Below are 115,343 nucleotides of genomic sequence, written 5' to 3'. Positions count from 1 at the left end.
GCCTGGGGCAATAGCGTTGCAGCGAATATTGCGGGAACCAAGCTCCAGCGCAACAGACTTTGTGAAGCCGATAATACCAGCCTTGGAGGCAGCGTAGTTAGCCTGGCCAGCGTTTCCTTTTATACCTACTACAGAGGTAATATTGATAAGGGAGCCGCTCTTGGCGCGCATCATGTGCTTGGTTGCCGCTTTGGTCACGTTAAAAACAGACTTCAGGTTGGTGTTCATTACCGCATCCCACTGCTCCTCGCTCATGCGCATGAGCAGCCCGTCGCGCGTAATGCCGGCGTTGTTCACCACAATGTCCAGCTTGCCGAACTCCTTTACCACATCCTCTACCAGTTGTTCTGCCTGAGTATTATCTGCGGCATCAGAGCGGTAGCCTTTCGCCTTGCCACCATCTGCTGATAGCTCCTGCTCTAAAGCTTGGCCTTTTTCTACACTCGACAGGTACGTGAATGCTACCTGTGCGCCCATTTCCACAAATTTCTGGGCAATGGCGCGCCCTATTCCTTTGGATGCTCCGGTTACCAGAGCTACTTTTCCTTCTAATGTTTTCATAGAGGTCAAAGTTAGAAAAAAAATAGAATTATGAAGGAGATGGGAAAAAACGAGGCTGTGGAAGAATAAACTTCTTGACTTTTAGTTATTTATATAGGGTATGCCAGCCCTGGCCGGCAGATGTGCCTGTTGCCTCCAGTGCGCTGCAGTGCTATATCAGGTTCTTTAAATATAGTGTAACATATTTAGAATCTGAATATTGTAGAAGGCTATGTTTTTATTTGTAATGGTTTAAGCCTATTTTCGTGCGAATCTTTCCACCAAAGATATTACAAGATGTTCAATAGCAACAAAGGGCTTGCCACCCTCATCGCTTCATTGGTATTCATTTTTATTACGGCTGAGTACACGCTGCAATTCAGTACCGAAAGTTTGATGGCTCAACCGAAAGAACTTGTTCCCGCACAGGAAGAGGAGGAGGAAGTGGAAGAGATAGTAGAGGAAAAGGGACCGGCGCCTATAGTCTACGGTATTCCGACTGACTCCTTGGAGATTGTGGAGGCGGAAATAAAAAGAGGGGAAAGCCTCTCAGAGATTCTTTCCCAGTACAACATCTCACCAACCCAGATTGACCTGTTGGCCGAGAAATCAAAGGGTATCTTTAATGTGCGCCACATGGCAGCGAAGCGCAGCTATACCCTTCTTCATGCGCTGGACTCCGCGCAGACGGCCCAATATTTTATATATGAGCCAAACAACATAGAATACATCATTTATGACCTGCGCTGCGAAATGGCCGTGACAAAGGTGGAGCGGGAGATGGAGGTACTGGAGCGTACGCTGTCAGGTGAGATAGAGAGTTCCCTGTTTGAGTCTATTGTTGCGGCTGGCGGCTCCCCACAGTTGGTGAACAAGTTTGCCGACATTTACGCCTGGCGCCTAAACCTGAACCGCATACAGCCGGGAGATAAGTTTAAGCTCATTTACGATGAGAAGGTGGTGAATGGCACCACAATAGATATCAGTAACTTAAAGGCTGCTTTTTTTGAGCACATGGGCAAGCCGCTTTACGCCATTGGCTTCGACCAGGGCGATGGCCTGAGCTACTACGACCAGGAAGGCAAGAGCATGAAAAAGGCTTTTCTGAAAGAGCCTTTAGAATATTCCCGCATCAGTTCCCGCTTTTCTAAACGACGCTTCCACCCGGTGCAAAAACGCTACAAAGCACACCTGGGTACTGACTTTGCCGCCCCGCATGGCACTCCAATCCGCACAGTGGGGGATGGCGTGGTGCTGGAAGCGCGGTATACACGTGGCAATGGCTACTATGTTAAAATCAAGCACAACAAAACCTATACTACGCAATACCTGCACATGTCCAGATTTGCGAAAGGCATGCGTGCTGGTAAAAAGGTGAAGCAGGGGCAGACCATTGGCTACGTTGGCAGCACAGGCCTGGCAACCGGCCCGCACCTCTGCTACCGGTTCTGGAAAAATGGCCAGCAGGTGGATGCGCTGAGTGCGAAGCTGCCCCTTGCAAACCCTATCACGAAACAGCACCTTTCTGAATTCGAGGAAATAAAAGAAGAAACGGTGAAAAAAATGGAGGCCCGAGATCTAAACAGCACGAAGCCGGACTTGCTGGCAACGAACAAAGCCAAAAAGCCGGAGGATGCTTAATATTGTATTGTGATTATTGATTTTATGAAAAGGGCGCTGCGAAAGCGCCCTTTTTTTGTGCCAGGGATAGGCGGTGCAAAAACCATAGGTTTGCAAGCCCCTTCAGGTACAAGTAGAAAGCCAATGCTGCCGATGTAACTTTTTCTCCTGGTCTGCTAATTACGCTAAAACAGGAGCAGCTGAGACATCTGGTTTTGCAGTATGGGGATTTAAGATTATTTTTGTTCATCAACTATATAAAAAGAGACTATGGCATCAAAATACGATTTAGTAGTGCTTGGTAGTGGCCCGGGCGGTTATGTGGCGGCAATTCGTGCCTCGCAACTGGGTATGAAAGTAGGTGTAATCGAGCGTGAGTCGCTGGGTGGCATCTGCTTGAACTGGGGTTGTATCCCGACCAAGGCACTGCTAAAGAGCGCAAGCGTTTTTGAATATATTAACCATGCTGCTGACTATGGCATTACTGTGGGAGATGCCTCTGTAGACTTCGGTGCTGTTATCAAGCGCAGCCGTGGCGTAGCAGATGGCATGAGCAAAGGTATCCAGTTCCTGTTTCGCAAAAACAAGATCGATGCCATTATGGGTACAGGTAAACTAACAGGAAAAGGCAAAGTAGAAGTAACCAACGCAGAAGGCAAAAAGGAAACGATAGAGGCTACCAGCATCATACTGGCAACAGGCGCGCGTTCACGGGAACTGCCAAACCTGCCAATCGACGGTAAGAAAATAATCGGTTACCGCCAGGCCATGTCGCTTGACAAGCTTCCTGAGTCGATGATTGTGGTGGGCTCCGGCGCTATCGGGGTAGAGTTTGCATACTTTTACAACTCCATGGGCACGAAAGTAACCATCGTGGAGTACCTGCCGAACATTGTTCCGGTAGAAGACGAAGAAGTATCCCGTCAGCTTGCCAAGTCCTTCAAGAAGTCAGGTATCGACATCATGACAGATTCATCTGTAGAGTCTGTAGACACCAGTGGCAAACTGTGCAAAGTTAAAGTGAAAACAGCCAAAGGCGAAGAAAGTCTGGAAGCGGAAATAGTGCTCTCGGCGGTGGGTATCCAGACAAACCTGGAGAACATTGGCCTGGAGGAGCTCGGCATTGAAGTAGACAGGGGCCGCGTGGTGGTAGATGATTTCTACAAAACAACGGTAGATGGCATTTATGCCATCGGTGACATTGTTCCTGGTCCGGCACTGGCGCACGTTGCTTCTGCAGAGGGTATTATCTGCGTGGAGAAAATTGCGGGCCACAACCCGGAGCCGTTAAACTATGGCAACATCCCGGGCTGCACGTACTGCTCTCCTGAAATCGCATCTGTTGGTTTAACAGAAAAAGCTGCCCGTGAGCAAGGCCTTGATATCAAAGTGGGCAAGTTCCCGTTCTCTGCGTCTGGCAAAGCCAGTGCAGGTGGTGTGAAAGACGGCTTTGTGAAAGTTATCTTCGATGCCAAGTACGGGGAGTTCTTAGGAGCACACATGATAGGCGCAAACGTGACCGAAATGATTGCAGAGGTAGTTGTTTCCCGCAAGTTGGAAACAACCGGCCACGAAATCATCAAGTCGGTGCATCCGCACCCAACCATGAGCGAAGCCATTATGGAAGCCGCTGCAGCAGCTTACGACGAAGTAATACACTTGTAACAGTAAACAGCGAAATCAAAAGGGGTTGGTCTGTTTTTGGCCAGCCTCTTTTGGTTTCATCTGTTTAGGCCATAGGTAAGTTTGTCTATCAAAGCGCTGAAAATGCACCTGCAGGCCTTGGCTTATAGCACATACTCTAAGGGCGTTTTGTACTATCGTGACATTGCTTTTGATGAAACATAAGCACGAAAACTGTGTTTAAGCGTCATCGGTTTAGGTAAGTAGTCCTGTAGCTAAACATTATAATTTAGCCTGTCAGGCAGCTTTTTCAGCTTTTTTATGGCTAATTTACACGAATTATTGCATTTAGTACGTATAAATAAGTAGGTGACAGGTAGCTATCTATGTATTAGTTACTAATGTTGAGTGATTTGTTGGGATTGAATCTGAACTTATAGTTGCCAGTAAACCTTTTAACACAGTACCCGCAATTCACTTTATGCTCTTTCAGCTTTTGTGAGTTTATAATGTATCACACAAATTCCCTGTATGAAGCTTCAAAGCAAAGTAAAATTCGTTTCCAAAGACAAAAACCTGTTCTTCTCTACTTTGCGCAAACGTGTAGATGATTACTTTATCCAAAACAACCTCCCTAAGACTGCTAATACAACCATGATTGTGAAAAGCGTGGTGCTGTTAATGTGCTACATGCTGCCTTTCATCGCACTTTTAGCTTTTCAACCGGCCTTTCCGCTTAGTCTGCTGCTATGGTTTATCATGGGGTTGGGAGTGGCTGGTATTGGGATGAGTGTGATGCACGATGCCAACCATGGCGCGTTCTCCAGTAGTAAAAGGGTGAATGAAATAATGGGCCATACCCTGAACCTGGTGGGCGGCTCTGCCTTCAACTGGAAGCTGCAGCATAACATTCTGCACCATACCTATACCAATGTGGTGGAGATGGACGAGGATATACAGGACAGGCTGGTACTGCGCTTTTCGCCGCACACAAAAGTCAAGTTTTTCCATCAGCTGCAGTATGTGTATGCGTTTGTTTTTTATGGCCTGTTAACGCTCTACTGGGTTCTTGCAAAGGATTTTGTACAGTACAATCTCTTTATTAAGAACGGCGTTAATTCAAACTCTCCGTCAGAAAACAGGAACTGGCTCCTGAAACTCATCACCATGAAGGTGCTGTACTTCTTTGTGGTACTGGCGGTGCCTACACTTTTCTTTGGCATTCCATTCCTGCAGGTACTGCTCGGCTTCGTGCTGATGCACTTCGTAGCAGGTATTATCCTGACAGTGGTATTCCAGTTGGCGCATACGGTGGAGGGAACCAGCCACCCGAGGCCGGATGAGAATGGAAACATTGAAAATGACTGGGCAATACACCAAATGAACACAACCGTAAACTTTTCGCGCCATAACAAGTTGTTGTCGTGGTACGTGGGCGGTTTGAATTTTCAGATTGAGCATCACCTCTTCCCGCGCGTCTGCCATGTGCACTATCCGGCTATTGCGGGTATAGTGAAAGAAACAGCAGAGGAATTCAATATTCCTTACATGGAAAATGAGACATTTGGGCAGGCCGTTCGCTCTCACATCGCTACGCTGCATCGCTTCGGCAGGCTGCCAGACATGAACGAGGCCATCGGTTAGCTATCAGACAGTACCGGTTTCCCCTCCAGAGCACGCTACTACTGGGGAGACCGTTTTTATTCAATATCAAGCATACTAAATGAAGTTAAAAGGCAAAGTAAAATTCGTCAATAAAGACAAAAGCCTCTTTTTTCCTACGCTACGCAAACGTGTAGACGAATATTTCAAAGAAAACAACCTGCCTAAGTCAGGTAACTACAACATCCTGACGAAGAGCATCATCCTGCTCCTTATCTATATTGTGCCATTCGTTTTGCTGCTTGCCTATACCCCCGGTTTGGGTATCAGTTTAGGCCTGTGGTTTATAATGGGCATTGGGGTGGCAGGTGTGGCCATGAGTGTGATGCACGACGCTAACCACGGCGCTTTCTCCAAAAGCAAAACCATCAACTACCTGATGGCCCATTCTGTGAACCTGCTGGGCGGCTCTGCTTTCAACTGGAGACTGCAGCATAATATCCTGCACCATACCTATACCAATGTGGTGGAGATGGACGAAGACATAGACGATATGGTGTTCATGCGCTTCTCGCCGCACACAAATGTTAGGTTCTACCACAAATTACAGTGGGTGTATGCCTTCATGTTTTATGGTTTACTTACGCTGTATTGGGTAGTTCTGAAGGATTTTGTGCAGTTCTTCCAGTTTATCAGGAACGGAGTAAACGCGAATTCCAAAGCAGTGAATAGGGTGGCTTTTGCAAAGATTGTGGCCTTTAAAGTGCTTTATTTCTTCTCAATTCTGGTGGCGCCAACCTTATTGTTTGGTATCCCTTTCTGGGAGGTGCAAGTAGGATTTCTGCTGATGCACTTTGTGGCTGGCGTTATCCTTTCTACTATCTTCCAGTTGGCACATACCGTGGAAGGCACCAGCCATCCGTTACCTAGTGAAAGCGGTATCATAGAGAATGATTGGGCTATACACCAGCTAAATACGACGGCTAATTTTGCTCGTAAGAGCAAGTTGCTCTCCTGGTACGTAGGTGGCCTGAACTTTCAGATCGAGCACCACCTGTTTCCGCGTATATGCCACGTGCACTATCCTGCCATCGCAAAAATAGTAAAAGAAACTACTGCTGAATATAACATTCCTTACCTCGAGAGCAGAACTTTAGCGCAGGCCATACGCTCACATGTAAATACATTGCACCGTTTTGGCAGGCTGCAATTGCCTAACCTGAACGAGGTAATGGCATAATAAACAGCATCTATATTTATTGGAACGGTTAGGAGGCAACTCTTAGCCGTTTTCGTTTTATATACGACTCGGCGTATAACATCTGTTTAATGTAGAGACGCAACACTTTGCGTTTGACTTATTACTGTGTTAAAGCTGTTACCACCAGAAGCTCACAGGAACTGCGCACGATGCGAGGTCTTTTAAGTTGGAGGGTTCTGTTAGTTATCAGGTTTCACTTTTAGTAATTTGCAGAAATAACACATACTAAAAGCCTAGGGAATCAATCCATAGCCATGCTTACTACTGAAATCATCCCCTGCACCTTAGCAGATTTACACACGCTGCAGGACATCGCCATCAACGCTTACGGCGACTATTATCTGTATTTGTGGTACGATGGAGGCAAATGGTATATTGACAAAAGCTTTGGCGAGGCGACACTCAAAAAAGAACTGGAAGACCCTAATGTTGCTCTTTTCCTGATTTACGCTGATATGGAACTGGTGGGCTTCCTGAAGCTGAACATAAATAAATCACTGGCGAATGAGAGTGAAGCCAATAGCCTGGAGTTGGAAAGAATCTACTTGACAAAAGCTTCATCGGGGAAGGGCATCGGGCGACAGGTTGTTGAGTTTACGGTAGCGTTTGCCCGGGAGCGAAACAAGCGCCTCGTGTGGCTGAAGGCGATGGACAGCAGCAAATCAGTAGACTTTTATGAGCATAATGGCTTTCAGAAATGCGGTACCTACAGGCTGGATTTTAAGGCGATGAAACCGGAATACCACGGCATGTACGTCCTGAAGAGGGAGATATGACAGGCGCATTTAGTACTTCAAAACCATGCGAGGGGAATCATGTTGTAAACTTTACGTATAACACAAGCTTATTAAGCACAAGCAGCTTTGGACACATCAACACTGGATATACTAATAGTAGGAGCCGGCCCCATTGGCCTGGCCTGCGGTTTGGAAGCGCAAAAGGAGGGGCTTAGCCACCTGATTATTGAAAAAGGAACGCTCGTTAACTCTATTTACAACTACCCCCTCAACATGACTTTCTTCTCCACCTCCGACAGGCTGGAGATTGGCGGAATTCCCTTTGTGTCTATTCACCCGAAGCCAAACCGGATGGAGGCCATGGAATACTACCGCCGGGTGGCGGATTCGAAGAACCTGAACGTGCACCTTTTTGAGGGAGTGGAGCATATGGAGCCGGAGGGAGAAGAATACCGCGTCCGGACAAGTAAGGGAGAATACCTGGCGCGCCATGTAATAATCGCTGTGGGTTTCTACGGTATCCCGAACATGCTTCACATACCCGGTGAAGAACTGCCCAAAGTACGTCACTATTACTTCGACCCGCATTATTATTTCCGGCAGAAGGTGGTGGTGGTGGGAGCTAACAACTCTTCTGCAGATGCTGCCCTGGAAACCTGGCGCAAAGGAGCCGAAGTAACCATGGTGGTACGCCAATCGGAACTCGGAAGCATCAAGTACTGGACAAAGCCCGACCTCCAAAACCGGATCAAGGAAGGCTCTATCAAGTGCTACTTTTCCTCCAGCCTCACGGAGATAAGAGAGCAGGAAGTAGATATCCAGACTCCGGAAGGGAAGGTTACGATACCCAACGATTTTGTTCTGGCTATGACAGGCTACCAACCTGGCTTCAGTTTTCTGGAAAAAATCGGTGTAAAACTTTCTGAAGATGAAAAGCGCTACCCGCAGTACGACCCGGAGACCATGGAAACAAACTTGCCAAACGTCTACTTAGCGGGTGTAATTTGCGGTGGCATGGATACGCACGTTTGGTTTATTGAGAACTCACGCGAGCACGCTATAAAAATAGTAAAGCACATCGCCGGGGAGCAGCACGTAGAGAAAGAGTAGCCATCCTCAGGTTATAGGTTATGCAGGGAGGTGCGTAAAGTGCTGCAACTTTGTGCTCCTTTATAAGTTTAAAGAACACGACATGGTACAAGCTTGTTTGCCATTACATAAATAAGTGCAATAAGCCGCTGTGCTATCATTCAGTTTGAAACTTATAAGATTACAATATGAAAATTGCCATTATAGGAGCCAGCGGCAACATTGGCTCCAGTATTACCCAGGAAGCACTCACGAGAGGGCATGATGTAACTGCCATTGTGCGGCAAACGGAGAACGTGTCTAAAGAGAGCGTGAGCCTGGAAGTAAAAAAAGGAAATGTGGAGGATGTAGAGGAAACGGCCGCACTAATAACAGGGCATGATGCAGTGGTCGTGTCCTTCAGCCCTGGCTGGGGCCCGGACGCTGACTACAACAAGCATGTGGAGGTAGCGCGAAAGGTGCTGCAGGCGGCAAAGAAAGCAGGCGTAAACCGTATCCTGAACGTGGGTAGTGCAGGCAGCCTTTACGCAGAAACGGGGGTGCAGCTAGTAGACACCCCAGAGTTCCCGGAAGCTTGGAAAGGCGGAGCCATGGCGCAACGCGATTCCCTGAAAGTATACCAGGAAGAAAAGGAACTGGACTGGACCTTCTTCAGCCCAGCCGTAATTATTGAGCCGGGCGAGCGCACCGGCAAGTTCCGCTACGACACAGAAAGCCCTGTGGTGGATGATCGGGGCGAAAGCAGGATTTCGCGACAGGACTTTGCCATAGCTGTTTTGGATGAACTGGAAAACCCACAGTTTATCCGGCAACGCTTTACCATCGGATACTAAAGTCAACTTCAAGCAAAGGAAATCTGCCTTCGCTAAGATGTTATCTAAAAAATATTGTTTTGGAGTGTCCCCTATCAAAGGGGTAGGAGGATGGGATGCGGCTAAAAATTGTATTAAGTTGATGATAATGAATCAATCTGGTCAACATAGAGAGTAAGGCTGGAGGGTACTACCTCAAAAAACATATATAGGATATGATATTTTATAGGCGTACCTTTGTATTCTTCAGCTGATATTAGAACTATATTGTCCTTTTATAAGTTGAAGAAAGAACACAGGTCGGGAATGGCCCAGTGGCTATAGCAGTCACGCAAAATGAATCAGATTCCGGCCATCTCTCCGCTTAAGCAGCACACAAGGTGCTGCGCGGTTTCTTTTGAAAAACCAATTAATGACATTCGAGAATTTAAATTTGATAGAGCCTATCCTTAAAGCTCTTAAAACAGAAGGATATTCCCAACCAACACCAATCCAGGAAAAGTCAATTCCGCTCATACTTCAGAAAAGAGACATTTTAGGATGTGCCCAGACAGGAACCGGTAAAACGGCTGCCTTTTCTATTCCTATTCTGCAGTTGCTTTCAGAAAACAAAGTACAACAGGACAGAGCTCCACGTAGAATTAGAGCAATGATCCTGACGCCAACACGTGAGCTGGCCCTGCAAATTGCAGACAGCCTGACCTCCTATGGTAAACATACTGGCCTGAAGCATACAGTGATTTTTGGTGGTGTGTCACAGCGTGCGCAGACAGATGCTCTGCGTGCCGGTGTTGATATTCTGGTAGCTACGCCAGGCCGTTTGCTCGACCTGATGGCGCAGAAGTACGTGCACCTGAACAACATTGAGATGTTCGTGCTCGACGAAGCGGACCGTATGCTGGACATGGGTTTTGTGAATGATGTACGGAAGGTGCTGAAGGTATTGCCGGAGAAAAAGCAGTCGCTGTTTTTCTCTGCGACTATGGCTCCGGAAATTATGAAATTAGCCGATACGATACTCGTGAACCCTGCCAAAGTGGAGGTAACGCCGGTGTCGTCTACAGCAAACACTATTAAGCAGGCGGTTTACTATGTAAAGAAGTCTGACAAGAAGAACTTGCTGATTCACCTGTTAAAGGATGGTGAAATTGACCGTGCCCTTGTGTTTACCCGTACTAAGCACGGTGCTGACAGGGTAGCCAAAGATATGAGCAAAGCTGGTGTTCAGGCAGAGGCGATTCATGGGAACAAGTCGCAGAATGCGCGTGTACGTGCCCTGGATAACTTCAAGAAAAGCCAGACACGTGTATTGGTGGCAACGGACATTGCAGCCCGTGGTATTGATGTGGACGATTTGTCGCACGTAATCAACTATGAGTTACCAAACGAACCGGAAACATACGTGCACCGCATTGGCCGTACAGGCCGTGCCGGAGCAAGTGGCGTGGCCCTGTCGTTCTGCGATGCTGAGGAAACATCTTACCTGGTAAGCATTCAAAAGCTGATCTCTAAGTCGGTACCTGTGATTGATAATCACCCGTACCCGATGACGGCGAAAGATTTTGCCGAGGCAGCCAGCACAGTTGCGCAGAAGAAGCGCAGTGGCGGTAACGGTGGCAGAAGAAATAGCGGTTCAAACGGAGGAGGCAGAAGAGAAGGTTCAGGTTCACCAAGACCAGCCAGCAACAGTAATAGCGGCGGTAACAGAAGCTGGGGGAACAAACCCAAAGTAAGAAGTATATAACAAATCTAAAGTATAAAATGGAAATCCTGCCGGTGCTATACCGGCAGGATTTTTTGTTTCCAGCAGAGAGGTACTGCACTAAGAACAAATAAACCTTAAAAATGAGCAGCAAAACCGAAAGCAGCTAAACAGAGTACATTGGGCTGGTAAAAGAGAAAACCAGACATATCATGAGAAGACCTCAGCAGGCTGCCGCCTCCCGCTTTGAAGATGGAAAATTCCTTAATTCAGCCGTCACGAAAGTACTTCAGAAAGAAAACATGCTGGACACGATGCTGCGGTACGCGAAACGCTCGAAAAACGCCGGTAAGCCTTCTTTTGAAGTGCCGGTACATTACCTTTCGGCTGCAGATTTTGAGCGGGAGCAGTCCGAGCAAATGCGGGTAAACTGGTTAGGCCATGCCTCACTGGTGCTGGAACTGGGCAAACGCCGCTACCTGATTGACCCGGTGCTGAGCGATCGGGCTTCTCCTGTGCCTTTTGCCGGACCCAAGCGCATTCATCCTGCTCCAGTTAAAGTAGCTGACATTCATGCTATTGATGCCGTCATCATCTCCCACGACCATTACGACCACCTCGATTACCCTACTATCCATGCGTTGCGCGATAAGGTGCCGCTGTTTTACGTGCCGCTGAAAGTAAAGAAGCGGCTGGTAGAGTGGGGGGTGCCGGCGCTGAATATTGTGGAACTGGACTGGTGGCAGCAGGTGCAGGATGGTGATAACCTGTTAGTCGCTACTCCTGCCAGGCACTTTTCAGGTAGGTGGCTCTTCGACCGGGACAGTACCCTGTGGGTGAGCTGGTGTATTGTTGGAAAGAAGGAGAGCGTGTTTTACAGTGGCGACTCCGGACCTATGGCAGAGTTCACGGATATAGGGGCAGCTTACGGGCCTTTCGACCTGACAATTATGCCCATAGGGGCATATGATATAAACTGGGCAGACATTCACACCAATTCAGAGGAGGCAGTACAGGCTCATCAGCAGGTACAGGGCAACAGGCTGCTGCCAGTGCACTGGGGCACCTTCGACCTGGCTATTCACCCATGGGGAGAACCGATAGAGCGTTTACACAAGGCTGCCGCCCTGCAGGGAGTGCCGATACGTGTGCCGGAAGTAGGGCAGTGGGTTGATAATATCCAAAGCTTTACCAGCAGGGTGTGGTGGAAGAGGTAGTTCCAAAGCGTATCAAGGTGCACGTATCAGGTAGCATGTCAGTCAGGTTTTAAGCGTTGTACCCTGCTTTCAAAGAAGGTTTAATTCGTTTAAGGAGCGTTCACTCTATGCTGCTTTTTTGCCTACATTCTGCCTTGTCCGGCTAACGAGGTAAACGCCGGCAAAAATCAGCAAGGCATAGAGCCCTTTCTGTGGCGTGAACACATCTTTTCCAAAGCCAGTGGCAATGACGATAGCCAGCACCGGCTGCAGGTAGATGTAAGCACCTACCAGAGAGGGATTGGCATAGCGCAGCGCCCAGGTATTGAGCAGGTAAGCCAATATAGTGACAGCCAGCACCATGAACACGATAGCAAGCCAAATGGAGGTGGGAAAGGAGCTATAGTCAGGAGTTAGGAGCTGTTGCCAGCCAAAAGGCACTACAATAACAGCCCCCACCGCAAAAATACGACTGACAATAGTGATGGCCTTGTACTTCTGCATCAGCGGTTTCACCAGCACAAGGTACATACCGAAAGAGACAGCATTCATGACAATGAGCAGGTCCCCGAGGATGTTACCGGGGGCACTTGCGCTACGGGAGGTATTAATGAGGAGCAGGGCACCCAGGCATGCCAGTGCAATGCCGCTCACTTTCCTGAAGCTCACGCTTTCTCTCAGCAGTATGGCCGAGAAAAGGAGTACAGCTACCGGGCTTATCACCATCAGCAGGGCAGCATTGATGGGTACGGTTAAATTGAGCCCACCAAAAAAGCAGAGTTGGTTGATGGCTATGCCCGTCACGCCGCAGGCAATAGAACGCAGGTTGTCAGCCCGTCCCACTATTTTCTCCTTCACAACCATCCTTGAAAAGATGCCGAAAAAGAGCGCCGCAGATACTACCCGAATCACAATCAGACCAAAAGGGCCCACATAAAGAGGCATTACTTCTTTTGCGATGCTGTAGTTACTCCCATAGATCAGGGCCACCAGAAACAGCGCCGCATGCACCTGCACTTGTTTACTCATGGCGCAAAGGTAATTCCTTTTCCTTCTGCACCGTATACAGAGGCATTACTAAAGCTTAACCTTACCAAATATGAATTTCAAAAATGATATGCCGCTCACAGTAAGAAGGGCAATCGAAGTAATGGGAATATTTTTCCTGGGATGGATCATTGTGCTGGGCAGAGACTTGCTGGCCCCGATGCTGATGGCTTTCTTCCTGAGTATCATGCTGCTGCCACTCTACCGTTTTTTCAGGAAAAATAAGTTCCCTGAGACGCTGGCCATTGGTACCACCCTGCTGGTACTGGTACTGGTGGTGGGGCTTATTATCTGGTTCTTCTCCTTTCAGATAAGTAACCTGATATCTGACTTTCCTGTTATCCAGGCAAACGTTACGCAACATTTACGGTCACTCAGTGCTTGGGTAGAAAGTATCTCCCCAGTGTCTACCGAAGAGCAGACGAACTTTATAAGTGAGCAGAGTAACAGAATTTTGGGTTACCTGGGTAACATGCTGAGTGGAGCTGCCACGTCTATCACGGGCATATTCGTTTTCCTGGGTTTGGTGCCCATCTATATCTTCCTGTTGCTCTTTTATAAGAACCTGCTGTTGCGCTTTGTGTTTTTCTGGTTCCCGAGCAGCAACCACGAGAATGTGGAAGACACGATGCGTGAAATGGAAATCATCATTAAAAGCTATCTCTTTGGCCTCTTAATCCAGGTTTCTTATATGACTGTGCTGCTTGGAGGCATTCTGATGATCATCGGCATTAAACACGCCTTGCTGATTGGGGTGATATTCGCTTTCCTGAACCTGATACCGTACGTTGGCGCCTTGCTGGGTAACATTATCGGGGTGCTGCTGACGCTTGCCTCCTCCTCAGAGTTGTGGCCGATACTCACAGTGCTGGGTGTAATAGCGGCCGTGCAGTTCCTGGACAACAATATCCTGATGCCACGCATTGTAGGGTCTAAAGTAAAGATAAATGCATTGGCTACCATTGTGGGCGTTATAGTAGGCGGTGAGATTGCGGGGGTAATTGGGATGTTCCTGTCGTTGCCGGTGATAGCTGTGCTCAAAGTAATCTTCGATAGAACAGAAAATTTCAAACAGTGGGGAATCCTGTTTGGTGACGAAAGACCAACTGAAAGCCCTATGCACGAACCAGCGCTTCGGGAAGAAAGTGAACATGTAGACAGGCAATTGGAAAGGGAAAATGATATAGAGCCAACAAGGGCGGGAGGCAGGTAGATGTTTTCCAAAGAGATGTCTTTAGCGGCACCTGAGCTGGCTTAGTATAAACTCCAGCCTGTAAAGGTTGAGCTGCTTCATTCTCCCTTTCACTGGTGCAGGTTTTAAAACCTGTGTCTTTTTATGATGTAGTGTTTGTAACCCGTCCGGGGCATAGGCCCGAAGATAGGAGACATGAGCAAGGACGCTCGCGCTATAGTCAGAGTAAGATGAAATGAAGCCACCCTACCTTTAAAGGAAAGCAGGAAGGGCTCTTACTTTACACAATCTAATAAGGTCAGCTCAGGAAAGCTGGCCTTATTAGATTGTGTAACTTATAAGTAGCTTATACCAAATTGCCTAAAGGTCCCCCTACGACGAGGCCTCTGGGCCTGGAGAGCACAAAACAACAGCTATAGGACGGTTTGATGCCGCTGGATGAACTATAGCTACGGCAGCTTAGATAGCTTTCCTATGGAATACGCTTTATGCCATTTGGTATTACTAGCTCTACCTGGAAGAAAGTTGGCTGTCTGTGATAGCCTGGTAAACAAGTACCCGGAATTTGTCGTTCAGGTCTCCATAGCTGTTCGGGTATTTGTTTGTGTAGAGCAGCGCTACAATGCCTTCTTTTGGGTCTACCCAGTAGGTGGTGCCGAAAATGCCGCCCCAGTCATAAGTACCTTCTGAAACAGGTAATCTGGCGGCGCCTTTTTCTGTGGCAATGCCAAAACCAAGACCGAATTTGTTGTTCCCCATCATCACTTCTCCTATCTGGTTGGTGGTCATGAGGCGTACGGTAGTTGGGCTTAACAGCCGACGGCCATTGTACTCCCCGTTATTCAGCAGCATCTGCAGGAAAACAGCATAGTCGTGGATGGTAGAAGACAAGCCAGCGCCACCTGAGAAATACGATCCAGCCAGTTTTGGGAAATCAGGTGTCTGTCCTCCTCTTGCAGGCACAGGTTGTAGTTTCCTGTTTTCTCCCTCGCTGTATAGTTTAACAAGGCGGTCGTGTTTCTCAGCAGGTAAATAAAACCAGGTGTCTTTCATGCCAAGTGGCTCAAAAATGCGCGTTCTGAAGAACTGGTCCAGTGGCTTTCCGGAAACAACTTCAATCAAATGCCCCAGCACATCTGTGTTCAAACCATAAGTGAAACGTTCTCCCGGCTGGTGGAGGAGTGGCTGCTTTGCCAGCGCATGTATGGCATCAGCTAATTTGTCGTTGGGGGTGCCAATGCCACTTGGTATTTTACTTTTTGCATAAATGGCTGTCGCCTCAGGTCCGCCAATAGAGGGGTAACTGATGCCGGAGGTATGGGTGAGCAGGTCACGAATAGTAATTTCCCGCTTCGCCGGCACCGTAGTAAAAGTAGTGTCCTGCTTGTTGAAGGTGTCCAGTACCTTTGGGCTTTTAAAAGCAGGAATATATTTGGAGATGGGGTCATCAAGCAGGAACCTTCCTTCTTCATACAGCATCATCACGCCCACACTGGTAATGGCTTTGGTCTGAGAGGCGATACGGAAAATATCATCGCGCTTCAGGGTCTCTTTAGCTTCTGTATCACTGTGGCCCACGCTCTTATAGTAAACAACCTTGCCATTGCGGGCAATTAAAGCGACAGCGCCCGGAATATAATTTTTGTCTACATACTCCTGCAGCACCCGATCTAGGCGTTGCAGGCGTTCGGCGCTCATACCTGCTTTTTCAGGTTTAACCTCTTGTAGAACAGTTGTGGCAGACTTCTGGGCAAACGTGAAGCTGAAGCACAGGCAAAGTAACAGCGTGAGGGTATTTCTGTATAACATGTAGTTTTTATTTGATTAGGGAAGAGGAGTAAGATACTACAAATAGTGTATATTTTATGCTGACATACCACTTTTTCGTGCCTTGGCTATAAGGATAGCAAGGAGGTGAAATATATAGCCGAATTCTGCTCTGACTCCACTAGCCACACATCATCTAAACAAGAACCAGCTATTCCTGACCTCTTTCCACTCAAATTCGTAGCTTTGTCTTTAACCTATCCGGAGATAGAAGCAGAGCAGATGAATCACCCGAACATACCTTTGGCCGAGCGCATGCGGCCTCACAATTTAGATCAGTACTACGGACAGAAGCACCTGGTGGGCCCAGATGGGATCCTGCGCCGCTACATAGAAGGAGGTGTGATCCCGAGCATGATTCTATGGGGACCCCCGGGTGTGGGTAAAACCACGCTGGCTAACATTATTGCCAACCAGATGAAAGTACCGTTTGTAGCGCTGAGTGCCATCAACTCCGGTGTAAAGGATATACGGGAAGTAATAGAGCAGGCCCGGAAGCGGCAGGGAACCGTACTGTTTATTGATGAGATACACCGCTTCAACAAATCGCAGCAGGATGCGCTGCTGGGGGCGGTGGAGAAAGGTACGGTAACGCTGGTTGGGGCGACTACAGAAAACCCGTCGTTCGAGGTAATCTCCGCTTTGCTGTCGAGGTGCCAGGTCTACATCCTGAAGCACCTGACAAAAGACGAACTAATAGAACTGGTAGACAAGGCACTGGAGCAGGATGAGTGGATGCGCCACCGGAAAGTGCGGGTAGAGGAATATGAGGCTCTTTTAACCATATCTGGAGGCGATGCCCGGAAGCTGCTGAACCTGCTGGAGATTGTGGCGGAAGGAGTAAAAGGTGACGATGGGGTTGTGGTGAAGAATGAGCTGGTTAAGCAGGTGGCGCAGCAGAACATTGTGATGTACGACAAGTCCGGGGAGATGCACTACGACCTGGTTTCAGCCTATATCAAATCCATTCGGGGCTCTGACCCGAATGCAGCCGTATACTGGCTCGCCCGCATGATAGAGGGGGGCGAAGATCCGAAGTTCATTGCCCGGCGCTTGCTGATTGCCGCTTCCGAAGACATTGGCCTGGCCAACTCGAATGCCCTGCTCATGGCTACCTCCTGCTTTCAGGCGGTGCAGATGATTGGCTACCCCGAGGCAGAAATTATTCTTTCGCAGTGCACCGTTTACCTGGCTACCTCTCCAAAGAGCAATGCATCGTACAAGGCTATTAAGCAGGCGCGCGCGCTGGTGCAGCAAACAGGTAACCTGCCGGTGCCGCTGCACATCCGGAACGCTCCTACAAAACTGATGAAAGAAATAGGGTACGGCAACAACTACAAGTATGCCCACGACTATGAAGGCAATTTTGTACAGCAGGAGTTTATGCCGCAGGAACTAAGCAGCACCGCCTTTTACCAGCCAGGCCAGAACGGCCGCGAAAACGATATGCGCAAGCAACTACAGGCACAGTGGGGAAAAAAGTATGGCTATTAAGGAGTTCAAAAGCGAGAAAGGCAAAATAGGTGCAATACAGAGGCTCATGTTTAAACTTCTCTTTGTATTTAATTTAGAAGGGAAAGTAGAAGCTTCCTCATCTTGTTATGTCTTACTAACTCAGTAAATTACAAACTTTTTGTTTTTGCACCCGCTAATCCTTTTAATTTAAATATTTGTCTATAAAAATGTGGAGTTTGTCGAGAAGGCTAACACCCGATAAACAATTTGCCTTATTTTTGCATTCTATATAAAAGCATGGATATAAAAGCCCCTAAAAGAGCATCCAATTAAAACTGAAAAATAACATGTTAAACTTTCTGAAATATGTGCTGGCTACCCTGGTTGGCTTGCTCGTATTCTTTTTTATCTCTTTTCTGCTGCTGATTGGTATTGCCGCCGCTTCAGCCTCCTCTGATGAAGTAAAGGTTGCTGAGAACTCAGTACTGGAATTGAAGCTGGACAAGCCTATCACAGAGCGCGACCCAGAAAATCCGTTCGCTGAGCTAGGCTTTGCCTTCGGTTCCCTGTCGAGTTCAGATGGCCTTGATGAGATAAAAGCTGCTATCCGCCGTGCTAAAACGGACGATAATGTGAAAGGTATTTTCCTGAACATGATTCTGGTGGATGCCGGTCTGGCGAAGTTAGAGGAGATACGGAATGAACTAATTGACTTCAAGGAGTCCGGTAAATTTGTCGTTTCTTATACCGACATCTCTACCGAGAAAGCTTATTACTTAGCTTCAGTATCTGATAAAATCTACCTGAACCCAATGGGTACGATTGAGTTCAACGGCATGAGCTCTGAGCTGTTTTTCTTTAAAAGGCTGCTGGACAAACTGAACATCGAGGCCCAGATTTTTAAAGTGGGTACCTACAAAAGCGCTGTAGAACCTTTCTTTTTAGAGCAGGCCAGTGATGCCAACCGTGAGCAGCTCAACTCTTTCCTGAACTCTATCAACAATTACCAGCTGCAGAACATTGCCAAATCGCGCGGTGTGGACGTAGCCGAACTAAAGAGAGTGCAGGATAACTTATTGGTGCGCGACCCTGAAGATGCCATCGAGCATAAGCTGATTACGGATGTCGGCTACTTTGATGAGGCAGTCTCCTTCATGAAAGAAAAAATGGGAATTGAGCAGGATGCCAAGCTGGAACTGGTGCAGCTGTCTAAATACAAAAAGGTAAAAGATAATATAGAAGTAAGTACATCCAAAAACAGGATTGCTGTTATCTATGCCGAAGGCGACATTGTGGACGGTGAAGGTGATGAAGGCAACATCGGCAGCAGACGCTTTATGGATGCCCTGCGAAATGCACGCATGGATGAGAACGTGAAGGCAGTGGTGCTGCGCATCAGCTCGCCGGGTGGCAGTGCGCTGGCATCAGACGTTATCTGGCGCGAGATTCAACTCCTCAAGAAGGAAAAACCCATCATTGCCTCTATGTCTGACTACGCTGCTTCTGGCGGCTACTATATTGCCATGGGTTGTGATACTATTGTGGCGCACCCCAACACCATTACCGGTAGTATAGGAGTTTTCGGCGTTATCCCGAACATACAGGGCTTCCTCAACGAGACCTTGGGCATTACGGTTGACCATGTGAGCACAGGTAAGTTTGCGGATATGCCAACCATCACACGCCCTATGACGGAGCAGGAACAGGAGATAGTGCAGAACCAGATTAACCAGATTTACGAGACCTTCACCAGCAAAGCAGCCGAAGGCCGCGACATGAGCCAGGACAAGCTGAAAGAATATGCCTCTGGCCGCGTATGGTCAGGCATCGAAGCCAAGCAGCGTAATCTTGTTGATATGTATGGCGGCCTGGAAGAAGCCATCGCTGTTGCCGCTAAATCGGCTAACATAGAAGATGATTACCGCCTGAAGACCTTACCTGCCCGCAAATCATTCTTCGATGAACTCTTCAGCGACTTTGGTGCGCAGACAAAAGAACAGTCCATCAAAGCAGAACTTGGCGAACTATACCCATACTATAAGCTGTACAAAAAAGTCAGTAATTTACAGGGTGTGCAGGCCAGAATGCCTTACGAACTGAGCATTCAGTAAGCAGCCACTTTTGAATGATTAAATCATAGATTTTCGACTAACTATGGGTTAGCTTTAGAACAACCTAAGGTTTAGTAGCAAAAACAGCTTTCAGGCATTGCGCCAGAAAGCTGTTTTTATTTTATGGCAAATCTATTTTTTTGCAAATTGCCCGTAAGTAGCTAGAAGTTTCTGTTACTCCTTCTCAGCTTTAAATAGTATAGGCTGCTAAGGCGCTTATATCCAATGATAAATAAATCCATTCAGTCAATCTATAGTATACACATGATGCAGCTTTTAAAGGAATCAACCGCATATATCCAAAGTAAAACAGGTGGCTTTGCGCCGGGGTTCGGGATTATACTGGGCACGGGTTTAGGTGCCCTGGTAAAAGAGGTAGATATCCAATATTCATTGTCTTATGCTGATATCCCTGGTTTTCCGGTTTCTACCGTCGAGAGCCATTCCGGAAAACTGATTTTTGGCTTGCTGGCAGGCAAGCCGGTAGTGGTGATGCAGGGGCGGTTCCACTACTACGAAGGGTATACGATGGAGCAGGTGGCTTTTCCGGTGCGTGTAATGAAGCTGCTGGGAGTTAAAAAGCTCTTTGTGTCTAATGCCGCCGGAGGGCTTAACCCCCGCTTCGAAACCAGCGACCTGATGGTAATTACCAACCACATTAACCTGCTGCCCGGCAACCCGTTGATAGGCAAAAACCTGGATGAATTGGGCCCACGCTTCCCGGACATGAGCGAGGTGTATGATGAGCACATGATACGCGAAGCCATGGTGATTGCAGAAGATGCTGACTTCGACCTGAGCGAAGGCGTATACGTGAGCGTACCGGGGCCGATGCTGGAGACAAAGGCCGAGTACCGTTACCTGAGCATCATTGGCGCGGATGCCGTAGGTATGTCTACCGTGCCTGAAGTAATTGCAGCGCGCCATATGGACATGCCAGTATTTGCCGTATCCGTTATCACAGACATGTGTACACCAGAAAGGATCAAGAAAGTAGTGCTGTCTGATATCCTGGATGCTGCCGCCATAGCCGAGCCCCGCATGACCATGTTAATTCGGGAACTGATAAGAAGAAGTTAGAAAGTTTAGGAGTTAAAGAGTTAAACCAAAATCAAAAAGAGGTAGAAGCAGCTGAATAGCATACTGCTTCTACCTCTTTTTGATTTTGTAGGTTAGTCGTTCGGGAGAATTGCGAAAGTTGGATCCATCTCAGCAGGAAAAGGAGAAGAATTCGAAAGGATTCAACGTCTGTTGAAACCCTGCTCAAGGCAAGTTCAGTATACCTTAACTCTCTAACTCTCTAACTCTCTAACTCTCTAACTCTCTAACTCTCTAACTCTCTAACTCTCTAACTCTCTAACTCTCTAACTCTCTAACTCTCTAACTCTCTAACTCTCTAACTCTCTAACTCTCTAACTTACTTAATAACTACGACTTTACGGTCGTAGGCCAGGTTTGTGAAGATACCGAGACCGCCCTGCACCGATGATCTGATTCGGGATGGCTGGGCAAAAGGATTGCCGTTTGCATCCTTGGCATTATCCGTAGAAGATAGAAAATCGAAGTACTGTTTTTCGATGTTAAACAATGTTACTATAAGGGTTTCACCTTGCTCATACCTGTAGTTGGAGCCGTACGTCACACGCTTACCATTGTTGAACTCGTCAGAGGCAAAAAATTCCCTGTCAGAGTCCTGGTTCAGGCTGTCGCGGTGCGTCATGTAGCGGTAATAATTTGATGTGTTGCCATTGTCTTCAAATGACGTCAGCACGAGCGCCAGTTCTTCATCATTAAACCGCCACTCCACCGTATCAATGGGTACTACAGGCATTATGGTGGTAAAGCCCGTAACCTTGCGGCCTTTCCCATCCGTCACTTCAATACCATAAACATCGCCCGGCTTTCCCTCCATGATTTCTGGTGAACTGTGGGTATACAGGAAACCTGTTACGTTATCTAGCTTCGGCTTATACGTCAGATCGATGCGTCGGCCATTGTGGGTGATAACTACTTCTGCATCCGGTACGAGCGGGGGCGTTGGGGCATCGAAGTAGCTGGCGCTTTCCTGCACAGCTACACGAAAGGGCTTGCCCGGTTCCAAATAGCCCTCCACTACCAACTGCGGATTATGCGCAGGCAGTTCTATCTCTATGTCTTTATCCATGTCGCAGCCATAGAAAACAGAAATGAGCGGCAGCAGGAAATATAGGAAATGCTTTAACTTCATCTAAACTTAAAATTATAGGTGATAGCCGGAACAAGTGGGAACAGCGCCACCTGCTTTGCCTGGAAACCTAGTGTCTCTACTCTGTCAGCGTCTTTTACCTGCTCAAAATACACGAAGTACGGGTTGCGGCGATTGTATACATTGTACACGCTGAACGTCAGATCCGATTCGCCTCGCTTCGGCTTCAGTTTGTACACCACACTCAGGTCGAGGCGGTGGTAAGGGGCCAGCCTGAACGAATTGCGGTCCTGGTAAATCGGTATCACAGATGGGTCTTCGCCTTCCACATCCTGGAAAATAAAGCGTGCTACCGGAATGGAGTAAGCATTGCCCGTGCCGAACACAAAAGTGCCGGTCAGGCTCAGGCGCTTGTTAAACTGGTGCAGCACCACTAGGCTGATGTCGTGGCGCCGGTCGTAACGTGTCGGGAACCAGCGTCCCTCGTTGATATCGTCTAAATCATTTTCGCTGTCAAACTTCCTGTAGGTCCAGGAGAGGGTATAGCCGAGCCAGCCGGTGGTTTTGCCTTTGACCTTCTCCAGGTATATCTCATTGCCATAGCTTTTGCCCTTGCCAAAGAGGAACTCGTCCTGCAGGTTGTCATTCACAAAGAGGTTTGCACCGTCGCGGAAGTCGAGCTGGTTTGTCATCCACTTGTAGTACACCTCGTTGGTGAACAGGTACCTGCCCCTGCCAAAGAGCTTGTTTATACCTGCCGCTACCTGTTGGGATCGTTGCGGCTCCACCCCCCTTGTGGACGGGTACCAGATGTCAGTAGGCAGAGAAGCGCCTGAATTCGAAACGAGGTGCACGTACTGCTTCATGCTGGCGTAGCTGGCTTTCAGGGAGGTGCTCTCGCTTAGGTTGTATTTGGCAGCAATACGTGGTTCCAGTGCTGTATACGTTTTGCCGTTGTTTGAAAAGCCAGACAAGCGCAGTCCATAGTTTAGCGAGAGCTGCGCGTTTACCTGGTAATCATCAGAGGCATACACCCCGAACTCTGTGCCTGCCAGGTTAGTGCCGGTTGAGAAAGCCTGTGTACTGTCATCAGACTCAAAATTAAGCCGGCCGATGATAAAGTGGTGGCGGGTAGCCATCGCGCCGAATTTCACACTGTGCCCGCCCTTCACAAACAAGTCGAAATCAGTTTTAAGGGTATAGTCTTTTACAGCAGATGTAAGCTTTGCGCTGAATACATCAATGGCATTGTTGATGCGGTACTGGTAGCCGGAGGTGTAGAAGGACGTGGTGGCATAGAGGCTGTTGTTGAACCTGTGCCTCCATCGAAGGTTGCCCATGGTATTACCCCAATCAAAATTGAACTTGAACTTGTCGTCGTTAAAGCCAAAGATGTCGCGCCCGAAGTAGCCGCTCAGCGACAGTTCATCGTTTTTGCCCGCCTTATAAGTTAGCTTGCCGTTCAGGTCGTAGAAGTGGTAATCTGGTATAGGGTCATAATCTGCGTTGCCCTCGCTCAGGCGGTTTATCTGGCGTGTAAAAATATCCACGTACGTCCGGCGCCCCGACACGGTAAAGGTCAGCTTGTCTTTTATAATCGGCCCGTCCAGTGTAAGGCGCGAGGCAATAAGCCCCAGGCCACCTGTTGCTGTCAGCTTCTCGTTATTTCCTTCGTTCAACTTTACATCCATCACCGAAGACAACCGGCCGCCGTACTGTGCAGGGAAACCGCCTTTGTACAGGTCCACACTCTTTACCGCATCAGGGTTGAACACGCTGAAAAAACCAAACAGGTGAGAGGGATTATAGATAAGGGCGTCATCTACCAACACCAGGTTCTGGTCGGGCCCGCCGCCGCGCACATACAGGCCGGAAGTACCCTCGCCACCAGACTGCACGCCAGGCTTCAGTTGCAGGGTCTTCACCAGGTCCACCTCCCCGAAGAGCGCGGGCAGTAGTTTAGCCTCGCGCGAGGAGAGGGACTCGACGCTCATGCGGGTGTCATTCAGTTTCTGGCGCAGGCCACCAGCCTCTACCCGTACCTCTTTCAGTTCAGTATCAACTGGGTCTAAGGTAAAGTTGATGCGCTGTGCCCCGTCCGTAACCCGGATATCGCGGGAAAAACTGGTATAGCCGATATAACTCGCTTTTAATGCATACTCGCCTTCAGGCAGGCTAATCGTGAAAACGCCCTCTTCGTTGGTGCTGGTTCCGAGGCCAAGCTGAGGAACGGACACGGTGGCACCTATCAGGACCTCGCCATTGTTGGCATCCCGTACATATCCCCGCACAGCGAAATTCTGGGCGAAGGAAGGCACTGTAATAAGCAGTAAGCAAAATAAAAGATAAAGGTGATTAAAGCGCATCAAGCCTGATGGTTATACTAGTGTAACCGTAGTTAATGTAACGGAATATCAACAATTTAATTTAGTCTAAGTACAGAAATAACCTATAAAAGTTACAAATGGTTTTGGTGCGGAAATAAGTTGTACGAAGGTAAATAAAAGAAGCCGTACTATAGGTATAGCTCCCTGTTAATAGAAGGAGCAGTGGTTTTCTCAAACCATAGGCCAGAATAAAGATATAACGCTCTGAGGAGCAGAGGGGCAGCTTCAGCTTAACCAGGATATGAGGAGCCCTGACCGCTTTTTCAGCAGGCTATGGATGTGAAATGTCTTTTTATTCTATAATTGCGGCGGTGCATATGTGTGTGATGAGGCAAGCTTAAACCTTGTTGTTCAGCCAGGCGGCTCGCAGAGCTTTTTGCTCAGGTGTTGCATTTGGGTCTGGCTCCAGCACGTGCAGCGACTGCCGCTCGCGGGCTGTTGCCTTGCCTTTCAGTTTTTTCTTTTTGATTTTACCTTTTGCATTTTCCCGTCCCACTGTTATAGTGATGTTCTCACCGGGCTTAACCTGCTGTAGCTTTTCTCCAATAATCTCCCGGATGTTCTGCGGCGTGATTTCAGTGCCGTTCAGTGCCAGTAGCTGGTCGCCCGGTTTAAAGCCCATAGCCTTTCCGAAAGCATCCATTTCATCGGTCTCTACTATTGTTATCTTGCCTGCCTCCTGATCAAAGCCGGGGGTAAAGTCGCCGTAGGAGATAACCTGCCGGGTTGCCGTTGGCTCATACCGGATGCCGACCTTCTGCAGTGTCTCAGCCAGGGGGAGGGACTCCGCGCCTTCCACATGCTTCCTGAAAAACTCCCGGATTTCCGGGTACGTCAGCTCCGCAATCTTATCAAACAGTTCCTCATCTTTAAAGGAATTCTCTTTGCCGTAGGTCTTGGCCAGGTCCAGCATGAGGTTGCGCAGGCCATAGGTTCCACCCGATAGCTCCCGCAGTTTTATATCCAGCACCAGACCTATCAGGGCGCCTTTCTGATACACGTTTCCATACTGGTCCTCATACTTGTCCAGCACCTTAGCGCTCATCTCCGTGAAGGGCAGCGTATCGTTATAGTAAGCCCTGGACGTAATGATGTTCTCGCGCACCTTCTGCAGGTACTCCTCCAGGTCTATGAGGTTTTCATACGCCTGCACATGCGAGGCAAAGTATTCAGTAACCCCCTCATACAGCCACAGGTGTTTCGACATTTTAGGGTCGATGTAGTCGAAGTTGCCTATTTCTTCCGAATGGATGCTGAGTGGCGTAACGATATGGAAAAACTCATGCGCGGCCACATCGCGGATGGTGCTGCTGAACTGCTCCGCCGGCATTTCCGGCAGAAAATAGACAGAAGAATAAGAATGCTCCAGCGCACCATACGAGCCAGACTTGCCCACCCGCTCTGGCACGTAAATCAGGAAAGCATATTTTTCTACGGGCAGGGTGCCTCCCAGGTAGCTGCGCTGTGCCTCCAGGATGTTTTTTACATTGGCTGCAATGGGCGCAGACGTTACCCGGCCGGAAGGGGAGTAGACCGATACCAATACTTCTGTACCGCCGAGGTTCAGAACAGTGGTGTCGGGGCGGTTATACATCAGCGGCGAATCGGCCAGTTCCATGTAATCGGGCAGGAGGTACTTGTCTGAGGAAGCGGTAGAGGACATAGCCTGCAAAGAGGTAGAGCCATAGAAGCCCTGCGGCTTTGTAATATTGAGCTCGTAAGGCACTTGCTTCATGCCTTCAAAGTATCCCACAAAGCCGAATGGGTTCAGCAGGAAGTTCTTGTTTTCTTCAATGTTGGTGCCGCCCGGCTCAAACAGCACTTCTTCACGCTTCTGCGCATCAAAGGTATCGTCTACCCAATAGGTCACACGGTCCAGAGACGAGGCATTGTTGATTTTCCAGCGGTTTGTGTCCAGTTTGGTAACAGCCAGTGTGTCTCCTTTTGCATTATAGGCCTTAAAACCCGTTACAAACCTGCCAAAGTCCGAAACAGAATAAGTGCCCGGCACTATCTTCGGCATAATGTAGGTGATCTCTTTCTGGTTGACAGGCGGGGCCTTAACAGTCACCGGCACCTTATCGTCTCTTACCTGTGTCAGGTCTATCGTTACATTATACCTGCTGGTACTTGCTTCCTGTTGTTGGGCATACCCTAAGAAATATAGATTGAAACTGAATACGAACAGAAGCGCTTTTGAAGTCATGTATTAGCTTTTACGAATAACAGAAGGTTTCTTAGCATATAGAGGGCTATGATGCTTTTGCTGTGTACGTGTTACAAAGGCATCCAGTGACACCGGACCTGCCCCGTTGAACAAAAAGAAAAAGCCAACCGCTATAAGTTGTGCTGCAGGATAGTACTGCTGGAAAGGTTGCCCGATATGCGCTATGAAAATAGCAGCAGTGAAATTGATGATGAGCAGCAGCCCCACAAACCGGACGGCGCCTCCCAAAAGCAGGAGAATGCCGCAGGTAAACTGCACGTAAACTGACACATGTGCCGCCAGCAAGGGGTAAGGCACACCACGCTCCTGCAGAAAATCCCTGAACTCCAGCATTCTTTCCCAGCTGAAAACATTGTCCTGCACGCCATAAATAATAAATACGCCGATGGCAAGCCTCAGGAAAAGCACACCATAGGCACTATGGCGACGGAAGAAAGAAAATGCGCCTGCATCCATAGGTGTGAGCAGTTATTTTTTGCAGCTACTGGGTACGTTTCATAGTGAATATAAGATAATGAGGAAACAACAATTGCCTTTTTCGACAATCAGGTGATTTTTATAGATGAACAAAAGAGAGGTGCATTACAGCATGCTGCTTCTCAGGCCCCAAAGCATGAACCTGACCTGATAGGATGCACGTGATCAAATCAGTAGCCTATTCATGAGCCATGGCAACCTTATGTTCTTTTGCTCTTTGCATAGTGTATGGTGGAGTTTCTGATGCGCGTAAAAGCAGCTTCTGAATCAGATTGCACTGTACGTTCCTGCTCTGATGGCAGCCTACGCAGCAACTTGAGGGTTTCCCAGTCAGATATGGTATGTACAGGCTTCTCAGCTGTGTCATCTGTTCCGAGAACTTTGTGTTGGTGGGATTCGCAGTTCCTTGGGTTAATGTGCTGCGCCGTAATATCCTCTCCTATGAAAAGATCGAGCACAGTAGTAGCCGCTGGCATCGGAACAGTCAGGCTGATGGCGCTGACAGCCAGGGAGGTTAAAAAAACAGCCGGTGTATTTTTCATAGTTTAGTTTTTATTTAAAGATGTGCCCAAAGGTGATAAGGTTGCTTCAGTGGAGCAGAAAAAACCTGCTCCACTTGAAGTTTTCACCTTAAACAAACAATAAAAGTCTTAAATAGCGCTTACTCTGTTCGTAGCGCCAGAACAGGGTCAGACATGGCGGCCCGGGCAGCTTTAAAGCTTACCGTGAAAATGGCCAGCGCAAGGGCTACAATACCGGAAGCCACGAAAATCCAGATGCTGATGGGGGTGCGATAGGCAAAATCCTGGAGCCACAGCTGCATGCCGTACCAGGCAATAGGGCAGGCCAGCAAAATAGCCAGCAGCACCAACAGGGCAAAGTCTTTTGTCAGCAGCACCACAATTTGCGAAGTGGAGGAGCCCAGCACCTTTCGTATACCAATCTCGCGGGTGCGCTGCTCTGCCATAAAGGAGGCAAGGCCAAACAAACCCATGCACGCGATGATGATGGTGAGCAGCGCAAAATACCCGAAGATGGCCAGCATCTTTTCCTCGGCACGGTACTGCTCGTTAAAGCTGTCATCCAGGAAAAAGTATTCCATAGGATGAGACGGCGCCAGGCGCTGCCAGGTGTCTTCTACATGCGATATGGTTTCGCTGATGTTACCGGGTGTCATGCGTGCCATAAGGTAACCGCTGTTCTCAGGAGCCAGCATAATAACAAGGGGCTCAATTTCGCTGTGGAGGGATTTGTAGTTAAAGTTCCTGACAACACCAACCACCTTACCTGAAGTGGTGTCGGAAAAGCCTATTCTTTTGCCAACCGGGTCTTGCCAGCCAAGCGCCTGCACGGCTGCCTCATTCAGGATAAAGCCATTTTCCAGGTCTGTGCGCATCTCTTTAGAAAAGCCTCTTCCTTCTTTCATCTCAATGTCCATCAGTTCTAAGAACTCATAGTCTACCCAGATGCTGTTCATAGTTTTCTCTGCCATTTCGTTGCCGCGCTCTACAGCAAAAATGATCACACCGGTTGATTCACCCGGAATCATCACGGAAGTCGTGGCGCTGGTAATATTCCTGTTTTGCAGCAGTTCGGCCTTCATCACGGGCATTTTGCTCACGAGAGTTGAGTCGCCACTCGGAATATCAATCACCAGTACCTGTTCTTTTGTAAAGCCGAGATCCTGGTTTTTGAGGTAGTGCATCTGGCTGTACACAACTACTGTCCCGATGATGAGCACCAGTGAGATGGTGAACTGAATAACCACTAGGCTTTTACGCAGCAGGGCGCCACCTCCAGCAGGTGTTTTACCTGCTTTGATGATATCGGCTGGCTTGAAGTGTGACAGCACAAAGGCCGGATAACTGCCTGCTACCAACCCAATGAAGATGCCGATGGCGAGCAGCATGCCCATAAAACCAGCATCTAAAAAGTAGGTGGAGGATATGTTCTTTTCAGCCAGGCTATTAAAGGTCGGCAGCATCAGCTCAACCAGCACCAAGGCTATGACTACTGCCAACAGCGTGAGCATAATCGACTCGCTCAGGAACTGCAGTACCAGCTGCGACCGGTTTGCACCCACCACTTTGCGCATACCCACCTCTTTGGCGCGCTTCGCCGAGCGGGCTGTGGCTAGGTTCATATAGTTGATGGATGCAATCAGCAGGATGAAAATCCCCACAATCGAGAAGATGTAAATGTATGACTTGTTGCCTACTGGAAACGCCTCCCAAAGATAATCTGAGTTTAAGTGTATAGCAGGTAAGGCTTGTAGGTGCAACTCTACCCGCTCAGTGGTCTGGCTCTCCCGGATAGGTGTGATGCGCCGCTTTACAAATTCCGGAAGCTTGGCACTGAACGCTGCTGCATTCGTCCCCTCCCTGAAAAGCACGTACGTATAGCTGTTGGTGCTGAACCAGTTGCCTGCCATACTCTGCCTTACCTCGCCTGGAATCGTGTTGAACGACGTCAGTGCTTCCGGCTTCATATGGGCCGCATCAACAGCTTTAAAGATGCCCGTCACCTTATAGGATTGTGTCCCTATCTGTAAGGTGGTGTGCATGGCATCCATAGGATTGTCAAAGAACCTGGAAGCTACCTGTTCAGTGATAACCATGGTGTTCGGCTCCATCAAGGCCGTTTTAGGGTCACCCTCCAGCAACTGGTAATCAAAGAGCTGGAAATAGTTACTGTCCACCCAGAACACATTGTCTATTGTAATAGCCATGTTATCCTGCCGTAAAACCTGCTTGTTCCTGTTCAGCATACGGGTGGTGGCCTCAATTTCAGGGTAATCTGCCGCGAGTGTAGGAGCGAGCGCGGCGTGCGTGATGGAGGCCTTCTCTACTTCATCCTCGACAATCAGGTCGTTTACCACGCGGTAAATTCTATCATGCTTCGAAAAGTACCTGTCGTAGCTCAGTTCATGCTGCACAAACAGGTAGATCAGGATACAGGACGCGATGCCAATGGCCAGGCCAATCACATTAATGGCGGCATACATCTTATTGCGGGCCATGTTCCGGAAAAATATGAGGAAGTAATTCTTCAGCATGATGATTTAAGTTAAACTTTTAATTCAGATACTATTGCGCAGCCACTGCTGCTTTACTTACCTGTGTTACTCGTCCTGCAGTACCGTTACACTCCCGAGGCCACCGGATACGTTGATGTTGATGACGTGCTTGCTTTTGCCCAGTGCGGCATTTACATACGTATCGCCTTCTTTCTGTAAGGATGCCATGTTCCTGCTTCCGAGGCCGCTGCTTTTCAGGCGTACGCCCGTGTTTTTCGGCAGCCTGAATTTAACATCGCCTATTCCCCCGGTCACATCCACCTCCACATCATGGTCCCAGTTGCCCCGCAGGTCCAGGTTGAGTTCGCCCACACCAGCATTCACAGTCAAATTTTTTAATTTGCTGCCCCGCAGGTCAATGTTGCTGCTCACGGCACCGGCATCCAGCGTCAACGTGTTGATGTGGCTGTCCTGCAGGTTCAGCTTTGTCTCGCCTGCGCCCATTTTTATCTTCAGGTCCAGGAGCGTGTTTTTGCTTAGGTTTACTTTCCACTCGTTCTTGGTGTTCTTACTGCTGTTATCCGACATCTCCTTTTGGCTGAAGCTGATCTCAGGCGCTGTTTTGCTGTTGTTGCTTGAAAACACCGGCAGCCAATCCGCCTTGGAGTACTGCACCTGTGTCTCCACCAGCGAGGTGGTGGCGTCGGCCTTCACTTCTAACACGCCGGCTGATACATCCAGTGTTACTGTGCCTTTTTTAACGCCGCTTGCAGAGGCCGTTTTCTTATACTCGAACTCATTCTGCGCCAGCAGTACCTGTGATGGGAGCAGGAGGAGGGCAACGATGGTGCTAACCTTTTTCATCTGTTTTGTTTGAAGGTATCATCAATCAATCCTGTTTGTTATGATGCCCGCAGTGCTTTTACCGGGTCGGTAGAGGCTGCTTTCATGGCCTGCAGGCTCACGGTGAGCAAAGCAATAAGCATGGCTGCGGTACCAGAGAGTGCAAATATCCACCAGCTAAGATCGGTGCGGTAGGCAAAGTCCTGCAGCCATTTATGCATGCCATACCAGGCCAATGGGCTTGCCAGAACAATCGAAATAAGCACCAGCAGGGCGAAGTCCTTAGACAACAGCAGCACAATACTGCCGGTGGAAGAGCCTAACACTTTGCGAATGCCTATTTCCTTTGTGCGCTGTTCTGCCGTGAAAGAGGCAAGTCCAAACAAACCCAGGCAGGCAATCAAAATGGTGAGGCCAGCAAAGTAGCCGAACACCGTCAGCATCTTCTCCTCGGCGAGGTACTGTTTGTCGAAATGTTCGTCCATGAAAAAGTACTGCATGGGGTGTGTCGGGTCAAAGGCGCGCCACTTGTTCTCTACAAAGGAGATGGTAGAGGCCATGTCCTGCGCCTTGATGCGGGCCATCAGGTATCCCTGAGATGCCGGATTGAGCGCCAGTATCAGCGGCTCCACATCCGTATGCAGCGACTTCACATGAAAATCTTTAACCACGCCAATGACCTTGGCATCCCAGTCAATCATCTGCATGCGCTTGCCTACCGGGTCAGACCAGCCCAGCCATTTGGCTGCCGCCTCATTTATAATCAGGCCTTCTTTCAGGTCCGTCTTCATATCGCGGCTGTAATTGCGGCCCTCTTTCATTCCAATGCCCATCACATCAATGAAGTCGTAGTCCACAAACATCACATTCAGGGTTCTCTCCACCATTTTTCCGTCTACTTCAGACAGCGTCATGAGCTTCGACATGTTCTCTGCCGGTATATCCCTTGTATTAGAAACCATTTCTACATTCGGGTTGCCCAGAAGTTGCTGTTTTATAATTGGCAAGCGTTGAACGAGGGTGGAGTCGCCGCCCGGTATATCAATCACTATCACCTGGTCTTTGTTGAAGCCCAGGTCCCGGCTGCGCAAATAATGCATCTGCGTAAACACAACTATGGTTCCGATGATGAGGACAAGTGAGACGGTAAACTGGGTTACCACCAGTATCTTTCTTAGCGAAGCATTTCCGCCCCTTGGAGCTTTGTCTGTTTTTAAAACATCGATGGGCTTGAAATTGGAGAGGAAGAAGGCCGGATAGCTGCCTGCCAACAAGCCAACCAGTATAATTATAGCCAGCACCAGCAGCATGAATTCCCATTGAAAAATAAAGTTAGATTCAAAATTCTTATCTGTGAGGGCGTTAAAAGTCGGAATCATCACCTGTACTAAACCGAGTGCCAGAACTGCCGCAATCAGCGTCATCAGCACAGACTCGCCTATGAACTGGCTGATGATCTGGCTGCGGTACGCACCTACTACTTTGCGCAAACCCACTTCTTTGGCACGCTTGGCGGAGCGGGCCGTAGCCAGGTTCATGTAGTTGATACAGGCAATGAGGAGTAAGAAAATGGCGACTGCCGCAAAAATGTACACGTACGAGATGTTACCAGCAGGGGAAATATCGGCTCCGTATTCGGTGTCGAAGTGAATAGATTCAAGTGGCTGCAGCACAAACTGCATACTGGCATTCAATTCGTTTTCTTTAATCCAGGGGTCGATGGTATTCGCTGCGAAGGCGTCCAGCTTTTCCTGGAAAGCAGGTATCTGCGCCTCATCTTGCACGAGCGCGTAGGTGTAGCGGTTCATGTTGAACCACTGGTCTGCCGTAACTGCCTCCTCGCTTGCTATCGTGCTTTGGGATAAGAAGGCGTTTGCCACAATGTGGGAGTGCTTCTGGTCGCGGAAAACATCGGTTACTTTATAAGTGTTATTGCTGAACTTCAGCATTTCACCCACAGCGCTTTCTGCATCGCCAAAGTATTTGGTAGCCATGCCTTCACTTACCACAATGGTCCGTGGCTCATCCAGTGCCGTTTTTGGGTTGCCAGCTAACATTTCATAGTCAAAAACCTCAAAGAAAGTGCTGTGGGTAAAAAACAGGTCCTGCTCATTGAAGCTTTTGTCTTTGTACCACACTGTCTGGTTGCCAGCAGGTAGCAACTGGACCACTTGCTCTACCTCCGGAAAGTCCTGGCGCAGGGCCTGATAAATTGGCGGTGACGAAAGTGCGAACTTGTTTACCTCCTGGCCCTCGAAGTTAATTTCACCGGCCAAACGTACAATGCGGTCTGCTTTCGAGAAGTGGCTTTCGTAGCTGAGTTCATCCTGCACATACAGGAAAATCAGCACACAGGAAGCTACCCCAATCGCCAGACCCGCAATGTTGATAGTGGAGTAGACTTTGTTGCGGAAAATGTTGCGGATGGCTATTTTGATGTAATCACTGAACATGGTTGTGTATGCTTATCTTTTGAGAGATATCCAGATATGTTTCAAGGGTTCTTACCCTATTCACTCTCCTGATAAATCAATCCTGCCACATCACATTGATAATTTTCCAGTCGCCGTCTATCTTAGCCAGGTGGAAATAATCCGTGCCCCACATAGCTTTCAGTTTAGCTGAGGCAATTTTATCCTTTATTTCAAAGAGTGTGATTTCTTTTGGCGCATCTGCCGGAACAGGGTTGCTCTTGCTCCAGCGTGAGGATAGGTCAACCATCTGGTTGAAAGTCATTGTCGCCTCCCTATAGTTATTATCCCTTTTATAGTAGCCTCTTTTGGCCAGTTCCGGGTGCACGCTAGCATATACTTTTGTTGTGTCGGCATTGTAAAAGCTCTCCACATAGTTCAGAATAGCCTGTCGGATTGCTTTTTCATCGTTTGCAGTCTGTGCTTTTACGGTGCTGCAGAGGCAGAACAGGAGGAATGCGATAATAGCTTTTTTCATGTTTTTATCTTTTATATGGCGCTCATTTTTCTCGTTCGGGCATACTTTGCCAAGTTGCCTTTACTCCGTCCGGAGTGACTTGACAGGGTCTGAGGTGGCTGCCTTTATAGCTTGGTAACTGATGGTAGCCATGGCGATGATGAATGCCACTATAGCAGCCAGTATAAAGATGTCGGTGCTGATGTCGATACGATAAGCAAAATCAGCAAGCCACTGGTGCATGGCGTACCAGGCAATGGGCCAGGCCAGCAGGTTGGCCACCAGCACCAGCTTCATAAAGTCTTTGGAGATGAGCGTAACGATGCTGGCAACCGGGGCACCGAAAACCTTCCGGATACCAATTTCTTTTTTACGCTGCACTGTGGTATAAGAGGCAAGCCCAAACAAGCCCAGGCACGCTATCAGAATAGCGATACAGGAGAAGATGCTGAAGATCTGGGCTTTCTTTTTCTCGGCTTCATAGGTTTGCCCATACAACTGGTCTATAAACTCATACTCAAAGGGGTAGGTTGGCAGGAACTTGTTCCACGTTTCTTCTATGTGCGCCAGCGCCTGTTGGGTGTCCCCCTTCACTTTGATGGAGATTTTACGATAGCGCCCCCACCCAGAGATCATGAACACCATAGGAGATATTTCCTTGTGCAGCGATTCAAAGTTAATGTCGTTGACCACGCCCACAATGCGGCCCTTGTTACCACCGTATGTAAAAGTCTGATCGATGGCCTGCTGCGGGTCGCGCCAACCTATCATGCGAACGGCTGCCTCATTGAGGATGTAAGCTGCTGTGTCATCGCTTCTTATCTCGCGGCTGAAGTTACGCCCTGCCACTACTTCCATGTCATACACATCAATCAGGTCATGGTCAACGGTTACAAACTTAATGGTAGCAGAGGTGGGTGCCACACTGTCTCCTTTGGTGACCTCTGCACCCGCGGAGTTAAGCAGCTGCTCTGTCGGAATCAACTGGGACCTGGCGACTCCCTGTATGGCGGAAGATTTGGTTAGCTCCGCTTTAAAAGCGTCTATCTGTGGCGTTAATGTCGTAAACTCCGGCAGAATGACGATTTGTTCTTTATCGAAGCCCAGGTCTTTGTTTTGGATGTAGGTCAGTTGCTGGAAGATTATACCAGTTGCAATGATGAGGATAATGGAAATAGAGAACTGCACAATCACCAGCGACTTACGGAGCAGGGGGTTCCTGGATGAACTGCTTAGTGTGCCTTTCAGCACACTGGCAGCCTGGAAGTGAGACAAGTATAAAGCAGGGTACAAACCAGCCAGCACACCAACCAACACAGGCAACAAGAAGATGAGTAACAGGAGCCATTGGTCCGTAAATAAGTTAGAGTCAATTTCTTTACCTGTAAAGTTGTTCAGCCACGGAAGACAGACTTCCACTATTCCCAAAGACAGGATGGTGGCAACCGTCACCAGCAGCACAGACTCCAGTAAGAACTGAAAAATAAGGTTATGCCTTGCTGCGCCAATTACCTTGCGCACACCCACTTCTTTTGCGCGGCTTGTGGAGCGTGCGGTGCTTAAGTTGATGTAGTTGATGCAGGCAATCAGGAGAATAATGATGGCTACAAAAGAGAGTATGGTAATGCTGTCTATATCACCGTTCACTTCAAGCTCTGAATCCAGCTTGGAGCGCAGGTGGATGTCCGTCAGCTTCTGTAGGTATAGGTTAGTGTAGGTGCTGGGTTTCAGACCACTAGCCTCATCAACGCCTGTTAAGTGCCGGTCCAGGAAAGCAGGAAGCTGGGCTTGTATTTTTTCTGCTTCTTCTTCTGATGGTAACAGCAAATAGGTAGGGAAGGAGTTATTGCCCCAGTTCGTTTTCAGTCCTTCTGCACCATATACAGAGGAGTCATTCAGTGTAGAAAATGAGCCCAGAAACTCGGGGTGAAAGTGAGAGTTAGCAGGGAAAGACTCATAAACTCCCTCCACCCGCAAGCTCGACTGTGTGCCGAAATGCAATACCTTTCCAATCGGATCTTCCCCAGGAAAATACTTTTTAGCTGTTTTGTCACTAATCAGCAGGGTGAACGGGTCGCGCAGCGCCTTGTCCGGGTTTCCCTTTATCAGGTTAATGTCGAATATTTCTAAGGCAGCGGGCTCAGCAAAGTACATACTATCTTCCCTGAAGGTCTTCTGAGCTTCCTTGTTTTCCAACATAACGCCGAACGTAACCATTCGTGCTACGGCCTCTATCTGCGGAAAATCCTGCTCCAGTAGTGGTCCAATAGGAGGTGCCACCCGGGCAAGGTGCAGACTCACAGAACCATCCTGAGATAAGAAGTCGCGGGTAACCCTGTAAATGCGGTCAGCCTTGGAGTGGTAGCGGTCGTAGCTAAGTTCGTCTTTTACAAAAAGGAAGATGAGAATACAGGCTGCTATACCTATAGCCAAGCCGCCAACATTGATGGCAGAATATACTTTGTTACGGGCAAAGTTGCGGAAAGCGATTTTCAGGTAGTTTTTCAGCATCTGGGTCTGTTGTAAGCTTCAGGAATCAATAAAGAATATGTTTCTGTAAAGCAGGGTGTGGCCTTCAGCACGATAACCACCGATGGCAAAGGCAATATCAAAGTGTCTAAAGCTCAGCGCGGGCTTCAGCCTCAGGATAAAATAGAACTTGTAAAATCAGCGCCACACCGGAGGGTGTTTTACCTCTGTTTCTGGTAAGCTGATACCTGAGGTTTAGGGCAAGGATAAAATCTGAAATTAGATATACAGTACTACAATGGTTTGAACGTGTAGCGTAGCAGTATTTTAAGAAGGTGTTGTGTAGGTAGGCGCAAAGGGCTTGCGCCTACACTATTACAAACAACATTCAAACAACTAACTTTATAGCAGAGACTAAAGTAGTTCTGCTGCGTGGCGCTTCACATTCAGATTTTCCGTTACAATCTGGCCATCGAACAGGTTCACGATGCGGTGGGCGTACTCTGCGTCAGAAGGAGAGTGCGTTACCATTACCACAGTAGTTCCTGCCTCATTCAGCTCTGATAACAGCGCCATTACCTCACGGCCATGCACCGAGTCGAGGTTACCAGTCGGCTCATCCGCCAGTATCAGGCTAGGGTTAGATACAGTGGCCCGGGCAATGGCCACACGCTGCTGCTGACCCCCGGACAACTGCTGCGGGAAGTGGTTGCGGCGGTGAGCTATGCCCATACGCTCCATGGCTGCCTGCACACGCTTGTTGGTTTCCTCTTTTCCGACACCCAGGTAAGCGAGCGGCAGCCCGATGTTCTCTGACACAGTCAGTTCATCAATCAGGTTAAAGCTCTGGAACACAAAGCCCAGGTTCTCCTTGCGCAGCTTGGCGCGCTGGCGCTCAGAAGCGTTGCTGATGTCTTGGCCCAGGAAGGTAAATGAACCGGAAGAAGGGCTGTCGAGCATGCCCAAGATGTTTAGCAGCGTAGATTTTCCGCAACCAGAAGGGCCCATGATAGCCACAAACTCTCCTTTGGCAATCTTCAGGTCAACGCCAGCCAGGGCAGTGGTCTCCACTGTGTCCGTCACGTATTTTTTCTGCAGATTCTTTGTTTCGATGATTAGTTCTTCCTTGTTCATAATTGGTGTCTTGGTTTGAGGTTGTCTTTTAAGTTTTATTTTGTACTAGAGGCAGAGATGATAATTTGATTTCTATTTAAGCTCCAGTCTGTCAATGTCGCCGTAGCTGTCGTAAGATGACAGTACTACCTGGTCGCCTGGCTGCAGGCCATCCAGCACTTCGTAGTGGTTAGGGTTCTGGCGGCCAAGTTTGATGTTGCGCTTGGTGGCAAACTCACCTGATTTGTCTACCACAAATATCCAGTTACCGCCTGTGCTCTGGTAGAAGCCTCCGCGTGGCACCAGCACGGCACTGCCACCGTCGTTCAGGTTAAGCTTTAACTGCAGGGTCTGCCCGCGGCGGATGCCTTCCGGCGCTTCGCCTGCAAACTCCATATCTACCTTAAAGGTGTTGTTCTGCACCTCCGGGAATACTTTGGCAATTTTAACCTCATGCGTTTTCCCGTTGAAGTCAAAGGTGCCTTTCAGGCCCTCATAAACCCTAGAAATATAATGCTGGTCGATGTTAGCCGATACTTTATAGCCGCTCAGGTTATCAATCTGGCCAATGTTCTCGCCAGCCCCCTTCGACTCGCCCACCTCTGCCTTCAGGGTAGATAGCTGCCCGGCGATAGGGGCAATCACATACAGGTTATCCAGCGTATTGCGGGCCATGCCAATGTTGGCAGTCATGCGGGAAATGGAATGGTCGAGCTGGCGCAGGCGGTCATCCATTAGCTTGGCGTCCTGCTTTACAGAGCGCTCTGCCAGGTTCTTGCGCTTGTTCAGGTAATTGTACTCATCCTGCGACGACTGGAACTCCTCCTGTGGAATAACCTTTTCCTTTATCAGCATCTGGTTACGCTCGTATTTACGCTGTGCCAGGGCCAGGTTGTACTCAATCTCTGCCAGTTCGTTTTCTTTCCGGATCAAGTCCTGCTTCATGATGATCTCGGAGTTCTGGCGCTCGTTCATCAGGTCGTAAAGCTGCGACTCACGGGTCATGAAGTCAATCTGGAGGGTCGTGTTCGAAAGCTTCAGAATGGTATCGCCTACCTGCACGGTCTGCCCGTCGTCCTTGTATATTTTCTCTACACGGCCACCTTCCGGTATATCGAGGTAAAAGGTTTTAAGGGGTTCCACAGAACCATCAATGGCGATAAACTCCTGGAAAACACCATCCTTTACACTTCCCAGCGTCACACGCTCGCTGTCTACATTCAGCTTGGAAGTGTGCTCTGCGAAGAGTAGATTATAAATTACCAGCACCAACAGGGCAACGGCACCTACTATGATGGCAATTTTTTTAGGAGTATATGTTTTCTTTTCAATTACGCGATCCATTGTGAAGCTATGTTTTCTTAGGTATTTTATTGTCTTTCTGCTAGGCATTTTCCAATAAGTGTGCCATAAAACACAAATAGCTGATATACAGTTTATTACCAAGGCTTATAGTATGATGCTATGTGTTTAGTGTCCGGTTCCGAACACCTGGGTGTCTGCATCCGAACAGCAAACGCATCTCCTGAAAAACTTGTCTGGGATATTTGCGCCAGCACCAGTATACTTAAACTGTTCCCTTGCCTTCATGCACGAAAAATTCTTAGCTTTACGTTATATAGTCCTTTTTTCCTACAACTGAACGATGAGTAAAATAGCCTGCAACATACTGATAGTTGATGATGAGGATGATATCCTGATGGCAGGCAGGCTGCTCCTGAAGCAGCATTTTGCCTCAGTCTTAACTACCTCTGATCCGTACAAGATCCCGTCGCTGCTGCAGGAGCGGCCAGTGGATGTGGTGTTGCTGGATATGAACTACAGTACCGGGGCCACCTCCAGCAAAGAAGGCCTGCACTGGCTGAAGCAGATCCGCCAGATATCCCCGGATACTTCTGTGATACTGATGACTGCCTACGGCGATATTGAGCTGGCGGTGCGTGCCCTGAAAGAGGGAGCCGCTGACTTCGTACTGAAGCCCTGGCAGAATGAGAAACTGGTGGCCATCCTGAAATCGGCCTGCCAGAAGAACAGTAGCAAGGAAAGCCGTACGGCAGAAACGGCAGAGCAAAACAACACGGTATACCACTACGGGGAGTTTATCGGTGTGTCGCCGGCCATGCAGCGGGTGTACCAGACCATAGACAAAGTAGCAGGCACAGACGCCAACGTACTGATTCTGGGCGAGAACGGCACCGGCAAGGAAGTGGCGGCCCGGGCGCTGCACCGCAAGTCCAAAAGGGCAAAAGAGACCTTTGAGAAGGTGGATTTAGGCGCTGTGAGTGCAACGCTGTTTGAAAGCGAGCTCTTCGGCCATGCCAAAGGATCCTTTACCGATGCAAAAGAAGACCGCGCCGGCCGCTTTGAGGCAGCCACCGGCGGAACGCTTTTCCTGGATGAAATTGGAAACCTCTCGCTGGCGCTGCAGGCCAAGCTGCTGACGGTGCTGCAGGCCCGCCAAGTTATTCGGTTGGGTACCAACAAGCCAAGGTCCATCAACATCCGTCTTGTTTGCGCCACCAATATGCCGCTTTATGAGATGGTGCGGGAAGGCAGCTTCCGGCAGGACTTACTGTACCGCATCAATACCGTAGAAATACACCTGCCCCCGCTTCGGGAGCGCCGTGAAGACATCAAACTGCTGGCGGAGCATTTCCTGGCAATCTATAGCCAGAAGTATGAGCGCCCTAACCTGCGCATGAACCAGAACACCCTGCGCCGCCTGAGCGAGTACCACTGGCCTGGTAATATCCGGGAGTTGGACCATGCCATGGAACGCGCCGTTATACTTTGCGATGGGGATGAGCTGCAGGCCGACGACTTTTACTTTGCCCCAAGCGAGGCAGCCTACGAGCAGCGCCAGATGGTGGAAAACATAGCCGACAACTACTATACCCTGGACACACTGGAGAAAATGATGGTGCAGAAAGCGCTGGTAAAACACGCCGGCAACATTACGCATGCGGCAAAAGAACTGGGCATTACCCGTACTGCCCTTTATCGGAGGATAGAAAAGCATGGTCTTTAACGGCTTTAAGGCCAAGCTGCTGTTTCGGTTGTTGTTGTTGGTGGCCATCATCGTGGTGACCGTGTTTGTCCTCTACCGTACGGATTGGTACATGACAGCCTTCTGTCTTTTCCTGTTGGTGCTGTTCCAGCTTTACGATATGCTTTTTTTTGTAGAGCGCACCAACCGCGACATCAGCAGCTTTTTAGAGGCTATCAAACACTCCGACTTTACACAGCGCTTTGCCGCAGAAGGCGCAAATTCATCTTTCCGCGACCTCTACGACAGCTTCAATGACATATCAGACTCTTTCCAGCGCGTAAAGACGGAGAAGCAGGCACATTATCATTACCTGCAGACGATTGTAGAGCAGATAGGCACCGGTATACTTACTTTCAATGAAGAAGGGGAGGTGCAGTTGGTAAATCATGTGGTAAAAGAACTGCTGCGTGTGCCGCACCTGCGGAATATCCAGGCTCTGGAGCGGCTAAGCCCGGAACTGGTGCATGCGCTGTGGCACACGCAGCACAACGGAAAGACCCTGGTAACGGTGCCACTTGAGCAGGAACAGCTGCTGCTGAACCTGCATGTGACGGAACTGCGCTCCCAGGGGCAGCTACTCAAAATTGTGACCTTGCAGAACATACAATCCGAACTGGAGGAGCAGGAACTCCAGACGTGGCAGAAAGTTATCCGGGTGCTGACGCATGAAATCATGAACTCCGTGACGCCTGTCATATCGCTTACTTCTACGGTGGCAGGTTTGCTCAAAAGCGGAGTTATCGCGAAACGGGCAGCGGGGGAGGCTATAGAAGAGGAGGTGCTGGAGGACATGCAGGCTGGCTTGCAAACCATTGAGCGCCGCAGTGCCGGCATGCTGCACTTTGTAAAGAACTACCGCCGCCTGATGCGCCTGCCAACATCCGAGCTTCGCCCGGTGAAGGTAAAAGAGCTGCTACAGAACGTACGGCGGTTGTTACAGCCTACCATGCAGACACAGCACATCAGCCTGAAACTATACCTGCCCGATGAGAATATGGTGATACTGGCCGATGCCGAGCAACTGGAGCAGGTGCTGATTAACCTGATTAAGAACGGTATGGAAGCGTGTGAAGCAGTAGATAGTCCCTGCGTGGAGGTTGTGGCCTATATACCGGAGCAGGAAAAGAGCATGGTCCGGATAGATGTGACAGACAATGGAGATGGCATTCCGGCAGATGTGCTGGATAAGATCTTCATTCCGTTTTATACCACCAAAAAGCAAGGGTCCGGCATCGGGCTCAGCTTATCGAAGCAGATTATCCGGCAGCACGGCGGCAGCATCCGCGTGAATTCCCAACCCGGCGGTCCTACAGTTTTCAGCCTGCAGTTGAAAGGCAATAATTGAATAACTGAATTTTGAATGACTGAAGGTAAAAGGAGAACTTATCCGATAATTCAAAATTCAGTTATTCAAAATTAAGATATCGCCTGCTGCACTGCCTGCGACAATACATGGGCAGGCATGGCACCGGACTGCCGCCATACCTGCTGGCCTTTGTTGAAAAGAATAAACGTAGGCACACCCTGCACCCGGTATTGGGCAGCCGCTGCCTGGTTTTTGTCTATATCCACCTTTATTACCTTCAGCTTACCCTCAAACTGGCTGGCTACCTGCTTCACAACCGGCGACATGGTCTTGCACGGGCCGCACCACTCGGCATGAAAATCGACCAGCACCGGCGTATCCGGGCTGTTTATGAGTTCCTGAAATGATTTCTTTGCCATAGCGTTAGTACTTTGTATACCAAATGAATACGGTTACTGTAGGAACAGAGGTTTCAGCATTCCAGCAGGAAAATAGGGATGAGGTTTATACATGCACGAGCTGGAGGTCCAAAGCCTCAGTTCTTTGGCTTATTTACTTTGATGGAATAGAGCAGCGGTATCTTGCTTCCGAGGTGCTTAATGCGCCAGTAACCGTCTGCGCCCTGCTCCATGTGCCGGAAGTTGTTGTAAGGTGAGTACGGAAATTCGTGCAGGAATTCCAGTTGCAGCCCTTTGGCTGTGAGGGAAGAGACTACCTCGCCTAAGCTATGGTTCCACCCGTATTCGGTGAGTTTTTCATGGCTGCTGCCGTCGGTGTAGCTCTGCTCTGTTTCTGTTACTATAGGAGTATAGGTGTTATGGTACGGGTAAGCAATTTCCTTGAAATCGTCATCAAACATCCAGGCCACAGGATGAAACTCCACCATATAAAAGGTGCCCCCCGGCTTAAGGAAATGGTTTATAATATCGGACCACTGCTCAAGGTCTGGCAACCAGCCGATGGTGCCGTAGGAGGTAAAAACGATATCAAACTGCCCTTGCAGGTTCTCCTTCAGGTCATACACGTTCGACTGCACAAACTTTGCATCCAGCCCCAGTTGCTGGTTTAGCCTGCGTGCCTCCTCAATAGAGGCATCCGAAAGATCGATACCGGTAGCGTTTGCTCCCTGCCTCGCCCACGACAGCGTGTCCTGCCCGAAGTGGCACTGCAGGTGCAGCAGCGCTTTCCCTTGCACATCCCCCAACTCTTCCAGTTCAATGTTGTTCAGCGATGTCTGGCCTGCTACAAAAGCATCGACATTGTAAAATGCTGACTGCCGGTGCAGCGGGGTTCGCTTGTTCCAGAGTTGGCGGTTGCTTTCGAAATAGTGTTTATAGTCTTCCATTACAATCAAATTTAACGTCTCCCCTGAATTTAAAATGACTTTAATTTTTGAATTTCCTTGACTACAGGGGTGCTTGTCATCAATGCTTTGTGGTAGTATGACTGGTTTTAGGCGCGATGTGTATGGGTTCAGTTCACCCTCCGTTACCTCATGTAAAGCCGGAAGCGCGATAACTATTCTGACCTTATACTTCTCCTGATGCTTTTAAGATATGGTTTACGGGAACTTGTCTCTGCACTCCTCCACAACTACGCGCTTTTACATTAGTTTTTTATAAAAAAGTTAATATTTTGGTTATTTAATATAAATTTATGAATATATTTAGGATTAGAAAAAAGAAATAAAAGATGAGATTCAACGGAACTGAGGGCGAAGCCATCGAACTGGCAAAAGCTGCTGCCTGGACGGCAAATTACAGGAAAGCAGGGGCAGCAGATACGGCAAAGTCACACTTTTTTGGTACACAGATTATTCAGAGCCTTTTGGAGCAGGAGGGTTGTGTCGGCATCAGGATGTATTATGCCTTAGATGATGATAGGAAGAAGCAGCTCATTCTGATAGGAGTTGATGAAAGCGGGAACGACCTGGAAAGCGGTTTAGTCGCAGATAGATCCGTGGTCTGCCCTCCGGACTGTGGCACCGATGGCACGCTGAGCAGGTAAACGCATGAGCTTCATGGGGGCAATTGTCAATATTGCCACGTTTTCAGTGCTTATCCCGCTGTTGGCTGGTTTGATTCGGTTTAAAAGGGGAGGCCAAGTCAGTTACATCCTGTTCGGATATGTAGTTGTTAGTGCCCTGGTGGATGCCGGCGGCCTGATAACGGCCAGTAAAGGAATTAATAATAACTGGATGTCTCATGTGTTTGTGCCGCTGGAGTATCTTTTCTTCTCTTCCGTGTATGCCTTAGCGGTGCCCTCTGAGCGCTGGAAGAAAGCAGTTTATGTTTCATTCTGGCTGTTCCTGGGGTTCTGTGTCCTGAATGTCTTTTTATGGGAGCCACTGGATAAGTTCAACTCGAAGGCAAGGGTGCTGGAAAGCGCCCTGCTAATTGCCATGGTGCTGCTATATTTCTATAGTAAACTAAAACAGCGAGAGGAGCAGAACTTTCTGACAGAACCACTCTTTCTGTTCAGCTCAGCCATTCTGCTGTATTTTTCCGGAACGGTAGTGATTTTCTCTTTTCTGGAGGCGCTGATGCAGGAGTCTATGGAATTGGCCAGGTCTTTTATGAATGTAATGCGTGTACTGCTGATTATGTTGAATGTGGTCATCGCTATCGTGCTGCTGAAGGATAAAAAGTAACGATTGATGGAGCTAGAGCCATGGATACCCCTCCTTATTTTGATTCCCGTCATGCTGCTGCTGGCACTTGGCGTAATCGGGTTTATGGTGCTCTTTCAAAAACGGCTGCACCAGCATCAGCAGAATCTGCAAAAGCTGCAGGCAGCCAGGCAACAACAGCTTTTGGAGGTTACGATGCAGGCGCAGGAGGAGGAGCGGCGAAGAGTAGCACGGGATCTACATGATGAGATAGGAACCATGTTGTCGCTGGTGAAGCTTAACCTATACCAACTGTCGCCGGTGATGGAGGGCGCAAGCGAAGAGCTGCGTGCGGTAGAGCGCCATATAAAACAGTTGCTGGATGAAGTAATTGGCAGTGTACGCCGTATATCACAAGACCTGATGCCTGTGGTGCTGGACAAGATGGGACTGCAGCAGGCGCTTGAGGCATTGCGGCGCTCTGTGCCGGATACTTCCGGGGTACAGGTTGCTTTTGTGTGTAACGACAAAAGCAGGCGGATGGCGCCAAAACTGGAGCTGATGCTGTTCCGGATTGTGCAGGAGTTGCTGAACAACAGCCTGAAGCATGCGCAGGCAAGCACCATCAGCATAGAACTGCACCTGGCTGAGAAGGAGGCAACAATGCGGTATGCTGATAATGGTGTGGGCTTCGATTATGTGGAAGTGCTGCAGAAGGGGCAGGGGATGGGAGTAGTCAGCTTGCAAAGCCGCGTAGATTTACTGAAAGGAAAAATGAAGACAAGATCCCTGGCTGGGGTGGGGACCCAGGTCGAGGTTATAGTGCCAATACAACAATCAACAGATTACTAAATCACTACGTATGGAGTATCAACCGCTCACATTAGCCATTGCTGATGATCACGTGCTGTTCCGAAAGGGGGTTTTGGAACTTATGAAGGCATTTCAGGAAATTACAGTAGTAGCTGATACCAACAACGGCGCAGAACTGCTGGACAAAGTAGAAAGCAACTTACCAGACGTCATCATGCTGGACCTGGAAATGCCCGAAATGGATGGTGTCCAGACAGCCCGCTACCTGCTGTCAAAGTATGAGAATGCTACCATCCTCATCATGTCTACCTATGGAGAGGAGTCTCTTGTGGAGAGCTTGCTGGAGGAGGGGGTGAAGGGCTATTTGCTTAAAAATTCGGAGCCTGCCGAACTAAGAGATGCACTACAGGCCCTGAAAGCCGGTAAAAGCTTTTTCTCGCCCGCCATTAATATTTCCAGCAGTTAAAAATAGGTAGCTGCTTTGCAGGTTTATGAAAGGCGGTAGCACAGGTTGCAGCGTAAACTTTTTAAAGTATAAAATAGATAAAAGCCGCCTTTTTCTGTGGCTGCAGATTTCCTGCGGTTATCCGTGTATGAAGATGTACTACTATTACATCCAATCATGGAAGCCACGTGTGACGCTGCAGTAAAAAGGCCCAAAACTCCCCCACGCTGTTTCAGTTGCTCCGTTTAAAAATTCATGCTGTTAGAAATCAGCAGGGCCTTTATGACCCTCTGATTCAGGCCGCACTCTTTTTCTGTCTCCGCCCGGTGAGCAAACGCCATACTCCACAAATCCTGTTATTCCGCCTCCTGGATATCAAAAAGTAGAGATAATCTATTAATGTGTAAACTTTTGCAGCGAGTAAAAGTATAAGCAAGCGTATAAAAGTTCTGTTATAAAATTGCCTGTTTTGTCTTTTCGCCCGAGCTTGTACAGCCTTTTTCTGCTTCTGCTTCTGGTAGTGGCTGGAGAAGCCTATGCCCAGCAAAAAAAACCACAGCAGCCGGAGCCGCAGGATACTACTCTGAATCTGGAGAAAGGAGTAGAATCAATTGACCTGGAACAGGCCGGACAGTACGAGCAGAACATCCGGAGCTCTGCCGACCTTGAAATTGACGGGCTGATTGTAGATAAAACCATTACAAAAGTTGGCCGTGATTTTTACGATGTGTTCCAAAGGCAGTGGGAAGCACCTCCCATGGCCCAGAACTTTACTATACAAATAGAAGAGCTGCCGAGCCGGGGCAATATTACCGTCGTCTCCTTGTCAGTGAATGAGGATAAACTATTTGAGCAACCTCTTCAGCCCCGCTACGACATAATAGAGGAGGTGGCGACGTATATGGTAGGCGTGGTTTACGATTACCTGATGAATGACCAACTGAACAAGCAATTGGAGGCAGAAGGCAAAAAGGCCCGCGAGGTGTTTTGAGTTAACTCCGGCATCTGTAAGATTTACAGTTTGGTATGAGGAAAAGATTTAAGTTAAGTACCTGAATACATAAATAAAGGAATGTCCTATGAAAACACTGCTCTACCTGTTTGCCCTTTGTTTGCTGTCTTCCACCCAACTGCAGGCACAGGACCTGGTGTATCAGCCTAAAAATCCCGCTTTTGGAGGTGATACGTTTAATTATCAGTGGCTGCAAAGTTCGGCACAGGCACAGGACAAGACAAAAGACCCGGACGCCCAGGTTAACAGCCTGCTCAGGAGAAACCCTCTCCAGGACTTTGAAGAGAACCTGAACAGGCAGGTGCTGAATCAACTGTCAAGGCAACTGGTAGCCTCGCAATTTGGTGAAGAAGGTTTGGAGCCCGGAAGCTACACCGTTGGCAACTACCAGATTGATGTATCAGAAGGAGGCAGCGGTGTCAGTGTTGTTATTGTGGACATTGGTACAGGAGACCGGACAACAGTTACCATACCTTACTTTTAGCAGGCAACGCTTTTTCTGCCTATACCTGCCTTTACCGTTGCACTGCTTTTTGCTACACCTTTTCACCCTTATGCATTCGCCACCCTATGTTGTTTAAATATTTCTGGCGCATACGTGCTTTAAGCCTCCTGTTGTTTCTGTTGCAGGTGTCTGCCTGCGCGCCCTATTTCAACCAGCCTTTTCAGACTTCCAGCGCTTTGCTGGGCGCACCGGCACCCGGCGGGGAGGACCTTGTAAATTTGCCGCCCCCTGAGCAGAAAGTGGTCGCTGCCGTTTACAAGTTCAGGGACCAGACAGGGCAATACAAGCCTTCCGTAACCGGTGCCAACTGGTCTACTGCCGTTACACAGGGGGCCACCACCATTCTCATAAACGCACTGGATGAGTCGGGCTGGTTTATTCCTATCGAACGGGAGAACCTGGGCAACCTGCTCAACGAACGCAAAATTATACGTTCTACCCGTGCGGAAGCGGAAGCCATTACCGGTGCCAAACAACCCGCTTTACCCGGGCTTCTCTTTGCAGGCGTAATACTGGAAGGTGGCATCATCTCTTATGATGCTAACGTCGTAACGGGTGGTGCCGGACTTCGTTACTTTGGAGCTGGCGGTTCGGGGCAGTACCGGGAAGACAAGGTGACGGTATACCTCAGGGCGGTTTCCTCGAGTACAGGTGAAATCCTGAAAACCGTATATACTTCCAAAACTATTCTTTCGCAGTCCGTCGATTTCGGGCTTTTCCGGTATGTCAAGTTCAAGCGCTTGTTAGAGGCAGAGACCGGGTTTACTTACAATGAACCAACGGAGATAGCTGTAAAAGAAGCCATCAACAAAGCGGTGCAAAGCCTGGTAATTGAGGGGTTGCTGGCCGGTTACTGGCAGCTGGAAAACCCTGCTGCCCTGGAATCTGCTGTTATTAAAGAATACCTCCAGGAAAAAGAGGATGTGCAAAGTTCTGATGTTCAGGGGCAACTGCTGGCGGAGCGGCGCGGCCTGATAGGGGCCAGCATTGCTGCGGGCGGCATCTTATACCGTGGAGACTACTCCAACCCGGTAGTGCGGCCTGTGGGAGAGGTCGGACTGAAAATCAGTACCCGCAACAACTTCGGGTTTGACGTAAAGTTTGGAAGGGGAGGGCTGGCCACGCGCGAAGTGTTCGAACTCATGGCAAATTATGCTGAACTGAATGTGAATTATAGTCTCCTTCCAAAGCTCAGGCATACTCCATACCTGCAGGTAGGTGCAGGAACGCTGGTCACAGATGGCATCTTCCGGGACTTTGGGTCTGAAGTGTATAACTCCTATGTTAAGGCAGGGATAGGGTATGAATACCTCCTGTCAAAACAAATCGGGTTGGACTTAAATGCGTCGAGTTCGTACCTGCTGAACGATACTTTTGACGATGTGGAGCAAGGCCGGTTTAATGACTACTTCTGGACAGGTAAAATAGGTATTAACTTCTACTTTAGGCCGTATAGGTAACTTCAGCATGAAAACAGAGCACCTGATTAAAGCGTGGAGGGGAGGAGCCAAAGAGATCAACCAAAAGCCATTACTTATGACTCAACAATACAACCACAGCAATAAAAGATTAATGTTCAAGCTCATTTCTTTTCAGGTAGGTATGTGGCGTGTCTGCTAAACTCCTGAACGTTTTTTTACTGTTTCTCAATATCCAACCAAGCCTTCATGTTTAAAACAACTTCTCCCCTTACGTTTGTTTACTTCTTGCTGCTGGTAATCGGAATAGTGGCATGTAACGAAGATACCATAGAGCCGAATGGAAGAGGCGCTATCAGCGGTCTGGTAATCGACGCTGAAACGAACCTGCCGATAGAGGCCGTAAGCATTACGACGACTCCTGCCACCTCGGCAGTGGTGACGAACGAAGAGGGAGTCTTCTCCATTACAGACATTCCAAAAGGAGACTATACCATCTCAGCCCAGAAGCTAGGGTATAAAACCAAAACAGTGACAATAGCTGTAAGAAACGCAGCGCAAAGCGATGTGACGCTGGTGCTGGAGGAAACGATGGCTGGCGGTTCCAGCCCGGGGCAGCCTGGCAGCCCTTCTCCAGAAGCAAGTGCCACTGGTCAGCCCATAGACGTAACGCTAAGCTGGCAGGCACCGGAAAACAGCGATTCCCTGACTTATGATGTATATCTGTATGAATCAGGCACAACGGAGAAAAAGAAGATAGCCGAATCAATAGCTGATACCAGTGTTGTGGTTCAAAACCTGAAGTACAACACCACTTACTTCTGGCAGGTAGCTGTGAAAGATAAAACCGGCAAACTAACGAACGGAGAAGTCTGGAGCTTTACCACTGTTTCGTTACCGGAGGCCCGCTATCTTTTTGCCCGCTCCATTAACGGTGATTACAATGTCTACTCCTCTGACGGAACGGAGGCAAATACATTTCGCTTAACCTCAAATTTCAGCCGGGAGTGGTGGCCGGTCCTGAATCCGCAACGCGATGTGATAGCCTATTCCTCTAACATTGGCATAGAACCGCAGATTTTCACGATGAACCGCGATGGCTCCAACATGCGGCAAGTTACCAGTATGCCGGTTGCGGGCTACCACAACCAGGGTATTGGTTTTGCCTGGTCGCCGGATGGGGGGCAGCTGCTATACCCTAACTACAACAACCTGTACCGCATTGAGCGCGATGGGTCCGGTCTTACGCTGGTAGCCACCGCGCCTGCCAACCGCCATTTTCGGATGGTAGACTGGACGGACAGGAGCGATAAGATTGTAGCTCAAACCATCGGTGCCAACATAAACGACTCCGAAGTCTATATCATGAATGCCGATGGCTCCAACATGCAGTTGCTGGTGGCAGACCTGCCCGGACGTGTGGAGAGCCCCGTATTCGCTATTGATGGCAACAGCATCCTTTACACTCATGATGTTGCCGGGTTTGAGAACCTAGAAGGGCGGCAACTGAATTCCCACATTTTCCGGAAGGCCATTGATGGCTCCGGTGTAGTGGACCTATCCAGGAATAAGCCTGAAGGCACCAATGACCTCTATCCAAAGTATTCCCCGGATGGCTCTAAGATTATCTTTGTGAACACGCCGAATGATGGCCTTGGTACTTTTGATGTGTACATGATGGATGCGGCGGATGGTAAGAACAGGGTGAAGCTTTTCTCCAACGCGACTATGCCAGATTGGAAGTAGAAGTGCCTAAGAAGTAGCCATGTTTAGGAGGTTCTGTATCAGGAGCCTTAGCCACAGGCCCTTATCTTAATCGGAAGCAGTAGCTTCACAATAAAAATGGCTAACGAGATAGTGGGGATTTTTGAAAGGGGAATAACTATAGATGAAACCACTTCCGCATATAGTGCAGACAAACGTATGTTAACGCATATTCGCTAGCTGGTTTTAACTTGAATCATGAAAAAGAAAAGCGCTCTCCTTGTTATACTGTTGCAGTTGGTTATTCTTACTTCAGGATTAGCTCAAACATCTCCTTTGTCTGAAAAGGAAGATAAAATAATATGTTACTTTCCTGCTGACCCTTATATTTTGAACAATGGGAAGTTGTTCGAACCTGTAAGTCTTCCTAATAGATTAAAAGATAAAAGAATCCATGGAAGAGTTTTCATGCAGATTTCCATTGACACATTGACAAACAAAGTGAAGGATGCTTATGTGCTGCGAACCATGCTGAAAAAAACGCCAGACGGTAGTACATACTTAGATTACATGTACAGCGATGACTTCGATAAGGTAGACACCTACCCAGAGAAGCTAAAACAGCTTTATCCTTTTCTAAAGCAAGTTGCAAATGGTATAAAAATAGAAAGGAACAAGGACGTTGATGTCATGAGCAGGTTTGTAACTTACACAGTTCCTGTGACTATTGAGAAAAAGTAAGAAAAGCTTAAACAAACACGGCACATGCTTTAGTTTCGGCTACGCCTCACCATAGCATGTACTATTCCGTTTAAACAACCATAATTCCACTCCATCTCCTGTGCTGCGCCACAAGCAAATTAAAAGTGTTTTTTCAAGGCACTAACTCCTCATCCAATCAGTACTACACGGGCACCGGAACTTCTTACACGGCGCTACCTGGAAAACCAGCATGGCCTTCCCCTTTGAGCTGACTTAAAAAGTCGTTAAGCCTATAAAGTTTGCTCGATAAATGAATTTTGACATGTTTGTTGTCTGAGTACGCAACGCACATAGGTTTAAGGAATAAAAAAGCGGCTTCCTTTAAGGGGAGCCGCTTTTTTCAGATCGGTGGTGATCACTGAATTACTGTGATGACGTTGTTATTACCTACCTGGGTAACAACGGCATTTTTGTCGTTGCCGCTCTGTATAATGGCAGCTACGTTGCCATCACCCCACTGGCCAATATAGCCTAAGTGGCCACTACCTATCTGGCCAATTGCGCCAACATTGTTATTGCCATACTGCTCAATTTCAGCATAATTGTCTGCTCCATACTGCCCGATGACTGCTGCGTTCAAACTGCCTTCCTGGTAAGATACAGCCCACATTCTATCACCCATCTGAAAGATTTCAGCAGCGTTCATGTCGCCGTACTGCCCTTGCCAGGATACATTGTTCATTCCCTCAACCTGATCGATGCGGGCCACGTTGAAATCTCCCCACTGAAACTGTTCGAGTGAGTTACCCATAGTACCCTCCAACTGAAAAGCCTGTATGATGTTAGAAGTACCGAACTGCTCACTGTACACATAGCCATTTGTTCCTACCTGCTCAATGTCAGCGGTATTGAACATTCCACCCTGAAACTGCATAGCATAGTTGCCGGTGTTGGCCTGCTCCAGACTGATTACGTTTGAAGAACCGTCCTGGTCCTGGTAAGACCAGTTTCCGTTACCTGACTGCGTTACCTGCACCAACTGTGTGTTACCGCGTTGGGCAACATCAATCAGGTTGTTCATGCCCGTTTGTTCAATGTTTGCCACCAGCTCTGTTCCTTCCTGTTCGATGTTTAGTTCGTTTTGAGCCATAACCAGCGTAGGCGTGATGAAAGCAGCAGCTAAAAAGAGTTTTTGTTTTATCATAGCATTAAGAATTTAGGTGAAAAATGATTTAGGTGAATAGTGTTCGTGAAACCACAATCAGAACAAGCTTACCATCACATAAAAGCAGCCATTTGATTGTTCATCGATTATACCATAAGTGTTCGCGGAATGTTATCATTTTTCAGTTAATTAATGAAGAAAATTTCATAAAACTTTTCCAGTACCCTTTGAAGGAGTTATAAAAGGATATTTTCGGTATTGCAGAAGAGCTATGAGGTTGGGATGCAGTGCCAAAGAAGCCTTAATAAATAATGAAAAGCGTGCTTTAAAGCTATAGATCCTGCTTGCACAGTAAATTTGATTTACATACAAGTATAACTTTAACGTATTCTTATCTACGTTCCGGCAAAAGAGTTTTCCTTCTCAGGGGAGTCGGGTTTGAACTAACAGAAGAGGCTGCCTCACCATGAAACAGCCTCTTTTTAGAGGATAAGAAACGCGCTTTTAAGAAACAGGCTTAAGGTGGCGCACCACCCAAACAGACACTATCGTGATAGCGCAGGCAATAAAACCAACCCAGGAATAGTGCAGCAGTGCGCCCGTAGCAGACTCTTTAACAATAAAGCCTGCTGCAAACGAACCCAAGCCGGCGCTTAGCTGCTGAACAGAAGAGTTAATGCTCATAAAGCTTCCTCTCAGTTTGGGCTCTACAGTGGATGTAATCAAAGCCATGGCCGGCACAAAACGGGCGCCAAAAAAGATAAAGAAGAAAGTTGTGATGATGAGGGCGATGTAATGCGGCACAGGCGGCAGGTTAGTTATCGCCAGAATCGGAAGGATGGAAAGCAAGGCGGCAATAGCAAACACACGCTTCTTCCCATGTTTATCTGCCAGCCGGCCGGCCCACTGCGAAGTAAACACTGTCGCCAAGCCACCAAACAGGTAAATATAGCTCAGTTCAGCCTCTTCGAAGCCCACATTGGCTACCATATAGGGGCTGATGAAAGGCACTACAAAAAAGCCTGCCATTGTCAGGGCTACCGTTAAAGCCATAGCCCACTGCAGGTTCCGTATCCTCAGTATGTTCCGGATTACGAGGAAAGGGCTCTCTGAAGTAGCATTGCTCAGGTGGCCGCGCATGGTTGGCAGAAAGAAGAACCCAACTAAAAGAACAATAAAGCTCAGCGCTGCCACCAGGTAAAATGGGGCATGCCAGCTTGTCTGGCTGGCCAGGTACAAACCAATCGGAATGCCGGCTATAGAGGCCACTGAAAAGGCAGCCATCACCTTGCCTGTGGCAGCACCGCGCCGTTTCTCCGGAATGGCATCCCCGATAATGGCCAGCAGCAAAGCACCTAACACACCGCCAAAAGCACCGGATAGTATTCTTGCTACCAGCAGCAACTCATAGGTGGGTGCCATGGCACAGGCCAGTGTGCCTATGGTAAAGCCCAGGTACAAACCGAGCAGCGCATGCTTACGGTCGAAACGATCTATGACAAGGGCGCTCAGAAAACCAGCCACAGCCGCACTAAACGTGTAAGACGACACCAGCAAGCCAAACTCCTTTGGAGAAATGCCAAACACGCGCATCAACTGCGGGCCAAGCGGCATCATGATCACAAAATCTATCATGTGCGTGAACTGGATGGCAGCGAGTAAAAAAATCAACAGCCCCTCCCGGATAACCTTCTTAGGGACAACGATATCGGATTCGGCAATTGTTATATCTGCAGGCTCTTGTGGAGAGGATTTCATAGGTTGATATTCAATGTAAGAGAGCAAAAGTAGGCATAAACAGGCATTGTGTCCCTGCTTCTGTGTGTAAGTTCTATAGGATGAATTTCTTTAAACTATCAACTCAGCTCAATTGTTTTCTGTAGGAAAAGTATCAGGTACGGTTTGTAAAAACAATGGCAAAAAAGCAGGAAGAAGCAGTTTGTGAACTTTGTGGAAGAGAGGTACAAAGCCTGTCGCGGCACCACCTCATTCCGCGTGAGGAGGGAGGCCGCTACGGGGCTACCGCTGAACTTTGCCAGCCCTGCCACAGTACCATCCATCTAACTTTTACCAACCGCGATCTGGCTACGGAATACAATACCATACCTGCTCTGCAAAGGGCAGAGCCATTGCAGAAGTACCTGAAGTGGGTCCGCGGCAAACGCATTCAGCGCATCGCCAACAGGAGAGGCAAGCGGCGATGAGCTAACTTCTCAGTTTCAGGATGAGCTCCGTTTTATACTGATGCAGGCTTTCCTCTAAGCCGGCAGGGTAACTGTGCGGGTTCAGGTAGCGGCGAATACTTTCGTGCAGCCTGTCGAGCTGTGTTTTTGTGCGGGCCTTGATGGTGAGCAAGTCAGGCAAGGTATAAACAAGTTGTCCTCTTTCGAAAATGGGTACCAGCAGTTCTTCCGAGGCCGTTACCGGCGCTATGGTTTTGCGGCGGGTGCTGTCCAATGGGTCCACAATCTGCAGGTGTTCGGGCAGTGGCTGCAGTTCGTTGTAAATCATGTCGGCTATGTTGCCTTTGTCGTCGTAGAAGCGGCGCACCTGTAGTATACCGGGGTTAGAAGTTTTTGCCCGTTGCTCCGACAGTTTTACTTTATACTCCCACTTGCCGTCCTGCTGCTTTAACGCTGCCAGCTTGTATACGCCACCCAGGGCAGGCTGGTCGTAAGCGGTCACCATTTTAGTGCCTATACCCCAAACACTCACTTTAGAGCCTTCGTGCTTCAGGCTTGTGATGATGTGCTCATCCAAATCGTTACTGGCCACAATGTTGGTGTCGGTAAAGCCGGCGCTGTCCAGCAACTTACGGGCTTCTACGCTCAGGTACGTCAGGTCTCCGGAGTCTAGCCGGATGCCACCGAACTTAAAGCCCTTCGGCTGAAGCTTTTTCGCAGTTTCAATCGCATTTTTCACACCTTCCAGGGTATCATAGGTATCCACCAGGAAAACAGAATCCTGTGGAAACGCCTCTCCATACGCGGCAAAAGCTTCCTCCTCCGAGTCGAAGGCCTGTACCCAGCTGTGGGCATGTGTGCCTTTTACCGGAATACCGTATAGCTGCCCCGCCAATAAGTTGGAAGTAGCGCTGGTGCCGCCAATATAGGCGGCTCTTGAAGCCGACAGGGAACCGTCAATGCCCTGCGCGCGACGCATGCCAAACTCAATTACCTGGTCTCCTTTGGCTGCGTCGGCAATGCGGGCAGCCTTGGTGGCTATCAAAGTCTCGAAGTTGATGATGGTGAGCAGGGGCGTTTCTATCAGCTGCGCCTGCAACAAAGGGCCTCTTACCCGCACCAGGGGCTCGTTGGGGAATACGGCAGTACCTTCCGGAATGGCATCTACGCTACAAGTAAATTCCAGTTCCTTCAGGTACTGGATAAAGCCCTGCTCAAACAGCGGCTGCCCCTGGTTTCCTTTCAGGCCGGCTAAATAAGCCAGATCCTCCTCCCGAAACTGCAGCTCCTGTAAATACTGCACCACATGCTCTAAACCGGCGGCTATGGTGTATCCTCCCTTAAACGGGTTCTTACGGAAGTATAAATGGAAAACAGCTTCCTGTTCTGCCATACCTTTCTTCCAGTAACCGTACGCCATGGTAAGCTGGTACAGGTCAGTGAGCAATGTGAGGGAGGTTGCGTAAATATCTTTTAAAGCCATGCCGGAATATTAAATTTGATGTGGCAGCATCTGCCATTGTTTATTAGCAGCATATTAGTTGTTCGCTGTTCTTCTGCTGTACAGGCCGGCAATTTAATAATTCAGCAATTAAACCTATCAACAGTTTGCGTCTTAGTACACAGCAATGCAATTTTAGGCCATGCATAAAAAACAGTTCATTCCTTTTTCAGAAGTTAAAAATAAGAAAGCGATTGTGGTGGACAGTACCCATGCGAATGGTTTTATGCTCTCGCATTGGAGGGGTGCCCCTACACCTGCTGCTATACAGGACGACACCAGCGCTGCTATTGTGCTGCATGCACTGCGGCAGAACCTTCCCGAACTGAATCTGCCTTATGTGTCTGCAAACCATTTTGACATAGACGGCTTTGTGGGTGTGTGGGCGCTGCTGAACCCGGAGCAGGCACTGGAGCACGAGGAGTTGCTGCGGCAAATGGCTCTGATAGGGGATTTCCGGGAGCTTGACCTGAACCACCCGCTGGCAGGAGAGGCCCTGAAGCTGGTATGTTGGATAAATGCCAAAGAGCGGGAGTTATTTTATAAACCTTTCGCTGCCGATGAAGCGGAAGAGAAGGAGGCTGCGCAGTGCGTTCAGAAATTCAAGTATTTTCTCCGGGAGTTTGGCCGGGTGCTGCAGGACCCTGACTGGGAAAGAGGTGCCTGGGAAGATGAAGTAGGGGGTGTGCTGCTGGGTTACCGCGATATGTATAAGCCGGACACCAACATAACACGCCACCCAGAGATTGGCCTTATCATCATTCAGACACCGCACCCTGTGCACTACTACGCCCTCTTCAGCCGCACCCAAGGGTTTGATATGGTACTGGCCTGTTACGATCAGAACAAGTATGAACTGGAGTATAAGTATACTACCTGGGTAGACATTGCTTCCAGGCCTACGCTTCCGCGACTGAGCATGGCCCCACTGGCAGAGCGCCTGAACGAACTGGAAACCACTAGCCACCGCTGGACCCATGACTCCGTGACAGATACCGGACCCTTGCTTCGTCTTGATGGCGACAAACTTAGCCGCACAGAAGCCTATGATAACCCAACGGAGCGGGAGATTTATTCTTCCTCCATTCCTGTCAGTCAACTGAAGGAAGTGGTGGTAAATTACTATCGCGAGAGCTACAAAAGTATCCAACCCAGGTATAACTGGACCTGGAAAGAAGTAAAAGAGCTGATCAGGTAAACGAGGAACTGGCAAGGTCAAACAGGTATGCTCACCAGGAGAGGTAAGTGCGCGTGCACTGCTGCCTGGTGCCTGAATGAAAACTGGTTACGTCTTTTAACTCTTCACTCTTCCGGTTTTCCAGTTGTAATAAGGGTTCTGATGCAGCCTAAACAGCCATTTGGAGATGCTGTGTGAGTTATTGAATTTAAAATTGCCATTTCTTCTGTTGCTTTCCGTATACATCGTGAAATAGTGATATATTCACAAGCTAAACCAAACAAAGCAACTTAATATGGAAAAAATTTTATGTCCCGTTGACTTTTCCGAAACCTCGGGGAAGGCAATGGACTATGCTGTTTACATTGCGCAGCATGCGGGAGCACACCTGTCGCTGTTGCATGTGCTGCACCTGCCTATCGTGGATACATCTGAAACAGCCTTAGTGGCAAGCGAACTGCTGGGGGAGCAGAAGCGCGACGCCGCTTTAAAGCTGAACTCGCTGTGTATTGAAATGGAAAGAAAGTATGGCGCAAACGGTGATGGGGGCTTCACCTGCGACTACTTAGTGAAAGAGGCGCTGCTAACAGATATTGCAGAGGAATTGACTGCGCAGGGAGGCTACGACCTGATAGTGATGGGCACAACCGGTTTAGACAACACATTGGAGGAGTTGCTGATTGGAAGCAATACCGAAGCTGTAATTGAGGAAGTGAAATGCCCGGTGCTATCCATTCCATCCACAGCACCAAAACCGGGCTTCGGAAAAATAATTTATGCCTCTGACTATAGCGTAGAGGACAGAAACGCCCTGACGCAGGTAGTTCAGATTGGCAGCTTCTTCGGATCGCAGATAGATGTGGTGCACGTAGTGAAGTCGCAGGAAGACTCTCATAGCGATGAGGCTGAGCAGTTCTGGGCAGATCTTCAGGAACTGTTTCCGAATGTGCCGATGAGTTTTCAGGAAATAGTGAACAAGCACCGCGATGAGGGACTCAAGAACTACTTTAAAAGAGCCGGCGGTGAAGTACTGGCGATTGTACGGCGAAAGAAAGGCTTCCTTAAAGCACTTTTCTCACAGAGCCTGGCGGAGCGCCTGACGTACCAGGCAGAAGTGCCGCTGCTGGTGCTACATGGCCAGAAGTTAAAGTAGGCTTCACTATCTTCAGAAAAAGAAAGGCTCCGCATCTGATGCGAAGCCTTTCTTACTATATTTATGTTGCTGGTTGAGGAGTAACTGCCTTTAGAAACCGGAAATCCCTTAGCTCACAACCTCGCCACGGCTGAAAGCAGATTGCAGTTTTGCCAGCAGGCTCTTGTACTGCAGCACGTCTTCGCTTTCACACCAATCCTTTTGCAACTTAAATATCATCACATTCACTGTCTCCTCAAGCCGTGACAGTTCCTGGTCTGTAATTTCGAGATGTATCTTCTTTTCCATGACTCAACTAATTAATCCCCTGCACAAATGAAAAGGTCAGGACTACAAAATAAAATTAAAGCTTATTATAAAGCAATAAAATGTTAAAACATTAAACTTGATTGGCTCATAACAAGCTGATATAGAAGGAAGTTCAATGTACCAACTGCTAATCATGCCTTAAAGCGATAGGGTTTACGGTAAATCCATAAGCTTGTTCAGAAGAAAGTAGATGGCTTACCGTGCTCAATTGGTTTAGCTCCTATGCTTTATTTCTTTCTGCTGTTCCTGAATAGTTGCACTAGGTGCCACTCTGAAGACAAGTGCTGGGCTTTTCCGGGAGACGTAACCGCTGGAGCAGGGGTATATACCTGTGCTTTAAGCTGGGGGGATGCATAAGCAGCAAGGTTTAACAAGTCCCATCGGTTTATCAGAGCTTTCTATTGTACAAAATCTAAAAACTGCCTGATAGTTATAAAGAAGTTGTTATATTAGATCCGGAAGATATAGGCGTGAGTAGGTTTTTACTTAAACAGGTGGCAGAAAAAACATTAATTGAACCACCACTTACAATACTATCAAATCCAGTGTCTCCCAAAAGCAATTACGGCAGTTATGTTTCAGGACTGGATGAAGACGATGCAGATGTTTTTAAGCGGACAGTAGACTGGGGAGTTAAAAACTCCATCACAACTTCGACTTATCATGTTTTAACGCCGTATCCAGGCACAAAGCTGTATGAAGACATGGAGCAGCAAGGCCGTATTCTAACAAGGAACTGGGACTTGTACGATACAAGAAATGTAGTTTACCAGACGACGAATCTGACGGCAGATGAACTTAAAAATGGGTATGACTGGGCTTACAAAGAGTTTTACAGCTGGTCAAATGTTTTCAAATCCAGCTTTAACCATCAGTCGCACAAACACTTCTTCTATACTGGTGGCTGGAAAAAATTTGAGCCAGTCTGGAATTTCCTCATAAAGACGAACAGTTTGAATAACATGCTTCCAGTCCTGGAATCCATACTATCAGAAATCAAAGCAAAAGATAAAGAACTGACAACAGAAAAAGAAGAGCAACTTCAGCCAACAATGTATATGTAGCGGAGCACCCCAAAGGATGCTCACCTTAAGCAGGTTGGCGGCAACAGGAACCTATAGTGAAACCTGGTTAACAAGAATACAAAGCAGCTTTGCAAAAAAACTGCAAACAGACATTACAATCAAGGCCGGCTGAAACAGTTTTTCAGTTTAACATGGAGAGCATTTTCTACCGTACCAGCTCTTCATCGAAAATATGATTAAGCCCTTCACTGCATGTCTGGCAGTTGTAGCGGCCAAAGTCTTCAATGGCACGGACAATGGTTAGATTACGAAAGCTCCCTTTGCCCTTGCATTCTACTAGTACCGGGCAATCATGCTGCACATGAAAAAGATCAGAGGCTGTATTTTCACAGATCCAGACACGCTTCTCTGCCAGATCCGGCGGAATAACAAAAAAGGTTGGCGCAGGTCTCATCCCAGTTGTATCAGTTAGAGAGGCGGCCGTTTCTGCTTCCGCTAATGGTGTGTCAGCTGTCTTATCTGTTTCCTGGCAGGAAAAAGCCATACATGTAAAGGACAAAAGCAGCCCCTTTCTGAAGGCATTAACTATTCTGGTCGGTAGGGTGAAGTTCATTTAGTAGAATGGCGAATTACCAAAGGTTAAGAATTACGGATTGCTGCAGGTCTTGTCTGCTCTTCGGTCGTACTCCCGGATTGCGGCTGCCTCTGTTACGGCCAATACTTCCTGCTTGCAACGCTTCAGCACGTGGCATGTTTTGGTGAGGTGGTACACGTTTGAGCCACTGCTGTTGCAGAGGTATACGGTGCGTTTTGTGGCTCCTGCTGGTATGGGTGCCGTGCTGGCTGCAGCCTCTTTCGTACTGTTCCCGCTGCGCTTCTCTTTCCGGAAATCCCATGGCGCCACCGGGTTGGGGTCCTGCCACAGGCCGCGCTTAAACCGGCGGGCATCAGCCTCTAAGTTTGCCAGGTTTTTGTCTTTTGAGTAAGCAGTATAATGCCAGGCATGACCGTTCTTTACCAGTTCTTCGTTCAGGCTTCGCCCATCGGGCAGCATAATGGTTCCTACCGTGCGGCCGTACCTGTCTTTGTTATGGGGAATCAACCGCACCGTTTTCCCAAACACCAGGTCTGAGGTAAATTGCTTTGATTTTTCTCCGTAAGCCTGCTTTTTCTCCGGGGTATCTACGCCATACAAGCGCACAGTTTCCGGTTGGCCGTTGCGCAGCAGTTCTATCGTGTCTCCGTCTTTTACCCCAATTACTTTATCCCCGGCAGTCGTTGTGGGTCTGGCAGGAGCAGTTTCCTCTGCCTCTTCAACTGTAGATGGCACTTCCTCTGTCGTTTCAGCAGGAGAGGTTTCATCAAGATTTTCGTTACGCTCTACTACAGCTTGTTGCCGTTGCCTGAACTGCTCCTGTGCTTCTTCCCGGCTGCTCTGTTTGCAGGACAGGGTAGCACAGAGCGTAAGGGCGAGCAAAAGGTGGAAGTATTTTCTCATGGGTCAGTAGGGCCTTCTACAAAAATAAAGAGAGGCCACCGGATATACTATAGTGCGTTTGTTTATCTTTTACCGCCTGTCTCTTACTACAATCACCACCCCACAATCTCCACCTTACTTACGCCGCCGGCTTTCTTTTGCACCCGTATCTGCGTACTGATGCGTTCCTTCAGTGCCTCCACATGGGAAATGATGCCAATCATTTTGCCACCGGCCTGTAAATTCTCCAGGGTGGATATGGCAGCGTCAAGGGTTTCGGCATCCAGCGTACCAAAGCCTTCGTCAATAAACAGCGAGTTAATCTGGGTGCGGCGACCGGCAAGGTCGGAGAGGCCCAGGGCCAGGGCAAGGCTTACCAGGAAGCTCTCCCCACCCGAAAGTGTGTTCATTGGCCGGATAGCTTCTGCCTGGTACGTATCCACGATAAGCAGCTCCAGGTCTTCTTCCGATGACTTGAGGATGCGGTAGCGGTCGTTGAGCTTCTGCAGGTGGCGGTTAGCAAGCTCTACCAGCTTGGCCAGTGTAAGTCCCTGTGCAAAACGGCTGAACTTGTTTCCATCTGCGGAGCCAATCAGGTCAGCCAGTTGGTCCCAGCGGTTGCATACCAGTTGCTGTGTTTGCAGCTGTTCGGCCAGTTCCTTGTTTTTGGCGCGCTGTGCGGCGTCCTGCTCCAACAGTTGCTGGAAGCGGGCGTGCTGCTCTATCAACTCCCGCTGCTGCCTTGCCTTCTCAGCGTACGCTCCCTGCAGTGCCTCCATACTTTCCGACGTAAGCTGTTTCGCCTGCGTTATCTCCAGTTCGTGCCGCACATCACTCAACGACTTGCGAAGCTCTGTCAGGTGCTTTTCCGTTTGTGCTTTCAGGTTCGCCAACCGGTCGGCTTCGTCACGTTCCAGAAGCATCTGGCTGAGGGACTCTATGGTAGCAATGCCTTTCTGCTGCAACACCTGCAGCAAGCCATCGCGCAGCCTGTCGAGCACTGATTTATTCTGCTGATGTTTTGAGGTGCACTCCGTCCGTCGTTGCCGTGCCTCCTGCAGTTGTTGTTGCTTTTTCTGATGATTTGCGCGGGCTTCCTCAGCCTGGCTGGCGAGCCTGCGCAGTTCCTGCTGAGCAAGCTGCCGCTCCTGCTGTGGGGCCTTCTCCCCGAAAAGCTGCGTGCGGGATTCCTTCAGCTCCGTAAGCCTGATGTGTTCCAGTTTCAGGTTCTCCTGCCGCTCTTTCAGCTCCTGCTCTTTCTCCTGCACCTTTGCCTGCAGGGCCTTTACCTGCTCTTTCAGCTCGATATACTTTTCACGCATCTGCTCCAGGGCCTGCTGCTTCTGCTGGTGCACAGCAGCCTGCTGCTCCAGTGTTTGCTGGAACTCCTGTCTTGTCTCCGGTTTAAAGGCCAGGCGATAAGTGGCCGCAAAGGACTCCGCTATCTCCGTATGTGCCTGTTGTTGTTCCCGCTGGTCCTGTAAAGCAGCTTCCAGCTTTTGCAGCTGTGTTTGATGTAGCTTATCCGAGTGTTGCAGTTGAGCGTATTTGCCCTGCGCCTGTACCTGCGCCTCGCGTAGCTGCATCAGCTGCTGGTTAATACCTTCAACTTCGCGGCTCAGGCTGCGAGCGTGCGCCAATGTTTTATGCAGTTGGTCCAGCGCCTGCCTTTGGCTTTGAAGCATGTCCGATAGCTTTGCGGCTTCCTCAATGGTCAGGTTTAATGCCACTCCTTCTGCTAGCTGGGCAAAGGACAGCCGCAGGCGTTCTGTTTCTGATTCGGCTTCTGCTTTGGCCTGTGTGGCCAGCTGTTGCTTTGGCTGCAAAGTACTAATTTGCAGCTGTAACGTGTGCAGGTTTTGCTGCAGCGCAGTGACCAATGCCTGCTGCTTGTCTCTTTTCTGCTCTTCCTCAGACAGGCTGAAAGTATATTCTCCTTCCACAAAAGGATGATGGGCAGAGCCGCACAAGGGGCAGGGCTCTTCTGGTTTCAGAGTATGCCGCGCCTGCTCATACTCCTGTATGCGCTGCTGTAAGGTCACCAACTTCTGCAGGTCTTCCAGTCGTTCTGCTGCAGCCGTATAGCTTTCCTGTGTTTCGGTTAATTTTGATTTATGAGCAGCCGCTTCCTGCTCTAGCTGTGCAACTTGTTCCTGCAGGTTTTTAAGCTTCTGCTGCAGCGTGGCATGCTGATGCGCAAATTCAGCTAAGCGTTCGTAACGGGCCAGCACCGCGGGCTGTGCCTGTGCCGCCTGCTCCAGTTCATCCATACTTTTGTCGGAGAGTATTTCCTGAAGCTGTAACAGCTTTTCCTGTTTTTGCTTATCCAGGGCTTTTTGCAGCTCCTGTTGCTGCCCCTGTTCCTTTATGAGCTGGTTTACCTGTTGCGCCTCCAGCTCCCGCAGGCTTTGTATCTCCTGCTGCTCTTTTTGGTTTTCCTTTAGCTTTTGCTCTACTTCGTGCAGGTCTTTCAGGGTCTGCCGGATTTCGGGCAGGTTTTCGCGCAAATCCTGCAGGTGCTGGTTTGTGTCCAGCCAGCTTCTGAGCGCAGTGGCTTCCTTTGTCAGCTTTTCCAGCTCCTGTTGCTTTTCAGGTAACAGGCTTTGTTCTTGTTTCAGGGCAGTTTCAAAATCCTGATACCCGTTTTTGTCCTTCAGGTAAGCCTCCCGGGCGGTTTGCAGTTGCTGGTCAAGCTTTGTGACCTGCTCCAGTAGTGGTTCCAGTTTTTGCAGCACTTCTTCCTGCTGCTGATGGGCCTTGACAGCCTCCGTCGCAACCTTTCCTGCCAGTTCCAGCTCCGCTTCCAGCACAGGTAGCTGCTTCTCCAGTGTCAGGAGTTGCTCCTGCACTTCTACTACTTTGCTATCCGCAGCCCGTATCTCCGTCAGTTCACCCACATACTGGTTTGCCTGCTCATGCTGCTGCAGTTTTCGGAACTCAGGCTGCAATTGTTCCAGCTTCTGCACCTGCACCTGTAGTTCCGCTTCGCGCTGCTGCTTTGCGCCCTGCAGTTGCTGCATTTTCTGCAGCCACTGCAGCTGCTCCTGCAAGGCGGCAATTTCTTTCTGTAGCGCTGTCTCCTGACCTACTAACTCTACAATGCTTTGCTTATACGCCTGGTGCTGTTCTTCCGGTAGCAGCTTGTTGTCCTGCAGGCGGCGCTCCAGTTCCTCCCGCTTCTGCCGCTCAGTTTTCGCTTTTTCGTAGGCTGATTTTGAAATTTCGGAATAGATGCCGGTATCGGTTATTTTCTCTAACAAGTTGCTGCGCTCGTTCGGGTTTGCTTTCAGGAAGCGTGCAAAATCGCCCTGCGACAGCATGACGGAGCGGAGAAACTGGTTGTAATCCAGCCCGCAGATTTCCGCTACCTTCTCCGGCACCTGGCTTGGCTTCAGGTCAAATGGTTTATCATCCTCCAGGTCGCAAAACTCCATGTGCACCGGCTGCATGTTACCGTCTACCTTGCCCCGGCTGCGGCGAATCTGCCACCTTGAGCGGTAGCGCTTGCCGTTCGCCTCAAATTCCACCTCCGAAAAAGACTCTGCCGTGTGGCGCGTCATCAGCTCCAGCGGCTTATCACTGCTGTGGCGGTGCACTAGCCCATACAGGCCCACTGTAATCGCATCCAGTATAGTTGTTTTGCCGGCACCGGTCTGGCCGGTAATAGCAAAGAGCCCGGCATCGGCCAGCGGGCTCTGGTCAAAGCGGATTTCATGCTCACCCTTCAGCGAGTTCAGGTTCTGGAAACGGACAGAGAGGATTTTCATGGGTGTATGCTTTGGCTGTTTTATACTTGGTATAAAGCAAGTGATAAGCAAATTTTCACTTGCTGGTGTTCGGTAAAACTCGCAGCGTGCGCAGCGAAAGAAATCCAGACACTCGCAGGAGCTGCGCACGCTGCGAGGTCACTTTAAATTTAATTCTCTAACTTCTTAATTTTCTAACTCTTTAACTTCTTTTAACTTTCTTCTACCTGTCCCATCAACTCCAGTAGCTCTGAGAAAGTCGAAAGCAGTTCTGTATGATCGCTGTCGGGGTAGGTGCTTTCACAGCGCTTGAGGAACACGTCCTTTTCACGGAGAGTATGCAGGTCTACTTCCTCCTGTACCTGCTGCTCCAGCGTTTGGCTGGAGGCTTTGATAAGGGGTGGCCGGTGAATGAGCAGTTGTATACCGGTCTTCAGCGACAGTACCTCCTCCAACTGCTGGTTCAGGTCGGGGAGGAGCGTGTCCAGTTCTACCTGTATCTCGGCCCAGGCAGTCAGCGTGTAGTCGCTGTTATCGAAGACTGCCAGTTGCTGCTTCACTTTCTCCAGAGGCCCTTTGAAGCGCACCAACTTGCGGCAACAGGGGATTTCCAGTTCCTGCAGGTCAGCCAGTTTCCCATCCCTGAACTCGAGCACGTAGTTTACCTTTTTGTCGGTTACCTCGCTGAAGGAAAACGGAATGGGAGAGCCGGAGTAACGGATGTGGTGCCGCTTGTTTACCTGCTGCGGACGGTGCAGGTGCCCGAGTGCGACATAGTCAAACTCCTTCGGGAACTGGTCTGCGCCAATCTGCCCGAGGTTGCCCACATGTATTTCTTTTTCACTTTCGGAGGCGGAGCTGCCGGCGGCAAACAAATGCCCTGTTGCCACCACTGGAATTTTTTGCTCCTTATACTTTTGCAGATGCGGCACAAAAGCCTCGTAATGCGCGGCTATACCTTCTTTAATGCGTTTCTCACGCTCTTCATAGCTCTCGCCTGCTACAGACAACCTGATATCGCGGTCGCGGAGGAAGGGAACGGCGCAAACCACCAGTTCCAGTTCGCCCTGTGTGTTTCGCAGTTCAATCAGTTCATCCAGTGGATCAGGTGTGGCACCACCGATTACGTATATATTGAAGCACTCCAGCAACTCCCGTGGAGCATTGAGAGTAGAAACCGAATCATGGTTACCGCCCGTGATGATGATATGACGGCAACAGGTGGCGCATACCCTGCGCAGGAAGTCGTAGTATAGCTTGAGAGCCGTGTTGGAGGGGGCACCGTTGTCGAAAACATCGCCCGCCATAATCAGTGCCTCGACCTGCTGAACCTCAATTGTTTGCAGCAACCAGTTCAGGAAATGCTGGTGTTCTTCTGTCCGTTCGAGGTTAACGAGGCGCTGGCCCAGGTGCCAGTCTGAAGTGTGTAGTACGCGCATATCCCTTTTCTTATCTCCTGTTCAGCTCTAAGATACAGCAGGATGTGGGCATATTACAAGTTAGCGGGAGAGCATTTATCAACAGGTTATTAACATAGGCAGGAAACACGCACTATCATATGATTTTAGTTCTATTATCAATTGTCGTTACAGGAAATCCTTGCATGTGCACAGTATACCTTCTTTTGTCATTTTCAAATAAACCTACGTGAAGGAAGTTTAACTTTGCTCCGGTGATTGGGAATTCAAATTCAATAAGCCTTTGGGCAAGGAAGCTTGAAAGAACAACAGCAGGAGACAGTTAGGTAACAGCTGTCTGAAAGCATGAAGGGCAGGAGTATCTAAAACTCCTGCCCTTCATGCTTCTGTTCTTTTATTCATCCATACCTTGTTCGGTAGGCAAGCCTGCTTCTCTTAAAGCCTGGTAGCCGCCAATGTTGTAAATGTGCTGGAAGCCAGCTGCCTTCATAAGCTCAGCGGCTTTGCCGCTTCGGTTTCCGGAGGCGCAGTACAGGTAATATACTTTGTTCTTCTTCCAGGTCTTTATTTCCTCCGCAAAATCTCCGCCTCTGTAATCTGAGTTAATAGCGCCAGTCAAATGACCGTCTGCAAATTCTTCCGGCGTGCGCACATCTACTACCATAGTCTTGTTACCCAGGCGCTGTCTTTTAAACTCCTGTGTGCTCAGGTTCTGAACCTTTACCGGAGTGCTTTGCTGAGGTGCGGCGCAACTGAATGTGGTTAGGATGAGGATGGCAAGCAAGATGGCTCTCATAGAAATTCGTTTTTAGTACTCCAGGTTCTGGTTACTCAAATGTATAAAATTCAGCGCTTTATACTGCAGGTGAAGCCTCTTATTTTCAACAACAGGAGGGCAGTAGGAGCGAGGTGAAGGAGGCTATAGTGCTTTGCCTTTATTGATAATGTCTATGATATCTGTAAGCGACGTGTCGGTGAGCGAATAGTAGATGTTCTTGCCTTCCCGGTGCGTGTTTACAATCCCCTTGTCGCGCATGTTGATGAGATGGTGCGACAGAAGCGACTGCTCTATCTCAAGGACCTGCTGCAGTTGGGTTACCGTCAGCCGCTTGCGCTGCTCCAGTAAATCAATGATGCTGATACGCATCGGGTGAGCTACGCATTTAAGTACATTAGCAGCCCTTTCCAGTCTTTTCTTGTCTAACCGCACTTTCAAGTTATCCATGCTCTGTGGAATCTGTGGAAATTGTATGGAAAATATATGATCATGTGTTCATGTATTTTCTAATTATACACCCAGAATGCATTTGAAGTTCCTTTTTTCCTGCATTTGCTCAAAAAGATTGCATCAAAAAGCAAAGCAGCACGGGTATAACCCGTGCTGCTTTTGAGTAAATTGCACTTGATCCCTTAATTAGGCTGCAGCGCATTCGCATGCTGCACAATGTCAACACCCAGGCCTTGTGCTATTCCCATTCCCAGACCAATGTCGGCACGGAAGAAGTGGCACAGCTGGCGGTTGATGATGTCATCTTTCTTCGGGCCGGTGATGCCTTTCATGGCACCCATAATGTTGTTGATGGTGTTCTGCTTCTCCTCCAAAGTCATCAAACGGAACAGGTCGCCAGGCTGTGTGTAGTGGTCGTTTTCACCTGCACCGTTGCGGTCATACCAGCCAGCCACCACATTCTGGCCCAGGTTTTCCGCCTTCTGCCTGTAAACCTCATCATTGTAAATGTTGTCGAAGCTGTTTGGGAAGTAGTTTGGCTTGCTGCCGCCGTTTCCGTCTATGCGCATGGCTCCGTCGCGCTGGTAATTGTTTACCGCAAACGGGCACCTGTTTACCGGGATCTGCTCGTAATTGGCACCTATTCGGTAACGCTGCGCATCCGGGTAACTCAGTATGCGGCCCTGCAACATGCGGTCTGGTGAGAAGGAGATACCGTCTACAATGTGGGCAGGAGCAAAGGCTGCCTGTTCTACGTGCGCAAAATAATTGTCCGGGTTCTCGTTCAATTCCAGTACCCCTACGTCAATCAGCGGGAAGTCTTTTTGAGACCATACTTTCGTTACATCAAAGGGATTCCACTTATAACTGGCAGCTTTCTCCTCTGTCATTATTTGCACTTTTAATGCCCAGCGTGGGAAGTCGCCTCTGTCGATAGCCTCCACCAGGTCACGCTGTGCCTGGTCCGGGTCAATGCCTTTCATTCTCGTTGCTTCTGCATCTGAGAAGTTCTGGATGCCCTGCAGGGTCTTGAAGTGAAACTTCACGTAGTGGCGCTCATTTTCTGCATTAATAAAGGCGAAGGTGTGGCTACCAAAACCGTGCATGTGGCGGTAAGAGATTGGCGTGCCGCGGTCGCTCATCAGAATCAGTACCTGGTGCAGGCTCTCCGGGTTCAGACTCCAGAAATCCCACATCATGGTTGCACTCTTGGTGTTGGTGTACGGGTCGCGCTTTTGGGTATGTATAAAATCAGGGAATTTCTTCGGGTCTTTTATGAAGAATACGGGCGTGTTATTGCCTACCAAATCCCAGTTGCCGTCTTCTGTATAGAACTTAAGGGCAAAGCCACGTGGGTCGCGCTCGCTGTCGGCGCTGCCTTTTTCACCGCCTACTGTAGAGAAGCGCAGGAATACGCGGGTTTCTTTCCCAATTTCGCTGAATACTTTGGCGCGGGTGTACTTTGTGATGTCGTGGGTAACAGTAAAGGTACCATAGGCACCGGAGCCTTTGGCATGTACAACGCGCTCCGGGATGCGCTCGCGGTTGAAGTGGGCCAACTTTTCGTGCAGGATGTAGTCCTGAAGCAGGATAGGGCCGCGTGGTCCAGCGGTTTGGCTGTCTTCGTGTTCGTAGTAGGGTGTGCCGGAAGCAGTTGTTAGTCGGAGGCTTTTTTCTTTATCACTCATGGTAAATGGCTTTGAAGTGTTTGTCTTATGGTTCAAAGCTATCCGAGTGCAGGTTATCAACCAAATTGATTAAATTTATAATGATATAGAATTAGATGATGAGGTGTCTCCTGTTTCTCCTGGAGCATATTTATCGTATAAAAGCTATATGCAAAATTTTGTGGAGCCGAGTTTAGCTTCGCTTTTATGCATAGGAGTGAGGTATATAATTGAATCTGTTCTGCCTGTTTAGCTAAAACGCCTCACCTAAGCCAACGCTGATGGCTATTCCTTCCCTACCCAGGCCTATGTCCAGGCGGGAGTGAAGTTTCTCTTCCGGCAGCAACCTTAATCGGAAACCAGTGCCCACTGAATATTTGATAGTGGAAAAATCTGTGTCGGAGAAATCATCGAATACTTCGCCGGCTCCCGCAAAGGCCACCATACCCAGACGCCAGAAAAGCGGGAAGCGGTATTCTGCCTGTACGCCCGCGAAGTTATCGGCCAGGAAGCGATTCCGGGTGTAGCTGCGCAGGATTTGTTCGCCGCCGGCAGTGGCTAACCGCTGTACAGGAACCTCACCGCTGTTCAGGTTCAGGGTTATATTACCAGCCAACACATGGTCAGGCTTCAGGCCCCAGTATTTGCTGGCAATAAAGTTATAGTTGTTGTAGTTGAAGTCACCGCCAAAAGATTCACTGAAGCGGTGTGCTGATGCTTCCAGGTAATAGCCGCTGCTCGGGAAGGCAATGTTGTTCCTGTTGTCATTTACCACTGTCACACCTAAGCCTAAATTCATTCCCCCGTCGTAGCCAGCTATTTTGTTCCGAAGCAACTGGCTCTGCATTTCTCCGTTGGCAGGGTTTAGATCGGTGTCATAGTAGTTGGCGATCTGAAAATCGGGGCCGATGAAAACGCGGTTCCCAATGTTCTTCAGCGGGGCAAACCTGCCGCTTATGTAGCTGTACCAGAACACCTCTTCCGCCTCGTCGGGCGTAGCGTTTCCGATACCGAAAAAGCGGTCGCGGAAGACGCGGTGGCGTATCTCGCCGCGCATCAGGTAATTTTCTTCCCGGGTAAAGATGTTCCAGAAAAGGAACTGGTGCGTCTGCCTGTTCGTCGTGAAATCGGTGAACAACCTGGCAATGGAGAGTCTGGTAGAAGAGGTATCTATCTTGCTCCTTAGCTTCAGATAGCCCACCAAACTAGCCCCGAAAGCAAATTTAGTGTTTGGGGTATAGTATACAACCGGCGCAGGTATGAGGCCTCTTTTCGTACGGTTCTCGTCAACTTCCTCTATAGCGAGCGGTTTGGTCTGAGCGGCAGCGGGCTGCGCAGTAACAAACAGCAGAAAGAAGAGAAGCAGGAGAAAGACAGGCTGGACGCTTTTCATGTGCATAAACGTGTAAACATGATTTGTTGGATTTACTTACGTTAAAGCCGTCTTTGGGTATGCTAAAGCTGATTAGAAAAGTTATTTTTTAAAGTAAAAAAATATAATATGGAGGTGAAGGCTCTGTCTGCTAATGCCTTAGCATGTGCATAGGAACTACTGCAGGCAAGAAGCAGCTATAGATTTAGTATTTAGTTAAAGAGATTTTCTCTTCTTCAGCAGGCTAAAAGGCCTCTCCAATAACTATGTATAAGTTACTACCCTCACGGCCATAGCCTACATCAATGCGGATGTTCAGTTTCTGCTCTTTGTTAAGGGCGTAGCGGAGTCCGGAACCGATGGAATATTTTATGTTGGAGAATTCTACATCAGAAGGCTTATCGAATACATCGCCTATGCCAGCGAACGTAGTCAGGCCAAATCTGCGGTACAGCGGGAAGCGGTACTCTACCTGGGTGCCGGCAAAATTATCGTCTAAGAAGCGGTTGCGGGCATAACCGCGCAGAATCCTGTCTCCTCCGGCAGTCGCCATGCGCATCACTGGCACTTCACCGTTGTTCAGGTTGAGCACTGTATTAAAGCCCAGCACCCGCCCTGGCCGCACTTCAAAGTACTTGCTGAAGTTGAGGTTCACGTTCCGGTAATCAAAATCACCGCCCAGCATTTTTCCGAAATTGTAAACAGAGGCTTCGAAGAGCACCCCCCTGCTGGCAAAAGCAGTGTTATCGCGGGTATCCAGCAGAAATACCAAACCTGCTCCGCTGTTCAGGCCACCTTTGTAGCCTGGTATCTCCTGCGCCTGCAGCAGGCTCTCGCGGCCCTCGCTCAGCGAGTCGTAACTCAGGTTGTAGTAATTTGTCAGCAGGAAATCGAGTCCTACAAACACACGATGACCTATATTTTTTAATCCCCCTAACCGGGCACTCACAAAGTTGAAGGCATACTTGCCTTCGTCTTCTAATGTAGTGTTGTTGCCAATCCCATAAAACCTGTCAGTATACTTGCGGTGGCGCAGTTCACCACGCAAAAGGTACTTTTCTTCCCGTGTGAAAACTTCCCACAGCAACTGCTGGTCCATTTGCTTATTGAGGGTATAGTCCGCCAATAGCCTGGCGGTTGATAGCCGGGTATAGCTGGAGTCCGTGTGGCTTTTAAGGCGGAGATACCCTATTACCGCAGCGCCTAGGCCAAGGCGGGTGTCAGGAGTATAGTAAACGACAGGTATAGGTATGAGCCCTTTCACACTTTCGCTTTCCTTTTTGATAGTGACAGTAGTGTCAGTAGCAATTTGTGCTTCAGTAGTGGTGGCAGTGCCCATAAAAAAGCAGCTTATCAGCAGCAGGAGAGATAGATGTCTTTTCATAAAAGTACTGCTAATAGGGTATGTGGAAAGTTTTTTAGGTGCTGTTAACCAGAAAGTAATATAACATATTGCTTTCATCCAACGAAATATAATAGCTTCTCATGACATAAACTATAGGCGAAGCTTTAGGAGATAAAATAAATTTAAATGTGGAAACTATTGTGCGTCCTGATTACATTTGGTTTGTCTAATCTTACCTTACAAACTATACTATCTAATTGATGAAGAAAATCTTAACCATTGCAGTCTGTCTTGCACTTGGAGCAGGCAGTGTAATGGCGCAGGAGACTTTTCCGCGCAACGGGGTGTATGACGAACGCTCCGGTTTAGTGGCGTTTACCAATGCTACCATCCACACAGATTACAAAACCACCATTCCTAATGCAACCCTTGTTATCCGCAACGGCAAGGTAGAGGCTGTAGGAACTAATATCAAGGTGCCAGCAGGCGCTGTGGTGGTAGATGCAAAAGGCAAACACATCTATCCTGGCCTCGTGGACATGTTCACCAGCTACGGCCTGCCAGAGGTAAAAAGCGAGCGTGTGGGTTATGGCTCGCCGCCTCAGCCTGACTCCGACAAGCAAGGTGCCTATAGCTGGAACCAAGCCATTCGCCCGGAAACAAATGCTGCGGAGCTATTTAAGGCAAACAAAAAGGAGGCGGAAGAACTGCGTAAGCTCGGGTTTAGTACTGTGCTGGCGGTGCACCGCGATGGCATAGCCCGTGGTACAGCCGCTTTGGTAACCCTGGCTGATGAGCGCGAAAACGAAGTGATAGTGTTAGACAAAGCCGCCGGCACATTGTCATTTGACCGTGGTTCTTCGAAGCAGGATTATCCTAACTCGCTGATGGGGGCTGTAGCCCTGTTGCGCCAGACATACCTTGATGCGCAGTGGAATACACAGAACCCGGAGAAAGAGCAGAACCTATCACTTAAGGCTTTTACGACAGCAAATAGGTATCCGCAGATTTTTGAAGTAGATAACAAGCTGAACGTGATGCGTGCTGACAAAGTAGGTGATGAGTTCGGCAAGCAGTATATCATAAAAGGAGCAGGCGACGAGTATCAGATGCTAAAGCAGGTAAAGGCTACAAACGCTCCTATTATCCTGTCTCTGAATTTCCCGAATGCCTATAATGTGGAAGATCCGTTTGATGCCCGCCGCGTGTCTCTGGAGGATATGAAGCACTGGGAAATGGCGCCTGCTAATCCGGCGATGCTGCAAAAAGCCGGTGTAACCATTGCCTTCACAGCTTCCGACCTGAAAGACAAGAAAGACTTTCTGCCTAACCTTCGTAAGGCGGTAGAGTATGGCCTGCCAGCAGAGGAGGCCCTCAAAGCCCTTACAGCCACGCCAGCCAAACTGCTGCAGGTAGATAACAAAGTGGGCAGCCTGAACAAAGGTTACCTGGCCAACTTCATCATTACAAGCGCAGACCTGTTCGACAAAGAGAATGTGATTCTGGAGAACTGGGTGCAGGGCAACCAGTACAAAGTATCAGAAGTGCCTTCTGATTACCGCGGCGTGTATACCCTGAAAATAGCAAACCAGCCGGAGCGCAAGCTTCTGATAGCGGGAACGCCGGAGAAGCCGGAGCTAAAAGTAGTGGCGCAGGACACAGTGAAAGGCAGCATCTCTTTTAACAATAATTTGGTAACCCTCTCTTTCAACAAAGACAAGAAGAGCACCGAGAGCATCCGTTTAAGTGGCTGGTTAAACGAAAAGAACCTGCAGGGTGAAGGGCAGTTGCCTGATGCCACTACTGTGAAATGGAATGCTACCTTCTCTGAGGCCATGAGCCAGAAAGCGAAAAGCGACAGCACTAAAGTAGCAAAGCCAGTTGAGCTGGGCAATATGATTTACCCTTTCCAGGCTTTCGGAGCTGCTGAGCTGCCAAAGCAGGAAACGGTGCTAATTAAAAACGCCACTGTCTGGACAAACGAAAAAGAAGGCAAACTGGAAAATGCCGATGTGCTGCTGAAGAATGGTAAAATTGCCAAAGTAGGCAAAAACCTGAGCGAGTCCGGCGCCCGCATCATCGACGGAACAGGCAAGCACGTTACGCCAGGCATCATCGATGAGCACTCTCATATTGCGTTGGACGGCGTGAACGAGGGTACGCAATCTGTAACTGCTGAAGTTCGCATGGCTGATGTGGTAGACCCGGAGGATATCAACATCTACCGCCAGTTGGCGGGTGGTGTAACTACTTCGCAGTTGCTGCACGGTTCTGCCAACCCAATTGGTGGGCAGTCGGCTGTGGTGAAGCTGCGCTGGGGTAGAAGTGCTGAAGAGATGCTGATACCCGATGCCAAGTTCATCAAGTTTGCGCTGGGTGAGAATGTAAAGCACTCTAACCGCAGCAATCTGCACAGCATCCGCTTCCCGCAGTCCAGAATGGGCGTGGAGCAGGTGTATGTTGATGCCTTTACACGCGCCAAAGAATACGAGCAGGCCTGGAAGAACTACAACAAGCTAAGCAAGCGCGAGAAAGGGAAAACAGCAGCTCCCCGCCGCGACCTGGAGTTGGATGCGCTGGTAGAAATCCTGAACAACGAGCGTCATATCACCTGCCATTCTTATGTGCAGTCCGAAATTAACATGATGATAAAAGTGGCCGAGGAGATGGGTTTCAAGGTAAACACCTTCACGCACATCCTGGAAGGATATAAAGTAGCTGATAAGATGCAGGAGCACGGTGCAGGTGCCGGTACTTTCTCAGACTGGTGGGCTTACAAAATGGAGGTGAAAGACGCGATTCCATACAATGCCGGTATCATGAACAACGTAGGCGTATTAACAGCTATCAACTCGGATGATGCAGAAATGGCACGACGCCTGAACCAGGAAGCTGCCAAGAGCGTGAAGTATGCCGGTGTGAGCGAAGAAGACGCGCTTAAAATGGTGACGTTGAACCCTGCCAAACTGATGCACCTCGATGATAGAATGGGTAGCCTGAAAGAGGGCAAAGATGCTGACGTGGTGCTCTGGAACGACCACCCGCTTTCTATCTATGCCAAACCTCTGAAGACCTTCGTGGACGGAATCGCTTACTACGACCTGGAGCGCGATGAGCAGATGCGTGTGGAATTGGAGAAAGAGCGCATGCGCCTGGTGCAGAAAATGCTGAATGATAAATCAGGTGGTGCTAAAACACAGGCTCCTGTAACCAAAAAAGCACGTGTGTTGCACTGCGAAGATGTAGAGATGAGCGAGGAGGAAGCCTATCTTGCGCATTAATTGTTTATTGCTAATTGTTTGCTTAGGGGCATCAACAACAATCAGCAATCATCAATCAACAATATTCAAAAATTGACATCATGAAATTTAAGAACACATATATAACCGCAGCACTAACGGCGCTATTAAGTGTACCAGTGCTGGCACAGGTGCCAGCGCCAGCACCTAAGCAGAGCAAGCCAGTATTGCTGAAAGGCGCCACTTTGCACGTAGGTAACGGGCAGGTAATAGAAAATGCTGCGGTCGCTTTCGACAACGGCAAGATTACATATGCAGGACCGCAGAACGGAGCGAACGTGGGCAGCCATGAGGTAGTGGACGTGACCGGGCAGCATATTTACCCGGGCCTGATTCACCCAAACTCTACGCTGGGCCTGAACGAAGTGGAGAGCGTGCGTGCTACCATAGACTGGCGGGAAGTAGGCGACTTTAACCCGAACGTACGTTCCATTATTGCTTACAACACAGACTCAGACATTATCCCGACGATACGCACGAACGGTGTGTTGATGACGCAACTAACTCCAGTGGGTGGCACCATCTCCGGTTCTTCCAGCATTGTGCAGTTAGATGCCTGGAACTGGGAAGATGCCGTGGTGAAAGCCGATGAGGGTATTCACCTGAACTGGCCAAACATGATTATCCAGACGGGTAACAGCACCGATGAGGCGAGGCTGAAGCGTATGGCGGAGAGCCGGGAAGAGACCCTGACGGAACTGCGGAAACTGATGCGTGATGCGGCGGTATACAAAGCTGGTAAACACGATACAGAGAACCTCAAGTTAGCTTCTATGACTGGCTTATTTGATGGTTCCAAGAAGCTGTACATCCATGCAGACTACGGCAAAGAGATCATTGAGTCTGTGAACTTTGCAAAGCAGCACGGCGTGAAGGAAATTGTTATTGTTGGCGCCGGTGATGCAATAGCCGTAGCTGACTTCCTGAAGGCCAATAATATTTCTGTCATCTACTCGGGTGTACATGCGCTGCCATCACGTGCCGAGGAAGATGTGGACATGCCTTACAAAACGCCTTACCTGTTGCACAAAGCAGGCATTCCGTTCGCGCTGGATTACAACGCCAGTATACATGGTATCCGTAACCTGCCTTACATTGCCGGTACTGCCGCTGCCTATGGTCTGGATAAAGAGCAGGCACTGGCTTCGGTTACATTGAACGCTGCCAAAATTCTGGGTGTAGACAAGCAGGTGGGTTCTGTGGAAGTAGGCAAGGATGCCACCATTGTGGTGTCTGCCGGCGACCTGCTGGACATGCGCACCAGCAACGTTACGCACGCGTACATACAGGGTCGCCAAGTTGACCTGAACAACAAGCAGAAGTATTTGTATGAGAAGTTTGATAACAAGTATAAGGAACAGCAAAAAGCTGCACCTACTAGACCTACTTCTATGAAGAATTAAAGCTTCATTAAGTTGATGATTTGAAAACGAGCTGCCGGTGATTCCGGCAGCTCGTTTTGTTTTACCTTATTGCGTTGTTTATTTCCATAGCAACTGCTAGTGTGTATTTCTTTCTAGGCTATCGTAGTTAGGTTGATCCATGGCCAGCACACCAAGAGTTTCATTGTTTCTCTCTGAGCTCTCAAGGCCGAGTGGCCTCGTCTTTGGGCATCGCGCTGGGAGTTTTTTGCGCTGAAGCGCTGCCGCGCGAGCGGCACCAAAAATCTCCAAAGGCGCTCAACCCAAAGACTAGAAACAGCTTCACTTCGTGCTAATGAATTTAGGTTGCGCTTTTTATGATACTATTGCTTCTATCTTATCTCTATGAACAGGCTTACAAAAATAAGCCGCCGCCCTTGCTGTGTGTTTTCACCAGCAAGCAGAGCTACAGGTCAGTAATTAGAGTTCATCTGTAAACCTCCGGAAGCGAGCTTTTTCACTATTGCAGTTAATCCCCTCCTCGGAGGGGTAGGAGTGGGTTCAAACAAATGAATGAATCCATGCAGATCCAATTGTTGATAGAATATTAAGAATTCGGCATAAGGCAGCAGGAAATCAAAAAGAAAACCCCGCGTTTGTGGCGCAGGGTCCTCAGTAGGATATAAACAAACAATCAAATACTAAACTTAAAATTTTACATATTACGCAGCCAGCTGTTGCGGAGCGCTACCTGCTCCGGCGTGGCCTGCCTGTTCACCTCGAACTGGTGATGCTCTATCTTCTCTTTTTCCTGCATGGTGCAGGCAACCTTAATTTCTTGGCCATCGCGCAGGACGGTTAGAGAATAGGCATCTCCGGGCTTAAGTTGTGCTAACTTAACAAAGGCTTGATTCGCATTTTGAAGTGTCACGGTTTCGCCATTCAGGCCGATCATTTCATCGCTCTTAAGCAGGCCTGTCTGCTGCATAGACTCCTCTACTTCTACAATGCGCAGCTTACCATCTGGTGCGGCAATTGTGTAGCCTAATGCAGCCGTTTTTTCTCCTGTACCTCTCTGCGGAATGTATTCTATACCCAATTTCGCATAATACTCTGCCACTGGCAGTGGCTCTGCCTGCTTCACATAACTGTTAAAGAAGTCTGCAATTTCCGGGTAAGTTTTGGCTGTGAAAACATCAAAGAATTCGTTCTCCGGGAATGCTTTCTTCGGTCCGTATTCCTTGGATAGTTCATTAATAACTTCGCGCAAACCACGCTTGCCACCTGAGAGTTCGAGCAGTCTGATGTCCAGCAGGGCTGCTGTAACTGCGCCTCTGTTGTAGATATTGCCGTACCGCCTGTTGCCTTCGGGCGTATAAGAAGTTAAGCTGAGTTCCTGCAGGCTGTAGTTGTTACCCAGCATATCGTTTACCTGCAGCTTATTGCTGATGTCGTTGAGGTAAGCATTTAAATCCAGCATGCCGCCGCGCAGCTGCATCATGTCGGAGGCCCACTCGGTAGTGCCTTCGTAGAGCCACAGGTGCTGTGATGGTGTTGGCTGCACAAAGTTAAACTGCTCAATAATTTCGCTGTGGATGTTCAGCGGCGTAATGATGTGGAAGAACTCATGTGAGGCAATGTCTGTCACCTGCTGTGCATGTGCAGGTGTCAGGTCCTGCTCCTTCAGTACATATTCTGAACTGTAAGAATGCTCCCAGGCACCCCAGTCCTGGTCTTCGAAATGGTACAGAAACGTATAACGATCCACCGGGAAATCAACCACAAACTTATTGGCTGCATCCAGCATGGCGGTCATGTGCTGCAGCAGGTCCTGCGACTTTATCTTATCTGTTTTGGAATAAGTATAAATGTCGATAGTGGTGTCTTTAAATTTGGTCTCGGCCTTGGTAAGTCTGCCTAAAAGGAAAGGGGAGTCTACTACGTGATCATAGCTGTCGGCGGTGTAGTAGCCTTTCTTATCCATTTTAAGGGCTGTTCCTGTCAGCCACTCCTGCGGGTGCTCCAGCCTGATACGCATCGGGGCAGCCTGTAGCCCTTTCAGATAGCCAAAAATACCCTGCCCGTTAATAAGCGCATGATCCTGCTCGAGAGAGGTGCCGCACATGCCGTATACCTTTTTATCTTCTACAGGAGTATCCCAGGTTTCCGCAATATGGTAGGTAATACGGCGTACTTTTTTCGGGTCGCTCAACTCAAACTGGTTCACGCTGATTTGCTTTACCGCAATTTCCCGCCCCTTTTTATCGAAAGCTTTGAAGTTCTCTACAAAGCGGCCAATGTCCATTGTCTGGTAGGTGCCGGGGGCAGTAGCCGCAAACTGGAAAATGTTGTTTTCAGGGGAAAGGCCTTTCACTTCCAGGGCCACTTTTAAGCGGTCGTCGGCGCGGTCGTTCAGGTTGACGCTATAAGTTAACTCAGGCCCTTTGGCTGCCTCTGCGTCCGGAGCGAACGAGAGTAGGGCCATCAGGCTTAAGGCAGCGGTAAGTTTGTTCATAAGCTCGGAAGAGGCAGTTTCTATCGGATAAAGAAAAGGAACTCCTTTGTCTCCGCCTAAAGATTTAGATGAACTGCCCAATATTCTCGACGTTCAGAGTTAGAACATCAGCCGCCACCATTAACAGGGTGCAGGTAAAAAGAAAGGCCGCAAAATTTTGCAGCCTTTCTTTTAGTATGTTCTTCTTATGTTAAAGATTAGTAAGGTTTGGCGGGATGTGATTTCTCCTGAGCCTGTTTCACTGCTTCCTTACCAGAGGTATTGCCCTCCGGCCCGTCAGTGCCTTCTATCTTCTCTTTCATCTTCATCATCTTCTCTGTCGCCATTTGGATGCCTTCTCTTACACGACGGCCATAATCTTCATCGGCCTGAGTGAAATACTCCAGCATCTTGTCCTGTATGCGCTTATCACAGGAAGCCAAGTCGTTCGACAGGTTCATGACTAACTCATCACGCTCCCAATCCTCGAAGTTGCGGTAGGTTTCGCCTGCCTGCTTGAACTGGTTTTTGCGGTCAATAGCCTGTCGCATCAGGTTGGCCTCGTAACGCGGCATATAATCTTTGCCTGGTTTCGGAGCCTCTGTTAAACCACCTAAAATAGATGGTTCATAATTTACGTGCTTGTTCTGGCCTTGGGCGAAATCTGTTTTGTAAGACATTTGTCCGCCGCGCTGGTTTGTTGCAACCTGGTTTTTAGGCGCGTTGATCGGCAGTTGTAAGTAATTGGCTCCAACCCGGTAACGCTGTGTATCGGAATAGGAGAAGGTGCGTCCCTGTAACATCTTGTCATCTGAGAAATCCAGACCGTCTACCAATACCCCGGTACCAAAAGCTGATTGCTCTACCTCGTTGAAGTAGTCTTCCGGGTTTCTGTTAAGGGTCATTTTCCCCACCGGCATGAAGGGGAACTGGTCTTGTGGCCATAGCTTGGTGTCATCTAACGGATCGAAATCCAGTTCCGGATGCTCATCATCGCTCATTATTTGCACGTTCAACTCCCATTCAGGGAAGTCGCCGCGCTCAATAGCCTCATACAAATCCTGCGTGGCGTGGTTGAAGTTTTTTGCTTGAATTTCCTGTGCTTCTTTGCCTGTCAGGTTACGGATACCCTGCTTTAGTGGCTCCCAATGGTACTTTACCAGCACGGCTTCACCGTCTTTGTTCACCCACTTATAGGTATTTACTCCAGAGCCCTGCATCTGGCGATAGTTAGCCGGAATACCCCAGGGCGAATAGAGGAACGTAACCATATGGGTTGCCTCCGGAGTACCGGAGAAAAAGTCAAAAATGCGTCCTGCGCTCTGTATATTTGTGATAGGGTCTGGCTTCTGGGAATGAATCAGGTCAGGAAACTTCATGGCATCCCGGATAAAGAAAATCTTGAGGTTGTTACCTACCAGGTCCCAGTTACCGTCTTCGGTATAAAACTTAACGGCAAAGCCTCGGGGGTCACGCAGCGTTTCAGGGGATCCGGACGGGTGTCCAACAGTAGAGAAGCGAACAAACACAGGAGTTTCTTTTCCTTCTTCCTGAAACAGTTTTGCACGTGTATATTTTGCTATAGGTTGATCTCCTACTTTACCATAAGCTTTGAAAACGCCATGTGCACCTGCTCCTCTGGCATGTACCACACGTTCCGGAATACGCTCTCTATCAAAATGCGATATTTTTTCAATAAAATGATAGTTCTCCATGGTGGCAGGTCCACGGTTGCCGACAGTCCGGATGTTCTGGTTGTCTGTAACCGGATGGCCTTGGCGGGTGGTGAGCCTGTTGCCTTGCTGGCCATTCTGCCCATTGCCGGAATTCATTCCGCCGTTTTCATTATGGTTGTTCTTACCGTTTTCGCTGTTTTCTTTCATAATATTGATTTACTGGTTTGATGAGAGACATGAAGCCTTTTATGCTTATACTTTATATAAGGCTGATTTGGTTATAGATTTTATCTATGAACTATCTAGATAATTTATAAGAGGTTCTTCTAAAGTATACGAGCGTTGCAGAGGAATTGTGCAGCGGCGGGCACTATGAAACCTTGGTATTTGAAATGGTGCCTGAGGTGGAGGTCTGTACTTAGTGTTCAGAGTTAGTTAATTCTTGAAAGAAAGCAACATTAGCCTGGCTAAGAGTTCGGCTGTGTTCATTGTTGACAGTGGCCGAGCAGGCATTGCCAGCGCTGGCTGTGATAGAAGATGTCGCCAAAGGAAAATTCCCTGTATAACTGCGGCTTTAACTGGAGAGAGTATACTTCCAGCATCACTTTAAGAGGCATTTTAGAGGCAGAAAATAACGTTGGCGGCTCAGGTTCGTTTATATAGGTAATATTAGAACCAAAATTTAAACGAACTATAACTATGGAAAGAGACGATCAATATTATAACCGAGACTACCGCAACAATAACCGTAACAGAAACCAGGGAAATCGAAAAAACGACGAGCAGTTTGAAAACTACAGAGACCGCTACAGCAGCGGCGGCAATTATTATGGTATGCGCGATGAAGACGCCGAGTACCGTAATGTGCGCAGCACTGGCAGCAACACCTATGGTGCAGGACCTGTAGGAGGTTACGGTTCCAGCAGCTATCGTGGAACACAGGACAATGACAGTGAGCAGTACCGCTACGGCGACCCGAACCCGCATATGGACTATGACAGAAACGGTGGCTATGAGCGTACCAGAGGCACAGGCTGGCGCGATAACAACGACAGGTATACGAACAATACCCGGAACAACATTAACGACAGCGGCAGAGACCAGGGAAGAGACGGCGGATACTCTCGTGGTGACAACAGCTACCAGTATAGCGGCAGCGGAAGACGCTATGGTGAGTTTGGCACTGACGAAGGCAGAACCTATAACCGGGACAGAAACAGCGGCTATAACATGGGCACAGAAGATTCCTACTATGACCGTTCGGACTTTAAGTATGACCGCTCAGACAACGATTTCCGTGGTACTGACCGAAGTAGAGATAATGCCTATAGCCGCGATAATGACCGATACTTAGACGATGACGACTTCCGCTACAGTGGCCGCATCCAAAACTCAGGTAGCGACCGTGACGACAACTATGCTACCGGACTTTACGCGTCAAATCGTTCTTACCTCAGCGATCAGCAGTCCGACAGTGATGGAGACCGTGTAAGCAGCCGTCACAACCGTCACGGCAGGTCAGGCCCGGACTACCGTGCCAGCTCAGCCGCTACAAATTATAGTGAAAATGGAGGCGAAGTTCGTGGATAACGAATGTTGAATTCAAGGAAAGCAAAAAGCCCGCTCCGTGTGGGCTTTTTGTTGTTCTATACTTTAGACAGAGCCTTGCATAAATACGTGCACAAGCTGTAAAACCTGGAATAACCACTTTTAAACCATATAGAAATGAACAAACTTATCGCGATACTTCAGGTGGCACTCCTGCTGCTTTTTCTATGTAACTCCTGTACCCTAAAGAAAAGTACTCTTACAACTGAAACAGAAATTATTCAAGATGCTTACTGGTTGTTGGTGTCGCTGGAGGGGCAGGACGTGCAGGCGCCGAAAGACACACGCACAGCTTACATTCGTTTCGAGGAAAAGGAGAATGATTTCAGTGGGTTCACAGGCTGTAACAGGTTGAATGGCCATTATACTTTAACAGAGCAGCGCCTGCAGCTATCAGACATAAGCACCACCCGAATGGCATGCGCCAGCATGCTGATGGAGAATAAAATGCTGGAGGTGCTCGGACGAGTGGACTCTTACCGTATTGCCGGTGATGTGCTCACGCTGTATGCCGGAGAACAGGCCGTGGCTACTTTCATGACGGGCAACCTTGAGATCATGCAAAGGGACATGGACAGGAACACAACCAACGATAATAAATAGGCATTTTTGACATAGTGCTGTATTGTAGAATCCAGCTTCTTTAAAAGAAGCCCGATTCTGGACTTCACCTAATGATAGGGGAGGTGATGCCATTTCCGCAACATCAGTATCTGCTTCATCCCTCCGGAGCACTGTGTAATTCTACTCACTCTGGTTGTTAAAATGGCAGCTACCTCTTCAGCGCACAAACTGTAGAATTACTTGCCTTGCGAAGTTTTGATCAGCAGTTCGTTGAAGTTCTCCAGCAAAGCAATGTATTTGCGCTGCAGGGTTACAAGTTCCTGCTCACATTCTTTCATGTTATTCGGCTTGTAAGGCTCCTGGGGAGCTCCATCGAACTGCAGCAGCAGGTTATTGCTGGCAGGTGCCTGTGGCTTTGGAACCTCTTTTTTTACAGTTTTACCCAGATGCGGAAACTCCAAAGAGAAGTCATGGTGTATCACCTCACCTAACTTGAGTATAAAGCTGTACGGTATACTTGATTCTTTGAACTTGTTGTAAAGGGTTTTGCGGCTAATGCCAAGCTTTTCTGCGACCACACCTACTGCCACACCGCTCGCTTTAATGGCGTCTTTGATTATTTCACCTCTGTGTATACCTGTTTTTATATCTAACTGCTGCATGTTACCTGGTTGTGTAAGGGCGTATATGTATACAAATATAGGTAACCGATATGTATGATTTGTGAATGTGGACAAATTTTACACGACGGTGAAAGCGTGGTTTGGGCTCTTTTGCTTATATCTTGCTAAAAAACAAGATGTTGTTATAATGCAGGCTCTTTTTAGCAAATCCTTTCCTTCTGTTTGTACACATATTATCCACATTAAAAGTAGCTTTCGGTACCCCAGAATGTAATAAAGTGTAAAGATGACGTGCCGACAGCGTAAACAGGCAAATTATTTGGAAAAACACGTAAACAATGCAGGTTAAACACGTATTTTCTAGTATGCTAATTTAATTACGCATTCAGTTATGTTGAAGAACAGTGCCAAAAAGGCTGTAGAAGATGTATTAAACATTGAACTGGGGGAGAAAGAGTCTCAGGAATTATATTACAGCATTTGCAACTACTTGATTGATCATGATGATGCTTGCTACATTGGTGTGATCAGGTTTAAATATTCACTGCTCTGCGATGGAATAGACAGTGACATAAGCGACTATTTTATAATGGAATTTATGCTGGAGAAAATGAGGAAAAAGCATCCCATTATACTGATGGCGCTGACTAACCTTGTTATCAGTAAAAACTAAATTTCCCTTTTATTGCGGAATAGCCACAAAAGAATATTTTAGCGTAAGCCCAACGTTTTCATTGGATGTAACATAAAGAAGCCGCCTTTTTATAAAGCTAAAAAGGCGGCTTCTTTATGTTACATCAGGTAGTAGTTTTCAGGAGCCAACGGCTTAGGCACATCCTCCTCTTGGAGTACCTGCATGATGTTGATTTCTATGGTCCTGGCAATAGCCGTTACAGCTGTGTCTGTTGGTTTGTTCCTGAATGGGTCCTGCATGTGCTTACCTGTAGCTGAAATAAGTTAACTGCTTTGCTTTCAAATTGACCTGACTTGCGATGATAGGTCTTCTAGTACCTGCATCGCTTTAGCGGCATCTTTGGCTGGCACAAAAATATGGTCATGATAGTAGGCTGCCACCACATTGCAGCTGATACCGGCTTCTGCAAGTGCCTTAGAGAAAGCAGCTGTTAACCCTACGGCTTCCAGTGAGGAGTGTACTTTCAGTGTAATCCAGGAAGAGACATAGGTATAGAGCACCCCTGCGGTGTCCGCTGCTTTTTTGGGTAAAACTACGGTCAGGCCTTCTTTTTCTTTAAAGTTGAAAAGTACATCAGCAAACACTAAGGTACTCGTGTCGTGAACAGTACAGAATACATATTCTCCTTCGTTTAGTTCAGGTTGCATGTGCAGCAGCAGTAGAGCAAGGTTCTTTTCTCCTTTTAAATCCATAAAACAATCATACGTGTAGAAATGGCCTCAGGCGCTCTGTTTTGGCTGGGCTGAAGTAAACTCCCTTATTTAAGAAACTGCCTGCGGTAGATTACTTCGCCCAAAAATATTTTAAAAAACAGTCACTGCAATTGCTGCTTCTATATTTCAAATAAATTATGCTTTGCAGCACATTGAAAGCGAATTTTTTCACGTTACAGGAAAACACAAAGCCATCTATCTTGCACTTTTATAGAGTATAAATACGTAGATTCATAAGTATTAATAACTATCTACTGTGTTGTGTAGTATATTTGAGTTAAGAATCTATACACAGACAGTGGTTGATATCCTTAAACAGTTGAGGAGAAAGTTATGCACGTGCTGTATTACAATTATATGGTGCTCTAAATGAATGAATTAGATTGTTTTTACGAAAAGTTATATGCCTGCGATTTCATAGCGTTGACTCCAATCAATGAAGGTCTCTTTTATTGCAGGTTCTACTCTAAGGGGCTCTACCTCGACAGAATGTTTATAACTGACTTAAGCCTTCAGGAAGAGCTTATTTTATTAAGTGAGGAAGATGAAATTATTAATGAAGAGAATGTGTCGCGTTTGAAGGACAAATTTGTAGCCTTCTCTAGATCGAAAGATGAAGAAGGAACGCTTGAAACCGCAGGCGGAGAATAATCCTTTTCTGCTTTATTGCCCAAAAGTAGACAGTTTACATCACCCTGACTATAGCCTTGTATGGTTTCCTGCAAGGCTTTCCTGTTCAGCAAATTTATGTTATAAAAGTCAATATAACAGGAGTTGTACTTGGTGAGGTGTTCCCATATTTGCCTTAAAGCAGTGCCGCAACTGGTGCTCCTTATTTAAACGCTGACACAGCAGCATGAGAGCAGTTAAGCCGCGACTGAAGATATACACTACTGGCTTTGTTTGAATTATAGCGTTGCAGCTTTGCCATACCGTAGCTAACTAAATAATAAACAGATTGTACGCCTCTCTCATACGCGCAGCATGAATACTGTTTTAGTATAAACTGAGTTTCCGAAGAATCTTGAGCCTGCCTATAAATCCTTTAATGAATAAAAAAAGCCAACAGGAGAGAAGCAGCTACACAACATTTCTGATAACCACCGCTAACAATGTTGTGCCTCTGGCAAAAAGCATGTGGCTTAATACTTTTCTTACGGCATAAGAAGAGGTTAATCAAAATAATTGTGGCTTTCATAAAACTTTAAATAGCAGCTTTTGTTTATGAATGTTATAACTTTGAAGTTTGAATGATTCATGACACGTAAAGAGTATTTTATAATAATATTAATACTAGGGGCTTTGGCAACCATAAGCCCGTTTTCAATCGATATGTACCTGCCCGGATTTCCGGCTATTGCTAAAGATTTAAACACCTCCATTGCCCAGATTCAGTTGTCCTTAACCAGTTACTTGGTAGGCATCTCGGCAGGTCAGCTGCTGTATGGTCCGCTTCTCGACCGGTTTGGCAGGAAGAAGCCCCTCTATCTCGGCCTTGCCATTTATTTGCTGGCATCCCTGGGTTGCGCTTTTACAGATTCGGTGGAGTCTTTGATTGCGATGCGCTTTTTGCAGGCGTTAGGAGGGTGTGCCGGTATGGTGGCAGCCCAGGCACTAGTACGGGACTTGTTCCCTGTAAACAAAACGGCACAGGCGTTTTCACTGATTACGCTTGTTATCGCAGTGTCTCCGATGATAGCGCCCACAGTAGGCGGTTATGTAACAGCAGCTTTCGGATGGCACTATGTCTTTATTATACTTGCCATTATCACGGCGCTTATTTTAGGAAGCATTCATTTTGCTTTGCCAGAGGGGAAACAGCCGGATACAACTATGTCGCTACGGCCAAAGCCGGTGCTGACCAACTTTTACACGGTGCTAAAACAACCCCAGTTTTTAGTATATGCACTTGTAGGAGGTATAGCTACCTCTGCTCCGTTTGCCTACATCGCGGGTTCTGCTGATGTTTTCATGAACATGTACCACGTAAGTGAGCAGATGTACGGATGGATATTCGCCTTTCTGGCTTTTGCTATGATTGGGTCCACGCAGCTGAACCATATTCTGCTGAAGAGATACAAGAGCCAGCAAATCATTAACTTCACCTTATTTTACCAGACAGCTACTGGTGCCTTGCTGGTTGTAGGTACCTGGTACGGGTGGTTTGGGATGTACAGCCTTATCCTGTTGATGTTCGTTTTCCTGACAGGGCAGGGGCTGACCAACCCCAATGCCACAGCGCTTTCCCTGGCTCCGTTCTCTAAGCATGCCGGCAGTGCATCTGCTTTAATGGGAAGCTTTCGAATGGCGATGGCCGGCGTGGTGACTGCTGCCGTGAGTGTCTTTCACAACAGCACAGCCATGCCTATGGTAAGTGTAATGTCTGCCTGTGCGCTGGGGGGGCTGGTTATACTATCGATTAGTAAGCGAAATGTACGCTATCAGGCAAGCCAGCAGGAGATAGAGGAAGATACATCCGTTGTGGTGTAGTACACAGTAGTCATACTTCTTCAGAAAGCCCCAGTTTTTTTAACCAGGGGCTTTCTGTTTTTAAGCGTGCTCAGCGGCCTCTTTAATGAGACATACTTTAAGCGAGCTAGTCCTTAAACTGGAATGAAACCCGGAGCCTGAACTGGAACATAACTTCTTGCGGGGCATATCACGTACCTTTAGTTGAACCAAAGTAAAGAAATGAAGCAACAGGCCTTTATTGGAATGGACATAGGTACCACCAGTACCAAAGCAGTAGCTTTTGATGTGAACGGCAATATGCTGTTTCGTGAAGCAATCGAGTATCCCATTATCAGCACAAGGCCTGATTATGCAGAGCAGGACCCGGAAGTGGTTTTCAAAGCAGTACTGGATACCCTCCGCGCAGTTGTGGCAGCACTTGTAACAAGTGGGGTAGAAATGGCGGGCGTATGTTTCAGCAGTGCCATGCACAGCCTTATTGCGGTGGATGCGCAGGGCATTCCACTCACTAACTGCATTATATGGGCAGATACCCGAAGCAGGGTATATGCAACCAACCTGAAGGAGAGCGTTATTGGCCACGACATTTACCTGCACACCGGAACACCGCTGCACCCCATGTCGCCGCTGCCAAAGCTGCGTTGGCTGCGAGACCACGAGCCGGAACTCTTTAAAAACACAGCTAAGTTCATTGGCATAAAAGAGTATGTGTTCTTCAGGTTATTCGGGGAGTATAAAATTGACTTTTCCATCGCTTCCGCCACAGGGCTGTTCAATATCTTTAAATTCGAATGGCACATAGATGCCTTGGAGTTAGCCGGGATCACCAAAGACAAACTCTCTGATCCTGTACCGCCTACACATACCTTCCGCAATATGAATCCGGCCTATGCCGCGCTACTCAACCTACCTGCTTCCGTTCCGTTCGTGATTGGGGCAAGCGATGGCTGCCTGGCTAATTTAGGGTCCAATGCCGTATTGCCCGGAGATGCCGTTGTCACGATTGGTACCAGTGGTGCAGTACGGGTGATGGCAAACGAACCGGCCACCGATATACAGGAACGCATTTTCAGTTACATACTTACTCCTGAGCGCTTTGTGCTGGGCGGAGCAGTAAACAACGGAGGAGTGGTGCTCCGCTGGTTCCGCGACAACTTTTATTCATTGGAAGCAGCCCTTGCCAAGCAGAAAGACAAAGAAATTTATGATCAGTTGAATGAGAAAGCCGCTGCTGTGCCACCCGGTGCCGACGGACTGATTTTCCTGCCGTACCTGTTGGGCGAGCGTGCCCCCATCTGGGATCCTGCTGCACGGGCCTGCTTTTTCGGCGTGCACTATAACCATACCCGCGAGCATTTCCTGCGTGCGCTTATGGAGGGTGTCATGTACAACGTGTATAGTGTTGGCAAGGCACTGGAGCAAACGACAGGGCCAATCAAAGTTATCTATGCAAATGGCGGCTTCTCCCGATCCAGCCTGTGGGTACAGATGCTGGCTGATATTTTCAATAAAGAGGTTCACATCACCGATACCCATGAAGGTTCAGCCTTGGGTGCGGCTATTATGGGTATGCATGCCCTGGGCCTTATCACCAGCCTTGAAGAAGCCGCCAATATGGTGAGGGTGAAACAAACCTTTTTGCCGAACCCAAAGCTGCATGCGCGGTACATGCAAAGTTTTTCGCTGTTCGATGAACTCTACCCGAAGCTAAAAGAATGCCTTCATAAAGCTGCTCATTATTAAGGTTTATCTATAAGCACCGGATTTAAACTGATGTCCGTATCTCCGGCCCGGTATGCTGTGTACTGATGAAGGCAGGTTATCAGAATACCTCAGGTCTCAGGGCTAAGGCACTGCATCATCTACTACAAAAGGTTGTTGCGGTGCTTTAGATCCTCCTGCTTTCCAGGAAAAGCGTTCGATGAATCTGTGCTTGTCGCGTTGGGTGTATGACCGGAAGAGGGCATGACCCTAAAGGTGGCTTTGGCATAATTGCAAATATTCTGATAGCAACCGCACAAGAATTCAGTAAAGCAGCTTTGTTAACAAATGGGCAGCAGCGTATAAAGTATGAAAGTTTGTTTACCGCTCTTATGATATAAAGTCAAGTATAAGGCGGTTTACCTCATCCGGCTTTTCGTGGTGTAGCCAGTGCGTAGCATCATACATGAATTTCAATTGGCCATCGGTGCATTTCTCTATACTAGGTTGTGCCATGGTGTGATTCAGAAATGTGTCCTTCATGCCCCAAATCAAGAGGGTAGGCACGGTTACTTCACGGGTTACATCCAGCTTGTTATACTTGTAGGCGCGGTACCAGTTAATCATAGCTGTTAACGCCTGCGGCTGCTGCCAGGCTGCCTTGTAGCGTGCTATCTCTGCCTCTGAAAACGCGCCTGCTTTTGCCGATAAAGTCACACTTCTCTCCAGTACTTTAAAGTTAAACACCCTGCTGAAAGCCTCTGGCAAAACAGGGATTTGAAAAAATCCGGCATACCAACTTCTCAGGAACTGCGTCGGGTTCGTTCGAAGTTCATGGTGCATCACTTTGAGGTGCGGCATATTCAGGATAATGAGTTTTTCCAGCAGACCAGGATAATATTGTGCCATAGTCCAGGCAACCGCCCCGCCCCAGTCATGCCCCACCAGGTATACTTTGCGGGCAATCACCTGCTGTATCAGGGCAGCGATGTCGGCCGTTAGATGGGAGAGGGTGTATGCTTTTACGTCCGGGGGCTTACTGCTGAGGTTGTACCCCCGTTGATCAGGCACTACGACGCGATAACCCTTGGCCACGAAAAAAGGAATTTGCTTGCGCCAGCCGTACCAGAACTCCGGGAAACCGTGCAGGAAAAGTAGAACCTCACCCTCCGGATCACCAGCCTCCACAACATGCAGCCGGATGCCATTTACACTATAGTACTTGTCTCTTGTCTCCATCAGTTAACATACCTGTTGCCAACTTTTTAAGATACGGGAGTTTTGAGGAATAGTACCTTTAATAAGCTTTACAGCAATTGGCTTATACTTCTCTATTTAAAGCAAGAGGGCAACACTTTCGTGCTGCCCTCTTGCCTGGTTGTATGCGTTTGTTTAGGTTATTTCTTTATCAGTTTGAAAGTATGCATAGTTCCATTGTCAATGACGTTGAGCAGGTAGACAGCTTTTGCATTTGCTTTAGCCGTACTTACTGATAATTCAGTCTCACCATCCTGCATTTGTACCTGCTGCGCATCTACAACCTGGCCTAACATATTGATTAGTACTACATTAATAAGTCGTTTTTCACCTCCTTGAGGCAAACGAACTGATACTTCCTGACCTTCTGCGAACGGGTTAGGGTAAGCTGCTGCGGCTACAACTTTAGTAAGCATGTCAACTGCTTTGAGATTAGAAAAAGTCGTGGTCCCATCTAAGTCTACCTGTGCCAATCGATAATAACGTATGCCCACAGAAGTGGCAGATTTATCTGTGTAGCTGTAACGCTGCGTCACAGAAGAATTTACTACTTTGCTCTCAACAAAGGCAATTTTGCTGAAGTTTTTCCCATCTGTAGAAGTCTGCACCTCAAAGCCTTTGTTTTCTTTCTCGGAAGCTGTTTCCCAGGTCAGCAGCACGCCCTGTGCCTGGCGCTGTGCCTTAAACCAGGTAAGCTCAACAGGAAGGGGAGTATTACGGTTAACCAAAGTATACACTCCATATTTCCTCTCTGCATCAGCAAGTTTATAATTGTAATAAGAATCTGCTGTTTCAGTTTTTGGCAAGAGTTCATAAGTACTGTTCAGGTTCTTTCTGTAAACTTCATAGGCTGTTTCAACTGGTTCCGTTAAATTGAAGTCAGGAAATGCCAACTCCACGGAGGCTGTAAACTTATCTGTTGCCTGAGCATTCGGAGAAGTTACATTATAGTGGCGTTGTACACTACTATTTTCAAAAGCTGTTCCTGTCACTCGTTTTACGGTAAAATTATTTATAGAAGAAGAACTATTTGTTATTCTCATGCCTATTCTTCCAAACAATTCAGTACCGCCTTCTGCAAGATTTCTTGTCGTTTGTAAATTTCCTCTGATATGCGCTGTTGCTGTTTCTGCAGATAGCAAGTTAGCGGAGGGGCCTAATATCATGGTTTTGGCACCTGTTTCCAATATGGTGTTTTCTACTCTCAATGCTCCATTAACAGTTAAATCTGTTGTCATGGATGATGTGCCGTTTGAAACAGTTAAGTTATTGAAGGCTCCTGTTCCTGTAGAGGTTATAGTTTTGCTAGTTCCATTAAGCAATATTGTGGATGAGCCAGCTTCAAAGGTGCCATCATTTGTCCAATTACGCGAAACGGTATGCTCAACATCTTTTGCATAAAAAAAGCCATTGTTAGTTACATCTCTACCTACCTTCAATGTGTTTGCAGAGGTTATGGCAGCAGAATTTATGGTTCCGTTATTCAATACATCGAGTGCTATTGTGTGAGTATAGTTGCCGGTTGCCCCAAATGTTACACCAGGAACAGTTTGCAGGCTTCCCGCTAGCGTAAGAGCTGCTATTGCAGACTTAGTTCCTGAGCCGGCTAGCGTTAAATTATTGTATGTAACTGGAGTGATGTTTTGATTTACGAGGCCATCATAAAAAAATGTACTGCCGTTGTGGGCAAAGCTTGCCCCTGTGTTCAATGTGAATTGATTAGAAACAAAGATAGCACCACCAGCAGTTTTAATAGCATCAGTCGTTCCTGAAGAACGAGTTAGTACAAGGTTATAATAGTAAAGAGGTGTTATGCTTTGAGCATTTCCGTTATATTCTATAGTGCCAGTATCTTTGTTGAAGGTAGCACCAGTTGGGTTCGAGAATAAGCCTCCTACCTTTATAGTACTGGTACCCGCATTGATAGTGCCTGTGTTAGTTAGATTGGCAGCAATTGTATGTGTACCACTACCTGCATTGAAAGTAATTCCTGGTATAATATCTAAGTTACTTGCCACAGAAAGACCGCCTGTAGCAGTTTTGGTGCCCGAACCTGAAAATTGTAAATTATGATAGGCTACCCCAGCAGCATTTTGATTTGCTCCATTGTAGTTTACAGAGCCTGTACCTTTGTTGAATATGCCAGTTACAGTGCTGATATTATTCGTAAAGTTTTCACTGATATTGATGGTGCTTGTTCTTGCTTCTATAGTTCCAGCATTCAAAAGGTTTTTCAAAATAGTATGATTCAACGCTAGTGCATCAAAAGTAACTCCAGAGCTTACTGTTAAATCACCCCTGATGGCAAGTCCCGTTGTACCATCAACTTTTGTCGTAGGAGTCTTAGTGACTGGTCCGGTAGAATTAGCAGGTTTACTCAAAATCAGATTACCGTACCTGTTTGAGGCTTCGGATTCAGTATCAGTATTACCTGCTATTGCATAGAAATTAAATATGGATTGGTTTGTACCATTATATTCAATAGTACTAGTGGAGCTAATATTATATAAAATTTTTGAATGGTCAAGGGAGGTAACATCTTGATTTTGACCAACACTGCTGATTTTGGATATTGCACCTGAAACAGCTAAATGACCGCTTGCACCTAACTGCAAAGCGGCTCTCTGTTTAGGAGTTCCGTTCGCAATCTCAAATTTTAAGTCAATCAAAGTTAGTTTTCCTGCTCCAGTACTTCCTACATAAATTCGGCCACCAGTAGGGCTATTGCCTGTTTTACCTGCTTCTATGGTAAGTGTATGGCATGTACTCTCTTGAGTGTTAACAGTAACCGTGTGGCCTTGCTTGATTGTAACAATATCATTTGCATTAGGAATTCGATTTGCGGCGGTGCTGCTGTTGCCATTAGAGGGAACAACCCAAGTCGATTGATCATTCCAGTCCCCACTTTTTATAGAGTGGATCGTTTGTCCAAACCCATTCAAGCTAAGCAGCAGCATGCCCAACACCAAAAGTATTGTTCCTTTCTGAATTCTGCAGCAAATCCTTTGGAGTGCAACCGTGGCAGATTTTGCCCGTAAGAGGGATGGATTAGAAATGTAAAAAGTTTTCATAATGTATTGTCGGGTTAAGGGTGAAGACACTCTGTTAGGTTGTGAAAAAAGTCCGTGCTTTTTAGGCAATAGTATTCCTGTGCAAAAACATGATGCTTTTTGCTTTTTCGTATATACTGCTGCTTTGTATCTTAATTTCCTTTCTTAAAGGGCAATAGCTGTCCAGTCGCTATTTTTACAGCAATTTCTAGTAGTAATATTTCCTGATGATTTACCTGATAATTCTTGTAATCTGAAGGTTTGTATAGATATGTTACAATATTACATAATGTATATATTAAATACTACGGTTTTTTTAGGAAAATATTTTGGCCGGGTAATATTAATATTGATATAAGTCAATATCCTGTGTTATAGAAATAGTAAAGAATTATGCCTGAAACTCTCCAGATGAACATTATTCAACTATATTATATAACCTAACAAAGAATCATGTGCTTTGGTGATCTGGCTCATTCACTTTTATTAGAAAATTTTCAAAGTGTTTCTTATTTAGCTCTTGCAGGTGGACCTACTGGCTGCAGATAATGCAGATTGACTTGCTCATTCTTTTAGATAATCCTGCCTTGCCTGGATTAACTGCCCTTGCAAGTACAAAATGCGTTCCACTCAAATCCTTGTACTATAGCAAATAAAGGGTGCAGCTCTAACCTACTGTTCTGTCGCCTTCTGTTATACCTCTCTGCTGGATGCCGCTGCCTGTGTACCCCATATCATGTTTGGCAGCATTCTAAAAATTTAGTAATATGTCTCCAAATGCAAAAGGAACTTTTCAGGATGGTGTAGTCCTTCATGAATACGTGACAGAGTGCTTCTGATGAAAGGTGCTTTTCGTGCCATCATATCAATATTAGCAACTGAGTATTATTGAATTATGGCCTTTTTTGGCCATACTCCGGTTGAAAGTTCTATTGCCTGATTGGTGCTTTCGCCAAGACAGCCATGTGCAGCTTCTAAAATTCCGGGGCCTATACTATAGCTGCCCTTTTAAAATTTAAAATACAAATAGTATACAAATTTTTAACCCGCATGAACAGACGAGTAGTAATTAGGAATATGGCCCTGGCTGTTACGGGCCTGGTGCTACTGCCAGGGTGCGATCTGAGCAGCAAAGAAGCGGCGGCACAGGAATTGCAGCCTTACCTCTCATCAGACCAGGAAGGGCTTTTAGCACATGTGGTGGATACTATCATCCCTGCCACCGACACTCCCGGCGCCAAGGACCTGAATGTGCACCTCTTCGTCCAGAAAATGGTGGCTGATTGCTATGAGAAGGAAGCGCAGTTAAATCTTGTGAAAGGACTAGAAGCCCTTAAAGTAAAGTCAAAGAAAAAGCACGGGAAAGCCTTCGAAGCATGTACCACTGACCAGCGCATCGGACTGCTGCAAGGCATGCAACAGTCTGATGAGGCGAGTGAGAATGAATTTTATAAACTAGTGAAAGAACTAACTGTAAGGGGCTACATGAACTCTGAGTACGTGATGATGAACCTGACTGACTACCAGGCAGTACCCGGTCATTACTATGGCTGTGTTCCTGTTGAACAAAAAATCCTCTCTTAAGACAAAATGGCAAATTTAGCAATAGACGCAGTAAAAGACATGACCTTTGATGCCATCGTAATCGGGTCAGGAATCAGCGGTGGCTGGGCAGCAAAAGAGCTGACAGGGCATGGCCTTAAAACCCTGGTGCTGGAACGGGGCAAGGATGTGAAGCATATAAAAGATTACCCTACCACCACTAAAAACCCATGGGAGTTTGAGCACCGGGGGCAGCTACCGCTCGAGGTAAAGAACCAGAACCCGATTGTGAGTAAGTGCTATGCTTTCTACGAAGGCACTGAGCACTTTTTTGTGAAAGATGCGGAACACCCATACGTGCAGGAAAAGCCGTTCGACTGGATTCGCGGTTACCAGGTAGGAGGGAAGTCGCTGCTGTGGGCGAGACAGACGCAGCGCTGGAGCGACTTCGACTTTGAGGGCCCGGCCCGCGACGGCTTTGCTGTGGATTGGCCTATCCGTTATGCAGACATCGCACCATGGTACAGCTATGTGGAGAAGTTTGCCGGTATTTCCGGTAACAAAGATGGCATCCCCCACTTGCCGGACGGTGAGTTCCTTCCGCCGCATGAAATGAACTGCGTAGAATCCTTTTTTCAGAAGCAGGTAGCCCAGAAGTACAAGGACCGCCAGGTGATTATGGGACGCGCGGCGCACATCACAAAGCCACAGCCCATTCACCTGGAGCAGGGAAGGGCGCAGTGCCAGCACCGCACCATCTGCGAGCGAGGCTGCCCGTTTGGCGGCTACTTCAGCAGCAATGCCTCTACCATACCATGGGCTGCCAGAACAGGCAACCTGACGCTTCGCCCCGACTCAGTAGTGCATTCGATTATTTACGACGATGAAAAAGGCAGGGCAACCGGCGTGCGGGTAATTGATGCCAACACAAAAGAGGTGATGGAGTTTTATGCCAAAATCATTTTTGTAAATGCCGCTGCGCTGAACACGAACCTCATCCTGCTGAACTCTACCTCCAGGCGCTTTCCGAACGGTCTCGGCAACGACAACGGACTGATGGGTAAGTATATCGCCTTCCATAACTACAAAGCAAGAGTGTCTGCTGAATACGACGGCCACCTGGATACTACCACGGATGGACGCAGACCAAACAGCCCGTATATTCCGCGCTTCAGAAATGTGCACAAGCAGGAGACGAATTTCCTGAGAGGCTATGCGGCTGGCTTCAATGCCAGGCGTAACAATGTCACGAACCAGGACGGTTTGGGTGAGAGCCTGAAGAACAGTCTGCTGAACCCTTCCTTGGGAGGGTGGTCTGTTGGTTCGCACATGATGGGCGAAACTATCCCGAAAGAAAGTAACTACGTTGCCCTCGACAAATCAAAAAAGGACCCGTACGACATGCCGCAGCTCAGAATATCTGTGGCCTATGATGAGAATGACGAGAAGATGACAAAGGATTACCTGGAGCAGATGACGGAGATGTTCACGCATGCCGGCTTCACTAACATCCAGGCAATGGACTCTGACAGAACCCCTGGATTGGATATACATGAGATGGGTGGCGTGAGAATGGGAAAAGACCCCAAGACATCTCTGCTGAACAAATGGAACCAACTCCACGAGTGCACGAACGTATTCGTAACAGACGGCGCCAGCATGACGTCCACTTCCACACAGAATCCTTCACTTACCTATATGGCCTTTACTGCCCGTGCAGTAGATTATGCTGTAAAAGAGATGAAGAGAATGAACCTGTAGAAGCTAATTTATGATCCCGGAAATTCTTTACAACCAGCAAAGTCAGCGGAATTATCTGCTGGCTTTGCTGGTTTTTATACCTTGTCTTTTTCAAAATGCAGGATGATTTATACCAATTCACATAAAGAGTGTTCCACAGGAATGAGAACTTTTTCTGTCTAAGCTGCCGTAGTGGCAGTTCATCCAGTGCCAGCACAGTAATGTTCCATTTTGTCTGTCGGTGCTCTCTAGGGCGCTGCCGCTCCCGCGGCACCTAAAAATATCCAAATAAAGGGCTCCTACCCCCAGGCGCTCAACCCAAAGACTGGAAACTCATTCACTCCGTGCCAACGCATAAAATAGGCTTATTTATGGAAGGAGCTTAAGGGCTTTTGCTATTATACCATATCCTGCTCCTACTTACATGAACCAGCCGTAGTCTACATGCCTGCTCCTTTTTTTATTGTCTTCTTTTTGCCTGCCGCTTCAGTGGCTCCAGAAGATAGTTTAATCCATTCGTCTTGATTTCAAAGAGAGTTGCCAGTTGCATGCCCAGTTTACCGGGAGGAAAGCCTTCTTTGTAAAACCATTCGAGGTAGTGCACAGGGAGGTCGCAGAGCAGGGTGTCTTTATATTTTCCAAAAGGCATCTTTTGCCTCACAAGTTCGAGCAGAATGTTTGGGTCAGCTTGCGCGTTTTCCATAGTGTTTTCTTTATTCAGATTTAAAAGAGGTGCATTTTTACGGCCTGGTCATTTCTATGTGATCGATGCCATCTTCGTCATACACCTCGCCGCTTTGCGCAAAGCCAAACGCACTGTAGAATTCCTTTGCATAGAGCTGGGCACCTATCTTTATAGAACCTGTTCCAAACAAATCAAAGCACGCTGCAATAGCAATTTTCATCAATTGTTTCCCAACGCCGGTTCCTCTCACCTCTGAACTTGTCACGATTCTGCCAATGGACATTTCGTTAGCGTAAGACACACCCGGTGGTACCAACCTGGCGTAAGCCACCAGTGTCTGGTTGTTATTATAGAGCAACATGTGATGGCATTTCTGGTCTTTATTATCCTGATCCAGGAACACACAGTTTTGCTCCACCACAAACACTTCGCTTCTAAGCCGAAGCATCTCATACATTTCATACGAGGTAAGCGCGTCGAAACCTTTGCAAACTTTTGTGAGTACCATGCTGTAGCTATAATTATTATAATATTCTTAGCAGTTAAATGATTGACCACTGTATCAGATGATGCAATTTGTCATCGGTAACCATAGAGCAAAGATATGTTGGTTTTAAAGAATTAGACGGATAAAAGAACATAATACTGCTGCTCCTCCCTGTATAAGTGGGCACTACTTGATAGGCTTTGGCCATACAACCAACCATTAGAGGCAACTATGGGAAGCAAGGGTTGGTTTTTCCCAGGCAAAGCGAATGGTTTTAGGACATGGTAGAGGCAGCATAAGTAAAAGAATTTAGTCTATGTGGAGGTTCCTGAGTGATTTAGAGCACAATTTTATTTTCCTAACAGAGTTAGGATTAACAAACTAAGCACTTCCATCCTGCCAAGGCCCAATTTCCATCCAATTAAAAATGCCTTTTACATTTTCACATCCTGCAGTTGTTCTGCCCTTTAAGTATTTTCCTGATAGATGGAGGTCTATGACCGGGTTGATCATTGGCAGCATGGCGCCGGACTTCGAGAAGTTCATCCGCATGAGTGCTCATGATTCCTTCAGCCATACCTGGAGAAGCATTTTCTACTTTAACCTTCCGCTCTCACTGGTTCTCGCTTTCCTGTTTCACATCGTTGTCCGGGATGTGTTGATTGATCACCTGCCTGCATACTTTCAGAAGCGCTTAATCCGGTTCAGGGGTTTTGATTGGGTCAGCCACTTTCGCAACCACTATCTGGTCATTATCCTGTCTATCATAATCGGCACGTTATCACATATAGCATGGGACGCCTTTACGCACATGGATGGCAGGGTAGTAAGGTGGCTTCCGTTTCTTAAAGCGTACCTGTCGGTTGGGGAGTTTAGAATGAAGATTTTTGCCTTCCTGCAACTATCCAATTCTGTATTAGGCTTACTGGTAGTACTGTACGCCTATTACCTGTTGCCAGTGCTGCCGGTAAAAAGCCAAAAAGTCAGGACAAGTGAAAAGCTGCGTTACTGGATCTCTTTTACTTTAGTAGGCTGTGCTATCGGTATCCTGAGGTATGTATTTGGACATCATCTTTCCTACCTGATAAATTTTATCGTGGTTTCAATTTCTGCCGGTCTGCTCAGCCTGGCCATTACGTCATCCCTTTTTAAACAGCGGTCTTACCTCCAGCACTGATTCATACTTTTTGTATTGGTTTAATTGCCGCCAGTTTAACCTTGTAGACTTAATTTTAGATAATTCCTGATTATGTTTTAGATTAGAGCTTTAGTAACGTACTGATTAAATAAATATCAATTACTTCAACATGAAAGATAAAAAACTGAATCTCTTTGCTCTCTGTTTGCTGGTGCTGTGGGTGGTTAATGCACTGCCTGCCTTCAGCCAGACATCTAAACCTACTATTCATCAGTTAAAGATTTTCCACCTGAAAGACAAGAGCCAGGAAGAACGGCTCGATAAATACCTGCAAAATGCTTACCTCCCGGCCCTGCATCGTGCGGGCATCAGCAAGGTAGGTGTATTTAAGCCTGCTGAAACCGATAAGAGCAACACTCCTGCACCCACAGAGCAACTCGTTTATGTGTTTATCCCACTTGCCTCTCCGGACCAGTTTTATAAACTGGATGAGACGCTGGCGAAAGACAAACAATACACCGCCGCCGCGAAAGACTATATAGATGCGCCGCACAACAACCCGATGTACAATCGCTTCGAGACTATTCTGATGGAGGGTTTTACCGGTATGCGTGGTGTAAACACTCCAAAGCTGAAGTCTGCACCACAGGACAAGATATACGAACTGCGCAGCTACGAAGCAGCTACGGAAAAACTGTACCAGAACAAGGTAGCTATGTTCAACAACGGCGAGATCAAGCTTTTTGACAGGCTGGGCTTTAATGCTGTTTTCTACGGTAAAGTGTTAGCTGGTAGTAAAATGCCGAACCTGATATACATGACTTCTTTTGAGAACATGGAAGAGAGGGACAAGCATTGGAAGGCTTTCGGAGAGGATCCGGAGTGGAAAAAAATGAGTTCTGATCCGCAATACGCCAATACCGTGTCGCATGCCGATATTCACCTGCTGCATCCAACTTCCTATTCAGATATTTAATCTGCTTGCCAAACTGGAATTTTAAATAAAACAAAAAGCCCCTAACCTTAGATGAAGGTTAGGGGCTTTTTGTTCTCAGACTCTCTTACAGGAAAAAGAGTTATTTTCTACATGCTCATTTTCTGCAGGAAATTATAGTTATGCTTCATACTATCCATGGCAGTGCCAGCGTACTCTTCCTGCTCCACAAAGAAGTACTTCATCGCAGATTTATCTGCATTCTGCATCATACGCTTTATGTTAATGGCGCCTTTTCCAAACTCGGTGCTGTGCCTTTTAACTTTATCCATGTCCTTCAGGTGCCAGAGCGGGAAACGACCCGGGTACTTTTCGAAATAGGTCACCGGATCGTTACCGGTTAAGATTACCCAGCCCAGATCTAATTCCATCTTCACCATTTCCGGGTCTGTTTCATCCAGCAGTACATCGTACAGTACCTGCCCGTTTTCTTTTTCAAACTCATACTCGTGGTTATGGTAGCCGAACATCATGCCAGCTTTTTTGCAGTCCTCGGCGGCTTTAGAGAAAATGTCTGCAACATGCTTATAGTTCGATACGGTTTGCCCCCTAGATGGGAGGGAGGAGCAGATGAGGTAATCCTGTCCGGTCTCAGCGGCGGCGGCTACCGTTTTATCCCAGTCCTTGTCAATGCCTACGTGGCCGCTACGCAGGGTCATGCCCAGGTCTTCTGTTATCTTCTTTATTTCCTTTGGCTCCAGTCCATAGTATAGCCCTTTCTCACTGCGGGCAGACTCAAGCTCTTTGTAGCCGATTTTTGCCAGTTGCTTTAGCGTGCCCACTGCATCAGCCAGCATTTCCTTGCGAACTGAATAAAGCTGTATGCCCACGTTATTCATCTTGGCTGGTCCTTTGGCTGTAGCCGCTAAATTGGGTAAAAGGAGCGCCCCCAGTGCCAAAGCACCTGAGCTTTTAAGAAAATCGCGTCTTGTGTTCATGGAATTTATGTTTAGATACACTTCTGAAAATGTTTTATAGTTGATCTTGCCTGTTCACTCAACAGGTGAATGCAGCTGTGTAATTTACACGAATAGCCCCACCTATTTAGCTGGTGCTTTAATTAAATCTGAGTTGCTGATGAAGGCCACTTTCTTGCTGTCCGGAGACCAGGAGGGGGTGTTGATACTGCCCTGGCCACCATACACATAAGCAATCACTTTGGGCTCACCACCACTTACCGGCATCATACGGATGTACACGTGTTTGTAAAAGGGATGATCGCCGGGCTCCACTTCCTCTTTCAGAAACGAGAGGAAAACAATTGACTTACCGTCCGGTGAAATATGTGGGAACCAGTCATGGAACTCGCCATTCGTAACCGCTTCCTGCTCGCTTCCGTCTGCTTTCATGCGCCATATTTGCATGGGGCCGTTGCGGTTTGAGTTGAAGTAGATATACTTACCATCAGGTGTGTATTCGGATCCGTCATCCAGCCCTTTGGCGGTTGTCATTTGCTTTTCCTTGCCGCCTTTTGAGGGTATAGTGTAAATATCCCATTCCCCGTTACGCTCTGCTGTATAGGTAAGCGTTCTGCCATCCGGCGACCAGCCGTGCAGGTAGGAGGGGCCTCTCGGCGTAATCTGCTTTGGCGTTCCTCCTGTTACCGGAACAGTATAGATGATAGAGCCGCCCAATTCCTCCACACCACTGCTCAGGCCCAGCATCTTGCCATCGAAAGACAGTACGTGGTCGTTGTTGTTGTTCGTAACCTTACCGGTGTTCAGCTGTTTCGGCTGTCGGGTGGCGAGGTCAAAAGTATAGATGAGGCCATCGGAATTGTAGATGAGGGTTTTTCCGTCCGGGGTCCAGTTCGGGGCTTGTAACGATTTGGGTGAAGTATAGATAATCTCGCGGTCGCCGGTGCTCACGTCCAGTATCTCCAGGTTACTGCCCAGGTACTGCCGGTAGGGTACCAGGTCGTCAGGGGCCGGCACCGTGATGCGCACATCCTGGAAAATGCCCCGCTCCAGCACATCTTTGTTATGTGAGCCCACAAACAACCCGACATACACAGCATCGCCTAAATTTATGTTGCGCACCTCCTCCGTCACAAACGGCTGCCCGAATTCAGCGACGCGCATGGTATAGGTATTGCCTTTTCTCTCCAACTGAATCACATCTGCGCCAGTCAGGTCAGAGCGGATTTCTTTGGTGCTGTCGCCTTTAGCCTCGCGGTACTGCAGCGCAGTAAGTCCGTCGCCGTGCACCACCGCATTCACATGAGGCGAATTTTCATCCAGGTTGGCGCGCACCATCCAACCCACTTTTCGGTGCGGGTCCACGCCTTCACCCACAAATTTGGCGCGGGTGTAAAGTATGAAGTCTCCGGTCATCCGCTTCCAAAGGTAATGGAACTCGTCTCTGTCAAACCAGATGTTGTAACCTGAGCCAGATACCTCGTACTGCTGGGTCTTCGGGTTATAGGTTGAGGCGCCAGGTTTTAGTACTCTGCCAACATCAGTATTGCCTTCAAATTCGCCTAGCTGTTTCTGCTGAGAGAATCCGGGGAAGGCAAGTACAGTGAAAAAAACAAAAAATAGAAAAAGGGTGCTCTGTGTAGTGCTTTTCATTTCATGCTCGCGTATAGAAGTTGTTCCTCTTGAGTTTATAATTTAAGTAGATTCTTTTTAGTATTCCAGATTTCAAGGCATTAATATCTCCTTCCGGGACATGCTGTTCATTGGCACCCAGAGAGGGATGTACATAATGAGCATCCAGAATCCGGCGTCTCCGCAAATGCTGTCGCTGTACGAGCACGTTACCTCCTGCGACCCTGTTGTGACCGATGGCCGCTACGCCTATGTTACCCTCAGAACCGGCAGAACCTGCACGAATGCAGCCGTAAACCAACTGGACATTGTAGACATAAAGGACGTGCAGAATCCTTTCCTGGTGAAGGCATACAACATGACCAATCCGAATGGGCTCGGCATAGACAGAAATTTGCTTTTTGTATGCGACGATGGATTGAAGGTATATGATGCAATTGATGTGACGGATATACAACTGAACCAGCATTTCAAGATTAATGCCTATGATGTTATTCCGGATAATGGGCGCCTGCTCGTGATCGGCAGCGATGGTTTTTACCAGTATACTTACAATGATAATTCCATAGAGTTGCTCAGCAAAATTGATGTGACACCTGAATCATAGGCAAAGCAGACCCTGTTATCAGGTCTTCGGCTCTTCTTATGTTTTGTGATGCTATAATCGCCTGCAATGTTATTATGGAGCATTGTAGTGCGCTCCCAAATTTGTTACAGTATTTCGTTTCGCTTTCATACTCTTAAATGTTACAAAATACCTCCCTTGTTTTTTGTGTTGCATTGGTGTGCTTCTTTTCCAGTCTGCTTCTGCGCAAACAGATGCCATTCAGTTAGGCAGGCTCAGTGTCAGGTTCAGTCCCCAGCACTTACTCTTTAAGGGCATACACGTGGATGTGGAGAAGAGCCTTGATGCAGGCAGCCGCCGTAGTATAGTTTTCTCGCCTCGCTTTTACGCAGGTTCAACACGCATTCTCGGTGCTTTTACACAGCGCGGTGATGAGCAGGAGGGCGAGGTAAAGGGGTATGGAGCAGAAGTACTTCACCGCGTTTATTCCTCTGAGACTCCTCACGATGGGGTATACTTTGCATATGGCGTAAACTACCACTATTTTGATGTAGGGTTTGTAAGACATGGTTGGCTGCAGCAAAAGGATGATTTTGGTCTGGAGGTTTACAAATACAGAGAAAAGCATTTTAGCGAGAAGATCAATCGCTGGGAAGGAACCGCTACGATGGGAGTACAACGGCCCTTCCTTATGGACCCGATGCTGGTGGATCTGTACATCGGGTTTGGGTATACGAACAGCACCATTTCCTCCGACTATGGCGCTATCAGGTATGCTGTAAATGCCTACGACATCGGCTATTCCGGTGTGCGTGTTGTAGGCGGATTAAAGCTTGGGTTGAGCTTCTGATGGTAGTACTCCGATGAAGCCGTTCTTGCTTTGTCTTTAACCAACAGCCAGTTTGCAAGCACACGGCAGAGCGGAGATTCTGTACTTGTTTAGCATTATATCAGCAAGCAGTGTGATTGTCCTGAGAAAAAATGTAAATGACCTTTCATGAGATACAGAGCATCGGAAAGGCCCCTGATTTTTATCAGTGGCCTTTCCGATGCATTAATTATGTTCAGTATAAAGGCGCAGTTAAATTTTGCCTGTAAGAGCTATAGCGGCTGGTATGCCAGCCGCTACGCTTACTACTGCGACCACGCTGTTGGCTCACGGTCCCAACGGTGCTGCTTCAGTTCATCCAGCAGGTCATTTGGCAAGCCTTTTCCGTCGCTGGCGCTGAGATTTGATTTTACGTGTGGGGCCTTGCGCATCCCAGGAATGGTGGTGCTTACATCCGGGTTGCTCAGGATGAATCGCAAAGCCATTTCAGGCATTGTCATCCCCTGCGGTACGAGTGGCTTCAGGCGGTCAGCATGCTCTACGCTGGAGTTCAGGTTCTCCGGCACAAAGTAAGTGCTGCGCCAGTCATCTTTAGGGAAAGTGGTTTCTCTTGTAAACGTTCCGGTCAGTGTACCTTCATCAAAAGGAACACGGGCAATGGTGGCTACATCCAGCTCTTTGCAAAGCGGGAACAGCGTGTCTTCCGGTGCCTGGTCAAAAATGTTGTAGATAACCTGTACGCTGCTAATATGGCCGGTGCGGAGGGTATTCAGCACGTTCTCAGGCTCCCAGCGGTTCACGCTCACGCCCATATGCTGGATCTTTCCGTCTGCTTTCAGCTTCTCCACGGCCCGCTGCCATTCTTCGTTGTCAGCCCAGGCATCTTCCCACACGTGGAACTGCTGCAGATCTATGGTTTCTACGCCGAGGTTTTTCAGGCTCTTCTCTGTGTATTCTATAATGTGGTCCGCCGGAAAGCAATCCTCCAGTTTATAGTCTGGCTTAGAGGGCCATTTGAAGTTTTTAGGCGGGATTTTGGTGGCCACGTACAGCCGCTGGTCCGGGTTGCGCTTCAGCAGGCGGCCCAGGATTTCTTCGCTCTTGCCGGCGCCGTAGCCCCAGGCAGTGTCAAAAAAGTTGCAGCCGCCTTCCACGGCTATGTCTAGGGAGCGGTCTGACTGATCGTCGTCCGAATTCGTCCATCCTGCCATACCCCACATGCCATACCCAATCTCGCTTACGTTCCAGCCCGTGCGGCCAAATCTTCTATATTCCATAGTTGTTTTTTAGTTGTAAAAAGTAAAAATAAGTAAAGGCTATCATAAACAAAGCCTCTGTGAAAACATACGCATGTTTAGCTTGTGCGGACAATGGTATTAAGGCGCTATCCCAAGCAGATGCTGTTCCTGCGCCATTTTCTGTTCTATAACTCCAGTTCTATGATAAGGCCACCATTTCCTTTTATATCAATGGACTTATTCATTTTCTGCCCTTCGGATTCAGCATGAAGTGCGAGTAAGACGGTGCCTTTGAAATTGAAGCGCTCCGAAGAGAACCGGCAATCCCTGTCACTCAGATTCAGGATGATGAGAAAGCGCTTTCCTTCCCCTTCCCGGATATAGGATAGCAGTTGCTGATCAGAGTATACTGGCCTGTAAAGCCCTGAATGCAGGGCAGGTTCTTTTTTCCGAAGGGCAATTAGTTTTTTATACAGCGAGAGCATCGATTCCGGGTCGTCTTGCTGCGCTTTTATGTTTAGCTTCTTGTAATTGTCTGATAGCCTTAACCATGGATCACCGGTAGTGAAGCCGGCGTTGTTACTGTCGTCCCACTGCACGGGTGTGCGATAAGGGTCACGGCTGAGGTCTTTATCCGGCATCATGAGCCCCTGCGGATCCTGTATTTCGTCTTTAGGTATGTTCACGTCCTCCATACCTATTTCATCGCCATAATAAAGGGTGGGAGTGCCGCGCAGGGTAAGCAGCATCATGGCAGCCACGCGAGCCTGTGCAGGTCCTATGCGGGTGGCCAGCCGCGACTGGTCGTGGTTGCCGAGCACCCAGTTTGGCCAGCCCTCGTTTGGCAGTGCTCCTTCATACTTGTCTATGGCAATGGCAAACTTTTTAGAGTCCCAGTCCATGGTTAGCAGCAGGAAGTTGAAGGGTAACTGGGCCCCCTGGTTGTCGTGGCCGTAGTAGGTGACTAACTGGTGTGTGGGCAGGTATATTTCTCCGATCAGTACCCGCTCATTATATTCGTCTGTGAGGTCGCGCATCAGTTCTACCACATCATGCACCTCCGGCTGATCGGTAGAATAAACAGGCTGTAATCGGTTATAAGTCGGTTCTTTCTCTTTGTAATCCGGGTTGTCTGGGTTATCGCGGAGGTACTCGTCCTTTATCAGGTGCCACATCACATCTACCCGAAACCCATCTACCCCTTTCTCCAGCCAGAACCGCATTTCTTCCAGCACGGCCTGGTGTACTTCCGGGTTCCGCCAGTTCAGGTCGGGCTGCTCTTTTAGGAAGGCGTGGTAGTAGTACTGCTCTGTTTCTTTGTCCCACTCCCAGGCGCTGCCCCCGAACATGGCCAGCCAGTTGTTTGGCTCTTTCCCGTCTTCACCGGCGTCTTTCCAGATAAACCAGTCCCGCTTCGGGTTGTCGCGCGACGAACGTGCCTCTTTAAACCAGGCATGCTGATCTGAGGTATGGTTGGGCACCTGGTCCACTATCAGTTTCATGCCCCGCGCATGCGTTTCTTTCAGCAGCTTGTCAAAATCCTCCATGGAGCCAAAAAGCGGATCAACACTGGTAAAGTCAGCCACATCATACCCAAAGTCTTTCATAGGCGATTTATAGAAGGGCGTCACCCAGATACAGTCGATGCCTAAGTCCTTCAGGTAGTCTAATTTGCTTATAATGCCTTTCAGGTCTCCAACTCCATCGCCGTTACTATCCTGAAAGGAGCGGATGTATAGTTCATAGATGATCCCAGTCTTCCACCATAGCTGCTTTGGCTGGTCTTTTTTCTGCGATTTCAGAGGCTGCATGTCTTATTGATTCTGGTTGGTTCTACATTATTTGAGCCATCCGCTGGTAAAGGTGCTGTAAGCGAAACGGTTTAGTTAGCAAACGGGAATGATGCGCCCGGGTTTGAGCGCACCATGTAGTCTGATGCGCCTGACCACCAGGTACAATCTGTTACTTGTGTAGAAATAAAAAAGGAGAAGCACCGGTTCAGCTAAACCGGTGCTTCTCCTTTTTTATTAGAAGACCAAAGTTGGTTTTTTATTCTTTGTTCACCACTGCCTGTATTTGAGCCTGCACAGCAGGGTCTTTCTCATAGGCAGCCATAATTTTTTCATACTGCTCTACCGTTATGCCTTCTTCCTCTATGGCTGCCTGTATTTTTTCCTTTGTTTCAGGCTGCATTTTTACAACGCGCTGCGCTGCATTACTAAAGGCTGAAATCTCTTCCTTGTTTTCAGCTACCTCTTCCAGCTTTTGTGCCTGGTGCGCCTTTGCCAGTTCGTTGAACCGGTCCACTGTCAGGTTTTCATCCTCGATAGCGGCAACCAACGAGTCTCGGCTTGCTTTCTGTATTTCTGTAACGCTTGTATTGGCCTCTACAAACTTTTTTAAATCAGCTTCAGAGAATTTTGAGGCCGTCTGCTGTTCTGTTTTAGGAGCTGTTGCCTGCTGCGCGAAAGCAGCATGACCAAAAGACATAGATACTGCTACAAACGCAGCGGCAATAGTCCCTTTCTTAATTAGTACCATAATCGGAGTTTTTAGGATTGGGTTAAAAATAGGTTTAGACGAATGAGTACCTCTTTTATAACGGAGAAAGAAGAGAAAAGGCTGCAAAGAAATCTGTATCGAAAACCGGCTCATTCCTCACTTATTAATAAAAATTTAAACAATAAAGGTGCCAAAGCCAGGTGGCTGCTGCACAACACAAAGCACAGGCACAGCTCCGAACTCATAAAAAAACAGCGTCACTCTTCCCTCAGGTAATTGCATTTAACAGCATTATGTATATAAACATACGTTTGCACGATGCTGCTGCAGGTACAATTTTATAGCGCTTTGTCTTTTATCTTTCCTTAGGTGAGACTTCTCTGCTTTCCTGAACAGCAGGCTGCAGAACAAACATACTTGGTTGTTGCTGCATGCGTAGTTCTGAAAACAAACCGGTGCCGACAGTGAGTATGCCAGCGCCCAGCAGCACAACTTCCGCCCCGAACAGGTCGCTGAACAAACCTGCTGCTACGGCACCTCCCACATACCCGAAATCGCGCCAGAACCGGAATATGCCCAAGCTTTGCGAACGTTGGCTGGGATGTGTGTTATCTGCTACCAGGGTCAGGAAAGTAGGGTAGACCATAGCTGTTCCGGCACCCACTGCTGCAAGTGCAAACAACATGATGGTGTAGGAGTTCATGAAGTAGAGCGTGGCTATGGCTACTCCCTGCACCATCATACCCACACATAGCAATTGCTTTCTGGAGCAGGAGTCACCCAGCCTGCCTGTGAAAAGCTGTCCGATGCCCCAGACAGCAGGGTATATACCAGCCAGAAACCCTATTTCCACCAGTGAGTAGCCCTTCGTGCCAAGTACCAGTGGCAACAGCCCCCACAGCACCCCATCATTTATTTTTGTTACAAAGCCGTTCAGCGTGACGGGGCCGAGGTTAGTGTGGCGCCAGGTAGTGTCTTTCCAAACGCTTGGCAATAAGCGCACAGTGCTTTTTGCGGCCTCTGCCTGCACATGTGCGTGCGTGTCGTGCACTACAAAGAATACAAGCAGCACACCTGCAATGGAAAAGGCAACACCCGGCAGGAAGGCGTATGTCACATCGCCGGTTGTGGAGGCAATGTAGCCGGCCAGAAAGGAGGCAAGCCCTACCGCCAGGTACCCGCAAAACTCATTGATGCCCATAGCCAGGCCACGATTCTTATTGCCGACTATGTCCAGAGTCATCACAATGCTGGAGGTCCAGGCAAGGCCTTGGTTGATGCCCAGCAGCAGGTTAGCCAGCAGCACCCACCACCAGCTGTTGGCGTAGAGCAGGAGCCAGGGAACAGGCAACGCAAAGAGCCAGCCGGCCAGCAGCAACTGCTTGCGCGTGAAACGCAGGGAGAGTTGCCCCATCAGTAAGTTGGCTACAGACTTAGAAAGGCCAAATGCGACAATAAAAGAAAGTATAGCAGTATGGCCATTCAGTCCAAATACGGTTTCGGCGAATTTAGGTATTACGGCACGCTCCAGCCCCACCATTGCCCCAATAAAACCGGTTATCAACATCAGCAGCCAGAACTGTCCGGCATTCTCCTTTAAGCCCGGTTGGGCTTTTGCGTTAGTCATCATACATTCTCTAATAAAAAGTGGCGCAGCTTTTCCAGGGCTGAGCTATTCTGGTAAATATGCCTTTACCATAGCCACCAATCTTCAAAATTAAAGGAAAAAGCCCACAACCCAAAGGATTCTGCCTGCCAGGGGTGAGCAGGCTGCAGGAGTTGACAGCGACAGATGAAGACTCTATAGTGGCAGATGTAGCAGAAAGGAGAGGAACAAGCATTGATGGTGAAAGAAGAATGGGCATGGCCAATCTACTTTTTTCTGCAATGGAGGCTAACTCCTATACCGGCCTCTTTTTACCAGCACAAAAGTCAGGTGTCAGTAGAAAAGAGTTGGGCTTCTCTTTAGGAGAAGCCCAACTATAACTGATATTTTAATCTAAATTATCAGGCCTTCACGCTGGCGCCAATCTGCTTCAGGATGCCGAGTTCATTAGAACTGCCCCAGCGCTCTACTATTTTGCCATTCTCAAACCGGGCAATCTGCACGCCACGGGCACTGATTGCTTTGTTTGTGGCCGGTACTCCCATAAAGTCCCCTTTGTGAGTACCTGTAACAGTATAGGCAATAGACACATTGTCTTCGTCTGCTACCATCTGGTCTACCTCTACCTTTAAATCAGGGAATGCAGTGCGGAAAGTCTTGAAGAAAATGATAAATCCCTCTGGTCCCGGGCCCTGGTCAGGTGCAGGGTCGTGATCAAGTACATTTGGCGCCATTAAATCTTTAAATTTGTCGAGGTTGCCGCTGTTAATCGCTTCGCCAAATTGTTCTTGTGTCTTGATGTTTTCTTGCTTGCTCATGGTTGGTTTTGAGTTAGGAAAATTTTAGCACTATGTAACGCGTCTGATTAAGTGAGTGCGTTGTGAGTAGTGTACGTGCAATTACCTTATTGTTTTGAAAAAGAGTATATGTGCCACCCAGACTAGCAACTGCAGCAATCTGTTAAGAGAAACGGATTATTGGGTGAAGCAGAAGCAGGGAGCCGTCACCTGTACAAGCTTTTTGTTCTGGATACAAGGAATGGTTAATCAGGAGGTTAGTTGCAAGTCTGGGTTTCTTGTGGCCTGCTTATTTTTCCTCTCCGCTTATTTTTTTATACTTTATGGCGATTGCCTTTGGAATAATTTCCCTGCCATGGTTTTTGGCGTACGATTTAGTTACTTCTGCGCCTAAAAGTAAAATTATGGAAGAATAGAAAACCCACAGCAACAAAACAACCAGCGAACCTGCGGCTGCATAAACGCCAATCAGTTGTACATTGCTTAAAACAAAGTTGATGATTTGCTTGCCTATCAGAAAAAGCACAGACGTTATTACTCCGCCTGCCAGTGCATCTTTCCAGCCGACCCTGACATCGGGTAAAACTTTGTGAACCGCTGTAAAAAAGATCAGAACCACCGAAAGGTAAAAGATGGTGTTTACAGTGCGAACAGCCGGCGTGAAATAAGCTTCAAACACATTCTGCAGATCTTCGCTGTACATAGCAATAATTGTGTCGAGTAACAGGCTAATGGCTAGCAGCAAGCCCAAGCCTATTATCATAACCAAAGGAATAAGCCTGTGCAGTAGGAGCCTGAAAAAATTTACTCCAGGTTTTACCCTTACTTTCCAGATAGCGTTCAGCCCCTTCTGCATCATAAAAAAAATAACAGATGCACTCTGCAACACCACTATAATACCTATCAGAATTCCCCAGAAGCCGGCAGGAGTATCCAGCATGTTTTCAAGAACAGTGCTGGCCTGGTTGCCCGCCTTCACACTAATCATATCTTCTACTTCTTTTATCAGTTCTTTCCTTACTGCTGCTTCTCTGAAAAAAACGGAACCAATAAATGTGAGAACGATTAAAATGGCAGGCAGGGAGAAAATTGTGAAGAATGCGATGGCAGCACTGTGCACAACAGGCTCGTCTCCCCTGAAGTTGTTCTTGGTGTCTTTCAGTATTTGCCGAGCTTTTTCTAAAAAGTGCTTCACGTAAACTGTCTGCTGTTCAAAAAAGTGTTAGGTGGGAATAGCTCTTGTTTCATAACGTGTGCCTGCTCCGGAGGTTAATCCGCATCATGTATTCCCAGACAAACATGAAAGGTTTGATTTTCTCGTTTGCCTGCCCGGGAAAAGATAAAGCTGAATGCCTAATCTATTAGGCAAGAAGGACGCGGAGCAGCGAAACAAAAATAGGAATCCGTTGCCTGGCAAAGCGGTGAGAACAAAAAAAAGCCCCCGCAAAGCGGAGGCTTTTAAACAATAGGATTACCTATTCGTTCACTAATCTTTAGAGGCGTCTCCGCCTTTTTCATTCATTAAAACAACGCCGGTATGGCCTTGTGCATTGGTCATGGTCACCTCATAAACTGACGTGCCTTCAGCACGAACAACTTTATTTATGTCTCCTACTGACCAATTTTTATAAGTATCACTTTTCAGAGCACTTTTAACAGGCTCCGGGAGCTGGTCTTGAGTTACTTTCTCCTTTTTTTCTTCCTGCTGTGGCACTGTTGTTTGCTGGTAAGAAGACTGAGCATCGGCATCAAGGAAAGCGAATCCGGATAAGGCGATGGATGCTGCTAAAAAAGGAGTTTTTTTCATAGTTTTATGGTGCGTACATACTCCTTACTTGTCAGAATCGTGCCAAAACTATATTCGAAAAATTAACTGTTTACTTTTTAGTCGATTAGGAAGAGTAAGCAGGGATTTAATGATGTATGGTGTAACTTTCTAACTGTGTTGGATATGCTACAAAGTGTGGAAATATTCTACAATCTGTGGAAAAGTTGGCGTAGATTCCTGCCCCGGTTCTACACCTTTTTAATTCCAGCAAAGCATAAGCTCGCAAACCGATTTTTCGTTTACACAAGCTCTCTTAAGGACCGCTTTTTATCCGGCCCATAACATTTTACCGTACCTGATATTATAGAAAACCAGCAACGGGAAGTCTGTTTCTGGTTTTCACTCCTTGAGAGTTTAACTGAATCTATAACCTAATAAAACGCCATGCTTTCTAAAAACTCCACCATCCTCACTACTCTTCAGAACAGAGACGCTGCTGTTGACTGGCAGCAGCTCCTGATCGAGATTATCGATGCCTTTGACTGCACCACCGGAACCATACACATACTGAACCAAGGCACCGGGCAACTGGAACTGAAGGCGCACGAGGGCATACCGCCTTTTTTACTTCCAAAAATGAACTCCATACCAATAGGCAAAGGTATGGCCGGCATTGCTGCAGAACGGAAAGAGCCCGTGGAAATGTGCAACCTGCAGACAGACGATTCAGGGGTGGCCCGGCCTGCGGCAAAGGAAACTAAGGTAGAAGGCTCTATTGCCATACCAATGCTGCTTAACGGGGATTTGTATGGCACCCTGGGAATAGCCAAACCTGTACCCTATGATTTTACGGAAGAGGAAACAACTGACCTGATGCGGATTGGGGAGGAGATGAGTCGGTACATCAGTGCTAACCCTGCATAAGGAGTTAGCGGCAGAGACCAGATTAGAGATCAGTCAGCACTTGCCTTGGGGGTGATTTGCTCAAGTGTAAGTGCTGATTGTTTTATGCCAGATCAATTCATCTCAGGTAACGATTATCCCGGTCATAAAGAAATAAACGCCTGTGCTGTGTTGCTCTGACAATGCCTAAAGTTGCCTCTAATGAAAACCGGGTATCGTTTTTATTCTCAAGCTGTCTAAAGGTTATTTTAGTGGGCAACTTTTACTTGTTATCAATTTCAGAGAAGTAAACTGAGCGCAGGTATGAGCTTCTTTTTCCAGGCGCTGCTGGAACAGGGGGGCTGTCAATTCAACTTCCGGGGCTTATCCGCGAATCATTCCTATCCAGTCTGCGGCGTCTTCGAAGGAAATGAATTGTTCGAGTTCGATAGTTGATTGATGACTTTCCTTGAGCCCGTTGGAAATATCCTCAAACATGGCTATACTCTGCAAATCTGTATCTATAATACGTGCCAGTTTCTTTAGAGAGCTTCCCACCAGGGAGGGGGCTAACTGTAGCAGGACCGGGCTTTGCACGTGTATGGGCATCCCCACCAGTTTTCTTGACTCCGCTATCCAACATTCCACACCATGCTCCCTTACCAGCATAACAAACAGTTCACACCCTTCCCTGTATTCTTCCGCAGCAGGCTCCCGTAACCATTCCGTATACATCAGTTTCACATGAAGGTCTATCCAGAGATGGAGGTAGACTTTCTTTAATTCGAACATGTTTTCAGGTAACACATAGGTGTTCCTTAAGGATATAGAACTTCCCATTCCACAAGCCACATAAAAGCGAATACATATTAACTAAGATACGTAGATTATTTAAATATGGTACTATTGTTATAAAAATTTAAATATTTAGATGGGTATCAAGGCAGTATATTCTTTGCATTGAGTGCCTCTTACCTGTCATATTTCATAAGCCAGAGGCAAAGAGGGATAGTAAGCTTATACCTGTTATAAGATTCTAAAAAGATGCCTGTGGCGCAAAGGAATAAATAAAATTGATATGTAGAACAGGGGATGAGTTAGCTAGAGTAACTTCAGGCAAGAAAAAGAACGAGGCTACGTCAGATGATACTACAATTAACGTGTATGAAGACCAAACAGCTTGCTTTTACTGCCCCAGGAGCCAGTTAAGTGCATTCGCTTTGCTGTTAAACGTCCTGATTTCGAAGGGGGAGTTATGTTTTTGTGTTGCCTCGCTGGCGACTGACACTACCCGTTCTTCATAAGAATGGACAGCAGTGTTAAGGCGAGCCAGTTTTTGTAACCGTGCCTTCGTTAAGTCAGAAATGAACTTCGTCACTAATATTTTATAGGAAGCGTCATCTATTCCTCCAACTTCCACCTGGCTACTATCCAGCAGCAGGTTTTTTATGTCATAGCCTTGTACATTCTCAGCTACAACTTCTAAAGAACGTTCCAGTTCAGGCACCCCAAAAGTGACGGCATCAGGTAGCTCTACACTCAATACATCTGTGGCAGGAGTATAGTCAAGGGTTATTAATCCGTTTTTATATATAATCATAAGATGGGATGGTAACACAAATATACATCTATTCTGATGCTTTACTCATAAGATCCTGTTAAAATCGGGAAAGCGGTGGTTATCTTTTTGTTACCCTATTAAGCTACAAAGCAATTGTGCAAAGAGCTTACCAAGTGATATGATTTGCCTGGCTGTATTTAAGATGCACGCAGCTAACACAAGCTACGAATGAGGCAGAAGGGTTTAACTAGTAGAGTTGGTGTTGCTGTAAAAGTGGAATTGATATGTAAAAGTGGAATTGATAGAAGATACACAGACATAATCTGGCGCGCTCCGATTGCGTCGGTACCGAAGTAAATCAAAGACTTTTAAACTCCTGAAGGCGACACGAAGCAGATGCTCTTCTTAAGCTCTCCCAGAGCTGAACTTCCCTTCGTTTTTAATGTGTTAAAAACCTGTTTTTTTTGCTGGCTTAGGTATCTGGATTTCTTATTCTCTAAGTAATAATGAGTACTCACTCATTGTTTCGATGCTTACACCCTGTATTATGATGCTACATTTAAATATTCAGCTGCACAAGCGTAAGTAGTTCTACGTAAGTACTTTTAATATAACAAAACAAATAATCAGGAGTTGTGCTATTGTGGTTGTAACGAGATTGCTGCTTGTCTAATTTATATATACGACAAGCAGCAGATAGAGTGGTATGTGCCTTATATTAAAATATTATTATTGATTTTATTAGAATATTAAAAGAATTTAAGTTTTTAAATAGCTTAGTTAATAACTGGATGAAAAAATTTTTAAAGTAGTAATTTTTTAATTTAATATCGATAAGTATGTTAAAGTTTACCGAGTTTAAAGGGAAAGCCCACGGGCCGGACGAGGGGCTGAGCAAGTCCCGCAGGTCCTTTTTACAATACAGCGGGGCCGCACTGGCCACTTCCGCTATTTTGCTCTCCGGCTGCGAAATGCTGGAGGAATACATTCCGCCAAAGAACCCGAACTCTCCTAATAAGGTGAACCTGGGCAGCGGGGACATCGGCATCCTCAACTATGCCTATGCCCTGGAGCAGCTGGAGGCAGCCTTCTACACTAAAGTAGCGCTGCTGGGCTTTTACATCGGTGCGTCTGCTGAGGAAATAAAAGTGCTGGAAGACG

Annotated in this window: 95 protein-coding genes (1 of these 95 running past the window's edge); 45 read left to right on the top strand and 50 right to left on the bottom strand. The window is 47.9% G+C overall.

Going from position 1 to position 115,343, the window contains the following annotated elements:
• Positions 1-561, bottom strand: the 5' portion of a protein-coding gene (gene fabG / locus ACFS7Z_RS15335; RefSeq protein WP_377486157.1) for a 3-oxoacyl-[acyl-carrier-protein] reductase. It extends 186 nt beyond the left edge of the window; only the first 561 of its 747 coding nucleotides appear in the window; its start codon is at positions 559-561; the stop codon falls past the left edge of the window.
• Between the two features lie 276 nt (positions 562-837).
• Here fabG and ACFS7Z_RS15330 point away from each other — a divergent pair, with 276 nt between their 5' ends.
• The 9 genes from ACFS7Z_RS15330 (at position 838) to ACFS7Z_RS15290 (ending at position 12,203) form a co-directional block, all read left to right on the top strand.
• The gene (locus ACFS7Z_RS15330) at positions 838-2,181 is read left to right on the top strand and encodes a peptidoglycan DD-metalloendopeptidase family protein (protein WP_377486154.1); all 1,344 of its coding nucleotides are present in this window, start codon (positions 838-840) and stop codon (positions 2,179-2,181) included.
• Positions 2,182-2,430: 249 nt separating this feature from the next.
• Positions 2,431-3,825 (top strand): dihydrolipoyl dehydrogenase, encoded by a 1,395-nt coding sequence (lpdA, locus tag ACFS7Z_RS15325; protein ID WP_377486151.1) that lies wholly within the window; start codon positions 2,431-2,433, stop codon positions 3,823-3,825.
• A gap of 489 nt (positions 3,826-4,314) precedes the next feature.
• Positions 4,315-5,427 carry a fatty acid desaturase family protein gene (locus ACFS7Z_RS15320; protein WP_377486148.1) on the top strand — a complete coding sequence of 371 codons (1,113 nt, stop codon included), beginning with the start codon at positions 4,315-4,317 and terminating at the stop codon, positions 5,425-5,427.
• A 79-nt stretch (positions 5,428-5,506) separates the two neighbouring features.
• Positions 5,507-6,625: a fatty acid desaturase family protein gene (locus ACFS7Z_RS15315; protein WP_377486145.1), complete on the top strand. Its 1,119-nt coding sequence runs from the start codon at positions 5,507-5,509 to the stop codon at positions 6,623-6,625.
• Positions 6,626-6,900: 275 nt separating this feature from the next.
• The gene (locus tag ACFS7Z_RS15310) at positions 6,901-7,422 is read left to right on the top strand and encodes a GNAT family N-acetyltransferase (RefSeq protein ID WP_377486142.1); all 522 of its coding nucleotides are present in this window, start codon (positions 6,901-6,903) and stop codon (positions 7,420-7,422) included.
• 87 nt (positions 7,423-7,509) lie between these two features.
• Entirely contained in the window at positions 7,510-8,493 is a 984-nt protein-coding gene (locus ACFS7Z_RS15305; RefSeq protein ID WP_377486139.1) for a YpdA family putative bacillithiol disulfide reductase, read from the top strand.
• 167 nt (positions 8,494-8,660) lie between these two features.
• Positions 8,661-9,305, top strand: coding sequence for an NAD(P)-dependent oxidoreductase (locus ACFS7Z_RS15300; RefSeq protein ID WP_377486136.1), 645 nt, complete (start codon positions 8,661-8,663; stop codon positions 9,303-9,305).
• A 391-nt stretch (positions 9,306-9,696) separates the two neighbouring features.
• Positions 9,697-11,028 (top strand): DEAD/DEAH box helicase, encoded by a 1,332-nt coding sequence (locus ACFS7Z_RS15295; RefSeq protein WP_377486133.1) that lies wholly within the window; start codon positions 9,697-9,699, stop codon positions 11,026-11,028.
• Positions 11,029-11,198: 170 nt separating this feature from the next.
• A complete protein-coding gene (locus ACFS7Z_RS15290; RefSeq protein ID WP_377486130.1) occupies positions 11,199-12,203 on the top strand; it encodes an MBL fold metallo-hydrolase in 1,005 nt (334 codons plus the stop codon).
• A gap of 105 nt (positions 12,204-12,308) precedes the next feature.
• Here the strand turns inward: ACFS7Z_RS15290 and ACFS7Z_RS15285 are convergent, their stop codons facing one another.
• Positions 12,309-13,211, bottom strand: a complete 903-nt coding sequence (locus tag ACFS7Z_RS15285) for a DMT family transporter (RefSeq protein WP_377486127.1) — start codon at positions 13,209-13,211, stop codon at positions 12,309-12,311.
• Positions 13,212-13,281: 70 nt separating this feature from the next.
• On the opposite strand from ACFS7Z_RS15285, the gene ACFS7Z_RS15280 reads away from it, so the two are divergent.
• Positions 13,282-14,442: an AI-2E family transporter gene (locus tag ACFS7Z_RS15280; protein ID WP_377486124.1), complete on the top strand. Its 1,161-nt coding sequence runs from the start codon at positions 13,282-13,284 to the stop codon at positions 14,440-14,442.
• 489 nt (positions 14,443-14,931) lie between these two features.
• On the opposite strand, the gene ACFS7Z_RS15275 is transcribed toward ACFS7Z_RS15280, so the two are convergent.
• Positions 14,932-16,230 carry a serine hydrolase domain-containing protein gene (locus ACFS7Z_RS15275; RefSeq protein ID WP_377486121.1) on the bottom strand — a complete coding sequence of 433 codons (1,299 nt, stop codon included), beginning with the start codon at positions 16,228-16,230 and terminating at the stop codon, positions 14,932-14,934.
• 240 nt (positions 16,231-16,470) lie between these two features.
• Here ACFS7Z_RS15275 and ACFS7Z_RS15270 point away from each other — a divergent pair, with 240 nt between their 5' ends.
• The 3 genes from ACFS7Z_RS15270 to ACFS7Z_RS15260 all read left to right on the top strand — a co-directional run bounded on the left by ACFS7Z_RS15270 (position 16,471) and on the right by ACFS7Z_RS15260 (position 20,894).
• Entirely contained in the window at positions 16,471-17,742 is a 1,272-nt protein-coding gene (locus tag ACFS7Z_RS15270; protein WP_377486394.1) for a replication-associated recombination protein A, read from the top strand.
• A gap of 308 nt (positions 17,743-18,050) precedes the next feature.
• Positions 18,051-19,814, top strand: coding sequence for a signal peptide peptidase SppA (sppA, locus tag ACFS7Z_RS15265; protein ID WP_377486118.1), 1,764 nt, complete (start codon positions 18,051-18,053; stop codon positions 19,812-19,814).
• Positions 19,815-20,078: 264 nt separating this feature from the next.
• The gene (locus ACFS7Z_RS15260) at positions 20,079-20,894 is read left to right on the top strand and encodes a purine-nucleoside phosphorylase (RefSeq protein WP_377486115.1); all 816 of its coding nucleotides are present in this window, start codon (positions 20,079-20,081) and stop codon (positions 20,892-20,894) included.
• 337 nt (positions 20,895-21,231) lie between these two features.
• Here the strand turns inward: ACFS7Z_RS15260 and ACFS7Z_RS15255 are convergent, their stop codons facing one another.
• The 12 genes from ACFS7Z_RS15255 to ACFS7Z_RS15200 all read right to left on the bottom strand — a co-directional run bounded on the left by ACFS7Z_RS15255 (position 21,232) and on the right by ACFS7Z_RS15200 (position 38,803).
• Positions 21,232-22,041, bottom strand: coding sequence for a DUF4249 domain-containing protein (locus ACFS7Z_RS15255; RefSeq protein WP_377486112.1), 810 nt, complete (start codon positions 22,039-22,041; stop codon positions 21,232-21,234).
• Positions 22,038-24,290, bottom strand: coding sequence for a TonB-dependent receptor (locus tag ACFS7Z_RS15250; RefSeq protein WP_377486109.1), 2,253 nt, complete (start codon positions 24,288-24,290; stop codon positions 22,038-22,040). Before ACFS7Z_RS15250 ends, ACFS7Z_RS15255 begins: the two co-directional genes overlap by 4 nt.
• A 433-nt stretch (positions 24,291-24,723) precedes the next feature.
• A complete protein-coding gene (locus tag ACFS7Z_RS15245) occupies positions 24,724-26,592 on the bottom strand; it encodes a M61 family metallopeptidase (RefSeq protein WP_377486106.1) in 1,869 nt (622 codons plus the stop codon).
• A 3-nt stretch (positions 26,593-26,595) separates the two neighbouring features.
• Positions 26,596-27,069, bottom strand: coding sequence for a DoxX family protein (locus ACFS7Z_RS15240; RefSeq protein WP_377486104.1), 474 nt, complete (start codon positions 27,067-27,069; stop codon positions 26,596-26,598).
• A 221-nt stretch (positions 27,070-27,290) separates the two neighbouring features.
• Positions 27,291-27,632, bottom strand: a complete 342-nt coding sequence (locus ACFS7Z_RS15235) for a hypothetical protein (RefSeq protein WP_377486102.1) — start codon at positions 27,630-27,632, stop codon at positions 27,291-27,293.
• A 119-nt stretch (positions 27,633-27,751) separates the two neighbouring features.
• On the bottom strand, positions 27,752-30,145 hold the full coding sequence (locus ACFS7Z_RS15230; protein ID WP_377486099.1) for an ABC transporter permease: 2,394 nt from the start codon (positions 30,143-30,145) through the stop codon (positions 27,752-27,754).
• A 66-nt stretch (positions 30,146-30,211) separates the two neighbouring features.
• Positions 30,212-30,970, bottom strand: coding sequence for a toast rack family protein (locus ACFS7Z_RS15225; RefSeq protein ID WP_377486097.1), 759 nt, complete (start codon positions 30,968-30,970; stop codon positions 30,212-30,214).
• A 38-nt stretch (positions 30,971-31,008) separates the two neighbouring features.
• On the bottom strand, positions 31,009-33,402 hold the full coding sequence (locus tag ACFS7Z_RS15220; RefSeq protein WP_377486095.1) for an ABC transporter permease: 2,394 nt from the start codon (positions 33,400-33,402) through the stop codon (positions 31,009-31,011).
• Between the two features lie 76 nt (positions 33,403-33,478).
• The gene (locus tag ACFS7Z_RS15215) at positions 33,479-33,898 is read right to left on the bottom strand and encodes a nuclear transport factor 2 family protein (RefSeq protein ID WP_377486093.1); all 420 of its coding nucleotides are present in this window, start codon (positions 33,896-33,898) and stop codon (positions 33,479-33,481) included.
• A gap of 60 nt (positions 33,899-33,958) precedes the next feature.
• Complete coding sequence (locus tag ACFS7Z_RS15210; RefSeq protein WP_377486091.1) at positions 33,959-36,388, bottom strand: ABC transporter permease; 2,430 nt, start codon at positions 36,386-36,388, stop codon at positions 33,959-33,961.
• A gap of 372 nt (positions 36,389-36,760) precedes the next feature.
• On the bottom strand, positions 36,761-37,480 hold the full coding sequence (locus tag ACFS7Z_RS15205; protein ID WP_377486089.1) for an ABC transporter ATP-binding protein: 720 nt from the start codon (positions 37,478-37,480) through the stop codon (positions 36,761-36,763).
• A gap of 72 nt (positions 37,481-37,552) precedes the next feature.
• Complete coding sequence (locus ACFS7Z_RS15200) at positions 37,553-38,803, bottom strand: efflux RND transporter periplasmic adaptor subunit (protein ID WP_377486087.1); 1,251 nt, start codon at positions 38,801-38,803, stop codon at positions 37,553-37,555.
• A gap of 301 nt (positions 38,804-39,104) precedes the next feature.
• Between ACFS7Z_RS15200 and ACFS7Z_RS15195 the strand changes: the two genes are divergently transcribed.
• Positions 39,105-40,487 (top strand): sigma-54-dependent transcriptional regulator, encoded by a 1,383-nt coding sequence (locus tag ACFS7Z_RS15195; protein ID WP_377486085.1) that lies wholly within the window; start codon positions 39,105-39,107, stop codon positions 40,485-40,487.
• Complete coding sequence (locus ACFS7Z_RS15190; protein WP_377486083.1) at positions 40,477-41,853, top strand: sensor histidine kinase; 1,377 nt, start codon at positions 40,477-40,479, stop codon at positions 41,851-41,853. Before ACFS7Z_RS15195 ends, ACFS7Z_RS15190 begins: the two co-directional genes overlap by 11 nt.
• Before the next feature lie 71 nt (positions 41,854-41,924).
• Here the strand turns inward: ACFS7Z_RS15190 and trxA are convergent, their stop codons facing one another.
• Both trxA and ACFS7Z_RS15180 read right to left on the bottom strand, forming a co-directional pair.
• Positions 41,925-42,233 carry a thioredoxin gene (trxA, locus tag ACFS7Z_RS15185; RefSeq protein WP_377486081.1) on the bottom strand — a complete coding sequence of 103 codons (309 nt, stop codon included), beginning with the start codon at positions 42,231-42,233 and terminating at the stop codon, positions 41,925-41,927.
• Positions 42,234-42,349: 116 nt separating this feature from the next.
• Complete coding sequence (locus ACFS7Z_RS15180; protein WP_377486079.1) at positions 42,350-43,159, bottom strand: class I SAM-dependent methyltransferase; 810 nt, start codon at positions 43,157-43,159, stop codon at positions 42,350-42,352.
• Between the two features lie 347 nt (positions 43,160-43,506).
• Here ACFS7Z_RS15180 and ACFS7Z_RS15175 point away from each other — a divergent pair, with 347 nt between their 5' ends.
• The 9 genes from ACFS7Z_RS15175 (at position 43,507) to ACFS7Z_RS15135 (ending at position 51,060) form a co-directional block, all read left to right on the top strand.
• The gene (locus ACFS7Z_RS15175; protein WP_377486077.1) at positions 43,507-43,821 is read left to right on the top strand and encodes a hypothetical protein; all 315 of its coding nucleotides are present in this window, start codon (positions 43,507-43,509) and stop codon (positions 43,819-43,821) included.
• A gap of 13 nt (positions 43,822-43,834) precedes the next feature.
• Entirely contained in the window at positions 43,835-44,464 is a 630-nt protein-coding gene (locus ACFS7Z_RS15170; RefSeq protein ID WP_377486075.1) for a hypothetical protein, read from the top strand.
• A 6-nt stretch (positions 44,465-44,470) separates the two neighbouring features.
• Positions 44,471-45,274 carry a sensor histidine kinase gene (locus ACFS7Z_RS15165; RefSeq protein ID WP_377486073.1) on the top strand — a complete coding sequence of 268 codons (804 nt, stop codon included), beginning with the start codon at positions 44,471-44,473 and terminating at the stop codon, positions 45,272-45,274.
• A 10-nt stretch (positions 45,275-45,284) separates the two neighbouring features.
• On the top strand, positions 45,285-45,701 hold the full coding sequence (locus tag ACFS7Z_RS15160; RefSeq protein ID WP_377486070.1) for a response regulator: 417 nt from the start codon (positions 45,285-45,287) through the stop codon (positions 45,699-45,701).
• A gap of 466 nt (positions 45,702-46,167) precedes the next feature.
• The gene (locus ACFS7Z_RS15155) at positions 46,168-46,671 is read left to right on the top strand and encodes a CsgE family curli-type amyloid fiber assembly protein (RefSeq protein WP_377486067.1); all 504 of its coding nucleotides are present in this window, start codon (positions 46,168-46,170) and stop codon (positions 46,669-46,671) included.
• An 88-nt stretch (positions 46,672-46,759) separates the two neighbouring features.
• Positions 46,760-47,176, top strand: a complete 417-nt coding sequence (locus ACFS7Z_RS15150; protein WP_377486064.1) for a curli production assembly/transport component CsgF — start codon at positions 46,760-46,762, stop codon at positions 47,174-47,176.
• Positions 47,177-47,262: 86 nt separating this feature from the next.
• On the top strand, positions 47,263-48,657 hold the full coding sequence (locus ACFS7Z_RS15145) for a CsgG/HfaB family protein (protein ID WP_377486062.1): 1,395 nt from the start codon (positions 47,263-47,265) through the stop codon (positions 48,655-48,657).
• A 207-nt stretch (positions 48,658-48,864) separates the two neighbouring features.
• Positions 48,865-50,361, top strand: coding sequence for a carboxypeptidase-like regulatory domain-containing protein (locus ACFS7Z_RS15140; RefSeq protein ID WP_377486060.1), 1,497 nt, complete (start codon positions 48,865-48,867; stop codon positions 50,359-50,361).
• A gap of 216 nt (positions 50,362-50,577) precedes the next feature.
• On the top strand, positions 50,578-51,060 hold the full coding sequence (locus tag ACFS7Z_RS15135) for a hypothetical protein (RefSeq protein WP_377486057.1): 483 nt from the start codon (positions 50,578-50,580) through the stop codon (positions 51,058-51,060).
• 376 nt (positions 51,061-51,436) lie between these two features.
• Here ACFS7Z_RS15135 and ACFS7Z_RS15130 read toward each other — a convergent pair whose 3' ends face one another.
• Positions 51,437-52,225 (bottom strand): hypothetical protein, encoded by a 789-nt coding sequence (locus tag ACFS7Z_RS15130; protein WP_377486055.1) that lies wholly within the window; start codon positions 52,223-52,225, stop codon positions 51,437-51,439.
• 465 nt (positions 52,226-52,690) lie between these two features.
• Positions 52,691-53,944, bottom strand: coding sequence for an MFS transporter (locus ACFS7Z_RS15125; protein ID WP_377486052.1), 1,254 nt, complete (start codon positions 53,942-53,944; stop codon positions 52,691-52,693).
• Between the two features lie 155 nt (positions 53,945-54,099).
• Between ACFS7Z_RS15125 and ACFS7Z_RS15120 the strand changes: the two genes are divergently transcribed.
• Positions 54,100-54,390: an HNH endonuclease gene (locus tag ACFS7Z_RS15120; RefSeq protein ID WP_377486050.1), complete on the top strand. Its 291-nt coding sequence runs from the start codon at positions 54,100-54,102 to the stop codon at positions 54,388-54,390.
• A 1-nt stretch (position 54,391) separates the two neighbouring features.
• Here the strand turns inward: ACFS7Z_RS15120 and ACFS7Z_RS15115 are convergent, their stop codons facing one another.
• Positions 54,392-55,852 carry a nicotinate phosphoribosyltransferase gene (locus ACFS7Z_RS15115; RefSeq protein WP_377486047.1) on the bottom strand — a complete coding sequence of 487 codons (1,461 nt, stop codon included), beginning with the start codon at positions 55,850-55,852 and terminating at the stop codon, positions 54,392-54,394.
• A gap of 160 nt (positions 55,853-56,012) precedes the next feature.
• Between ACFS7Z_RS15115 and ACFS7Z_RS15110 the strand changes: the two genes are divergently transcribed.
• Both ACFS7Z_RS15110 and ACFS7Z_RS15105 read left to right on the top strand, forming a co-directional pair.
• A complete protein-coding gene (locus ACFS7Z_RS15110) occupies positions 56,013-57,068 on the top strand; it encodes a DUF6687 family protein (RefSeq protein WP_377486045.1) in 1,056 nt (351 codons plus the stop codon).
• Positions 57,069-57,342: 274 nt separating this feature from the next.
• Complete coding sequence (locus ACFS7Z_RS15105) at positions 57,343-58,200, top strand: universal stress protein (protein WP_377486043.1); 858 nt, start codon at positions 57,343-57,345, stop codon at positions 58,198-58,200.
• A gap of 108 nt (positions 58,201-58,308) precedes the next feature.
• Here the strand turns inward: ACFS7Z_RS15105 and ACFS7Z_RS15100 are convergent, their stop codons facing one another.
• Positions 58,309-58,488 carry a hypothetical protein gene (locus ACFS7Z_RS15100; protein WP_377486040.1) on the bottom strand — a complete coding sequence of 60 codons (180 nt, stop codon included), beginning with the start codon at positions 58,486-58,488 and terminating at the stop codon, positions 58,309-58,311.
• Between the two features lie 515 nt (positions 58,489-59,003).
• Between ACFS7Z_RS15100 and ACFS7Z_RS15095 the strand changes: the two genes are divergently transcribed.
• Entirely contained in the window at positions 59,004-59,573 is a 570-nt protein-coding gene (locus ACFS7Z_RS15095; RefSeq protein ID WP_377486038.1) for a hypothetical protein, read from the top strand.
• Between the two features lie 166 nt (positions 59,574-59,739).
• On the opposite strand, the gene ACFS7Z_RS15090 is transcribed toward ACFS7Z_RS15095, so the two are convergent.
• The 9 genes from ACFS7Z_RS15090 to ACFS7Z_RS15050 all read right to left on the bottom strand — a co-directional run bounded on the left by ACFS7Z_RS15090 (position 59,740) and on the right by ACFS7Z_RS15050 (position 71,826).
• Complete coding sequence (locus tag ACFS7Z_RS15090) at positions 59,740-60,147, bottom strand: hypothetical protein (RefSeq protein ID WP_377486036.1); 408 nt, start codon at positions 60,145-60,147, stop codon at positions 59,740-59,742.
• 33 nt (positions 60,148-60,180) lie between these two features.
• Positions 60,181-61,032 carry a thermonuclease family protein gene (locus ACFS7Z_RS15085; protein ID WP_377486034.1) on the bottom strand — a complete coding sequence of 284 codons (852 nt, stop codon included), beginning with the start codon at positions 61,030-61,032 and terminating at the stop codon, positions 60,181-60,183.
• Positions 61,033-61,124: 92 nt separating this feature from the next.
• Positions 61,125-64,778 carry an AAA family ATPase gene (locus tag ACFS7Z_RS15080; protein ID WP_377486032.1) on the bottom strand — a complete coding sequence of 1,218 codons (3,654 nt, stop codon included), beginning with the start codon at positions 64,776-64,778 and terminating at the stop codon, positions 61,125-61,127.
• A 191-nt stretch (positions 64,779-64,969) separates the two neighbouring features.
• On the bottom strand, positions 64,970-66,196 hold the full coding sequence (locus ACFS7Z_RS15075) for an exonuclease SbcCD subunit D C-terminal domain-containing protein (RefSeq protein WP_377486030.1): 1,227 nt from the start codon (positions 66,194-66,196) through the stop codon (positions 64,970-64,972).
• A gap of 373 nt (positions 66,197-66,569) precedes the next feature.
• Positions 66,570-66,971: a rhodanese-like domain-containing protein gene (locus ACFS7Z_RS15070; RefSeq protein ID WP_377486028.1), complete on the bottom strand. Its 402-nt coding sequence runs from the start codon at positions 66,969-66,971 to the stop codon at positions 66,570-66,572.
• A gap of 123 nt (positions 66,972-67,094) precedes the next feature.
• Positions 67,095-67,400 carry an ArsR/SmtB family transcription factor gene (locus tag ACFS7Z_RS15065; protein WP_377486026.1) on the bottom strand — a complete coding sequence of 102 codons (306 nt, stop codon included), beginning with the start codon at positions 67,398-67,400 and terminating at the stop codon, positions 67,095-67,097.
• Positions 67,401-67,585: 185 nt separating this feature from the next.
• Entirely contained in the window at positions 67,586-69,091 is a 1,506-nt protein-coding gene (locus ACFS7Z_RS15060; protein ID WP_377486024.1) for a catalase, read from the bottom strand.
• A gap of 232 nt (positions 69,092-69,323) precedes the next feature.
• Complete coding sequence (locus ACFS7Z_RS15055) at positions 69,324-70,463, bottom strand: BamA/TamA family outer membrane protein (protein WP_377486022.1); 1,140 nt, start codon at positions 70,461-70,463, stop codon at positions 69,324-69,326.
• Between the two features lie 223 nt (positions 70,464-70,686).
• A complete protein-coding gene (locus tag ACFS7Z_RS15050) occupies positions 70,687-71,826 on the bottom strand; it encodes a BamA/TamA family outer membrane protein (protein ID WP_377486020.1) in 1,140 nt (379 codons plus the stop codon).
• Between the two features lie 221 nt (positions 71,827-72,047).
• On the opposite strand from ACFS7Z_RS15050, the gene ACFS7Z_RS15045 reads away from it, so the two are divergent.
• Positions 72,048-75,068, top strand: a complete 3,021-nt coding sequence (locus ACFS7Z_RS15045) for an amidohydrolase family protein (RefSeq protein ID WP_377486018.1) — start codon at positions 72,048-72,050, stop codon at positions 75,066-75,068.
• 80 nt (positions 75,069-75,148) lie between these two features.
• A complete protein-coding gene (locus ACFS7Z_RS15040; protein ID WP_377486016.1) occupies positions 75,149-76,489 on the top strand; it encodes an amidohydrolase family protein in 1,341 nt (446 codons plus the stop codon).
• Between the two features lie 673 nt (positions 76,490-77,162).
• On the opposite strand, the gene ACFS7Z_RS15035 is transcribed toward ACFS7Z_RS15040, so the two are convergent.
• Together ACFS7Z_RS15035 and ACFS7Z_RS15030 are read right to left on the bottom strand one after the other, a co-directional pair.
• Complete coding sequence (locus tag ACFS7Z_RS15035) at positions 77,163-78,962, bottom strand: M61 family metallopeptidase (RefSeq protein ID WP_377486014.1); 1,800 nt, start codon at positions 78,960-78,962, stop codon at positions 77,163-77,165.
• A 197-nt stretch (positions 78,963-79,159) separates the two neighbouring features.
• Positions 79,160-80,773, bottom strand: a complete 1,614-nt coding sequence (locus ACFS7Z_RS15030) for a catalase (protein WP_377486391.1) — start codon at positions 80,771-80,773, stop codon at positions 79,160-79,162.
• 543 nt (positions 80,774-81,316) lie between these two features.
• Between ACFS7Z_RS15030 and ACFS7Z_RS15025 the strand changes: the two genes are divergently transcribed.
• Both ACFS7Z_RS15025 and ACFS7Z_RS15020 read left to right on the top strand, forming a co-directional pair.
• Positions 81,317-82,207 (top strand): hypothetical protein, encoded by an 891-nt coding sequence (locus ACFS7Z_RS15025; protein WP_377486012.1) that lies wholly within the window; start codon positions 81,317-81,319, stop codon positions 82,205-82,207.
• A gap of 135 nt (positions 82,208-82,342) precedes the next feature.
• Positions 82,343-82,828, top strand: coding sequence for an META domain-containing protein (locus ACFS7Z_RS15020; protein WP_377486010.1), 486 nt, complete (start codon positions 82,343-82,345; stop codon positions 82,826-82,828).
• 197 nt (positions 82,829-83,025) lie between these two features.
• Here the strand turns inward: ACFS7Z_RS15020 and ACFS7Z_RS15015 are convergent, their stop codons facing one another.
• Positions 83,026-83,451, bottom strand: a complete 426-nt coding sequence (locus ACFS7Z_RS15015; RefSeq protein ID WP_377486008.1) for a helix-turn-helix domain-containing protein — start codon at positions 83,449-83,451, stop codon at positions 83,026-83,028.
• Positions 83,452-83,803: 352 nt separating this feature from the next.
• On the opposite strand from ACFS7Z_RS15015, the gene ACFS7Z_RS15010 reads away from it, so the two are divergent.
• A complete protein-coding gene (locus tag ACFS7Z_RS15010; RefSeq protein ID WP_377486006.1) occupies positions 83,804-84,085 on the top strand; it encodes a hypothetical protein in 282 nt (93 codons plus the stop codon).
• 119 nt (positions 84,086-84,204) lie between these two features.
• Here ACFS7Z_RS15010 and ACFS7Z_RS15005 read toward each other — a convergent pair whose 3' ends face one another.
• Together ACFS7Z_RS15005 and ACFS7Z_RS15000 are read right to left on the bottom strand one after the other, a co-directional pair.
• On the bottom strand, positions 84,205-84,345 hold the full coding sequence (locus ACFS7Z_RS15005; protein WP_377486004.1) for a hypothetical protein: 141 nt from the start codon (positions 84,343-84,345) through the stop codon (positions 84,205-84,207).
• A gap of 39 nt (positions 84,346-84,384) precedes the next feature.
• Complete coding sequence (locus ACFS7Z_RS15000; RefSeq protein ID WP_377486002.1) at positions 84,385-84,798, bottom strand: ACT domain-containing protein; 414 nt, start codon at positions 84,796-84,798, stop codon at positions 84,385-84,387.
• Positions 84,799-85,188: 390 nt separating this feature from the next.
• Between ACFS7Z_RS15000 and ACFS7Z_RS14995 the strand changes: the two genes are divergently transcribed.
• From ACFS7Z_RS14995 to ACFS7Z_RS14985, 3 genes are all read left to right on the top strand, one after another.
• On the top strand, positions 85,189-85,470 hold the full coding sequence (locus ACFS7Z_RS14995) for a hypothetical protein (RefSeq protein ID WP_377486000.1): 282 nt from the start codon (positions 85,189-85,191) through the stop codon (positions 85,468-85,470).
• A gap of 606 nt (positions 85,471-86,076) precedes the next feature.
• Positions 86,077-87,309, top strand: a complete 1,233-nt coding sequence (locus tag ACFS7Z_RS14990; RefSeq protein ID WP_377485998.1) for a multidrug effflux MFS transporter — start codon at positions 86,077-86,079, stop codon at positions 87,307-87,309.
• A gap of 201 nt (positions 87,310-87,510) precedes the next feature.
• A complete protein-coding gene (locus ACFS7Z_RS14985) occupies positions 87,511-89,034 on the top strand; it encodes a gluconokinase (protein ID WP_377485996.1) in 1,524 nt (507 codons plus the stop codon).
• Between the two features lie 348 nt (positions 89,035-89,382).
• On the opposite strand, the gene ACFS7Z_RS14980 is transcribed toward ACFS7Z_RS14985, so the two are convergent.
• Both ACFS7Z_RS14980 and ACFS7Z_RS14975 read right to left on the bottom strand, forming a co-directional pair.
• The gene (locus tag ACFS7Z_RS14980) at positions 89,383-90,231 is read right to left on the bottom strand and encodes an alpha/beta fold hydrolase (RefSeq protein WP_377485994.1); all 849 of its coding nucleotides are present in this window, start codon (positions 90,229-90,231) and stop codon (positions 89,383-89,385) included.
• Positions 90,232-90,389: 158 nt separating this feature from the next.
• Positions 90,390-93,320 carry a T9SS type A sorting domain-containing protein gene (locus tag ACFS7Z_RS14975; RefSeq protein WP_377485992.1) on the bottom strand — a complete coding sequence of 977 codons (2,931 nt, stop codon included), beginning with the start codon at positions 93,318-93,320 and terminating at the stop codon, positions 90,390-90,392.
• Between the two features lie 1,029 nt (positions 93,321-94,349).
• Here ACFS7Z_RS14975 and ACFS7Z_RS14970 point away from each other — a divergent pair.
• Together ACFS7Z_RS14970 and ACFS7Z_RS14965 are read left to right on the top strand one after the other, a co-directional pair.
• Positions 94,350-94,883 carry a gluconate 2-dehydrogenase subunit 3 family protein gene (locus tag ACFS7Z_RS14970; protein ID WP_377485990.1) on the top strand — a complete coding sequence of 178 codons (534 nt, stop codon included), beginning with the start codon at positions 94,350-94,352 and terminating at the stop codon, positions 94,881-94,883.
• Between the two features lie 6 nt (positions 94,884-94,889).
• Complete coding sequence (locus ACFS7Z_RS14965; protein ID WP_377485988.1) at positions 94,890-96,602, top strand: GMC oxidoreductase; 1,713 nt, start codon at positions 94,890-94,892, stop codon at positions 96,600-96,602.
• Positions 96,603-97,041: 439 nt separating this feature from the next.
• Here ACFS7Z_RS14965 and ACFS7Z_RS14960 read toward each other — a convergent pair whose 3' ends face one another.
• Entirely contained in the window at positions 97,042-97,284 is a 243-nt protein-coding gene (locus ACFS7Z_RS14960) for a DUF3820 family protein (protein WP_377485986.1), read from the bottom strand.
• 37 nt (positions 97,285-97,321) lie between these two features.
• Entirely contained in the window at positions 97,322-97,774 is a 453-nt protein-coding gene (locus ACFS7Z_RS14955; protein ID WP_377485984.1) for a GNAT family N-acetyltransferase, read from the bottom strand.
• A 406-nt stretch (positions 97,775-98,180) separates the two neighbouring features.
• Between ACFS7Z_RS14955 and ACFS7Z_RS14950 the strand changes: the two genes are divergently transcribed.
• Together ACFS7Z_RS14950 and ACFS7Z_RS14945 are read left to right on the top strand one after the other, a co-directional pair.
• Complete coding sequence (locus ACFS7Z_RS14950; protein WP_377485982.1) at positions 98,181-98,930, top strand: DUF4184 family protein; 750 nt, start codon at positions 98,181-98,183, stop codon at positions 98,928-98,930.
• Between the two features lie 130 nt (positions 98,931-99,060).
• On the top strand, positions 99,061-99,867 hold the full coding sequence (locus tag ACFS7Z_RS14945) for an NIPSNAP family protein (protein ID WP_377485980.1): 807 nt from the start codon (positions 99,061-99,063) through the stop codon (positions 99,865-99,867).
• Positions 99,868-99,974: 107 nt separating this feature from the next.
• Here ACFS7Z_RS14945 and ACFS7Z_RS14940 read toward each other — a convergent pair whose 3' ends face one another.
• Together ACFS7Z_RS14940 and ACFS7Z_RS14935 are read right to left on the bottom strand one after the other, a co-directional pair.
• A complete protein-coding gene (locus ACFS7Z_RS14940; RefSeq protein ID WP_377485978.1) occupies positions 99,975-100,823 on the bottom strand; it encodes a sugar phosphate isomerase/epimerase family protein in 849 nt (282 codons plus the stop codon).
• Positions 100,824-100,925: 102 nt separating this feature from the next.
• On the bottom strand, positions 100,926-102,455 hold the full coding sequence (locus tag ACFS7Z_RS14935) for a biopolymer transporter TolR (protein WP_377485976.1): 1,530 nt from the start codon (positions 102,453-102,455) through the stop codon (positions 100,926-100,928).
• 136 nt (positions 102,456-102,591) lie between these two features.
• On the opposite strand from ACFS7Z_RS14935, the gene ACFS7Z_RS14930 reads away from it, so the two are divergent.
• Complete coding sequence (locus ACFS7Z_RS14930) at positions 102,592-103,041, top strand: hypothetical protein (protein WP_377485974.1); 450 nt, start codon at positions 102,592-102,594, stop codon at positions 103,039-103,041.
• A gap of 178 nt (positions 103,042-103,219) precedes the next feature.
• Positions 103,220-103,849, top strand: a complete 630-nt coding sequence (locus tag ACFS7Z_RS14925; RefSeq protein ID WP_377485972.1) for a hypothetical protein — start codon at positions 103,220-103,222, stop codon at positions 103,847-103,849.
• 284 nt (positions 103,850-104,133) lie between these two features.
• Here ACFS7Z_RS14925 and ACFS7Z_RS14920 read toward each other — a convergent pair whose 3' ends face one another.
• The 4 genes from ACFS7Z_RS14920 to ACFS7Z_RS14905 form a co-directional block, all read right to left on the bottom strand.
• A complete protein-coding gene (locus tag ACFS7Z_RS14920) occupies positions 104,134-105,105 on the bottom strand; it encodes an aldo/keto reductase (protein ID WP_377485970.1) in 972 nt (323 codons plus the stop codon).
• A 146-nt stretch (positions 105,106-105,251) separates the two neighbouring features.
• Entirely contained in the window at positions 105,252-106,877 is a 1,626-nt protein-coding gene (locus tag ACFS7Z_RS14915; RefSeq protein ID WP_377485968.1) for an alpha-amylase family glycosyl hydrolase, read from the bottom strand.
• A 238-nt stretch (positions 106,878-107,115) separates the two neighbouring features.
• Entirely contained in the window at positions 107,116-107,607 is a 492-nt protein-coding gene (locus tag ACFS7Z_RS14910; RefSeq protein ID WP_377485966.1) for a DUF4168 domain-containing protein, read from the bottom strand.
• Positions 107,608-107,923: 316 nt separating this feature from the next.
• On the bottom strand, positions 107,924-109,198 hold the full coding sequence (locus tag ACFS7Z_RS14905; protein ID WP_377485964.1) for an MFS transporter: 1,275 nt from the start codon (positions 109,196-109,198) through the stop codon (positions 107,924-107,926).
• Between the two features lie 131 nt (positions 109,199-109,329).
• On the opposite strand from ACFS7Z_RS14905, the gene ACFS7Z_RS14900 reads away from it, so the two are divergent.
• A complete protein-coding gene (locus tag ACFS7Z_RS14900; RefSeq protein WP_377485962.1) occupies positions 109,330-109,554 on the top strand; it encodes a hypothetical protein in 225 nt (74 codons plus the stop codon).
• 21 nt (positions 109,555-109,575) lie between these two features.
• Here the strand turns inward: ACFS7Z_RS14900 and ACFS7Z_RS14895 are convergent, their stop codons facing one another.
• The 3 genes from ACFS7Z_RS14895 to ACFS7Z_RS14885 form a co-directional block, all read right to left on the bottom strand.
• Positions 109,576-109,992: an ester cyclase gene (locus ACFS7Z_RS14895; RefSeq protein ID WP_377485960.1), complete on the bottom strand. Its 417-nt coding sequence runs from the start codon at positions 109,990-109,992 to the stop codon at positions 109,576-109,578.
• Positions 109,993-110,260: 268 nt separating this feature from the next.
• Entirely contained in the window at positions 110,261-111,166 is a 906-nt protein-coding gene (locus ACFS7Z_RS14890; protein ID WP_377485958.1) for a YihY/virulence factor BrkB family protein, read from the bottom strand.
• A gap of 291 nt (positions 111,167-111,457) precedes the next feature.
• On the bottom strand, positions 111,458-111,778 hold the full coding sequence (locus ACFS7Z_RS14885; RefSeq protein ID WP_377485956.1) for a hypothetical protein: 321 nt from the start codon (positions 111,776-111,778) through the stop codon (positions 111,458-111,460).
• Positions 111,779-112,183: 405 nt separating this feature from the next.
• Between ACFS7Z_RS14885 and ACFS7Z_RS14880 the strand changes: the two genes are divergently transcribed.
• Positions 112,184-112,663, top strand: a complete 480-nt coding sequence (locus tag ACFS7Z_RS14880) for a GAF domain-containing protein (protein WP_377485954.1) — start codon at positions 112,184-112,186, stop codon at positions 112,661-112,663.
• A 342-nt stretch (positions 112,664-113,005) separates the two neighbouring features.
• Here ACFS7Z_RS14880 and ACFS7Z_RS14875 read toward each other — a convergent pair whose 3' ends face one another.
• The gene (locus ACFS7Z_RS14875; RefSeq protein WP_377485952.1) at positions 113,006-113,413 is read right to left on the bottom strand and encodes a hypothetical protein; all 408 of its coding nucleotides are present in this window, start codon (positions 113,411-113,413) and stop codon (positions 113,006-113,008) included.
• Between the two features lie 394 nt (positions 113,414-113,807).
• Entirely contained in the window at positions 113,808-114,221 is a 414-nt protein-coding gene (locus ACFS7Z_RS14870; RefSeq protein WP_377485950.1) for a hypothetical protein, read from the bottom strand.
• 800 nt (positions 114,222-115,021) lie between these two features.
• Between ACFS7Z_RS14870 and ACFS7Z_RS14865 the strand changes: the two genes are divergently transcribed.
• Positions 115,022-115,343, top strand: a 322-nt coding sequence (locus ACFS7Z_RS14865; RefSeq protein ID WP_377485948.1) for a ferritin-like domain-containing protein, incomplete at its 3' end; no start/stop codon positions are given.

The sequence above is a fragment of the Pontibacter toksunensis genome (genome assembly GCF_042686245.1).
In the GTDB taxonomy this organism is placed as follows: Bacteria; Bacteroidota; Bacteroidia; order Cytophagales; family Hymenobacteraceae; genus Pontibacter; species Pontibacter toksunensis.
This window is presented reverse-complemented; position numbering and strand designations above follow the sequence as displayed.

Excerpts from the sequence above, each read along its gene's own strand:
- ACFS7Z_RS14945 (WP_377485980.1), top strand. The coding sequence starts at position 99,061 with ATGAAAGATAAAAAACTGAATCTCTTTGCTCTCTGTTTGCTGGTGCTG.
- ACFS7Z_RS15050 (WP_377486020.1), bottom strand. The coding sequence starts at position 71,826 with ATGAAAAGACATCTATCTCTCCTGCTGCTGATAAGCTGCTTTTTTATG.
- ACFS7Z_RS14975 (WP_377485992.1), bottom strand. The coding sequence starts at position 93,320 with ATGAAAACTTTTTACATTTCTAATCCATCCCTCTTACGGGCAAAATCT.
- ACFS7Z_RS15075 (WP_377486030.1), bottom strand. The coding sequence starts at position 66,196 with ATGCGCGTACTACACACTTCAGACTGGCACCTGGGCCAGCGCCTCGTT.
- ACFS7Z_RS15225 (WP_377486097.1), bottom strand. The coding sequence starts at position 30,970 with ATGAAAAAGGTTAGCACCATCGTTGCCCTCCTCCTGCTCCCATCACAG.
- ACFS7Z_RS15170 (WP_377486075.1), top strand. The coding sequence starts at position 43,835 with ATGGGGGCAATTGTCAATATTGCCACGTTTTCAGTGCTTATCCCGCTG.
- ACFS7Z_RS15280 (WP_377486124.1), top strand. The coding sequence starts at position 13,282 with ATGAATTTCAAAAATGATATGCCGCTCACAGTAAGAAGGGCAATCGAA.
- ACFS7Z_RS15255 (WP_377486112.1), bottom strand. The coding sequence starts at position 22,041 with ATGAAGTTAAAGCATTTCCTATATTTCCTGCTGCCGCTCATTTCTGTT.
- ACFS7Z_RS15190 (WP_377486083.1), top strand. The coding sequence starts at position 40,477 with ATGGTCTTTAACGGCTTTAAGGCCAAGCTGCTGTTTCGGTTGTTGTTG.
- ACFS7Z_RS14960 (WP_377485986.1), bottom strand. The coding sequence starts at position 97,284 with ATGGAAAACGCGCAAGCTGACCCAAACATTCTGCTCGAACTTGTGAGG.
- lpdA (WP_377486151.1), top strand. The coding sequence starts at position 2,431 with ATGGCATCAAAATACGATTTAGTAGTGCTTGGTAGTGGCCCGGGCGGT.
- ACFS7Z_RS15055 (WP_377486022.1), bottom strand. The coding sequence starts at position 70,463 with ATGAAAAGCGTCCAGCCTGTCTTTCTCCTGCTTCTCTTCTTTCTGCTG.
- ACFS7Z_RS15160 (WP_377486070.1), top strand. The coding sequence starts at position 45,285 with ATGGAGTATCAACCGCTCACATTAGCCATTGCTGATGATCACGTGCTG.
- ACFS7Z_RS15010 (WP_377486006.1), top strand. The coding sequence starts at position 83,804 with ATGTTGAAGAACAGTGCCAAAAAGGCTGTAGAAGATGTATTAAACATT.
- ACFS7Z_RS15005 (WP_377486004.1), bottom strand. The coding sequence starts at position 84,345 with ATGCAGGACCCATTCAGGAACAAACCAACAGACACAGCTGTAACGGCT.
- ACFS7Z_RS15040 (WP_377486016.1), top strand. The coding sequence starts at position 75,149 with ATGAAATTTAAGAACACATATATAACCGCAGCACTAACGGCGCTATTA.
- ACFS7Z_RS14965 (WP_377485988.1), top strand. The coding sequence starts at position 94,890 with ATGGCAAATTTAGCAATAGACGCAGTAAAAGACATGACCTTTGATGCC.
- ACFS7Z_RS14980 (WP_377485994.1), bottom strand. The coding sequence starts at position 90,231 with ATGGAGACAAGAGACAAGTACTATAGTGTAAATGGCATCCGGCTGCAT.
- ACFS7Z_RS15090 (WP_377486036.1), bottom strand. The coding sequence starts at position 60,147 with ATGAACTTCACCCTACCGACCAGAATAGTTAATGCCTTCAGAAAGGGG.
- ACFS7Z_RS15015 (WP_377486008.1), bottom strand. The coding sequence starts at position 83,451 with ATGCAGCAGTTAGATATAAAAACAGGTATACACAGAGGTGAAATAATC.
- ACFS7Z_RS15290 (WP_377486130.1), top strand. The coding sequence starts at position 11,199 with ATGAGAAGACCTCAGCAGGCTGCCGCCTCCCGCTTTGAAGATGGAAAA.
- ACFS7Z_RS15110 (WP_377486045.1), top strand. The coding sequence starts at position 56,013 with ATGCATAAAAAACAGTTCATTCCTTTTTCAGAAGTTAAAAATAAGAAA.
- ACFS7Z_RS15135 (WP_377486057.1), top strand. The coding sequence starts at position 50,578 with ATGAAAAAGAAAAGCGCTCTCCTTGTTATACTGTTGCAGTTGGTTATT.
- ACFS7Z_RS14905 (WP_377485964.1), bottom strand. The coding sequence starts at position 109,198 with ATGATGACTAACGCAAAAGCCCAACCGGGCTTAAAGGAGAATGCCGGA.
- ACFS7Z_RS15030 (WP_377486391.1), bottom strand. The coding sequence starts at position 80,773 with ATGAATTCCGGCAATGGGCAGAATGGCCAGCAAGGCAACAGGCTCACC.
- ACFS7Z_RS15175 (WP_377486077.1), top strand. The coding sequence starts at position 43,507 with ATGAGATTCAACGGAACTGAGGGCGAAGCCATCGAACTGGCAAAAGCT.
- ACFS7Z_RS15205 (WP_377486089.1), bottom strand. The coding sequence starts at position 37,480 with ATGAACAAGGAAGAACTAATCATCGAAACAAAGAATCTGCAGAAAAAA.
- ACFS7Z_RS14955 (WP_377485984.1), bottom strand. The coding sequence starts at position 97,774 with ATGGTACTCACAAAAGTTTGCAAAGGTTTCGACGCGCTTACCTCGTAT.
- ACFS7Z_RS15125 (WP_377486052.1), bottom strand. The coding sequence starts at position 53,944 with ATGAAATCCTCTCCACAAGAGCCTGCAGATATAACAATTGCCGAATCC.
- ACFS7Z_RS15275 (WP_377486121.1), bottom strand. The coding sequence starts at position 16,230 with ATGTTATACAGAAATACCCTCACGCTGTTACTTTGCCTGTGCTTCAGC.
- ACFS7Z_RS15025 (WP_377486012.1), top strand. The coding sequence starts at position 81,317 with ATGGAAAGAGACGATCAATATTATAACCGAGACTACCGCAACAATAAC.
- ACFS7Z_RS15315 (WP_377486145.1), top strand. The coding sequence starts at position 5,507 with ATGAAGTTAAAAGGCAAAGTAAAATTCGTCAATAAAGACAAAAGCCTC.
- ACFS7Z_RS15235 (WP_377486102.1), bottom strand. The coding sequence starts at position 27,632 with ATGAAAAATACACCGGCTGTTTTTTTAACCTCCCTGGCTGTCAGCGCC.
- ACFS7Z_RS14995 (WP_377486000.1), top strand. The coding sequence starts at position 85,189 with ATGAATGAATTAGATTGTTTTTACGAAAAGTTATATGCCTGCGATTTC.
- ACFS7Z_RS15165 (WP_377486073.1), top strand. The coding sequence starts at position 44,471 with ATGGAGCTAGAGCCATGGATACCCCTCCTTATTTTGATTCCCGTCATG.
- ACFS7Z_RS14950 (WP_377485982.1), top strand. The coding sequence starts at position 98,181 with ATGCCTTTTACATTTTCACATCCTGCAGTTGTTCTGCCCTTTAAGTAT.
- sppA (WP_377486118.1), top strand. The coding sequence starts at position 18,051 with ATGTTAAACTTTCTGAAATATGTGCTGGCTACCCTGGTTGGCTTGCTC.
- ACFS7Z_RS15195 (WP_377486085.1), top strand. The coding sequence starts at position 39,105 with ATGAGTAAAATAGCCTGCAACATACTGATAGTTGATGATGAGGATGAT.
- ACFS7Z_RS15100 (WP_377486040.1), bottom strand. The coding sequence starts at position 58,488 with ATGGAAAAGAAGATACATCTCGAAATTACAGACCAGGAACTGTCACGG.
- ACFS7Z_RS15115 (WP_377486047.1), bottom strand. The coding sequence starts at position 55,852 with ATGGCTTTAAAAGATATTTACGCAACCTCCCTCACATTGCTCACTGAC.
- ACFS7Z_RS15060 (WP_377486024.1), bottom strand. The coding sequence starts at position 69,091 with ATGAGTGATAAAGAAAAAAGCCTCCGACTAACAACTGCTTCCGGCACA.
- ACFS7Z_RS14915 (WP_377485968.1), bottom strand. The coding sequence starts at position 106,877 with ATGCAGCCTCTGAAATCGCAGAAAAAAGACCAGCCAAAGCAGCTATGG.
- ACFS7Z_RS15080 (WP_377486032.1), bottom strand. The coding sequence starts at position 64,778 with ATGAAAATCCTCTCTGTCCGTTTCCAGAACCTGAACTCGCTGAAGGGT.
- ACFS7Z_RS15000 (WP_377486002.1), bottom strand. The coding sequence starts at position 84,798 with ATGGATTTAAAAGGAGAAAAGAACCTTGCTCTACTGCTGCTGCACATG.
- ACFS7Z_RS15085 (WP_377486034.1), bottom strand. The coding sequence starts at position 61,032 with ATGAGAAAATACTTCCACCTTTTGCTCGCCCTTACGCTCTGTGCTACC.
- ACFS7Z_RS15240 (WP_377486104.1), bottom strand. The coding sequence starts at position 27,069 with ATGGATGCAGGCGCATTTTCTTTCTTCCGTCGCCATAGTGCCTATGGT.
- ACFS7Z_RS15105 (WP_377486043.1), top strand. The coding sequence starts at position 57,343 with ATGGAAAAAATTTTATGTCCCGTTGACTTTTCCGAAACCTCGGGGAAG.
- ACFS7Z_RS15180 (WP_377486079.1), bottom strand. The coding sequence starts at position 43,159 with ATGGAAGACTATAAACACTATTTCGAAAGCAACCGCCAACTCTGGAAC.
- ACFS7Z_RS14875 (WP_377485952.1), bottom strand. The coding sequence starts at position 113,413 with ATGTTCGAATTAAAGAAAGTCTACCTCCATCTCTGGATAGACCTTCAT.
- ACFS7Z_RS15260 (WP_377486115.1), top strand. The coding sequence starts at position 20,079 with ATGATGCAGCTTTTAAAGGAATCAACCGCATATATCCAAAGTAAAACA.
- ACFS7Z_RS15295 (WP_377486133.1), top strand. The coding sequence starts at position 9,697 with ATGACATTCGAGAATTTAAATTTGATAGAGCCTATCCTTAAAGCTCTT.
- ACFS7Z_RS15230 (WP_377486099.1), bottom strand. The coding sequence starts at position 30,145 with ATGCTGAAGAATTACTTCCTCATATTTTTCCGGAACATGGCCCGCAAT.
- ACFS7Z_RS15130 (WP_377486055.1), bottom strand. The coding sequence starts at position 52,225 with ATGATAAAACAAAAACTCTTTTTAGCTGCTGCTTTCATCACGCCTACG.
- ACFS7Z_RS15215 (WP_377486093.1), bottom strand. The coding sequence starts at position 33,898 with ATGAAAAAAGCTATTATCGCATTCCTCCTGTTCTGCCTCTGCAGCACC.
- ACFS7Z_RS15200 (WP_377486087.1), bottom strand. The coding sequence starts at position 38,803 with ATGGATCGCGTAATTGAAAAGAAAACATATACTCCTAAAAAAATTGCC.
- ACFS7Z_RS15045 (WP_377486018.1), top strand. The coding sequence starts at position 72,048 with ATGAAGAAAATCTTAACCATTGCAGTCTGTCTTGCACTTGGAGCAGGC.
- ACFS7Z_RS15150 (WP_377486064.1), top strand. The coding sequence starts at position 46,760 with ATGAAAACACTGCTCTACCTGTTTGCCCTTTGTTTGCTGTCTTCCACC.
- ACFS7Z_RS15145 (WP_377486062.1), top strand. The coding sequence starts at position 47,263 with ATGTTGTTTAAATATTTCTGGCGCATACGTGCTTTAAGCCTCCTGTTG.
- ACFS7Z_RS14970 (WP_377485990.1), top strand. The coding sequence starts at position 94,350 with ATGAACAGACGAGTAGTAATTAGGAATATGGCCCTGGCTGTTACGGGC.
- ACFS7Z_RS14930 (WP_377485974.1), top strand. The coding sequence starts at position 102,592 with ATGAGCATCCAGAATCCGGCGTCTCCGCAAATGCTGTCGCTGTACGAG.
- ACFS7Z_RS15300 (WP_377486136.1), top strand. The coding sequence starts at position 8,661 with ATGAAAATTGCCATTATAGGAGCCAGCGGCAACATTGGCTCCAGTATT.
- ACFS7Z_RS15270 (WP_377486394.1), top strand. The coding sequence starts at position 16,471 with ATGAATCACCCGAACATACCTTTGGCCGAGCGCATGCGGCCTCACAAT.
- ACFS7Z_RS14920 (WP_377485970.1), bottom strand. The coding sequence starts at position 105,105 with ATGGAATATAGAAGATTTGGCCGCACGGGCTGGAACGTAAGCGAGATT.
- ACFS7Z_RS15120 (WP_377486050.1), top strand. The coding sequence starts at position 54,100 with ATGGCAAAAAAGCAGGAAGAAGCAGTTTGTGAACTTTGTGGAAGAGAG.
- ACFS7Z_RS15285 (WP_377486127.1), bottom strand. The coding sequence starts at position 13,211 with ATGAGTAAACAAGTGCAGGTGCATGCGGCGCTGTTTCTGGTGGCCCTG.
- ACFS7Z_RS14895 (WP_377485960.1), bottom strand. The coding sequence starts at position 109,992 with ATGAGCAAGCAAGAAAACATCAAGACACAAGAACAATTTGGCGAAGCG.
- ACFS7Z_RS15020 (WP_377486010.1), top strand. The coding sequence starts at position 82,343 with ATGAACAAACTTATCGCGATACTTCAGGTGGCACTCCTGCTGCTTTTT.
- ACFS7Z_RS15070 (WP_377486028.1), bottom strand. The coding sequence starts at position 66,971 with ATGAGAGCCATCTTGCTTGCCATCCTCATCCTAACCACATTCAGTTGC.
- ACFS7Z_RS14885 (WP_377485956.1), bottom strand. The coding sequence starts at position 111,778 with ATGAAAAAAACTCCTTTTTTAGCAGCATCCATCGCCTTATCCGGATTC.
- ACFS7Z_RS14990 (WP_377485998.1), top strand. The coding sequence starts at position 86,077 with ATGACACGTAAAGAGTATTTTATAATAATATTAATACTAGGGGCTTTG.
- ACFS7Z_RS14935 (WP_377485976.1), bottom strand. The coding sequence starts at position 102,455 with ATGAAAAGCACTACACAGAGCACCCTTTTTCTATTTTTTGTTTTTTTC.
- ACFS7Z_RS14870 (WP_377485950.1), bottom strand. The coding sequence starts at position 114,221 with ATGATTATATATAAAAACGGATTAATAACCCTTGACTATACTCCTGCC.
- ACFS7Z_RS14940 (WP_377485978.1), bottom strand. The coding sequence starts at position 100,823 with ATGAACACAAGACGCGATTTTCTTAAAAGCTCAGGTGCTTTGGCACTG.
- ACFS7Z_RS15310 (WP_377486142.1), top strand. The coding sequence starts at position 6,901 with ATGCTTACTACTGAAATCATCCCCTGCACCTTAGCAGATTTACACACG.
- ACFS7Z_RS15330 (WP_377486154.1), top strand. The coding sequence starts at position 838 with ATGTTCAATAGCAACAAAGGGCTTGCCACCCTCATCGCTTCATTGGTA.
- ACFS7Z_RS14880 (WP_377485954.1), top strand. The coding sequence starts at position 112,184 with ATGCTTTCTAAAAACTCCACCATCCTCACTACTCTTCAGAACAGAGAC.
- ACFS7Z_RS15220 (WP_377486095.1), bottom strand. The coding sequence starts at position 33,402 with ATGTTCAGTGATTACATCAAAATAGCCATCCGCAACATTTTCCGCAAC.
- ACFS7Z_RS14985 (WP_377485996.1), top strand. The coding sequence starts at position 87,511 with ATGAAGCAACAGGCCTTTATTGGAATGGACATAGGTACCACCAGTACC.
- ACFS7Z_RS15035 (WP_377486014.1), bottom strand. The coding sequence starts at position 78,962 with ATGAACAAACTTACCGCTGCCTTAAGCCTGATGGCCCTACTCTCGTTC.
- ACFS7Z_RS15245 (WP_377486106.1), bottom strand. The coding sequence starts at position 26,592 with ATGACTTCAAAAGCGCTTCTGTTCGTATTCAGTTTCAATCTATATTTC.
- ACFS7Z_RS15320 (WP_377486148.1), top strand. The coding sequence starts at position 4,315 with ATGAAGCTTCAAAGCAAAGTAAAATTCGTTTCCAAAGACAAAAACCTG.
- ACFS7Z_RS15210 (WP_377486091.1), bottom strand. The coding sequence starts at position 36,388 with ATGCTGAAAAACTACCTGAAAATCGCTTTCCGCAACTTTGCCCGTAAC.
- trxA (WP_377486081.1), bottom strand. The coding sequence starts at position 42,233 with ATGGCAAAGAAATCATTTCAGGAACTCATAAACAGCCCGGATACGCCG.
- ACFS7Z_RS15140 (WP_377486060.1), top strand. The coding sequence starts at position 48,865 with ATGTTTAAAACAACTTCTCCCCTTACGTTTGTTTACTTCTTGCTGCTG.
- ACFS7Z_RS15065 (WP_377486026.1), bottom strand. The coding sequence starts at position 67,400 with ATGGATAACTTGAAAGTGCGGTTAGACAAGAAAAGACTGGAAAGGGCT.
- ACFS7Z_RS14910 (WP_377485966.1), bottom strand. The coding sequence starts at position 107,607 with ATGGTACTAATTAAGAAAGGGACTATTGCCGCTGCGTTTGTAGCAGTA.